A 115,343-nucleotide genomic window follows, 5' to 3' on the forward strand; every position below is an offset into this window, starting at 1 on the left:
TTTCAATAAGATCAAACGCTTCCGCAGGATCGCATTGCGTTGCGAGAAATCCGTCAGCTCATTCAAAGCCTTCGTTGATCTCGCATGCGCAATGGCTTGGATCAGCTAAATGCAGACGCCGCCTAGATCCCGCAGGATGCGTGCAAGAACACGAAGAAGGAGTCAGGCCCATGCTGATTGTCATTTCTCCGGCCAAGAAACTTGACATGACGCCGGTTGACGGGGTCACGCCGACGCAGCCGGAATTCACCGCCGATGCCGAGAAACTGGCCGGTGTGGCGCGCGGGCTCGAGGCGGACGGGTTGAAACGACTGATGAAGATCAGCGACTCCCTGGCCAGGCTCAATGCCGACAGGTTTCGCGATTTCGGCACCATGGAAACAAAGCCCGCGGCCCTGGCCTTTGCCGGAGACACCTATCAGGGGCTGGAGGCGGGCACACTGGACCCTGACGAGATGCGCTTTGCCCAGGATCATCTGCGTATCCTGTCGGGTCTTTACGGATTGTTGCGCCCGCTTGACGCGATTCAGCCCTACCGCCTCGAGATGGGCAGCCGGCTGGTCACCGATCGTGGCCCGACGCTTTATGACTACTGGGGTCAGCGGCTTTCCCGCGCGCTTGACCAACAGGCCGAAACGGTGGGGGCGACGGCGCTTGTCAATTGCGCCAGCCAGGAATATTTCAGTGCCGTGGACGCGGATGTGCTTCGTCTTCGGGTCATCACCCCGGTCTTCATGGAGGAGCATGCCGACGGTCCGCGAATCGTCAGTTTCCATGCCAAGAAAGCGCGCGGCGCGATGACCCGCTTCATCGTCCAGAACCGTCTTGAGGATCCCGATGCGCTGACCAGGTTCGACAGTGGCGGCTACCGCTACAACCCGGTGATGTCGGAAGCCGACCGCCCGGTATTTCTGCGCGGCTGATCGCCGCGGTCATCCCGTCCTTTCGCAGTGGTCCGCGCTGCCGCCCTCGGGGTCGCGCGCGCCTTCGGGCCGGGCCGCGGCAATCCGCTCGATGATGGCGCCCTTGTTCAGCGGCTTGGTCAGGTAGTGGTCAAGCCCCGCGGCAAGGATACCCTCGGAATCGCCGTCCATCGCATGGGCTGTCATCGCCACCACGGTCACATGAACACCGGTGTCGGCCTCGATGGCGCGGATTTCGCCGGTGGCCTCCTTGCCGTCCTTGCCCGGCATCGAGATGTCCATGAAAACGATATCAGGGTCGAATTCCCGATAAAGCGTCACCGCTTCGGCGCCGTTCTCGGCAAAGCGCAGTTCGATATCGAGGTTCTTGATCATCCTGGAGAACACCAGCCGGTTGGTGCGATTGTCCTCGGCGGCCAGGATCCGCATCGCCCGTGGCGGGGCGGCGGCGTCCGGCGCGGTCTGCCGCGTCGCTTCCGGCTGCTGCGGGGCCTGTGCGGGGTTGCCCTGTTCGGCGGGCGCCGCGTCCGGAGGGGCGGCGTGGTGTTCTTCCGGCACGCACAGCGCCGCGAAGAGATCCTGACGCGGCACCGGTTTCTGAAGCACCGTGTGAAGGTGGCGCCGCGCGGGATCCGACTCGGCATAGCCAGTATTGTCGCTCATCAGGATGATCGGTACCGCATGGCCGGCGGCATGCGCGGCCTCGGCGAATTCCAGCCCGTCCATACCCGGCATCGAATGTTCGCAAATCACCAGATCCGGGGCAGGATCCTGCCCCGCCAGCCGGTCCAGCGCCGCCATCCCGTTCTTGCAGGTGGCCACACTGAGGCCGACCTGGGACAGCTGCCGTTCGAGAATGCCACGCCCGATGGCGCCCGGATCCACGACCATGACCTGTTTCAGATCAACGGGGAGCCGGGGCTCCGCGGCCACACCGCCTTCCGCCTCGGGCAGGGCGATGCGAAATCCGAACGTCGCGCCGCGCCCGGGTTCGGAATCGGCCCATATCTCGCCGCCCATCAACCGGATCAGCTGCCGCGATATCGCAAGGCCCAGCCCGGTACCCTCGAACTTGCGGCTCTGTGCATCGTCCACCTGGTTGAACTCGCCGAATACGTGCCCGATCTTGTCGGGCGGAATGCCGATCCCGGTATCCTCGACGGTGACGTGAAGCTCCGTGCGGCCGGTCTCGTCGGGGGTCTGGCCCACGACACGGATCAGCACGTGGCCCCTCTCGGTGAACTTCACAGCGTTGCCCACCAGATTTGTCAGCACCTGCCGCAAACGACCGGGATCGCCGACAAGGCGGGTCGGCAGGAAGATGTCGTAATCCAGCAACAGGTCCAGCCCCTGATCGCGTGCCTTGGGCTGCATCAGCATGATCAGTTCATGCAGGCACCTCTCGAGATCGAAGGGCTCTGGCTTGAGCATCAGCTTGTCGGCCTCGATCTTGGAATAGTCCAGCACGTCGTTGATGATCACCAGAAGCGCTTCGCCGGAACTGCGGATCGTGTTGGTATAGAGCCTCTGTTCCTCGCTCAGCCCGGTTTCGGCCAACAATTCGGCCATCCCCACCACGCCGTTCATCGGGGTACGAATTTCATGGCTCATGTTGGCAAGGAAAGTGGACTTGGCACGGTTTGCGGCCTCCGCCCGATGTCTCGCCGCCTTGAGTTCCTTCTGGTAGCGTACCGTGTCGCTGATGTTCAGCGCCAGGCTCACGAGGTCGCCGTCATGGCCGCGCTGGTCTATCAGCTTGATGTATTCGCCGCTCCACAACCGGATGACATGCGGTTCGGGATCGGGGCTCTGCCAGCGGTCAAGCATCCGTTCGCGCCATGCCGATGGTGTTTCGGCCCCGATATCCACGATCCCTTCCTCGGTGATGATCTGCAGGATCTCGGCATAGGAAATGCCGGGCTTTACCGCCTCCAGCCCGTCGAATACCGCCAGATAGGCGTCATTGGCCCCGATCATCCGGCTGTCCATGTCGAAAAATGCGAAACCGTCATGAATCGTCTCGATCGAGAGCCACAGCCGCCGCTCGGCGATTTCCACCTTTTCATTGGCCACGGTCAGATCGGATTTCACCTTTCGGTTCTCGTCGCGCACCGTGGCCACCTGCGCGCGTGTTTCCACGATCTCGTCCGACAGGGCCCGCGCGTGCCTGCCCAGCTTGCGGTTGGCCGCGTGCAGTTCTTCCTTCTTGAGTTCCAGCAGGCGTTCCGCCGCCAGTCGTGCGCGCCGTTCCTCGGCCAGCTTGTTGGCAAGGCTCATGCCCGTCCTCCGCCTTTCGCATCCGGGACCATGGCGCAGAAGGTCCACGACTAAGGTGAACACCCGATTAACCGCTCCGCCGGAATCATTGCCAGACGGATGGGTGCGTGGCACCATGAGCCCATTCCAGACAGGAGGCCGCAATGCCGTGCCGCATTTTCGCGCTCGCGCTCTTTTCCGTTCTGGCCGTTCAGGCCGCCGCGCAATCCCCCGTTCCTGATCGTCGCGCCGCGATCATCCGCGATGTCGATCTGATCGGCACGGACCTTCAGGCACTTTTCGATACCTCTTTCAAAGCCTGCCGCACCGCCTGTCTGGCCAACCCTGATTGCACCGCTTTCACCTACAACAGCGGATCGCGCGCCTGTTTTCCCAAGCGCGATGTTCAAGAGGAAACGGGATACGAGGGCGCTGTCTCGGGCGAGATCCTGGCCACCGACCCCGCGGTTCTCCATGCCGCCGAGGCCCGTTCGGTGGACCTCGAATTCCTGTCCGGCGAGGATCTGCGCAAGGTCCGCGAACTGGCGATCGGGATCGGGTCCGATCACCCGGCCGGACAATGGGGTATCAGCGCGCTTCTCAAGGCGGCGCAGGACAGTTTCGCGCGTGGCGATGCGCGCAATGCCATGCGCTGGACCGGCGCGGCGGTCTCGCGCTCGGACGCCAGCGACCAGTGGACCGATTATGCCCGCCTGACGCTCGCGATCGAGGCCGAAAGCCCCGCTGAACGCACCCGCCGGGCAGGGCGCGCGCTACACGCCGCCGCCAACGCCTATATCAGGGGCGGAACGGACGGTGCGCGGGTCAATGCCCTGCTGGAAATGGGGCGTGCGCTGGAGCGTCTGGGCCGCGGCAAGGATACCGTCAGCGCCTTGCGCCTTGCGGAAAACATCGCACCCCGGGCCGATGTGACCGCGGAACTGAAGGCGGCGGCGGGCAAGTACGGCTTCCGCATCACGGGCCACAGCACGGAAAACGAGGCCGAGGCGCCGCGCATCTGCGCCGAGTTCTCCGGCCCGTTGGTGAAAGCCGGCACCGATTACGCCCCTTTCGTGCAACTGCCCGATCCGGGACTCGTGGTACAGGCCGGAGAAAGGCAGCTCTGTATTGACGGGGTCGAGCACGGGGAACGCTACACCGTGACATTCCGCAAGGGCTTGCCGGCCGCCAGCGGCGAGACGCTGCTGAACCCGGTCGAACTGTCCTTTTACGTGCGTGACCGTTCCCCGTCGGTCGCGTTTCCGGGCCGGGCCTTTGTCCTGCCGCGCGCTGCCGGTGCGGCGCTGCCGGTGGAGACGGTGAACCTCGACGCGCTGTCGCTGACACTTCGCCGGGTGAGCGATCGCAATCTTCTGCGCACCATGCAGGAGGATTATTTTGCCCGCCCCCTTGGTCGGCATGACCTCGCCCGGTTTTCGTCCGACATCGCCGAGGAGGTCTGGACCGGAACCGGCGAAGTGGGCAACGAACTGAACCGCACCATGACGACCCGCCTGCCGATGGATGCGGCGATGGAGGGCCTGGACCCTGGCATTTACGCCCTCACCGCGCGGCCCGCCGGAATGGACCGTGACCGGGATGCGGCGGCCACGCAATGGTTCGTGCTCACCGATCTGGGCATGACCACCCTCAAGGGCACTGACGGTCTGCATGTGTTCCTGCGCGGACTTTCGGATGCCGAGCCCCTGGACGACGTGGAACTGACACTTTTCAACCGTGCCAACAGCGAACTGGCCACGGCCCGGACCGATGCGCGGGGCCATGCCCTGTTTCCGCCCGGCCTGCTGCGCGGCGAGGATGGCAGCGCCCCCGCACTGGTCATGGCCCGGCGTGGCGTTGAGGACATGGCGTTCCTGTCGCTCACCGAACCTGCTTTTGACCTTTCCGACCGGGGGGTCGAGGGGCGCGCACCCGCACCGCCGGTGGATGTGTTCCTGACCACGGATCGCGGAGCCTACCGGACCGGCGAGACGATTCATGCCACTGCCCTGGCCCGTGACGGCAACGCCGGGGCGGTCCCCGGCCTGCCCCTTACCGCGATCCTGACCCGGCCCGACGGTGTGGAATACGCGCGCCATCTGTCATCCGATGACGTGGCCGGCGGGCATGTCTTTTCCATGCCCCTGGGCGCCGACGTGCCGCGCGGCACCTGGCGGCTCGACATCAAGGCGGATCCCGGGGCTGATTCGCTGGCAAGCGCAAATGTCCTCGTGGAGGATTTTCTGCCCGAACGGATTGAGCACGAGATATCGCTGCCAGAAACGCCTTTGGCGCCCGGTGACACGGTACCGCTGACACTGCAGGCCCGGTATCTTTTCGGCGGTCCCGGTGCGGGCCTCCGGGCCGAGGGCAACCTGAGGATGGAGCCGCGGCGACGCCTCGAAGGGTTTCCCGGTTACCTGTTCGGGCGCCACGATGCCCGCGCGGCCGGCACCGGCACCTACATAGAGGGCGGCGAGACGGATAGTGACGGGCGGCTGGAACTGCCGCTGAGCCTGCCCGAAACCGCGCAGGGGGATCGCCCTTACGAGGCACGGATCACGATGCGCGTACGCGAAGGGTCGGGCCGCCCGGTGGAACGTGTCCTGACCCGGATGTTGTCACCGGTCGGCTCGATGATCGGAATCCGCCCCGCGTTCGACGATGTCGTGCCGCGCGGCAGCCCGGCGGAATTCAGGGTGATGGGAATCGGACCGGACCTTGGGGCGAAGCCGATGCAGGTGCGCTGGACCGTCAACCGCGTCAACACACGCTATCAATGGTATCGACAGTACGGGAACTGGAACTGGGAGCCGGTGACCACGCGGAGGCGTGTCGCCACCGGCAAGGCGACGCTGGGCGACGGGCCGGCCACGATCTCGGCCGGGGTCGGACATGGCCGGCACGAACTGGTGGTCGAGCGGCTGGACGGTGAATACGTCTCCGCCTCCGTGGAATTCGATTCCGGCTGGTACGCCCCCGCCGAGGCCGGCACCACGCCCGATACCCTCGATGTGTCGCTGGACAGGCAAGACTACCGCGCCGGAGACACCGCCAAGCTCCGCCTCGTGCCGCGCCATGGCGGCATCGCGCTGATCACCGTGCTGACCAACCGCGTGATCGACATGAAGGCTGTCCCGGTTTCCGAGGGCGAAAACACGGTCACCCTTCCGGTGACGGAAGAGTGGGGCGCAGGCGCCTACGTGACGGCGCAGGTGATCCGCCCGATGGATGTGCCTGCCGGACGCAATCCGGCCCGATCTCTTGGGCTGGCCTACGCGCCCGCCGACCCCGGTGACCGGCAGCTTGACGTCAGCATCGAGGCGCCCGAGACCGCCGATCCGCGCGGCCCGCTCGCGGCAACCGTCCTTGTCGGAGGGCTGGAAGAGGGGCAGCCGGGCCATGTCACCCTTGCGGCCGTGGATCTGGGCATTCTCAACCTTACCGGGTTCGAAAGCCCCGATCCGTCCGCGCATTATTTCGGGCAGCGCAGGCTTGGTGTGGAAATCCGCGATCTCTATGGGCGGCTGATCGACGGGATGAACGGGGCCGAGGGCCGTGTGCGTTCGGGCGGGGATGCCGGTGCCGCGATGGAGATGCAGGCCACTCCACCCACCGACGAACTGGTCGCCTTCTTTTCCGGTCCTCTCTCCGTGGGCTCTGACGGCACCGCGACGGCCCGTTTCGATATCCCCGACTTCAATGGTACCGTCCGCCTGATCGCAGTGGCATGGTCGGCGCGTGGCGTCGGGCAGGCCGATCGGGATGTCATGGTGCGCGATCCCGTCGTTGTCTCGGCCTCGCTGCCGCGGTTTCTGGCGCCGGGCGACCAAAGCCGCCTGCTGCTGGAAATCACCCATGCCGAAGGCCCGGCCGGGCGCATGGGCCTCGATGTGTCCGCGGGCGCCGGCCTTGAGCTTGGTGACCTGCCGCCGGGCATCGACCTGACGCCGCAGGAAACCGCCCGGCTGAGCGTGGCTGTCACTGCGGGTGCGCCCGGCGATCACCCGCTGCGCGTTGCCCTGACCACCCCGGATGGCCGGCAGTTGACGAAAACCCTCACTCTGCCGGTGCGGCGCAACGATCCTCCGGTCTCCCGTACCCGGCGCATCACGCTGGCGCCGGGTGATACCCTCACGCTGGATACCGAGGTTTTCGCGGGCCTGCGCGCCGCCGGTGCGGAGGCGGTGATCTCGGCCGGGCCTCTGGCACGCCTCGATGTTCCGGGGTTGCTGCGGTCGCTCGATCGCTATCCCTACGGCTGTACCGAGCAGGTGACATCGCGGGCGATGCCGCTTCTGTACCTCAACGAGGTGGCGCAAACCCTCGGCATGGGAGATGATGCCGCGATCAGGGCGCGGATCGACAAGGCGATCGCCCGTGTGCTGACGCGGCAGTCGGGAAATGGTGCTTTCGGCCTCTGGCGTGCCGGGTCCGGGGATTTTTGGCTTGATGCCTACGTGGCCGATTTCCTGTCGCGGGCGCGGGCCGAAGGGCATCAGGTGCCTGACCGCGCGTTTGCACTGGCGATGGACAACCTGCGCAACAGGGTGAACTACGCCCCCGATTTTGACAGCGGTGGTGAGAGCATCGCCTACGCGCTGATGGTGCTGGCCCGCGAGGGTGCGGCGCGAATTGGTGACCTGCGATACTTCGCCGATGTAAAGGGTGATGCCTTCGCCACTCCGCTCGCCACGGCGCAGCTTGCCACGGCGCTGGCCTCGTACGGCGATCAGACCCGCGCGGACAGGCTCTTTCGGCGTGCGACGGCCCAGCTTTCCGAACCTTCGGGCACCGACCGGGCGCAGCGCTGGCGGGCCGACTACGGAACATCAACGCGCGACAGGGCCGGGCTGCTGGCGCTGCTGACCGAGGCGGGCAGCGATGCCGCCGATCCGGAACGCCTGGCCGATGACCTGGCTCTCGCGGGTCCGCGGATGTCGACGCAGGAACAGGCCTGGACCCTGCTGGCGGCGCGCGCCCTGATCGACGCGCCCGGCACCGGCGGCCTGACGTTGGACGGCACACCGATCACCGGTCCCTTCGTGCGCGCGCTGGACGGCAGCATGCCGCATCACCGCGCAGTTCGCAACATCTCGGACCGCGAAACCGGCATCACGCTGACCACCACTGGCGTGCCGCTGGTTCCGCGCGATCCGGGCGGTTACGGCTATCACATCGAGCGTTCCTATCATGACATGGACGGCAATCCCGTCACTCCGGACGCCGTTCAGACCGGGACGCGGCTGGTCACGGTGATCACCGTCCGCCCGTTCGAGGAAGGTGGCGGGCGGCTGATCATCGATGACCCGCTGCCGGCGGGCCTGGAGATCGACAACCCCAACCTCCTGCGCTCCGGCGATGTGCGGGCGCTTGACTGGCTCGATCCCGCGGAGGCCCGACATGCGGAATTTCGGTCCGAACGGTTTCTTGCCGCGGTGGATTGGCGGGGCGACGATCCGTTCCACCTGGCCTATGTGGTGCGCGCCGTGACGCCGGGCGAGTATCATCATCCCGCGGTGACGGTCGAAGACATGTATCGCCCGCGCTACCGCGCTCATGGCGCCACCGGCGCGATGAGAGTGATCGAATGACACCGGGCCGGGGCCGATGACCGGGCGCACCGTCGCCATCGCGCATTGGCGTGCACAGGATCGCTGGGGCGATGACAAATGCCGCCTGGCGCGGGCTGACCACGGCTGGCTTCTGGTCGGGCACGCGCGGTTCCGGGATTCCAACGGCTTCGCGGCACTCGATTACGTGCTGCGTTGTGACGAGAACTGGCACAGCCTCGGCGCCGATATCGCCGGGCTGCATGACGGTGCCGATGTGAGCCTTAGGATCGAACGCTGCGATGACGGCTGGCAGGTCAATGACAGCCCGCAGTCCGGCGTTGGCGCGGTGCCCGATCTTGATCTCGGCTTCACGCCGGCAACCAACCTGATGCCGTTACGCCGCCTCGCCCTGCAACAGTCCGATCGCCTGTCCCTTACCGCGGCCTGGCTGGATTACCCGCGAAACAGGCTCTGGCCGCTGGATCAGGTTTATGCAAGGACCGGCGTTTACGGGCGCGTGGCCTACAGCGCCGCGCAAACCGGCCACGAGACCGTGCTGGAGGTCGACCCGAGCGGCTTGATCACCCTTTATCCCGGCCTTTGGGAGGGCGAGGTGATCAATGCGGCGTCCTGATCATCTTATCTTCGCGCTGGCGCTGGCGCTTTTTGCCGGAGCCGCGGCGCGGGACGCGCTTGACCGCTGGATCTCGGCAACCGCTCTGCCACCCTTGGTGGCTGAAACCTCCACGATCCTCCTTGACCGTGACGGCAGGCTGCTGCGGGTGCTCACGGTGGAAGACGGACGCTGGCGCCTGCCGGTCGCGCCCGGCACTGTGGACCGAACGTATCTCGACATGCTCATCGCCTACGAGGATGGCCGCTTTTACCGTCACCCGGGGATTGACGTTCTGGCAGTGCTGCGCGCCGCTGGTCAGGCGCTGTGGCATGGGCGCATCGTGTCCGGTGGCTCGACCCTGACGATGCAGGTCGCCCGCCTGCTCGAGGATAGCGGCACAGGTCACTGGCGCGGCAAGTTCCGGCAAATGCGCGTCGCGCTGGCACTGGAACGCCGGCTTTCCAAGCGTGAGATCCTGTCGCTCTACCTCGCCCGTGCGCCCTTTGGCGGCAATCTCGAAGGGGTGCGCGCCGCCGCGCTGGCGTGGTTCGGGAAACCGCCCGCCCGCCTTACCCCGGCCGAGGCCGCGCTTCTGGTCGCCCTGCCGCAATCGCCCGAGGCCCGGCGTCCCGATCGCTACCCGGCCATCGCCCGGAAGGCGCGGGATCGCGTTCTGGCGCGCATGGCCGGTGAGGGTGTGATCGGCCAGGACAACCACCGGGCCGCCCTTTCCGAGCCCGTACCCGTCTCGCGCCGCGCGTTTCCCTCCGCGGCACCACACCTCACCGATCGCGCGGCCCGCCTGGCGCCGCACCTGGGCCGCCACGACCTGACCATCGACGGCCCCCTTCAGCGCCGTCTCGAACGCCTTGTGCGTGTCTCGTTGCGCGGCCTGACCGACGGGCTGTCCATCGCGATTCTCGTCGCGGATCACGGCAGTGGAGAAATCCTCGCTTCTGTCGGTTCGGCCGGCTACTCCGCCGCCGGTCAGGGCTTCGTGGACATGACACGGGCACCGCGCTCGCCGGGTTCGATCCTCAAGCCGCTGATCTATGGCATGGCCTTCGACCGTGGCCATGCGCATCCCGAAACCCTGATCATGGACCGCCCGACTGCCTTTGGCCAGTACGCGCCGCAGAATTTCGACGGCCGTTTCATGGGCACGCTCACCGCCGCCGAGGCCCTCAGGCTGTCGCGCAACATTCCCGCGGTGATGCTTGTGGATCAGATCGGCCCCGGCCACCTCATGTCGGCCCTTCGCCGCGTCGGGCTGGATCCGCGGCTGCCGGGCGTGCGGCCCGGCCTCGCCGTGGCCCTGGGCGGGGTGGGCCTCAGCCTGGTCGACCTGGTGCAGCTCTACGCGACGCTCGCGAATGGCGGGCAGGCGCGGCCGCTTTACTGGCGTGCCGACGGGTTGCCGCCGCCCCGGTCGCGCGTCATCGGCCGTGCCGCCGCGTGGCAGGTAGGTGATGTCCTCTCCGGCCTTGCACCGCCGCCGGGCGCGCGGCACGGCGCGCTGGCCTACAAGACGGGCACTTCCTATGGCCACCGCGATGCCTGGGCGCTGGGCTATGACGGGCGGCACGTGGCCGGGGTCTGGATCGGGCGGCCGGACGGGACACCCGTGCCGGGGGCGTTCGGGGGCGATCTCGCCGCGCCGGTGCTCTTCGATGCGTTCCAGCGGCTCAAGCCCGCTTTCGATCCGCTGCCGCCACCGCCGCCCGAGACCCTGATACTGCCCACCGCCGATCTTCCGCCGCCACTGCGCCGGTTTACCGCGCGCGGGGCCGCCTTCGGTCCGGCCCCGGATGCACCCAAGCTGGCCTTTCCTCCCGATGGCGCGCATCTTCCGCTTTCCGGCAATACGCTTCCAGTGAAGGTTCGCGATGGCATCCCGCCCTTCACTTGGATGGCGGACGGACGTCCGCTACTGACCGGCGTGCGCCGTCGTGAAACGGCGCTTTACGGGCTTGAAACGGGCTTTTCCACACTTTCCGTGATCGACGCCCGAGGCCGGGCCGCCCGCGTGTCCGTGCGATTGGACTGAGCGCCGGGCGAGGCCGCCTGCAAGGGCGGACGAGCGGCCCCGCCTGCCGCGGAGCGGGCTCAGAGCCGCTCGAGCGCCAGCGCAATACCCTGCCCGCCGCCGATGCACATCGTCACCAGCGCCTTGCTGCCGCCGATCCGCTCCAGCTCGTACAGCGCCTTGACTGTCAGGATCGCACCGGTGGCCCCGACTGGATGGCCCAGCGCGATCGCGCCGCCGTTGGGGTTCACCTTCGCACCATTCAGCCCCAGGGCCCGGTTCACCGCCAGCGCCTGCGCGGCGAAGGCCTCGTTCGACTCGATGATGTCGAAATCCCCGGCGTCCAGACCCGTTCGTTCTAGAAGGCTCTGCACCGCCGGTATCGGGCCTATTCCCATCACCTCGGGGCGCACCCCGGCATGGGCATAGCCCAGAATGCGCGCTTTCGGTTTCAGACCCGCCTTTTCGGCGGCTTCGGCCCGCGCCATCACCAGTGCCGCGGCGCCGTCATTGATGCCGCTCGCGTTTCCGGCGGTCACCCGCCCCTCCTTCTGGAAGGCAGGGCGCAGCCCTGACAGCCCTTCGGCGGTTGTGGGCTTGGGGTGCTCATCGGTGTCGAAGGCGATGGTGTCGCGTTTCACCCGCACCTCCACGGGCACGATCTGCGACTGGAAATGTCCTGCCTCGATGGCGGCTGCCGCCCGCCGCTGGCTTTCCAGTGCGAAACCGTCCTGGTCCTCGCGGCTGATGTCGTGCTCGGCGGCCACGTTTTCGGCGGTCACACCCATATGCCCGGTGCCGAACGGGCAGTTGAGCGCGCCCAGCATCATGTCGAGCGTACGCACATCGCCCATCTTCGCGCCCCAACGCTGGTCGGGAATGATGAAGGGAGAGCGGCTCATGTTCTCGGCCCCTCCGGCAAGGGCGAAATCGGCATCCCCCAGCATCAGGTTCTGCATCGCGGAAACGATCGCCTGTGCCCCGGATCCGCACAGGCGGTTCACGTTCATCGCCGGGGTGGTCTCCGGGATGCCGGCCTCCATCGCCGCCACCCGGCTCAGGTACATGTCTCGCGGCTCGGTGTTGATCACGTGACCAAAGACGACATGCCCGATCTGTCCGCCTTCCACATTGGCGCGCTCCATCGCCGCGCGGGCCGCGACGGCGCCAAGCTGCGCTGGCGGAGTGCCGGCCAGTGCCCCGCCGAAAGTGCCTATCGCGGTGCGCGCGCCGTCCAGAATCACGATGTTATCCATGCCGTCCTCTCAGGTTGTCATTGTTTCGGGCGCAGGGTATCTTCCCCGGGCTCCTACATGCAATCGCAACCTGCCTTCACGCGTCCCCGGGCCGCAGCGGGATCCGGCCGTCCTTCGTCAACAAACAGCAATCCGTCCCCTCGAAAACCGCCGGCACAAGAGGTCGCCCGAAACCGGCCCCGCCGTCCAGGTCCACCCGGTTTCCGAAATGCGCAGGATGGTGCAGCGGCGTGTGCCCGTGCACAACCAGCCACGGGTGCGGGCCGCGCCAACTCAGGAAAGGTTCGCGGATCCAGATCAGGTCATCCTTCGCCTGATGGTCCAACGCCACGCCCGGCGCGATCCCGGCATGCACGAACAACAGCCCGCCATCCAGGTGATGGAACGGCAGGCCCGACAGGAAATCATGATGCGCCCGCGGGATCGCGGCGCGTGCCGCCGCCGGATCGATGGTTCCGGCCCGGGCCATGATCCCGTAGGAGGCGATCGTTTCGGACCCGCCCAGGTTTTCGCCCATCCAGCCCCGACCGTCGCTATGGCCGTCGAGAAAATCCAGGAACATCTGATCGTGATTGCCGCGCAGCACGATCCAGTTGCGCCCCGCAGCCCGGCCCGAGCGCAAGGTCTCGATCACGCCGCGGCTGTCGGGTCCACGGTCCACGAGGTCGCCAAGGAAAACCACCGGTGCGTTGCGTCCAGCATCGTCGGCCTCGATCCGGCCCAGCGCCTCGTCCAGCATCGCCTTTTGGCCATGTATGTCGCCGACGGCATAGATCGGTCGCGTCATCGCCTTTCCTTTCGGTGCTCACGCGGTCCCGGCCACACCGGTGAGTCGGGTTCATCTTGAACACAAACCTCGCCACGCCCGGGATGCCCGATCAAAACCTGCGTACACGATCTTCGGCGTGGTCAAAACGCCGGGGCGCTCAGGCGGCGGTGCGTGCGGCTTCTGCAGCCTCGCGGATGGTGCGTATGTTGGTCCCGTAAGGTGCGGGATCGGTCACGCTTCCCCCCTTGAAGACACCTGATCCGGCGACCAGAACATCCGCTCCCGCTTCGGCCATCAGCGGTGCGGTATCCGCCGTGATGCCGCCGTCGATTTCGATGTGTATCGGCCGGTCCCCGATCAGGCTACGCAGCTCGCGCACCTTGGAGATCTGGCTGTGTATGAACTTTTGTCCGCCAAAACCGGGATTTACAGTCATCACGCAGATCAGGTCAACCATGTCGAGGAGATGCTCTACATTGCAAAGTCCCGTTCCGGGATTGAGCGCCAGCCCCGCCTTGCAACCCGCCCCGCGGATTGCCTGCAGGGTGCGATGCACATGTGGCCCGGCTTCCAGATGCGCCGTCAGGATGTCCGCCCCGGCCTCTGCGAAAGCGTCAACAAATCGGTCTACAGGGGAAATCATCAGGTGAACGTCCATGACCGTGTGGATATGCGGCCGGATCGCCGCACAAAGCGGCGGGCCGAAAGTGAGGTTCGGCACGAAATGCCCGTCCATCACATCGACATGGATCCAATCCGCGCCCTGCGCTTCGACGCATTGAATTTCTTGACCGAAATTGGCGAAATCGGCGCTTAGAATGGAGGGAGCGATCTTGATCGAACGGTCGATGGTCATGGGCGTTTCTCCTGAACTGGCCGAGATTGAACCGGCCCCGGCTTTGTGCAAATTATGTAGGCTCATGTCCACAGGATCCGAAGGCCCGGCGGGCGGAGGGCGACCGGATGCGCCGCCCATCCAGCAACATCGACATCCCGGCTTCCAAAGACGCTTCGGGAATAGTCCGGTGATCTTGTGTTGACCGATCTCGGGGAGGAAAGAAATTGAACGACACGGAACTCGACACCGCCGCCATTTCGGAATGGCTGAACGGGCGGCTGGAGGGATTTGATGGTCCGGTGAAGGCAGTGAAGTTCAGCGGCGGGCAATCGAATCCGACCTACCGGCTGGAAACCGCGGCCGGCAACTACGTTCTGCGCCGCAAGCCGTCGGGCATTTTGTTGAAATCGGCACACGCGGTGGACCGGGAATACCGGGTGCAGAAGGCGCTGGCCGCCGGTGAAGTTCCCGTGGCTCAGGTGCATGCGCTTTGCGAGGATGACGCCGTGATCGGGTCGGCTTTCTACATCATGGACGAAGTGGCGGGCCGGATTTTCGATGATCCCAGGCTGCCCGGCCTTGACCCTTCCGAGCGTGACGCCCTGATGGACGAGATGAACCGTGTTCTGGCCTCGATTCACAACGTGGATCTGGCAGCGGCGGGGTTGTCGGATTACGGCCCGCCAGGAAATTACTATCGCCGGCAGCTTGACCGCTGGCGGCAGCAATACGAGAAAACGAAAACAGATGATCTGCCCGATATGGAGACATTGATTCTCTGGCTTGACGAAAACATGCCGGCGGATGACGGGCAATGCACGCTGGTACATGGCGATTATCGGCTGGATAATCTCATCTTCGCGCATGACAGCGCCGAATGCCGTGCGGTCCTGGATTGGGAACTCTCCACGCTGGGGCACCCTTATGCCGATCTGGCGGCGGTCGTGATGCAGTGGTCCATGCCGACCGGGCGCGAGGGCCGCGGCCTTGCCGGCGTTGACCGTGCCGCGGCGGGGTTGTGGAGTGACGAGAGGTTCATCGAAATGTACTGCCACCGCCGGGGGCTGGGTTCGATCGACGGGTTCGGTTACTACTTGGCGTTTTCCTATTTCCGCATGGCGGCGATCCTGCAAGGGGTGAAAAAGCGCGCGCTCGACGGAAATGCCGCCGATCCTGAACGTGGTTTGAAATTGGGCACACATGTACCGGAATTTGCCAGACAGGGGCTTGCAACAGCGCGGTCCAGCCGATGAACGGCGCCGGCAGAGATCCGGTTGGCGGCGACGACGGTGTCGCGATGTTGCAGCACCTGGGCGCTCGGATGACCGATTGGAGAGAGGATTTCGCCCAGCTTCAACTGCCTGTCCGGGCACATCTGATGAACCGTCAGGGCTTGCCGCACGGGGGTGTGTACGCCACCCTCCTCGATAGTGCGATGGGCTTCGCCGGGTGCTTCGACAATGATCCTGCAAGGCCGCGTCTGGCGCTTACCCTGACGCTGACCGTGAACTACCTTGCACAGCCTCGGGGCACGGTTCTCATTGCCGAAGCCTGGCGCACCGGAGGAGGGCGGCGCAGTTTCTTCGCCGATGGCAGGGTCGTGGACGAAATCGGCACATCGGTGGCCAGTGGCAGCGGCGTGTTCCGGTATCGCGGTGACGCCTGAGCGGTTACAGTTCGCGGCCGGCCTTCCATTCTCCCCACCGCATGACGGCATTGGCGGCCAGATTTGTCACCGGTCCGGGCGGCAGCCGTCTCGGGTCGGGCTGATCCATCACCTCGCGGAGCAACGCGCTGTCCTGACCGGAGGCAAGATCGGCCGTAAGCATTCCGTGGAGCGTGCCTTTTGCGGTGCCCAGCCCGTTCTGACAGCAGGCCGAAAACAATCGCTCCTCGACCTCGCCAAGCGCCGGAACGCCGTTCCAGCTCAGGCAGAGCCGTCCGCCCCAGCGATGTTCCATGTCCACCCCGTCCAGCATGGGAAAGCGCGCGGCAAAGGCCCTGTCGTGATCACGTGCCACGCGGGCGATCCGCCGTGCGCCGACCTCCATTGACGGGTCGCATGTGAAACGGTTGCGCACCACGATCCGGTCCCCGCCGGAGCCCGAAATCCGCCGAACGGTGGTGCCCATGGGATCAGCCGGTGTCACCCCCCACGATGATGCACCGCCAAGGCGGCGGCATTCATCGGAGGACAAGGCACGCGTCATGGAGGCGTAGGTAAAGACATGCAGCAGGCGGCCCCGGAAATGTCCGAAACTCTCTGCGTGGCCGTTCACCGCCAGGATGACCCTTGGGGCCGTGACATCCCCCCGGGGGGTTGTCGCCGTCCAGTCGCCTTTGCGGTTCAGGGCGGTCACAGGGCTCATTTCATGGATATGTACGCGGTTGGATCGCAGCGCCGCGGCGACCCCGCGCACGAACATTGCCGGCTGGATCATCGCCGTGCCGGGCGTGTAAAGGCCGCTGCGATAATAGTCCGTGCCCGTCATCTCACGCATGCGACCGCCATCCAGCAACTCGAAGGGTTCGCCCATCTGCCCGAGATGCCGCGCGTAGGCAATATTGTGCAGATGGCCCTTTTCCGTGGCTGCGGCATTGGTCTTGCCGGATTGCGAAAACGCCTCTTGGGGAAGCTGGAACTCGGCGGCCATATCCGCGGCGAATTCGATCGCTGCCCGATTGGCCCGCGTCTGTGCCTGATCCGCGGCAACGGCGCCGCCATAATCCTCGGATGCCAGATCGTGGGGCAGGTCGATCATGAATCCGGTATTGCGTCCGGCGGGGCCTTCACCGATGCGGCGCGCCTCCAGAAGGACGATCCTGGCGTCCGGGTGGAGCTGCGCCAGGCGCCTGACTGCCGCAAGACCGGCAAATCCGCCACCGATGACGAGCCAGTCCGCATTCCGGTGACCGGACAGGACATCGGCGGCCTGTTGATCAGGCAGGATTGCGCTCCAGGCTGCCGGTCCGGGATCCACTGGCAAGCGTGTGATGTTCATGGCCGGAGGACCATTCCTGGACGCTGATCCGGTGAATGCATCTCAATACTCCTGGTTGAGCGCATCGACCGCGGGAATTTCACGTTCGCGGCGCGCGATGAAATCACGCAGTTCCTCATCGACGCCGGGGTCGAGTTTCGGTTCCTCATACGCTTCCAGGAGGGCGCGGGCATAGGTGCGGGCGCGCTCCGGCGTTTCAATGGCCCCTTCCGCCTGCCATTGCTCGATCGCGTTGTTGTCGAAAAGATCCGGCATGAAGAAAGCCCTCTGAAAATTGGCCAGCGTATGCGGGTGGCCGAGGTAGTGGCCCCCCGGCCCTATATCGGCGATCGCGGCGACCGCCTCGTCGAAATCGTCCCAGCGGATTCCCTCGGCCATACGGTAGGCCATCGCGCATTGCTCGGCATCGACCACGAACTTGGCCATCGAACAGTGCATCCCCGCCTCGTTCCAGCCGGCCGCATGCCACATGTAGTTGGTACCGGCCATCTGTAGGGCCATCAGCGTACTGGCGCTTTCATAACCCGCCTGTGCGTCCAGTGTCTTGGCGCCGCCAAGACTTGTCGAAGAGCGCCACGGAACACCGTAGAAGCGCGCCATCTGGCCGATCATCAGGTTCATCAGGCTGATCTCGGGCGTTCCTGCCATTGGCGCGCCCGATTTCATGCTGACCGTGGAAAGGTAATGTCCGTAGATCGCCGGTGCACCCTTGCGAATGACCTGGGTATAGGCCAGTGCGCTCAGGGCCTCGGCATTGAGCTGTGCGACGGTGGGCGCCACGCTCGCGGGGGTGTTGGCGCCGCCCAGAACGAAGGGGCTGCACAGGACGGGCTGGTTGCGGCGGCAAAAGGCCCGCATCGCCCCAAGCATGGTTTCATCCCAAACGAGCGGCGAGTTCCCGTTGCAATTTCCGGTGGTGACCGGGTGATCCTCCAGATAGTCCTCGCCAAAGAGGATGGCGCACATCTGCATCACGTCTTCGGCATTGCGTGGGCTTGTTGTCATGCCCATGAAGGTCTTGTCGGAATGCTTCATCGACGAATAGGTGATGCGCAGGTGGCGCTGGCTGATCGGGTGGTCGTAGGGTTCCACGATGTGATGCGCCGAGGAATGCATTGCCGGAAGCATGTGCGCCAGCTTGTGAAAGCTGGCCAGATCCTCCAGCATCGGATTGCGGCGCACGTCATCAAGATCGCGCAGGTAAGGCGCCCCCGTCATCGGTACGAACATTGCGTGATCGCGGCCGAATGGCAGATTGTTTTCGGGATTGCGCGCATGATAAGTAAAGGTTTCGGGGATCGTTCCGATCAGTTCGCGCACATGGTCACGGTCAAGAAAGACCGTTTCTCCCTCGACCCTGGCACCGGCCGCGCGCCAATCGGCGAGTGCTGTTTCATCCCGGAAAACGACGCCAACGGTTTCCAGGATGTTCATGCTGGCCGCGTCAATCCGCGCGACCTGCTCGGCATCCATGGGCTCTGTCAGTGGCAGGCTGCGCCTGAGCGCAGGCAACATGGTCATGTCAAGGGTCTGTCGGACGGCTTTGCGGGCACCGCGCCCCCGGCGGGCTGCACGCTTCTCCACAACTTCGCTCATTCCACGTTATCCCCGTCCGCCGGATCCGTCAGGTCGATCCAGATCGTTTTCAGTTCGGTGAACTGGTCATGCGCGTGGATGCCGTTGTCGCGCCCGCCGAAACCCGATTGTTTCATGCCACCGAACGGGGTCGAGATATCGCCCTCCCCGTAGCAGTTCACGGTGACTGTGCCGGCGCGGATGCCACGGGCGGCGCGTAGGGCGGTTCGGGTGTTGGCCGAAAACACACTCGCCGTCAGGCCGTAGTCTGTGCTGTTGGCCACCTCGATTGCCTCTTCGGCACTGTTGACCCCGATCACCGAAAGTATCGGGCCAAAGATCTCTTCTCGTGCTCTGGGATCGTCCCTTGAAACCTCGTATATCGTCGGTTCCACGAAATTGCCCGCCACCTTGCCCCCCGCAACAGCGGTGCCGCCGAGGTAGCCTTCAACCTTTTTGCAGTGATTGCCGTCGATCAGGGCACCAAGGTGATTGGCCGGGTCAAGCGGATCACCGGTTTTCCAGTCGCGCAGCCGCGCCACGAGTCTTTCCATCAGGGGGGCCTTGACCGCCTCGTGTACGATCAGGCGGCTGTTGGCTGAACAATTCTCGCCCATGTTCCAGAAGGCGGCGTTGACCACGTGTTCGGCCACGTGATCGAGGTTCTCGGCATCTTCCAGAACCACCGCCGGATTCTTGCCGCCGCATTCGAGCGTGACCTTCTTCAGGTTGCTGTCAGCGGAATAGCGCAGAAAACGCCGGCCGGTTTCCGTGGACCCGGTGAAGCTGACCATGTCCACATCAGAATGCAGGCCAAGGGGCTCGCCCACGCCTGGCCCGTCGCCCGGCAGTACCTGCAGGACGCCGCGTGGCACACCGGCCATGTGTGCCACCTCGGCAAGGCGCAGTGCCGTCATGGATGTCTGTTCAGCGGGTTTCACGATCACGGAGTTGCCGGCGGCCAGCGCCGGGCCGATCTTCCATGCCATCATCATGAGCGGGAAATTCCAGGGCAGAACGGCGGCGACAACGCCGACCGGCTCACGCAGGATCATCGAAACCGCGTCATCCCCGGAAGGACCGACCTGGTCGTAGATCTTGTCGATCAACTCGGCATGCCACTTGATGGTGTTGATCGTCTCCGGGATGTCCACCAGTTCGCAATCCCGGATCGGTTTGCCGGAGTCGAGGCTTTCCATCACCGCGAATTCCCGCTTCCGCCGCGTTATCAGCTTGCAGAGCCGGATCAGAACATCTTTGCGCTCGGACGGGTGCGCGCGGGACCATTCCCCCCTCTCATGCGCTTCGTTCGCCTTGGTCACGGCAAGATCCACGTCAGCCGCATTGGCAGTGCTGACCGTTGTCAGGATGTCTCCGGTGGCGGGGTTGACGGTCTCCGTGGCGGTGCCACCGCCCTTGCGGAACTTTCCGTCGACAAACGGCGCGGCAGGCAGATCCAGGTCGGCGGCGATCGCGGTGTACTCGTCTCGTGTCAGCAGATCGCTCATTTGCCCGTCTCCTCGATTGCGGCAATGGCCGTGTTCATGGTCCGGATGACTTGCTCCAGCGCGCGTTTGTCATCCTTGTTCAGCGGGTGCAGGGGCTTGCGCGGCGGGCCGGCGGGAATACCCCTCATCGTCACGCCGTGCTTTATGCATTGAATGAACTTGCCTCCCTGCTCCAGCACCCGCATCAGCGGCATCATCGCCGACATGATGGCGCGGCCCTTGCTGAAATCCCCTTCCTCCACGCAGGCGCGGTACAGCGCGATATGGGCCTCGGGGGCAAAGTTGGAGCCGGCGCAGACCCAGCCGCGCGCGCCCCAGGCGAAAAACTCCAGTGCCTGATCGTCCATTCCACAAAGCAGACCCAGATGCGGATAATCCCGCGCGATGAGATGAAGGCGGTTTATGTCACCGCTGCTTTCCTTGATGCCGCAGAAGTTCGGGCTGCGTCCCAGCCGGTCAAGCGTGTCCTCGTCCATGTTGACGCCCATGCGCCCCGGGTAATTGTAGAGCATGACCGGCATGTTCACCGCACGGTCAATGGCAAGCGCGTGCAGTGCGATCTCGCGGCCCGTGGGCATCGAGTAGGGGGGTGTCGCGACAAGGATCGCATCGGCACCGATATCCCTGGCCGCCTTGGCATATTCCACGCTGTCTTCGGTCCTCAGGGCGCCGGTGCCCACCACCAGAGGCACCCGCCCGTCAATCAGTTTCTTGATCCGCTTGGCAAGATGAATGCGTTCCTCGAAGGACTGCGCATAGTATTCGCCGGTTGTCCCGGCCGAGATGATGCCGTGAACCCCCTTCCCGACAAGGAATTCGACGGTGTCTTCCAGAGCGGACTCCGCGATCTCGAAATCCTTGGTGCAGGGTGTGATGATCGGGGTCCATATCCCTTCAAAGCGCATGTGAATGATCCTTCATTGAAACCACGTCGACGGGCAGTGGATCCGGGGAAACGAAACGTTCCAGCCGGTCGCGCGAAAGATCCCAATGTTCGAGGGTCAGTTCGACGGCGAGGCCGGCCTCCTGCCGTTCAATGGCCACGATCATCGCGTCATGCTGGTCACAGGCCTTGGCGACACGAACCTTTTCATCGGCGGAGGCGGGGCGATAGAATGTCTGGCTAAGCCGGGTGTGGTCGATCAGCATTCGGTTCAGGCTCGGCAAAAGATAGGGGTTGTGTGCCATCTCTCCGATCCGCGCGTGAAACCGGTGATTCAGGAGCGCGGCTTCACCGGCCCGTCCGGCCTGCGTGGCGTTGCGGAAAGCCGCCTGCGTTTCCTTCAACGGTTCAATCTGGTCGCTGCGCCTGTTCTCGGCTGCGAGCCGGGCGATGTTGGCATAGACCACCGGTGCAGTGCGGAAAAACATCCGCATCATAGTGAGGTCCATCGAGGCCACCTTGGCAGTTCGATTCTGTTCGAGATGCAAATAACCTTCGCCGTTCAAGCGCTGGAAGATCTCGCGCATCGGAGTGCGCGACACTCCGTAATGAGTACAGAGCGTTGCCTCCTCCAGGTCGCTTCCGGGTGCGATATTCTGTGTAAGGATGCGCATCCGGAGATCTTCCAGGCATTGGGTTTTCTTGTCTGCCGGCATTGGGAATCCTTTAAGAATACACAGTGTATACAATAAGTCGTACTACTTGTCGACAGGTTTCACAGACGAAAAAAACCGCCGGTCCTGGCCGGCGGCTTTATGAATCCTGCAGGTTCAGGGCGCTCAGGCGGCTTGTTTCCTTTCCACCGGAACAGACCCTTCCCGCGAGATGAAAGCCTCATGAAGTGCTGCGATCGCGGCATCGCGTGACTCGCGCGGGATGACGAACTGCACATCGACGGAGCGGGTTGTCTGATGGGCTGCCAGGATCTCGATATCCGCGGTCGCAAGTGCCCGAAGCCCGCAGGAAAGCGGAGAGAGCCCGGACAGATCCCGACCGATCACCGCGGCGATGGCCATGGGCGAAATGCGTGTTTCGGCATTCGGGTATCTTTCGGTCAGATCACGCTCGACCCTGCGCAGCTTGCGCAGCGGGGCGTCCACATAGTGGGTGATCGTGTTGGCATTGGAGCTTTTCGAGACGATCCTGACCTGATGCCTTGTCAGCATCTCGAGGATCGAGGCGTCGTAGCCCTTCACCCCGACCATATCCTGCTCGAACAGCTCGAGCGCGTGCACGTCCAGCCCCGTGACGATTTCCGCCGCCGGCCGCGCTGCCGGCTGATCGTCGATAAGCGTGCCAGGATCATGCGGTTCGAACGCATTGGTGACCCGCAAGGGGACGTCGGCTTGCCTGAGGGTCTTGGCAGCCTTGGGATGAATCGCTTCCATGCCCATGTTCGACAGTTGGTCGGCAACATCGTAATTCGTGTGGCCCAGCTTGCGAACGTCACCCTTCACCAGCTTGGGATCCGCGGAGGACAGATGGAATTCCTTGTGAATTATCGCCTCCCGGGCGCCGGTCAACGCGGCAATGCGGCTGAAGGTCACTTCGGAATAGCCGCGATCGAATTCCCGCATCAAACCTTCGGCACATTGCGCATACCCTGTGACGATCGGCATTTCGGTATCGAAATCCACATCATCCATTCCATCCGTGATCCGGGCGTCGAGGTCCAGCTCACGCTCGTCACGCCAGCCCGAAAGATCGACGAACCGCGCATTGATACCTTCGCGCCGCAGAGCAAGGGTTGCAACGAAGGCCGAATGCGCCTCGCCGAGTCCGGACAGAAGCTCGCGCGTCAGCATCATGTGCTGCGAAAGGCGGAAGTGGCCATAGGAACACAGGCGTTGCAGGTCAATCAGGCAATTGCGGGCCCCTTCGATCCGGTCACGCACGAAATCGTCCGCGTCGCTTTGATCGGCGGGATGCGACAGGATCGACCCATGCGCAGCGCGCATTCCTTCCGAAACGCGTGACAGCGCATCCAGCCAACCATGATCATCCTCTTCGTTGGCAAACCGTGCGAATAGGCCGGGATTCCCCGATTTCTTCTGCTCCAGAAGCAGATCGGTGATGCCGCCGAACGCGGAAACGACGAAAACCCGACCGTATCTGATGTCTTCGTCCCCGTCGGCGAACAAGGTTTCGACCAGTTCGTCGAGGCGGGACATGGATGTGCCGCCGATTTTCTCGATGGTGTGGGAATTGCTCTTCAAGGGGTTTCACCGCGCGGGTCGCCCGCCCGGTGCCTCTGTTTCACTTGTCTTCATCCGGCGCGGCATAGGAGCCATCCTCGCGATGGACCTCGCGGCCGGTGACGGGAGGGTTGAACACGCACGCCATCACCAGTTCTTCTTTCGCGGTCAAAGTATGCCGGTCATGTGCGTTCAGGGCATACATCGTGCCGGGCTTGATCGGATGCTTTTCACCTGTTCCGTGATCCGTTATCTGGCCGGTTCCCTGTATGCAGTACACGCTTTCCAGGTGGTTCTTGTATTCAAACGTGTGTTCGCTGCCGCCCTCGAGGAATGTGATATGGAAGGAAAACCCCATCCCGTCATCGGCCAGCAGCATGCGGACGGATGTCCAGTGCGCGTCGGAGATTGCGCCGCCTTCCTGGACGACGTTGTCGAATTCTCGAACGATCATGATCTCACTCCGCAGCGTATTTTGCCGAAACCGTCACGTCGCGCGCCGCATCCAGAAGGATGTTGAGGCCCTTCCTGAACGTTGCTTCGGGCGTCGTGAGAGGTGCGAGCACCTTGATGACCTGGTCTTCCGAGCCCGAGGTCTCGATGATGAGCCCTTTCTCGAAGGCGCGGGCGCAAATGGCTTCGGCCAGGTCGCCAGACCCGACGTCGACACCCTGCATCATGCCGCGCCCCTTGAGGAACGCCCCGGGCACCAGCGCGGCCAGATCGCCGAGCGCGTCCCCGAGGATGTCGGCCTTGGTGTTGATATCCTTCTGGAGCCGGTCGTCCGCCCAGAATTTCTCGATCGCGACACGGGCGGTGACAAAGGCATGGGTGTTGCCCCGGAAGGTACCGTTGTGTTCGGCTGGGCCGAAAATATCGTGCTCGGGCCGGATGAGCGTCAGCGCCATCGGCAGGCCGAAACCGGACACCGATTTCGCCATCGTCACGATATCGGGCATGATACCCATCTCCTCGAATGAGAAGAACGTCCCGGTGCGTCCACAGCCGGCCTGGATGTCGTCAACGATCAGGAGGGCGCCGTGTTCTTTCGCCAGTTCGGCAACGCGTGTTATCCATTCCGGACTTGCCGCATTGAGCCCGCCTTCGCCCTGCACGGTCTCCAGCAGGATCGCTGCCGGGGTGTCAATCCCGCTCGAGCCATCCTTGAGCACGGCTTCGAGAAATTTCGTGCTGTCGCACTGCGATCCCATGTACCCGTCATAGGGCATCCTGGTAACGCCGTTCAGAGTGGTTCCCGCGCCGCCCCGGTGGTAGCCGTTTGCCGTCGCCGACAGCGCGCCGAGCGTGACCCCATGAAATCCGTTGGTAAACGCGACGATGTTGTCACGACCGGTAACCTTGCGGGCGATCTTCATCGCGGCCTCGACGGCATTGGCGCCGGTCGGGCCAGTGAACATCACCCTGTGATCCATGCCGCGCGGTTGGAGAATGTGTTTCTCGAACGCCGACAGGAAATCTGCCTTGGTCCCGGTATGAAGATCCAGCCCGTGGGCGATCCCGTCTCCGGCGATGTGATCGACGAGAGCTTCCTTCATGTCCGGGTCATTGTGCCCGTAATTCAGTGAGGAACAGCCAGCGAGAAAGTCGATATAGCTGCGCCCCGTCCCGTCTGTCATTTCCGATCCAGCGGCCTTGGTGAACACCTTCGAGAATCCGCGGCAGTAGCTGCGCGCTTCGGACTCGCGACGGTTGAATATTGCAATTTCGGCTGACGTGTCAGTCGACATGATAAATCCTTGTCTGTTTTTTGGTGAAGCAAACGGCGTGGCGCCAGCGATCAGGCGGCGCGCTCAAGCGCCCTTGCGAATTCGATGGTGACCATGTGTTCGGTGGCATGCTGGCCATCGAAATGATCCTCGCGCATGAAGTACGGCTGATTGCGGAGCCGGGCATTCCTCGACTTGCCGAACCGGCTGAACAGGGCCCATGACGCATCATTGTCGATGGTGATCGTCGTCTGAAGGCGCCTGACCTCTGCGCAGTTTTCGCGTTCGATGATGTGGTCAAGCATCCGGATGCCCAGGCCCCGCCCGCGCGCCTTTTCGGAAACGGCCACCTGCCAGACGAACAACGTCTCGGGATCGTCCGGCATCAGGTAGGCCGAGACCCAGCCCACGATCTCGCCATCCAGTTCGGCCAGTACGCATGTATCGCGGAAGTGGTCGCACTGGATCAGGTTGCAGTACATCGAATTCTCGTCCAGCGGCTGGCAGGACGAGATGAGAGCCCAGATACCAGCGCCATCCTCGCGCCGTGGTTTGCCGAATGTGAGCTTGGAATTGGTTTTTGATCCTTCGATGCTGTGCACGGTTCCTGACCTCTTGGTTGCTTAGATGGCCTAAGTATAAGGGCCCTCAAAAATAATTCAACAGGCTAAGTAATATTCTTCCCCGAGGAGATCAGAGCATGGAAAAAAGCAAAAATTTTGTTAATTTACGCTATATTCCAGACCGGAAAGGTCATTGAATTATGCATAAATCTTTGACGTGTTGCCAATTTGCACATAGCGGGTAGATTTGTGCGATCCGCAATGGAGTCACCGATGGACCGCACCGATGTCAGTTTGATCGCTCTGCGCCGAATTCTGCGCGCCACCGAGAAATATTCGCGCGACCTGGCCCGCGCGGCGGGGCTGTCGGCGGTTCAGCTTCGGGTGCTTCAGATCGTATCCGAGAAGGGCCACGCGACGCCGACCGAGCTTTCAAGCCGGATGCGTGTGACGCAGGCAACGATATCCGCCCTGATCAAGAAACTCGAGGCGAAAGGGTTGCTCACGCGACGGCGGTCCGAAACGGACAGGCGCCAGACCCGCCTCGAGATCACGGCGCAAGGGCAGGAAAAGATACTCAATGCCCCGGATGCCTTGCAACAGCGTTACGTAAAGCAGTTCGAGGCGTTGGAGGATTGGGAGCAGGCGATGATCGTTGCCGCCCTTGAACGTGTTTCGGCGATGCTCGATGCGGCCGAAATGGATGCATCGCCGGTCCTTGCTGTCGGCGACATAGACCGTTCCGGATAGGATTTTCAGTGATTGACCCGTGCTTGACACCCGCTGAATGCGGGGACAACGCTGCGCCATGATTGATCTCAGACCCGTCGGATACGTCGTCGGCCTGATGGTCACGGTGCTCGGTTTCGCCATGTTGTTGCCGATGCTCGTGGACATCGCCGAAGGACGTGGCCACTGGGAAGTCTTTGCCGAAACCGCGATTCTCACGATGCTTGTCGGGGGAGCGGGGGCGTTGTCGTGCCGCAATGGCGTTCAGGCCGGCCTGAACCTTCAGCAAACGTTCCTTCTGACGACCGGGGTATGGGTTGTCCTGCCGGTTTTCGGTTCGTTGCCGTTTGTCTTCGGCGATACCGAGTCCCGTTTCGTGGATGCCTTCTTCGAGGCGATGTCCGGGCTGACCACGACCGGCTCCACGGTGCTTTCCGGGCTCGACGACATGCCCAAGGGGTTGCTGTTGTGGCGCGGTATCCTGCAATGGATCGGCGGTGTCGGCATCATTGTCGTCGCCATGGTCTTCCTGCCCGAACTGCGGGTTGGCGGGATGCAGATATTCCGATCGCAGGGTTATGAGACGACGGGCAAGATCCTGCCCCGCGCGACCGAGATCGCATCGCGCATTTCGGTCATCTATCTGGGTCTGACCCTGATGTGCGCCTTGGCCTACGTGCTCACCGGCATGAGCATTTTCGACGCGACGGTGCATTCAATGACAACCATTGCGACAGGCGGTTTTGCAAACTACGACGCGTCATTCGGGGCTTTCGGCATGGCGACGGAGTACGTTGCCGCGATTTTCATGTTGCTGGCCGCTTTGCCTTATATCCGGTTCGTGCAGATGACCGCGGGAACGGCCCGGCCCTTGTTGCAGGATGCGCAGGTCAGGGGTTTTTTCATGACCGCCCTTTGCCTCGTGCTTGTCCTCTCGCTCTGGCAGATGTCCGGCTTGTCCGCCCCGTCGGAGCAATTGTTCAGAAAGGTTGTCTTCAACACGGTCTCGATCCTGACGGGTACCGGCTACGCGAGCGAGGATTACATGCTGTGGGGTCCGTTTCCCGTGGCGATCCTCTTCTTTGCCGGTCTGATCGGGGGATGCGCCGGATCGACCTCCTGTTCGATCAAGATTTTCCGTTATCAGATCCTTTTTGCGTCCATTGCATCGCAGTTGCGGCGTATCAGGGCGCCTCATGGCGTTTTCACTCCGCGTTACGGAGGACGGGCGATCGAAGATGACGTTCTGAACTCGGTCATGTCCTTCTTCGTTTTCTTCATCGTCACGCTCGGTCTCTTTGCGGTCGCGCTCGGTCTGACCGGCCTGGGATTCACGACCTCTGTATCAGGCGCCGCCGCGGCACTGGCGAATATCGGTCCTGGTCTGGGAGACACGATCGGGCCGTCGGGGAATTTCTCGTCCCTGAACGATACGGCGAAATGGCTGCTGTCCGCCGCCATGTTGATCGGAAGGCTGGAACTTCTGGCGGTTTACGCGATCTTCACGCTGTCCTTCTGGCGGTCCTGAAACGCCGGGAGTGTCCGGAACTGTAAACCGGCCTGATCCGGCGCTTCAGCCGATCACGCCGCGCGGCCCGTCGCCGACCTGGCCGCGATGCAGGAGAAGGTGATCGAGGATCACGCAGGCGACCATCGCCTCGCCCACTGGCACGGCGCGAATGCCGACACATGGATCATGGCGACCCTTGGTGACAACCTCGGTTTCCGTTCCGTCGGACCGGATCGACCGGCGCGGTGTCATGATCGAAGAGGTCGGCTTGACCGCGAAGCGCACCACGATGTCCTGGCCTGTCGAAATACCGCCGAGTATGCCGCCGGCGTGGTTGGAGGAAAACTCGGGCCCGCCATCACCCAGGAAGATCTCGTCCGCGTTGCGCGTACCGGTCAGCATAGCCGCTGCCATGCCCTCACCGATCTCGACGCCCTTGACGGCGTTGATCGACATGCAGGCCGCGGCCAGGTCCGTATCAAGTTTCGCGTAGACCGGCGCGCCGAGTCCGGCCGGCGCGCCGCTTGCGACCACCTCGATCATGGCGCCGACGGAATTCTTCTCCTTGCGGAGCTTCTGCAGGTAGGCCTCCCATTCCGGTGCGGCATCGGCATCGGGCACCCAGAAATCGTTGCTGTCGATTGCGTCCCAGTCAAATCGGTCGCGGTCGATCGTCATTTCGCCCATGCGGGTCATGTAGCCCTTGATCCGGATGCCCGGCACAAGCGCGTCCAGCGCCGCGCGGGCCACGCCGCCCGCCGCCACGCGCGCTGCCGTTTCCCGCGCCGAGGAGCGCCCGCCGCCCCGATAATCCCGGTGGCCGTATTTCAGATGGTAGGTGATATCGGCATGTCCCGGGCGGAAAGTCTGTGCAATGTCGCCATAATCGCGCGATCGCTGATCTGTATTTTCAATCATCAGCTGAATCGGCGTGCCGGTGGTCCGGCCCTCGAAGACACCGGACAGGATTCGGACGGTATCCGATTCCTGTCGCTGGGTGGTATTGCGGTTCTGCCCGGGGCGACGTTTGTCGAGCCAGTGCTGGATTTTACCCTCGTCAAGTGGAATGCCCGGCGGTGAGCCGTCAACCGTGGCGCCAAGCGCCGGACCGTGGCTTTCGCCCCACGTCGTGACGCGGAAAAGATGTCCGAATGTGTTGAGGCTCATGTAAAGGCTCCTTTGCGGGGTGATCTAGCCGTGCACCGCCCGCGCCTCAAGCCCATTCGCTTCGTCGGCGCACCCCCGGGCCCGGTGAGGGATACCGGGGATCGGCCTGCGCCAATTCCTGAGTGATGCAGAAAAAGGGTGGCGCGATGCCGCACGATTGATAACAATATCGCCGGGTTCGTGGAAAAGGTTCTGCGAAGAACCGGAAAGACCAACAGGGAGAAATTCAAATGAACGATCAAGACCGGATTGAACGAAACGTACGCCCGATCGTACGCAAGATGGCCGAGGACACGAAGGCAGGCAAGATGGATCGCCGCGAGTTCCTGTCACTTGCCAGTACGTTCGGTGCCAGTTCGGCGGCGGCCTATGGTCTGCTGGGCATGGCGGCACCAACACCGGCCCATGCCGAGGAGGGCCAGAAGGGCGGTGTCCTGCGCATCGCGAGCCGTGTGCTCGAGATCACTGACCCGCGCAAGTACGACTGGTCCGAGAAGGGCAACGTGGCACGCCAGTTCTGCGAGCCGCTGGTGCGCTGGGACATGGATTATACCTTCAAGCCGATGCTTCTGGAGGGCTGGGAAGTCAGCGATGACGCCAAGACCTACACGCTCAAGGTTCGCCAAGGCGTGACGTGGAACAACGGCGACACCTTCGATGCCGACGACGTGATCCATAACCTCAACCGCTGGTGCGACAAGGCGACCGAAGGCAACTCGATGGCCTCGCGCATGTCCACCCTGATCGACCCGGATACCGGCAAGGCCGGCGAAGGCGTGATCGAGCGTGTGGACGATTACACGGTTCAGCTGAACCTGCCCAAACCGGACATCACGCTTGTTGCCGGCATGGCTGATTACCCGGCACTGATCGTGCACCGCAGCCACGGCCCGGATACCGACCTTGCCGATGCTCCGATCGGCACCGGGCCCTTCGAACTGGTCGCATTAGAGATCGGTAACCAGGCCGAGGTCAAGCGGCGCGAGAATGGCTCCTGGTGGGGTGGAGATGTCTATCTCGACGGTGTGAAGTTCATTGATTTCGGCACCGACGGCGCGGCGATCGTGGCGGCGTTCGACGGTGGCGAGATCCACGTCAACGACGAAACCACCGCCGATTTCATCGACACGATGGACAGCCTGGGGCTGGTCAAGAAGTCCAAGGCGACGGCGAATACCATCGTAGCGCGGATGCGGTCGGACTCGCCGCCATTTGACAGCAAGGAACTGCGTAACGCGATCCAGCTGGCCGTGGACAATGCCGTGACGCTGCAACTTGGCATCAACGGCGAGGGCATCCCCGCAGAGAACCACCACGTGGCGCCGTTCCACCCCGAATATGCCGAGATACCCAAGATCTCGCCGGATCCGGCCAAGGCGATAGAAATGGCCAAGGCGGCAGGGCACGGCGAGACCGAAATCGAACTGATTTCCATCGACGGTGATTGGCGCAAGGTCACGTCGGACGCCATCGGTGCGCAGTTGCGGGAAGCGGGGTTCAACCTCAAGCGCACCGTGATCCCCGGATCGTCCTTCTGGAACGACTGGACACAATATCCGTTCAGCACGACCAACTGGGGCCCGCGTCCGCTGGGTGTGCAGGTTCTGGTCCTCGCCTACAAGAGCGGCGAGGCGTGGAATGAATCAGCCCATAACAACCCCGAGTTCGACGCGCTTCTGGAAGAGGCTATCGGGGTCTTCGACGCCGACGAACGCAGGGAATACTCGGCCAAGCTGCAGAAGATGCTTCAGGACGACGGCGCCATCGTGCAGCCGTTCTGGCGCAACCAGGCGCTTCACCACGTGCCGGAGGTCCACAATTACGAGCGTCACCAGTTCCGGGAAATGCACCTGGAAAAGGTGTGGCTGGAAACCTGATTTCCGGAATTTCCGACAAATCGACCGGCGGCGCCAATCGCGCCGCCGGTTTTTTTGCGCAGGCCGCAATTTCGATTCTCGTAAGCGCGCCGGCCATCAGGGTGCAGGGGGCATTCGACCCCCGCGCACCCCGCGCACCATGGTGCCACGCTACTCCGCGGCGATCTTGATGACGGGTTCCATCCGCGCGAGGATATCATCGGCGAGGTGGCACTTGACCTGGTGACCATCGGCCAGCATGCGTACCGGCGGGACTTCTTCTTCGCAGAGATTGCCGGGAACCTCGCGCTTCCAGCGGCAGCGGGTCTGGAAAGGGCAGCCTGACGGCGGGTTCATGGCAGAAGGCACGTCACCCTCGAGGACGATGTGTTGCTTCTCGACATGGGTGTCGGCGATGGGGACCGCCGAAAGCAGTGCCTCTGTATAGGGATGATAGGGCGGCGAGAATACCTGCGCGGTGGTTCCCAGCTCAACCACATGACCCAGATACATCACCATCACCCTGTCGCTGAGGTAACGCACGATGGAAAGGTCATGGCTGATGAAGAGGAGCGTCGTCTTTTCCTTGCGCTGGATTTCCATGAGCAGGTCTGTCACAGCGGCCTGAACCGAAACATCGAGGGCCGAGACGGGTTCATCCGCCACAACGATCCGGGCGCCACCAGCGAATGCCCGGGCGATGCCGACCCGCTGTTTCTGGCCACCCGACAGCTGGCGCGGCATCCGATCGGCGAATTCCCTCGGCAGCTTCACGAGGTCCAGAAGCTCCATCATGCGGGCACGACGTTCCTTCTCGGTCTTGCCAATGCCGAAAATTTCCAGCGCCCGCATGATCTGCCGCCCAACCGTCATCGACGGGTTCAGCGTGTCGAAAGGGTTCTGGAAAACCATCTGGATATCCGCCACGGTCTGCGTGTCGCGCTGTTCGATCGGGATATGTTCAATGTTGCGGTCGTCCAGGAGGATCTTTCCCGACGTGGCCGTTTCCAGCCCCATCAGCACCTTGGCGAAGGTCGATTTACCACAACCCGATTCGCCCACTATGGCCAGTGTTTCGCTCTCGTGAGCTTCGAAACTCAGGGTTTCATTGGCTTTCACAACCTTGTGAGCGCCGCTGCTGCCGAACAAGGCGTTGGCCGCGACGCGGTAGTATTTGCGCAAATCGTCCATCTTCAGGACAACTTCGCCCACTTCGGTCGCCGCGACCTGATCCATTGCCTGAACCGGAGCGTCCCAATCGATCTCGCGGAAGCGCAGGCATCGCGTGTCGTGCCTTGTGTCACCTTCCACGGCTTCCATGTGCAGTTCGGCGGCATCGCAGCGTCCATCCTCGAAGTAATCGCAACGTGGGCCGAAGTTGCAGCCGGGCGGGCGTTCGTGCGGGAGCGGGAAATTGCCCGGAATGGCCTTGAGCGGGCGCGTGTTCTTGTCTGCGCCGGGTAACGGAATGGAGCGGAAAAGCGCCTGTGTATAGGGGTGGCGCATCTTGTCGAAGACATCCTTGATGGAGCCGGTTTCGACCGCTTCGCCGGAATACATCACGCAAATCCGATCACAGGTTTCCAGCACCAGGCCGAGATTGTGGGAGATGAACAGCATCGAAGTGCCATATTTCTCACCCAGGCCCTTTACCAGATCGACGACCGCCGCCTCGACGGTGACATCGAGCGCCGTTGTCGGCTCATCGAGGATCAGCAGCGAGGGTTTGGACATCAGCGCCATGGCGATGACGATACGTTGCTGCTGACCACCGGAAAGCTGGTGCGGGAAGGCCCGGAGAATCCGCTCGGGGTCGGGCAGTTTCACGTCGTTCACCACTTCCAGCGCCCGCTTGCGGGCTTCCGATTCGGAAACGCCCTCGTGGATCATGGGCACTTCCATGAGCTGCTTGCCGACCCGCATCGCCGGGTTGAGCGAGGCCATCGGCTCCTGGTAGATCATCGCGATCTCGTTGCCGCGGATGTCGCGCAGCTCGTCCACTGACATCTGGCCCAGGTCACGGCCCTTGAACTTGATCGTCCCGCCCACGATGTGGCCGTTGACGCCCAGATCCTGCATCACGCCAAGCGCAACGGTGGACTTTCCGCAGCCGGATTCTCCCACCAGTCCGACCGCTTCGCCGGGTTGGACGGAAACCGAAAAATCCATGACCGCAGGGATTTCGCGCAGCCGGGTGAAGAACGAGATCGACAGATTGTCTATCTCCAGGATCGGGCCGTCATGGGCGTCGTGTTTGGACATGGTCGGTTCCTTTTCCCTTACCGCGGTGCGCCGCGAAGACGGTCGTATGGATGGGTCAATCCCTCAGGCTTTCCTCGCGCAGGCCGTCCGCCAGCAGGTTCAGACCCAGCACGAGGCTCAGCAATGCCAGCGCGGGCGCCAGCGCCGGATGCAGATAGATGGTCAGGAGCTTGCGGCCCTCATTGATGGTGCTGCCCCAGTCAGGGCTTTCGGGGCTCAGGCCCAAACCGAAGAAACCCAGCGTTCCCAGAAGGATGGTGGTGTAACCGATGCGCAGGCAGAAATCCACGAGCAGCGGACCGCGCGCATTGGGCAGGATTTCCCAAAGCATGATATACCACGGCCCCTCGCCACGGGTCTGCGCCGCGGCGACATAGTCGCGTGTCTTGATGTCGAGGGTCAGGCCGCGCACGATCCGGAATACGGTTGGGGAATTCACGAAGACCACCGAGACGAAGACCACCAATAGATTGGGCGGGAAGCTGATCAGGCCGAACGGATCGGCATCCCAGGCAATCCCGAGGTAGAGCCACAGCCCCAGCACCAGCGTTATCCCGATATAGAGGTTGCGGGTCGCCGGTTGCGTGAAAAAGCGTGAGTTCCACAGGATGATGAGAAAGATGATCGGGAAGATGAACAGAACACCGGCCATGTAAACCGGGATGCCCGTCTGTACGATCTCCGGTGTCACCAGAAGGTAGAACAGCAGGATCACCGGGAAGGCGAGGATGAGGTTGGCCACGAAGGACAGCGTGGTGTCGAACTTGCCGCCGTAATACCCCGCCGGCAGGCCAAGGGTGATGCCCACCATGAAGGCAAAAATGGTTGCGAAGGGGGCGATCTTGATCACCTCCCAGCCGCCGGCGACCATGCGTGAGAAAACATCGCGGCCAAGGTTGTCGCCGCCCAGAAGGTAGTAGCCGTAAGCATCAGGGTCCACGCCTCCGATCAGCTTGGTGTAGGGTGTGCCAGGCGGCTTGTTCTTCATCGACGAAGATTGACCGAGGACGTCATGTGTCGCGATCAGGTCGAAGAAGCCGTTGAACACGCCTGTGAATATCCAGAACATCACCATGGCAAAGCCGATCATCCCGATCACGCTGTCAAAGAGCTTGCCATAAAGGCCCAGCCGGCGCTTGTAGGTGATCGACAGCGCGAAGGTGATGACAAGCGCGATCCATACCGGCATGAACTGCATCAACATGCGGCCGATGATCTCGCCCCAGCCAAGCACTTCTCCTCCCATGGTGCGATCTCCCTTAGCTGACGCTGATGCGCGGATTGAGATAGACGTAGCCGATATCCGAAATCAGCTGCGTGACGAGCACCACAAAGACCGAGACGACCGAGACGCCCAACAGGAGTTCGATATCGTTGTTGCCGGCGGCCTGCACTAGCACCCAGCCGAAACCCTTGTAGTTGAACAGTGTCTCGACGATCACGACACCGTTCAGAAGCCACGGGAACTGAAGCATGATCACGGTGAAGGGGGCGATCAGCGCGTTTCTCAGCGCGTGCCTGAGAACGATATTGCGGAACTTCACCCCTTTGAGGCGCGCGGTGCGAACATACTGCGCGGTCATCACTTCGGCCATCGAGGCGCGCGTCATTCGGGCGATATAGCCCATGCCATAAAGTGCAATGGTCAGGACCGGAAGGAAGAAGTTCTCGAAATTGGCGCCGTCCATCGCCGAGGTGGCGGTGCCCTTGAACCATTTCAGTCCGACCGTGGTGCTGGCGAAAACAGCGATGAAGATCACGCCCGAAACATATTCCGGCGTGGCTGTGGTGGTAATGGCAACGGTGGAAAGGGTCCGGTCGGTGCGCGACCCCTCGCGCATGCCAGCCAGAACCCCGAGAACCAGCGCCGAGGGCACCATGAGCAGCATCACCCAGAACATCAGCTTGCCGGTCAGCGCCAGTTTCTCAGCGATGATACCGCCGGCATCGTCGCGAAAAACGGTGGAGTAGCCCCAATTGCCTTGCAGGACACCGCAAAAGGTCGGCGCCTCTTCGAGCGGCTCGTCAGGGCCGGCACATTTTGCGCGGACCGTGCCATCGGTACCTTCGATCACGTAGCCGGGAAGAACCCCGAGCCACTGACCGTACTTCGCAAAGACAGGCTGCAGGTACCCGTTGTTGTTCAGGTAGGTGGCCACCTCTTCGTCCGTCATGCGGAAGTTGCCCTGGGTCTTGGCCAGTTTTTCCAGGTTCGGATAGAGATTGGTCAGGAAAAAGACCACGAATGTCAGACACAGCGAGGTGAGGATCAAGACCCCGACCCGGCGCAATATGAACATTCCCATGTACGGCCCCCCGAATTGCCTGACCTAGATTGCTAAGACAGAAAAGATGTTCGGTCCAGCGCCTTGTGCCCGACAAGGCTCTTGACAGGGACATTTTACGACAAATTGTATTGCTGGCGCGCAATAATCAGCCGCCGCGCAGACAGGTGATATCCGTGGCCGCGCGGCGTGTCAGACTGTTGCGAGCCGGCCGCGCCGGGTGCTTGGAGCGGGCCGGGAGGGGGGTGTCATCCCCTGACCACCTTCTGCGGCGAGATCACGTCGATACCAAGGGCCTTGCCCACGGCGTAGTACGTCAGTTGCCCGGCATGCACGTTCAACCCTTCCAGAAGGTGCGGATCGTCGGCGCAGGCCTGCCGCCATCCCTTGTCTGCAAGCGCCAGCATGAAGGGCATGGTCGCGTTGCCGAGCGCGATGGTCGAAGTGCGCGCCACCGCGCCGGGCATGTTGGCGACGCAGTAATGCATGATCTCGTCGACCTCGTAGATCGGGTCCTCGTGCGTGGTGGCACGCGAGGTCTCGAAGCAGCCACCCTGGTCGATCGCGACATCGACGATGGCAGCGCCGGGCTTCATGGTCGAGAGCTGCGCACGGGTCACCAGTTTGGGCGCGGCCGCGCCCGGAATCAGGACCGCGCCGATCACCATGTCGGCCTCAGCCACCATGTCGGCGTTGTTGCCGGCGCTGGCATAGGCGGTCTTGAAAAGGCCGCTGAACGCATCGTCCAGATAACGCATCCGGTCGAGGGATCGGTCCAGGACAGTCACGTCGGCGCCCATGCCGGCCGCGATCCGGGCCGCGTGAGTGCCCACGACACCGCCGCCGATCACCGCCACGCGCGCCGGTCCGACGCCGGGCACACCCCCCATCAGCACCCCGCGCCCGCCATTGGCCTTCTGCAGGGTCCATGACCCGACCTGTGGCGCAAGCCGGCCGGCCACCTCGGACATCGGTGCCAGAAGCGGCAGGCCGCCGCGGGCGTCGGTGACCGTTTCGTAGGCGATCGCGGTACAGCCCGAGGCAAGCAGGTCGCGGGTCTGTTCCGGATCCGGCGCGAGGTGCAGATAGGTGAAGAGAAGCTGCCCCTCCCGCAGCATCTTGCGCTCGCCCGCCTGCGGTTCCTTGACCTTCACGATCATCTCGGCGCTGGCGAATATCTCTTCGGCACTGTCCGCGATGGACGCGCCGGCGGTGGTGTAATCGGCGTCATCGAAGCCGGCTCCGGCCCCGGCCCCGGCCTGAACGATGACTTCGTGACCGTGCGATACGGCTTCGCGCGCGGCGTTGGGTGTCAGACCTACGCGGAACTCCTGCGGTTTGATTTCCGTGGGGCAGCCTATTTTCATGACGATCCTCCCTGGGTGACTTTTCAAAATCATGGATCAGGAAGCCCGCAATGGGATTGAAATTTCACTCGCCAATTGCGCGTTTATGTGAATATAATTCGATGTTAACTGCAAATGGCAGGAGGCTCTATCATTTATGTCCCTGGACGCGACAGATCGCAGGCTTCTGACCGTTCTGCAGCGGCGCGGGCGCATATCGAACGCCGACCTTGCCGACGAGGTGAACCTTTCGGCCAGTGCCTGTCACAGGCGGGTGCAGCGGCTGGAAGCCGAGGGATATATCCGCGGCTACGTTGCGCTTCTGGATGCGCACAAGATGGGCGTCCCGGCGACCGTGTTCGTCGAGATCACCCTTTCGACCCAGGCTGACGACGTTCTGGAGGCATTCGAGAAATCGGTGGCGCGGATCCCTGACGTTCTGGAATGTCACCTGACGGCCGGAACCGCGGACTACATCCTCAAGATCGTGGCCGAGAATACCGAGGATTTCGCCCGCATCCACCGTCAGTACCTGACACGCCTGCCGGGCGTGGCGCAGATGCAATCCAGCTTCGCGCTGCGCACGGTGTGCAAGACAACGGCGCTGCCGGTTTGATACGAAAAGGCCCCGGCGAAAACGCCGGGGCCCATGCGACATGACGAAACGGGAAGGGCTCAGCCCTCGGCCTGTTCCTCTTTCTTGATCTCTTCACCGGTCTCCTGATCGACAACCTTCATGCTGAGGCGCACCTTGCCGCGATCGTCGAAGCCCAGCAGCTTGACCCAGACCTCCTGACCCTCCTTGAGGACGTCAGAGGGATGGTTCAGGCGGCGGTTCTCGATCTGGCTGACATGGACCAGCCCGTCGCGCTTGCCGAAGAAATTCACGAAGGCGCCGAAATCGACGATCTTGACGACCTTGCCTTTGTAGATCCCGCCTTCTTCCGGCTCTGCCACGATCGAGTGGATCATGTCGTAGGCCTTCTTGATCGATTCGGCGTCGGGCGAGGCGATCTTGACGATCCCCTCGTCGTTGATGTCGACCTTGGCCCCCGAGACCTCGACGATCTCGCGGATCACTTTGCCGCCCGAGCCGATCACTTCGCGGATCTTGTCGGTGGGCACCTGCATCGTCTCGATGCGCGGCGCGTGGACCGAGAATTCGGCCGTTTCCGAAAGCGCCTTGGACATTTCGCCAAGGATGTGCATCCGGCCGTCCTTCGCCTGCGCGAGCGCCTTCTTCATGATCTCCGGCGTAATGCCCGCGACCTTGATATCCATCTGCAGCGAGGTGATGCCATTCTCGGTGCCGGCAACCTTGAAGTCCATGTCGCCAAGATGATCCTCGTCACCGAGGATGTCGGTGAGCACGGCATAATCGCCGTCCTCCTCGAGGATCAGGCCCATCGCCACGCCTGCGACCGCCGATTTGAGCGGCACGCCCGCATCCATCATCGCAAGCGACCCGCCGCAGACGGAGGCCATCGAGGAGGATCCATTGGATTCGGTGATCTCGCTGACCAGCCGGATCGTGTAGGGAAAATCCGTGGCCGGCGGCAGCACCGCCTGAAGCGCACGCCACGCGAGCTTGCCGTGACCGATCTCGCGCCGTCCCGGGGGCCCGACGCGACCCGCCTCGCCCACCGAGTAGGGCGGGAAGTTGTAGTGCAGCAGGAAGTTGGAGCGGAAGTTGCCGTGCAGCGCGTCAATGAACTGTTCGTCATCGCCGGTGCCCAGCGTTGTGACAACAAGCGCCTGGGTCTCGCCACGGGTGAAAAGGGCCGAGCCGTGGGTGCGCGGCAGCAGGCCGGTCTCCGAAACGATCGGGCGCACCTGGTCGAGCGGACGTCCGTCGATGCGCTTGCCCGTCTTGACGACATCACCGCGCAGGACTGACGCTTCCAGCTTCTTGAGCGCAGCGCCGAGATTCGGATCCTCCAGCTGGCCCTCGTCGAGGGTTCCGCGGATCGCGTCCTTGGCCGCCGAGACCGCGTTGGTGCGTTCCTGCTTGTCGGTGATGGCATAGGCATCGCGGATCTTCTGCTCACCGGCATTCTTCACCGCGTCATAAAGGGCGGCATAATCGGGAGGCTGGAAATCGAAGGGATCCTTCGCGGCGTCCTCTGCAAGTGAAACGATGAGGTCCACCACCGGCTTGATCTGGTCATGCGCGAAGGTGACGGCGCCAAGCATCTCGTCCTCGGTCAGTTCATAAGCCTCGGACTCGACCATCATTACCGCGTCGGCCGTGCCAGCGACAATCAGGTCGAGCCGCTGATCGGGATTGTTGCGCAAGTCATGCATGTCGTCGATCTCGGGGTTGAGGACATACTCGCCCGCTTCGTAGCCCACGCGACACCCCGCGATCGGCCCCATGAACGGCGCGCCCGAAATGGTCAGCGCGGCCGAGGCGGCAATCATCGCCACGATATCGGGGTCATTGACAAGATCATGGCTCAGCACGGTGCACATGACGAGCACCTCGTTCTTGAACCCTTCCACGAAAAGCGGACGAATCGGCCTGTCGATCAGGCGCGCGGTCAGCGTTTCCTTTTCGGTCGGGCGTGCCTCGCGCTTGAAGAAGCCGCCGGGCACCTTGCCCGCGGCATAGTATTTTTCCTGGTAGTGGACCGTGAGCGGAAAGAAATCCTGCCCCTCGCGCGGCTGGCGCGCGTAGGTCACGTTGGCCATGACGCTGGTTTCACCGAGCGTCGCGATGACCGAACCATCGGCCTGGCGGGCAACCTTGCCGGTTTCCAGTGTCAGCGTTTCCTCGCCCCACTGCATTGATTTCGTCGTTACTTTGAACATGTATCGTATCCTGTCTGGAGGCTCTCCCGGGCGTATCCCGGGTCCTCCGTTTCCATGGCGGCCCCATTGCCGCCGACCCCTTCATCATCCCATGCGCCGGGGTCTAAGGCGTCACGTTTCAGATGCGCGCGGGATACAGCAGTTCGCCACGGAAGGAAAGCGGGGATGTGCACGCTGCGGCGGCATGGGCCGGATATCCGCGGTAGGCGCACAGGCAACGGCGGACGCGGCGCTGGTCACCGGATCGCAATCACCGATGTCCCGGCAAAGCGCGCCTGACCGAAAGCCTTGAAATGAAACACAAACGCCCGCCTGTAACAAGGCGGGCGTTCAGCTTGGCCGGGGGATCCTCAGCGGCGGATGCCGAGACGCTTGATGAGGTCGCGATAACGGGCCTCGTCCTTGCCCTTGAGATAGTCCAGCAGCTTGCGGCGTTGCGCGACCATCTTGAGCAGGCCACGGCGGCCGTGGTTGTCTTTCTTGTGGGTCTTGAAGTGCTCGGTCAGGGTGGTGATCCGCGAGGTCAGGATCGCGATCTGCACCTCGGGTGAACCGGTATCGCCTTCCTTGGTGGCGAATTCCTTGAGAACACGGGCTTTCTCTTCAACGGTAATCGACATCGGGGTCTCCTTTCGGGTTCGTGTTGCGGGCACAAGCCGGGATGTCGTCCAGCAGGGTCCATGGAGAGTGCGCCCGGCACCACCGGACGAAGCGCGCGTATAGGAGATTTCGATCTGAAAGGAAAGAGGCAATCGGACTCTTCGGATCATGCGCCGGAAACGGCCGGAAGGCTGCTCTGTGCGACGAGGGTGATGTGTCCAAGGCCCAAGCCCGGCGCATCCGCGACCGAGGCGATCCGGGTACCATTGAGCAGGATATGCTGTCGTGCAGCATCCTCCGAATCCATTTCGAGGGTCAGTTGCGGGTCGGCATCCGCGCTATCGTCGAACAGGACCATGATACCGTCTTCTTCGGCACTGAAACCGAGGATTTCGGCCGCATGGCCCGGCGTTATCCAATCCCCGAGTGCAACGGTATCAGCGCCGGTTCCGGGCGTGACGATGTCTTCCTTTCCGGCAAGGATCATGTCGTTGCCACCCCCGCCATTGAGGTAGTCGCGCCCGTCGATGTCATCGAGGGCACCGGTGGCCGGATCGTTCAGCAGGCCCGACAGGGCATCGTCCCCCCATCCCCCGAACAGGTTGTCCTGCCCACCATCACCCGAAAGCGTGTCACTGCCCAAACCGCCATGCAGCGCGTCGTCACCTGACCCGCCGATCAGGCCGTCATTCCCGGCGCTGCCAACAAGGCTGTCATCGTCCATGCCGCCGTCAAGGCTGTCGTCGCCGTTGTGTCCGAATACCGAGTCAGCGCCTTTGCCGCCCCAGAGCCGGTCATCACCGTCCTGCCCGTGGACAGTGTCATCACCCGCGTCGCCCCGAACCCTGTCATCACCTTCGCCGCCCCAGAGACGATCACCCCCGCCACCGCCGCGCACATTGTCGTCACCGGCATATCCATTGACGAGATCAACACCCGGCGCACCGGTTATCGTGTCGGCGTTGTCCGTGCCCGCTGAGATCGTCTCGTCCGGGTCATCGCTGTCTTCGGAGGCATCGGGAACAGCCTGCACTGTGGTCAAGCCGGGCAATTCAGTCTCATCCGGCTGTGTCTCCGCGGCGGGTGTGGCGCGGTCCTCCGGGCCGATGTCAGGCGGTGCGTCTTCTGCCGTGTTGCCGTCGGCATCATCACAGTCTGATGCCTCCCCGGTTGCAAAATCCATGACACTATCGCCAGAGTTCTCGTCCACGGTATCGGACGACTCCTCATTGGTGGTCTCTTCTCCGGGCTCGTCCTCGTCATCGGGTTCGGACATTCCGAAAAAAGCGCCCGCACCTATGGCGGCCATTCCCATCAGGCCTGCAAGGAAACCCATCATCACCTTCGTTCCACACCAAGACCCCCAAGGCAGGGTGGGTGAAGCGGTCCGATTAATCAATGAAAGCCGCGCCAAGTGGTTAATATGGCGTCATTCCTCGGCGTGTCACTCGGGGTCGCGGGTTGTTTCGATCTGGTCCACGAGTTGCCCCAGCCAGTCACCGACAATGGGAATGAACTCGAACTGCGACAACCACCAGACGACGATCGAGACAAGGACCGTCGCCCCGACGACAGAGCCCAGTCCGAAGGCGAGCCCGCGCAGGAACTGGAACATGACCAGCCGCCAGAGCGAATTGTGGATTCTCACGAAACGGTGGCGGTTCAGTGTTTGAAGCTCGTCCGCCAGGCGGGCGAAATCCGTCTTGGTGTCTTCATCGTTCACTCCGCCTGGTCGAGGGGTGGTGTCAGCAGCCATGGCTCGGGCTCCTTGCTGTAAGCGATATAGAGCGGATGACGCGGATGCCCGGCCTGTGTCAGGCCAAGATGATGGACCGGGCGCCCCGTGCGGCGCAGCAGATCGCGGACACGGGCGCCACGGTTCAGATGCGCTCCGTGAGCTCCCCATGCAGCGATGATCCGGTCCGCCCACGCGCAGCTTTCTTCGATGGCGTGATCGTTCTCGGGGCCGACAGGATCGGGAACGGCACGCATCTTCCCGGGATCTGTTTCACGCCACGCGAATATGTTGGTCACCCGGAAAGCACCGAAACCCAGGGTCCGTGCACGCCGTTCGCAGCGTTCGACGGTGGGATCGTTCTGAACCTCGGTCGCGGTGGAGGGATTGAGCATGATGAAAAGCGCCCGCTGCCCGCAGGTGTCCCATGTCCGGGTCAGCAGATAGCGGTATTTCTCGCAATCCGAATAGACAGCGCTGGATTCGGCATCGCCCTTGCTGTGGTTGCGCGTGATCATGACATTCTTGTGCCGGGCAGAGCGGCGGGATTCAAGGCATCAACGCGGGTTGAAGACGCGCGTCGGATGCAACTCTCCGCCGCGGTAGCGGCCAACGGCGATGGCGCTTCCGTTTTCCGAGGCCCAGGCCTCTTCTCCGTAGTCCAGGTCACGCGCGATCACCGGTGCCGGGTTGCCGTTTCGCAGCCTCGCCACGGACCCCGATGCGCAGCCCACTTCGGGAAGGTCCGCCAACCCGTCCTCGAGGGGACGCAGGTGGGACTCGAGCTCGGGATCGCCGGCGAGCCTTTCGACCTCGTCGAACGCCAGCGCCTCGGAGGCATCGAACGGTCCGGACCAGATCCTGCGCAATGTCGTGACGTGGCCGTGACAGCCGAGTGCGGCGCCAAGATCCCGGGCTATGGCCCGCACATACCCGCCTTTGCCACACGTCATTTCCAGCGTGACATGATCGTTGTCGGTGCGATCGGTCATCACCAGTTCCCGAACCCAGAGGGGACGGGCGGCGATTTCCATCTGCTCACCCTCTCGTGCCAGCTTGTACGCGCGTTCGCCGTCGATCTTGACCGCCGAGTATTGTGGCGGCACCTGAAGGATGTCCCCGACGAACGCGTTGAGCGCCTCCTTTATCTCGGCGTCCCCGGGGCGCACGTCGCTTGCGGCGATCACGTCTCCCGCAGCGTCGTCCGTATTGGTGGCCTGGCCCAGCCGGACGGTGAAACTGTATGCCTTGAGCGCGTCGGTGATGTAGGGAACCGTCTTTGTCGCTTCACCGAGGGCAATGGCCAGAACGCCGGTTGCCTCGGGGTCCAGCGTACCGGCATGTCCGGCTTTCCTGGCTTGAAGCGCCCAGCGTACCTTGTTCACGACGGAGGTCGATGTGAGGCCGGCGGGCTTGTCCACGACCAGCCAGCCCGAGATGTCGCGCCCTTTGCGTCTGCGTGCCATGCAGTCCTCCAGTGTGCTGCCGAAGCGCGGGAGGTAGCGAAAGGTCGCGGTGTCGTCAATCCGGTGCTGTCTGATCGTCCGCCGGCACCACGGTGCCGAGAATCGGCCCCATCGGAAAACCCCCGTCGTGCCGGTTCAGGCCGGGGGCGTGGAGCCGCGAGATGTTGCCATCAAGATAGAGCGCCTGCGGAAGGTCCAGAACATCGCGGAAGAGGGTCGCGAAATCATGGAAATTTACAGGCGTTTCGGAAATGGCAAGGACCACGCGGCGCCCGTCTTCGGAACTGCCCAGACCGTTGCGAATGAAACGGCTGTCACTCTCGCGCAGGAAACGCGGGTGCAACGCCCCGTCGATCACCAGCATCGGGCCGGATTGGGTGGCATGGCGGCAGGCCGGGCGTTCGCGCGCAAAACGACGGGTCTCCATCACGTCGGCCCGGCCCTTGCGGATGCAGAAGACACCGTTGGGCAGCAGGCCGAAATTGCCCGGCCCCGCCGTTTCGACCAGCCCGGCGATCTTGCGACCGTCCTCGATGTAAAGACCAACAGGACGCCTGTCGGGATGATACATCCCGGCGTTCATGGCAACGCCAAGCCGATGGCCACTTCTGGCGAGCATCCGGTCCACGTTGTCGAAACTGCCCAGGGGCTGTCCGGTTTCGGGGTCGCGTAGAAAAAGCCGCAGATCGGACTGTGCCGCGTCGACCTCGCAGACCGTGAAGGTCGATCCTGCGTGATCCATGCCCCGGCATTCCGCGGCTTGCACTGCGCCGGCTTCGGCGCATAACGCAATCAATGCGCCCAGAAGCGCCCTAATCGTCGAGGTCGCGGCGCACATCGTCCTGATCCAGAAGCCGGCGTGTATCGTCCATGCGGTCAAAGGTCCGGTCAAGGCGGAATCGCAGGTCCGGTACGAACTTGAGCGACAGCTTGCGCCCGATCAACCGGCGCAGTTCCCCCTTGTTGCGGGCCAGCAGGCCAACGAGATCCTCGGCCCCCTCACCGCCAAGCGGCAGGACATAGGCCGTTGCCACCTTCAGATCGGGGGAGGTACGCACTTCGCCGACAGTGACCGAAATACGGTTGAGCTCGGGGTCGTGGATGTCGTCCCGCACGAGGATTTCCGACAGCGTCCGCCGGATCAGCTCGCCGACGCGAAGCTGGCGTTGCGACGGTCCGCGCCCGGCTTGGGAATTGTTCCTGCTCATGAAGGTGCATCTAAGGCTTCAGGCAAGTTTTGCCAAGCGCCGATGCGCACGCTAAGGAAGGCGCGGATGGCAAGGGAGAAGCAACTGATGACGGATTTGCCGGGATTCGTGGTAACGGGTGTCTCGGGGCGCATGGGCCGGATGCTTGTGCAGGAGATCACCCATGGCGACCGCGCGATGCTTGCAGGCGCGGTAGAGCGTCCCGGACATGACTGGATCGGTCAGGATCTGGGCGAAGCGATGGGTGGCCCGCCGCTTGGCGTGGCGGTCACCGACGATCCGCTGGAGGCATTCGCCCGGGCTGAGGGAATCATTGATTTCACGTCCCCGGCGGCGACTGTCGAATTCGCAGGTCTGGCGGCGCAGGCACGGATAGTTCACGTGATCGGCACGACCGGCATGTCCGGGGAAGACCTTGCGGCGGTCACGGCGGCGGCACGTCATGCTGTCATCGTCCGGGCCGGCAACATGAGTCTCGGGGTCAACCTGCTGACGCAGCTGACCCGGAAGGTCGCCGCCGCCCTGGACGAGGATTATGACATCGAGATCACAGAAGCGCATCACAACCAGAAGGTCGATGCGCCCTCGGGCACCGCGCTCATGCTGGGGCAAGCGGCGGCTGACGGGCGGGGAGTGGCGCTGGAGTCCGTGTCGGACCGGGGGCGCGACGGCATGACCGGCAAACGCGAACGCGGCCATATCGGGTTCTCGGCCATTCGCGGTGGAGATATCGTTGGTGAACATGACGTGATGTTCGCGGCGGCCGGAGAACGGATTGTCCTGCGTCATGTCGCCAGTGACCGGAAAGTATTTGCCCGCGGCGCAGTCAAGGCGGCCTTGTGGGGACGGGGACGCAAGCCGGGTGAATACGACATGCTGGATGTCCTCGGTTTGACCGAAGAGTGATCCGGTTCTGTCGACGGTGCGTACCCACCCAAAGCACCGGAGGGTCACGCGATGCGAACCGTCACTGCCACTATCATTGCCCTGCTCATTACCACGCCGGCCTCCGCTGAAGGATTTTCAACCGTGCGTGAAAGGCAGGGGTTCGTTTCGATCATCGACGGGCGCGACCTGACGCGCTTCGGCATCAAGCTCAAGGTAACACCGGAAGGGGCCATTCGCGGGCGGGCATTCGGGCGCGACGTGCGCGGCGCCTGGCAATGGCGGTCGGGGTATTTCTGTCGGTCGCTCTACTGGGGGAGCCTTGACCTGGGACCGAATTGTCAGGCGGTCAAGGTTGACGGGGGCACCATCCGCTTCATCTCCGACCGGGGCGACGGCGATCACGCCGACCTGAACCTCCGCTGAGCGGCAGGACAAAGATTTCCGCGGGTCCGGCCATGACCGGGTGGAGACCTGCACAGTGCCGTCAGAAATCGATTGCCAATCCCTTGTTTTCCCAATCACCGTATCGAACCGGTTCGAGCCCCTTGCGACCGCCCAATTCGGTCGGCAAGTCGGGATCGGGGTTGTTCCGGCGGCGTTCCTCGGCCTCGGCGAGGGCGCGCAGGGCTTCGGCAGGGAGCTGTCGGGTTTCGTCGGTCATGAACAGGGTTCCTTCGTTCCTGCCGTGTTGATATACGCCTCGTCTGTTCCCGAGCAAGGACGATCAATGAAAAAGCCTGCCAATGCCACATCAGGCGCCCGTGCGCGCGCAGTTCACCTACTGGATCAGGTCATCGGTGAACGGCGGCTCGTCAGTGACCTGCTGAGTGAGGGCGCGCTGGACGCGCTGGATCCGGCGGACCGGGCGCGTGCGCATCGGCTGGCCAATGACACGCTGCGCGGGCTGGAGCGGGCCGATCGGCTGCTCAAGCGTCACTTGCGCAAACCACCGCCGCTTCACGCCTTCAATGTGCTGCGGCTGGCAACGGTCGAGCTGTGCGAGGGTGGCGATGCGCATGGCGTGGTCAACGAGGCAGTGGCGATCATCGGGGCGCATCCCCGCTACGGAAACCTCAAGGGCTTGATCAACGCCGTGCTGCGAAAGATCGCGGATGAAGGGCCGAAAACGTGGAATGACCTGCGGTTGCCGCGGCTGCGCAAGTGGCTCCGGGATCCGCTGTTGGAGGCCTATGGCGGACCGGTGGTGCAGGCGATCGAGGCCGCGCATTTCAACGCCGCGCCACTGGACCTGACGGCACGGGACGATCCGTCGGGTGTGGCGGCCATGACAGGCGGCGAATTGTTGCCAACGGGATCTGTACGCCTGAACCGGAACGCGCAGGTTTCGGCGTTGCCGGGTTATGACAACGGTTCCTGGTGGGTTCAGGATGCTGCCGCCGCGATCGCGGTGCGCCTGCTCGCCCCGCAGCCGGGTGAAACCGTGCTTGACCTTTGCGCAGCGCCGGGCGGGAAAACCATGCAGCTTGCCGCCGCCGGATCGGTGGTCACCGCTGTCGACATATCCGAAAAACGCCTTCGCAGGGTACGGGAAAACCTGGATCGTGCCGGGCTGAAAGCGGATTGCATGGCGCAGGATGTCCTTGCCCATCACGGTGGACCCTATGACGCCATCCTGCTCGATGCGCCCTGTTCTGCCACCGGCACGATCCGTCGGCACCCGGATTTGCCACATGCGCGCGACGGTGCCGGGATCGAAGGCCTGATCACGTTGCAGGCGGATATGCTGGATCGCGCGATCGGCTTGCTCAGGCCCGGTGGAAAGTTGGTTTTCTGTACCTGTTCGCTGTTGCCGGATGAGGGCGAATGTCAGATCGAGGACGTGCTTGACCGGCATGAGGGGCTCGAGGTGGTGGCGGTGCCGGCCGATCGCCTCGGGGTCGATCCCGGCTGGATCACTGCGGAGGGTGGTCTGCGCCTGCGGCCGGATTACTGGCCCGAGCGTGGCGGCATGGACGGTTTTTTCATGGCATGCCTGCGTCATCGACGATGACCGGCCACGGGTGGTGAATCTGCCGGTGACTTATGCACCGCCACGCTGTATTGTGATGTCAGGGTGCGCCGTCAAGAGCGTGCAGAGGCAAGGCAGATGTCCGATCCGGAAAAGCGAGCGGCGCGCTGGACGCGCTTTATGAACCATGTTCACGCACGTCGCGCGACCGCGGCGCGCCCGGCAACGGGATTTGTTTCGAGGCCGGAACCGCGGACCATCGGCAGCTTTGCGCGCGGGCGGCAGTTGATGGCCGGGAACATCCTGTTCGCTGGCCACCTGTTCCAGGCGCCGCAAACCAGCCTTTGGGATCTGGACGCGCCCGATTACGCTTTTGCCGACATGGCGCACGGGTTTTCGTGGCTCGATGACCTCGCTGCGGTGGGGGATACGCAGGCTCGGGCCTGTGCGCAGGACTGGCTGTGGGGCTGGATTGCCCGTTTCGGAGGAGGGCGCGGCCCGGGTTGGACCCCGGATCTGTCCGGCCGGCGCCTGATCCGCTGGATCAATCACGCCCTGTTCCTCCTGGCTGGCCAGGAGAAAGCCGGGTCGGATGCCTTTTTCCTGTCCCTGGGGCAGCAGACCATCTTTCTGGGACGGCGCTGGCAGGCGTCGCGGCCGGGGCTGCCACGCTTCGAGGCTCTGACGGGTCTCATCTATGCAGGTCTGGCGCTGGAGGGGATGCAGCGGCATGTCGGCCCGGCGGTCCAGGCGCTGGCACGGGAATGCGCGGCACAGATCGATGAGCATGGCCTGCTTCCGACGCGCAACCCGGAAGAACTGCTTGAAGTGTTCACCCTGCTGACCTGGGCGTCGATGGCGCTGGAGGAGGCGGGTATGGGTACGTCGTCCGAACATCAGGGCGCGATAGAAAGGATTGCACCCACCCTGCGCACATTGCGGCATGCGGATGGTGGGCTGGCGCGGTTTCACGGCGGTGGCCGCGGTCTGGAAGGCCGGCTGGACCATGCGCTTGCGGCAAGTGGCGTGAAGGGCAGTCAGCCGGACGGGCTGGCGATGGGGTTTGCGCGTTTGAGTGCCGGGCGCACCACGCTGATCGTCGATGCCAGCGCGCCGCCCTCAGGCCGAGCCTCGAGCAATGCGCATGCCTCGACACTGGCGTTCGAGCTGACATCGGGACGGCGGCCGCTGATCGTGAATTGCGGCTCGGGTGACACCTTCGGAGCCGAATGGCGCCGCGCGGGCCGGGCGACCCCCTCGCATTCCGCGCTGGTCCTGGACGGGCGCTCAAGCGCCCGCCTGGGCGGATCGGCGGGACGGCAGGAAATGCTGACGGACATTCCGAGGCAAGTTCCGATCGAGATGAGCCAGGCCCAGGGCGGGCTCCGGTTCGAGGGCGGACATGACGGGTATGAGCGCGCCTACGGCTTGACCCACGCGCGGATCCTCGAAATGACGTTCGATGGTCGTGGGATCGCGGGTGAGGATCTTCTGATCGCTCTTGATGATTCGGCAAAGCGCCGGTTCGACAAGACGCTTGATGCCACGCAGCTTCAGGGAATTCCCTTTGACATCCGGTTCCACCTGCACCCGGAGGTCGATGTGGCGCTGGACATGGGCGGCACGGCCGTTTCAATGGCGCTCAGAAGCGGCGAAATCTGGGTATTCCGCTCGAACGGACATTGCGAAATGACCGTTGAGCCGAGCGTTTATCTGGAAAGAGGACGTTTGAAGCCGCGTGCGACCAAACAGATTGTTCTATCCGGGCGCGCGATGGAGTATGCGACACGCACAAGGTGGTCGCTTGCCAAGGCGCAGGATACACCGATCAGCATCCGGGATCTTGCACAGGATGCCTTGATGCCCGCGGCTGAAGATTGAAACGACAGAAATCCAGGACTTGCCATGACCGATTCCGCCGATCCCGCGCCCGTTCGCCGTGCGCTTCTTTCCGTTTCAGACAAGACCGGGCTGATCGAACTGGGCCGGGCGCTCGCTGGTATGGGGGTCGAACTTGTTTCCACAGGCGGCAGTGCGAGGGCCATGCGCGACGCGGGTCTGGCTGTGCGCGACGTATCCGAGATTACCGGGTTTCCCGAGATGATGGACGGCCGTGTGAAAACCCTGCATCCCAATGTACATGGTGGATTGCTGGCATTGAGGGACGATGCCGGTCACGCAGCGGCAATGGAAACCCACGGGATCCCGCCGATCGACCTGTTGGTGGTCAACCTCTATCCATTCGAGGACACGGTAACGATGGGCGCCGACTATGGCACCTGCATCGAGAACATAGATATCGGCGGGCCGGCGATGATTCGCGCGGCGGCCAAGAACCACGGTGCCGTCACTGTCGTGGTTGACGTCGAGGATTATGCGCCGCTCGTCTCCGAACTGGAGGCGAATGACGGCTCCACGACCCGTGCTTTCCGGCAGCGCATGGCGCTCAACGCCTATGCCCGCACCGCGGCTTATGATGCGGCCGTGTCATCCTGGATGGCTGGCGCGCTGAACGACGCCGCACCGCGGCGCCGGGCCGTTGCCGGCACATTGGCGCAGACCCTTCGTTATGGCGAGAACCCGCATCAGGCGGCGGCGTTCTATACCGATGGATCGGCACGGCCCAGTGTCGCCACGGCCACGCAGGTTCAGGGCAAGGCGTTGAGTTATAACAATATAAATGATACGGACGCGGCGTTCGAACTGGTCAGCGAGTTTGCCTCGGATGAAGAGCCGGCCTGTGCGATCATAAAGCATGCCAATCCCTGCGGGGTGGCGCGTGGGGACACCCTCAAGGCGGCCTACACGCGCGCCTACGATTGTGATTGGACAAGCGCCTTTGGCGGAATCGTGGCGCTGAACCGGCCGCTGGACGGCGATACGGCCGAGGAGATTGCCGGCATTTTCACCGAAGTTGTGATCGCGCCCGGCGCCGATGACGCGGCGTTGCGCATTTTTTCCGGAAAGAAGAACCTGCGCCTGCTGACGACCAGCGGACTGGCCGATCCGGCGGCGGCGGCGCTGACGATCCGGCAGGTGTCCGGCGGGTTCCTGATGCAGGACAAGGATAACGGCCGTGTCGGACCCGGCGACCTGCGCGTGGTTACGAAGCGCCTACCCGACGCGCGTGAGGCGGCCGACATGCTGTTTGCCTGGCGGGTTGCAAAGCATGTGAAGTCAAATGCGATCGTCTATGCCAGGGACGGTGCTACCGTTGGCGTCGGGGCCGGTCAGATGAGCCGTGTGGACAGTTGCAGGATCGCGGCACGCAAGGCCGAGGACATGGCACGCACCCTTGGCCTCGACGCACCGCCGACACGGGGCAGCGTGGTGGCATCGGACGCGTTCTTTCCCTTCGCGGACGGGCTGTTGACAGCGGCCGAGGCCGGTGCCACGGCGGTGATCCAGCCCGGCGGGTCGATGCGGGACGAGGAGGTGATCGCAGCCGCGGACGAGGCCGGGCTCGCCATGGTCTTTACCGGCTTGCGCCACTTCAGGCACTAGGATGATCGCCATGCGTCTGGTTTTCTGGGTCGGCTTCTGGACCTTCCTGCTTGATCAGGTGACGAAATATGCCGTGGTGCATGCAATGAACCTGCGCACCCTTGGGGCGGTGGATGTCTGGCCGCCGTTCCTGAACCTTCGGATGGCGTGGAATTACGGGATCAATTTCGGGCTTTTGGCACGTGATTCCGATCTTGTTCGATGGGGCCTGATCATGGTGGCTTTCGTGATTTCGGGTGCCGTGATCTGGTGGGTGCATCATGAACCCGGAGGCAGGTGGCAGAAAATCGCCGCCGGCCTTCTGGTCGGCGGAGCAATGGGGAATGTCGTGGACAGGCTGCTTTACGGCGCGGTGGCGGACTTCCTGAACATGTCTTGTTGCGGCCTGGACAATCCCTACGCCTTCAATGTCGCGGATATCGCGGTCTTTGCCGGTGCGTTGGGCATGGTGATTTTCAGTCCCGGCAAAAAGGCCCCGTGACCTTGGCGTGGCGATACGGTAAATCTGGCGCGAATTCTGCAGGAGGCTGACGATGAGGATGCCGCACGGCTTGATCTTGATCCTCGCACTGGCGATTACGGCCTGTGCCGACAGGGATCGTGATGTTCGCCTCACCCGTATCAAGAATACAGGGGAAGGCCCCGACGAGTTCTCGGTCCTTCCGGGCAAGCCGCTGGAGGCGCCGGAGAGTTATTCGGAGCTGCCGCCGCCGGCACCGGGCGGCGCGAACAGGACGGATCCGGATCCGAAGGCTGAAGGAATAGCCGCCCTTGGTGGTGATCCTTCCGCAGCGGCGCGAACCGGGGTTTCGGCCCGCGACGAGGCGCTCGTCGGACAAGCCCGGCGTTATGGCGTTCAACCGGACATCCGGCAGGTCCTCGCGGCAGAGGACAAGGAAGTGCGGCGCCGTCATGGCCGGGTCAACATCCTCAACATCGGCCGCAATGACGATTACGTGAACGCCTATCGGCGGCAATGGCTTGATCCCTACGCGGAGCTGAACCGGCTGAGACGGCGTGGTGTCAAGACACCGTCCGCCCCGCCGAAGGACTGAAGAAACCCGCCGCGCGGGTCACATCGACGTCAGCGGGCTTGAACAGTACCAAAGCCGCCGTATCTTTTCGACAGGCAAGGGCGAAAGGCACATCCGATGCGTGCGATCATACTGGCACTGATGAGCATGGCCGCGGCGGCATTGCCGGCCGCCGCCGAAGAGCAGGTTACCGAATTCGATCTCGAAAATGGCATGCAAGTCGTGGTCATCGAGGATCACCGCGCGCCTGTTGTGGTGCAGATGGTCTGGTACAAGGCCGGAGCAGCGGACGAGAAGCCGGGCGTTTCGGGCGTGGCGCATTACCTGGAGCATCTTCTGTTCAAGGGTACCGAAACCCTGGAACCCGGAGAATTCTCGGCCACGGTCGCACGCAATGGCGGCAGCGACAACGCGTTCACCAGCCATGACTATACCGCCTACTTCCAGCGGGTCGCGGCAGACCGTCTTGAACTGATGATGAGGATGGAAAGCGACCGCATGGTCAACCTGAAACTCGAAGAGAGCGACATAGCGACCGAGAGGGATGTGATCATCGAGGAACGCAACCAGAGGGTCGAGAACAATCCTTCGGCCCTTTTCCGTGAACAGAAGCGCGCGGCGCAGTACATGAACCACCCCTACGGCGTGCCGATCATCGGCTGGCGTCACGAGATGGAGCGCCTGGACATGGAGGCGGCGCTGGATTTCTACGATACGTATTACGCGCCCAACAACGCTGTTCTGGTGGTCGCAGGGGATGTGCAGCCCGACAATGTGCGGGACTTGGCAAAGGAGTACTACGGCACTTTGCCCGCAAATCCCGACCTGCCGCGCCGCGTGCGCCCGCAGGAGCCGCCGCAACTGGCCGAACGTCGTGTCCTGTTCGAGGACGAGCGTGTGGCGCAGCCCTATGTCAGCCGCTCCTACATCGCTCCCGAGCGTGACAGTGGTGCGCAGGAAAAGGCGGCGGCACTTACCCTTCTGGCCGAGATCCTTGGTGGTGGCACCACCTCTGTACTGGCGGAGAAGCTTCAGTTCGAGACGCAGGTCGCGGTGCAGACATGGGCCTATTACAGTGGGCGGTCGCTTGATGACACGACATTCAACATCGGGATCGTGCCGGCCCCCGGCGTGACCCTGAAAGAGGCCGAGGCGGCGCTGGACCGGGCGGTGGCCGGGTTCATGACCGAGGGGGTGGAACCCGAACGGCTTGACCGGATCAGGACGCAGGTACGGGCCGCCCGTATCTATGAGCGCGACGATGTCGGCTCTCTGGCACGCCGCTACGGCCGGGCGCTCACGCAGGGACTTACGGTGGAGGATGTTCAGGCCTGGCCCGATATTCTCAGGTCAGTTACCGAAGAGGATATAATGACGGCCGCCGAAGAGGTGCTGGACAGGAAACGGGCCGTCACGGGTTGGATTTCCGCACCGGAGGTGACCCAATGATTCGCTTCGCACTGGTTCTGATCGCGGCGTTGGCCGCCCTTCCGGCGCGTGCCGGCGTTGATATCAAGGAGGTCACGACACCGGGCGGGATCAATGCCTGGCTCGTCGAGGATCATTCGATTCCCTTCGTGGCGCTGGAACTGCGGTTCCGTGGTGGTGCCGCGCTGGACCGACCCGGCAAAAGGGGCGCCACGAACCTGATGGTGGGATTGCTGGAAGAGGGCGCCGGTGACATGGATGCCCGGGCCTTTGCCCGCGCGACCGAGGCGCTAGCCGCATCCTTTTCATACCGGACCCGCGACGACAGCATTTCCGTTTCGGCCAAGTTCCTCAGCGAGGGCCGTGACGCCTCGGTTGAACTCCTGCGTGAGAGCCTGGTGAATCCGCGTTTTGACGAGGCGGCCGTGGCGCGCGTGAAGCGGCAGGTGATCTCGGGCCTCCGGTCCGACCTCAAGGATCCCCGCGACATCGCGGGGCGGGCCCTCGATGAGCTGGTTTTCGGAGAGCATCCCTATGGCAGCCCGAGGCAGGGCACGGTGGAAAGCGTGAAGGCACTGAACCGGGCAGATATTGACGCCGCGCATGCCGCGGCCCTGGCCCGCGACCGGATTTACGTGAGTGCTGTCGGAGACATCACCGAAACCGAGCTTGCCTCCCTGCTTGATCGTCTTCTCGGGGATCTTCCGGAGCGGGGCGCGCCGTTGCCGGGCCCGGCGGACCCCACGCTTCCCGGAGGCGTCGTTGTCAAGGAGTTCGACACGCCACAATCGGTGGCGACCTTCGCCCAGCCCGGGATTGACCGTGATCACCCGGATTTCTTCGCTGCTTATCTGCTTAATCACATTCTTGGTGGCGGCTCCTTCGAAAGCCGACTGATGCGGGAGGTGCGCGAAGAACGCGGCCTGACCTACGGTGTCTACTCGTACCTGATGGACAAGGATGGCGCGCAGCTCTGGATGGGGTCGGTGTCGTCCGCGAATGACAGGGTTGCCGAGGCGATCGCCGTGATCCGGGCGGAATGGGCGCGGATCCGGGACGAGGGCGTGACCGCGAAGGAATTGCAGGATGCCAAGACTTACCTGACCGGCGCCTATCCATTGCGGTTCGACGGCAATGGTCCGATCGCGGACATTGCTGTGCTCATGCAGATGGAGGGGCTGTCCCGGGATTATATTGATACCCGCAATGACAGGGTCAACGCTGTCACCCTCGAGGATGTGAACCGCGTCGCGAAAGAGCGTTTGCAGCCCGGAAAGCTCACCTTCGTGGTGGCGGGCAAGCCCGAGAACCTGGGCCAGTAGGGCCGTACCCGGGCTACTCTCCGTAGGGCACCCAGATATTCTTGACCTCGGTGGCGGCCTCCAGGAACGCGCGGCCTTCACCGGCGGCCCCGGCCCAGTCACGCGTGCGGGCATTGTTGACCCAGGTCCGCTTCAGGTTGCCGGCGCTTTCGCGTTCGATCACCGCCGACAGGTCCGAGGACGAGAAGCTCCAGACCGCGTCGATATCCATGTGTGCGGCCATGACCGGCGCAAGCTCCTCGTGGCGCCCGGTGAGGATGTTCACAACACCGGAGGGAACGTCGGAAGTTTCCAGAACCTGGTAAAAATCCAGGGCGGCAAGGGGATGCGGCTCCGAGGCGGCGATCACCGCGCGATTGCCCATTGCCAGAACCGGCCCTAGGACCGAAACTAGCCCCAATAGCGGCACGTCATCGGGACAGAATGCCCCGATCACGCCCACCGGCTCGCGCATGGCAAGCGCGACCCCCCGGATCGGCACGCCATGCGCCTGCCCGTCGTACTTGTCAGCCCAGGCGGCATAGGTGAACAGGCGCTCGACCGACGTCTCGACCTCCTTCATCGCGGAGCGTCCGCCCAGCATCGCATTCAGACGGTCGGCGAACTCATCGGCCCGCGTGGCAAGGTTCTCGGCGATGTAGTAGAGGATCTGCGCCCGTTTGTGCCCCGTGGTCCGGGACCAGGCGGAGGCGCCGCGTGCGGCCTCGACAGCGTTTCGCAGGTCCTTCCGATTGGCCAGCGGCGCCTGCCCAAGGAAGCGGCCCGTCTTGCCGTAGACATCGCTGGAATATCCCCCGTCCGGGCGGGCCTGCTTGCCGCCGATGAACAACTTCGCCGTGCGGTCGATTGCCCCGCTGCCGGCGGGGCGGTCCGGCTCTCCGGTGAAAGGGGTGACAGGGCTGAGCGGTTTGGTCTTCTCATCGGCTTTCGAATAGGCCGAAAGCCCTTCCCATCCACCTTCGCGCCCGAAGCCGCTTTCGCGGACCCCGCCGAATCCGGCGGCGGCGTCGAGCATGTTGGTGCCGTTGATCCAGACCACCCCTGCGGCCAGTTTCGGTGCCACGTCCAGAGCAAGGTTTATATTCTCGGACCAGACCGAGGCGGCAAGCCCGTAACGTGTGTTGTTGGCAAGCGTGACCGCCTCGGCCGGGGTCCGGAATGTCGTGGAAACGAGGACCGGCCCGAAGACCTCTTCCTGCATCAGGGTATCGGAGGGTGTCAGGCCGGTGATCAGGGTCGGTGGATAGAACGCGCCGTGTTCGGGCAGGGCGGTTTGTGGCGTATAGCGGATCCCGGCGGCCGAACTGCCGACCATCTCGGCCACCCTGTCGCGTTGCGCCGCGTCAACCATCGCACCGACATCAACGCATTTGTCCAGTGGATCACCGATGCGCAGCTTGTCCATGCGCGCGCGCAAGCGTTCATGGAACCGTTCCGCGGCCCCCTCCTGCACCAGAAGCCGGGAGCCCGCGCAGCAGACCTCTCCCTGGTTGAACCAGATCGCATCGACCAGACCTTCGACGGCCGAATCCATATCGGCGTCATCGAAGACCACATAAGCCGATTTCCCGCCCAGCTCGAGCGTCAGCGCCTTGCCACTCCCCGCCGTGATCTCACGGATGCGCCGGCCCACGGCCGTGGATCCGGTGAAGGCGATCTTGTCGATCCCGTCGTGCGCCACGATCATTTCGCCGACCGTGCCGTCGCCGGTCACGATATTCACCACGCCGTCGGGCAGACCGGCGCGGCGACAGATATCGGCAAAGAGCAGAGCCGTCAGGGATGTCCATTCCGCAGGCTTCAGTACCACGGTGTTTCCCATGGCCAGAGCCGGGGCAACTTTCCATGCCAGCATCAGGAGCGGGAAGTTCCAGGGCACGATCTGCCCACAGACACCCAGAGCCCGGCGGCCGGGCAATTCCGACGCCATCAGCTGCGCCATGCCCGCATGGTGATAGAAATGCCGGTGGACCAGCGGGATGTCGATGTCCCGGCTCTCGCGGATGGGTTTGCCATTGTCCAGGGTTTCCAGGACCGCGAAGAGCCGCGCATTCTTCTGGATCAGCCGTGCGATTGCATAAAGGCATCGCGCGCGACCGTGCCCGCCAAGCCCTTCCCACCGGGGATGCGCGCGGCGTGCGGCGTCAACGGCCTGGTCCACATCCTCGGTACGGGCCTGTGTCAGCGCAGCAAGCACCTCGCCGGTGGCAGGGTTCCGGGCGGTGAAATCACTGCGGGCTTCCGTGAACGCGCCATTAATGAAATGCCCGAAACTGTCGCCCTGATCGACGAGCCAGGCCAGGGCCTCCGCCGCGCTTTCGGGGGCGGGGCCATATTCCATGCTCTGGTATATGCCCTTGATTCTCACCTAAGAGCCCACTTTCTGCCCGAAAGGGCAAATCGGTTTGCCTTCCGCAATTTGTCAGCTGCCCATCGCATGTCGTATTGCCAAGTGTAGAAAAGATCACCAGAGGCCTTCAGTTCGTCCTCGTGCTGGTCCCAGATATGCTTTGCAACTTCGACAACTGAAGCCGTTCCGCCATTGCTTTTTACCGCTTCATAGACCCATTCTTGAAGATCGTTTCTGTCAGCCATTGAATAACCTCACTAATCTATTTTTTGCGAAGATGATTATCCCATCGCATGGCGCCACCCCGCGGAATAGGCGCCGGTCACGTGATGTTCCAGCTGGCGTTCGATATCGCCAAGAAGCGACGAGGCGCCGAAGCGGAACAGGTCAGGTGTCAGCCACGCATCCCCCAGCTCTTCCTTGACAAGAGCCAGGTAGATCAGCGCGTCCTTGGCCTTCGAGATCCCGCCGGCGGGCTTGTAACCCACGCGAAATCCGGTTCGGGCGTGATAGTCACGGATCGCCCGCAACATCACAAGTGTAACCGGCAGGGTCGCATTGACGCTTTCCTTGCCGGTGGATGTCTTGATGAAATCGGCACCCGCCATCATCGCGACCAGCGAGGCGCGGGCGACGTTGCGCAGGCTCCCCAGCTCTCCGGTGGCAAGAATCGCCTTGAGATGCGCCGGCCCGCAAGCGTCGCGGAAGGCACGGATCTCGTCAAAGAGGGATTGCCAGTCGCCGGTCAGGACATGGCGGCGCGAGATCACGATGTCGATTTCCGCTGCGCCGGCAGCAACGCTTTCCTCGATCTCGGCCACCCGCAGGCGCAAGGGCGAAAGACCGGCGGGGAAACCGGCCGACACCGCCGCGACGGGAATGCCGCTGCCGGCCAGTGCGTGGCGTGCCGGGGCGATCATTTCGTGATAGACACAGACGGCGCCAACCGTCAGTTCCTGCATGCCGAGCGTGATCAGGAGGTCGGTGCGCAGCGGTTGGCGCGCCTTGGCACAAAGTCGCGTCATGCGCCCGGGCGTGTCATCCCCGCTGAGCGTGGTCAGATCCATGCAACTGATTGCGCGGCACAGCCACGCCGCCTGATGAGCCTTCTTGACGCTGCGCCGCCCCGGCAGGGTTGCGCAGCGGCGTTCGATCGCCGAGGAGTTGGCCTGCACCATGCGCAACCAGCCGTCATCCAGCTGATCGAACCCCGGATTGCGATGTTCGACCGCCTGAGGCAGTTGTGCTCGGGTATCTTCCTGGCGGGTCGTCATGATCGGCCCTCGGTTGCAATGACTCCGGTCAAGCGTTGCACGGACGTTCGCCGGTGGCAAGAACACCCCGGCGGCAGGCCGATCACGAAAGCCCGAGGGCCATCCCCAGAACGCCGAGGCCCTTTCCAAGCAGCCTGTCGGGCTTTTTCGCGCTGACCGGTACGCCTTGCGCCGTCAATGCCCGGGCATGGCTCGACGCGGTTGCAGACGGATGAACGACGATCACCTCCTGACCCAGCCAGTAGGGCCGCGCAGCCGCCAGCTCCGCCCCGATCAGATGCCCGGTCATCGCCGCGGTGTCCCCCCCGAGTTCGGCGCTGCGCAGATCCGCAGCCAGTTGTGCCGGACGGCTGAGACTGTCGGTGAGTGCGGTCATGTCGGCCCGGTCGGGCGCCCCGCCAAGCGCGGTGACCAGCCGCCAGGTGAGGAATCCACGGCTGCTTACGACTTCATTGGCGCTGACATGCAGCCAATGGCTCACGCCTCCTTCCGCAGCGCAGATGACTCCGTCCCAGTTGCGATCTTCCGCCAGCGCGCCGGCCACCCGCAGGCGCAGCCAACCGCTGACAAGATCGCGTGGCTGTTCCTGCGCCAAGGGGGGCAGATCAGGGCCGGACTCGGGCAGAATCGGCGCTGGCAAAGACAGGGCCGGGCCATGATCAACACGTACGACCCTTCCGCCTTTCACACCGGCTGCATCGAGAGCTTCAGCTTCGGACGTTCCGGTTGCGGTCCGGCCCGGTTCGGGGCCATGCATGGCACAGGCCATAAACCCTTCGCCCGGTGCCGGCCCGACGGCCGCCCAGCCGGGCCTCATGCGGGACCGCCAAGCCCGGCCCCTGCCTGACGCAGTATCCCCGACATGTCATATCCGGCCTTCCCGGTGACCTCGAGGATACGGTCGGTCTCCATCCGCCCGATTTGCGCCAGGCTCCAGAGCATCGTGCAACGCGTGCCGCTGCGGCAATAGGCCAGGACCGGGCCGGGCATGTCAGAAAGGGCCTCGCGAAATTGCCGTGCTGCCTCGCCTGTCACCACGCCGGACGCGACGGGAATCCAGCATGTCTCGATGCCGGCATCCCTTGCCGCCAATGCGATTTGATCGAAATCGGGCTGTCCCGGATCTTCGCCGTCCGGACGATTGCAGATGACCGACCGGAAGCCGTGGCGGGCCAGTTCCGGAATATCCTCGGCCGTGATCTGTGGCGATACAGCGAAATCATCTGTTATGCTGCGCGTGTCCATCTGTGCCTCCCCTTTGGGTTCGGGATCATATGCCGTGAAATGCCGGGGTGTTTCAATGCCCCGCGGGATTGGCGCCCGGCGTTGACATTCCGCGGCTTGCAGCCAAACGTTCGCGCGTGACCGGGGAGTGCGATATGAGCGGACAGTGGGAATTCTGGATCGACCGGGGCGGCACATTTACCGATGTGGTCGCGATTGATCCCGCTGGAGACGTGCACACTCACAAGCTCTTGTCGGAGAATCCCGAGCGTTACCGGGATGCCGCGGTTCAGGGTATCCGAGAGGTCATGGGCAGGCATGAGGATTTTCCCGACGGTGCGATCAGGGCGGTGAAAATGGGTACCACAGTGGCAACGAACGCGCTGCTCGAACGCAAGGGCGAGCGGGTGCTGTTGCTTGTGACCGGAGGTTTTCGCGACCTGCTCAGGATCGGGTACCAGACGCGCCCGCGCCTTTTCGACCTCGAAGTCCGGCGGCCGGATCTGCTCTATGAAGACGTGGCAGAGCTTGACGAGAGATTGGATGCCGAAGGGGCAGTCGTCCGTCCGCTTGACGAGGACAGGGCGCGCCGCGCATTGCAAGCCGCGCATGACAAGGGGATCCGGTCTGTCGCGATCGCCGGTTTGCACGCCTACCTCAACCCCGCGCACGAGGTGCGGGTGGCCGAGATCGCACGGGATGTGGGGTTTTCGCAGATCACCGCCAGCCATCAGGTGAACAGGCTGGCCAAGCTGGTCGGCCGCGGCGACACGGCCGTCGTGGATGCCTACCTCTCGCCGATCCTGCGCCGCTATGTCGATCAGGTCGCCGACGCCCTGGATCTGGGGCGGGCCTGTAATTCGCTTCTCTTCATGCAGTCGAATGGCGGATTGACCGATGCGCAGCTGTTTCAGGGCAAGGACGCGATCCTGTCGGGTCCGGCCGGTGGGATCGTGGGGATGGTCAAGACCGGACGTGCGGCGGGACATGACAGACTCATCGGGTTCGACATGGGCGGCACCTCGACCGATGTTAGCCACTATGCCGGAGACTACGAGCGCAGTTTCGAAACCGAGGTGGCGGGCGTCAGGATGCGTGCCCCGATGATGGATATTCATACCGTCGCAGCCGGGGGCGGCAGCATCTGCAAATTCGAGGACGGGCGGTTTCAGGTCGGCCCCGAAAGCGCGGGCGCCGATCCGGGGCCGGCCTGTTACAGGCGCGGCGGGCCGCTGACCGTGACAGATTGCAACGTGATGCTGGGCAAGCTCAACCCGGAGCATTTCCCGCATGTCTTCGGCCCGGAGGGTGATCAGCCGCTTGATGCCGGAGCGGTGCGCCGGAAATTCGAGGCCCTGGCCGAAACCGTCAGCCGCGAGACGGGCGAGGCATGCCGTGCCCCTGAAGAAATGGCCGAGGGGTTCTTGCGTATTGCCGTGGACAACATGGCCAACGCGATCAAGAAGATCAGTGTTCAGCGCGGTCATGACGTGACGGGCTACACGCTCCAGTGTTTCGGCGGTGCCGGCGGGCAGCATGCCTGCCTGGTGGCCGATGCACTGGGCATGTCACGGGTTCTGGTGCATCCCCATGCCGGGGTGCTGTCGGCCTACGGGATGGGACTGGCAGAAGTGCGGGCCATGCGCGAGGTGCAGTTCGATGCACCGCTCTCCGAGATGGGCGATGCGGGCGAGGTGCTTGAGCGTATCGCGCGGGAGGCGCATGACGAAGTGGAAAGCCAGGGCATTCGCGACATCGGAACCGAACGCCGGGCGCATCTTCGCTACGATGGTTCGCACCAGCCGCTTGAGGTGACGTTCGGGGATACAGCGCGGATGCAGTCGGATTTCGAGGCCGCGCATATCCAGCGTTTCGGTTTTCATTCCCCCGAGCGCGCGATCCTTTTCGACATGCTCAGCGCAGAGGCGATCGGCCGAACGGGACAAAGCCCGGGCGCCGCCCTGCCAAGCGGTGATGGTGCGCCGAAGGCCCGGATTCCCGTGCATTTGTCCGGTGAGAGCGCCGGGGTACCGTTTTACGAACGCTCCGGGCTTGATCCTGCCGCGCGGATCACCGGGCCGGCCGTGATCACCGAACCCACGGGGACCAACATGGTCGAACCGGGATGGGCCGTTCGGGTGGACAAGATGGGCAATCTGCTGTTCGAGCGGATTGCCGACAAGGCCCGGGACAATGCCGCGGGAACCCGGGTGGACCCTGTTCTCCTGGAGGTTTTCAACAACCTCTTCATGTCGGTGGCCGACCAGATGGGCGTGACGCTGGCCAATACCTCGTGGTCGGTCAACATAAAGGAAAGGCTGGATTTTTCCTGTGCCATTTTCGATGCGGCGGGTGATCTGGTGGCGAACGCGCCGCATGTGCCCGTGCATCTGGGTTCGATGTCCGATTCGATCCGAACCGTGATGCGGCTGAATCCCGATGTGAAGCCCGGTGACGCCTTCATGCTCAATTCCCCCTTTCAGGGCGGCACGCATCTGCCTGACGTAACGGTGGTTACCCCGGTTTTTGTGCAGGGGCGCCCGGCGTTCTGGCTCGGATCACGCGGTCATCACGCGGATATCGGCGGACGGACTCCGGGGTCCGCCCCGCCTGACAGCACCCATATCGACGAAGAGGGTGTGCTGATCGAGAATTTCAAGCTGGTTGACCGCGGCACGCTGCGGGAGGCCGAGGCCGAACGCGTGCTCGCATCAGGACGTTACCCGTGCCGCAATCCGGCGCAGAACATGGCTGACCTGAAGGCGCAGATCGCCGCCAACGAGACGGGGCGCCAGGAGCTGATGAAGGTGGTGGAAACGTACGGTCTCGAGGTTGTCGAGGCTTATATGGGTCACGTGCAGGACAATGCAGAGGAAAGCGTGAGGCGTGTCATCGACAGGCTGCATGACGGTCGCTTCAGCTACCCGATGGATCATGGCGCGACGATCGAGGTCCGGGTCAGCGTAGACCATGATGCGCGGGAAGCGGTTATCGATTTCACCGGCACCAGCACGCAGCACTCCGGCAACTACAACGCGCCGCGTTCGATCTGTGACGCCGTCGTGCTCTATGTCTTCCGAACAATGGTGGGCAACGAGATCCCGCTGAACGAAGGATGCCTGAAACCGCTCAGGATCGTGGTGCCGGACGGTTCGATGCTCAACCCCGTTTATCCTGCGGCGGTTATCGCGGGCAATACCGAGGTGAGCCAGGCCACCTGCAACGCTCTTTACGGCGCGTTGCACGTGATCGCCGGAAGCCAGGCGACGATGAACAATTTCGTCTGGGGCAATGACGAGTTCCAGAATTACGAAACCATCGCCGGCGGCACCGGGGCCGGGCCGGGCTTCGATGGTTGCGACGCGGTGCAAAGCCACATGACCAACACACGGATGACCGATCCCGAGATTCTGGAAAAGCGATTTCCCGTACGACTGGAAGAGTTTGGCGTCCGGGAAGGGTCGGGCGGAAAAGGCGAGTGGCACGGCGGCGACGGGGTTCTGCGGCGGATGCGGTTTCTTGTTCCGGTCACTGTTACGACGCTGTGCTCGCATCGCAGGGTGGCGCCATTCGGCGTGGATGGCGGCGGACCCGGCAAGCTGGGCCGCAACTGGGCCGAGCTGCCGGACGGCACATGCCGCGAGATGCAAGGCAATGACGAGATCGAGCTGCCCGCCCAGAGCGTGTTCGCCATGGCCACGCCCGGTGGCGGCGGATGGGGCGGGCGCAGCGGTTGAACCCGCCGCCGGATCCTCTTACCTCGACAGGGAGCGGCCACCTTGCAGGTGATCGGACAGACAGAATAGAAGGAATGAATTCATGGATGAAAAACAAGCATATCAACAGAAACTCCAGGCCAAGCTGGACGAGTGGAACGCCGAGATTTCGAAGTTCCAGGCCAAGGCCGAACAGGCCCAGGCAGATGCAAGACTCAAATACGAGGAAAACATCGAGGATCTCAAGAAGCGTCGCGAAGCCATGGAACAGGAATTGGAGAAGGTCCGAGAGGCGCAGGCCGAGGCATGGAACGACGTGAAAGCGGGCGCCGACAAGGCGTGGGACGCCATGAGCCAGGCCATGCGGTCAGCCTATAACCGTTTTGACTGAGTGGGGTTTCCATTTCCGGCTCAGGCTGCGGCAAACCCCTTGTCCAGTGCCGAGAGAACCCTGTTGACGTCTTCCTCCGAGATCGTGAGAGGCGGTGACATGAGGATGTTGTGCGCACCAAGCCGGACCATGGCGCCAGCTTCGTAGGTGGCGTGATGGATGCGTGCCATTGTCGTGGCATCCATCGGCGTCTTGGCCGCCTTGTCACTGACCAGTTCGATCCCCGTCATCAGGCCGTGACCGCCGCGCACATCCCCGATGATATCATGCGTTTCGGCGAGTTTGCGAACACCGTCGAAGAGTTGCTTGCCGCGCGCCGCTGCATTGGCCTTCAGGTCCAGGCGCTCGGTCTCGGCCAGTGTCGCGATCACGGCCGCGGCGCCGACCGGGTGGGCAGAATAGGTGTAGCCGTGCCAGATGCTACCGTCGGCGGCACCCGCCCCCTCGAACACCTCGGCGACACCATCGCTCATCAGCGCGGCGCCAACCGGGAAATATCCGCTGGTTATGCCCTTGGCGACGCTCATCATATCGGGCCGCACATCCCAGTGCCGGGCGCCGGACCAATCCCCGAGACGCCCGAAGCCCGTGATGACCTCGTCGGAAATCAAGAGGATGCCGTAGCGATCACAGATCTCGCGGATGCGCGGCATGAAGCTCGCATCGGGCACGATCACGCCGCCCGCGCCCTGCACCGGCTCCATGATGAAGGCGGCGATGCTGTCCGGGCCCTGGAATTCGATCTCGTCCACCGCCGCTGCGGCGATGCTTTCGGACAGTCTGACGGGGTCGGTTTCCCCGTACGGATTGCGGTAGGTATAAGGGCTGGGAAGGTGGAAGCAGCCCGATAGCAATGGTTCGTAATTTATTCGGAACCGATTGTTCCCATTGACCGAAGCGCCGCCGAAATGAGTCCCGTGATAGCCTTTCTTCAGGCTCAGGAACTTGGTGCGGGCGGGTTGGCCGCGAATGCGGTGATACTGTCGGGCGAGCCGCAGACAGGTATCGACCGAATCAGACCCGCCCGAGGTGAAGAAGACGCGTGCCATTCCATCGGGAGCAAAAAATTGCTGTACTGCCCATGATGCTTCTATCGCGGGTGGGTTCGTGGTGCCCGCAAAGGCAGAATAATAAGGAAGATCAAATAGCTGATCGGAAATCGCCTGTTTGACGACATGATTCGAGTAGCCGAGGTTCACGCACCAGAGGCCGCCCACTGCATCCACCGCGCTGTGACCATCGATATCAGTGATTTCAACGCCTTGGGCGCTTTTAATGATCTTGGGCGCATTGGTTTGCGCGTCGCCCGGATGGCCCATTGGATGCCAGAGATTGCGGGCGTTCATCTCGCGCAGGAAGTTGTCGTCTTTCATGGGGCGCTCCGGAGTGCGGGTCAATTTGATCAAATCCTGACACCGGAATGCGCCCCTGTCCAGAGCGCACGGGTTTGAGCAGGTGGAAGACACTGAGAAGCCGTACTGGAGGGAAAACCGGCGCGCCGGGCCGGACATGCCCAATCTTGCGATCCGGCGCCTGCGGCCGGGCCCTGGCCGGATCACGGAGGATGAAGGGTTTGACGATCAGGCGGCCGGAAAGCCGCGCCGCCGCTCAGGCCGCGATGCCGGGACGACCCGAGGCTTCGACAGTGATCTCGGCCTCCAGGAACACCTCGCGTGCTTCCGTCCGGGCGGCGCGCGTGTCCCGCGATGCGCTGATGTGGATATCCTGTGCGCCGCCGGCCTCTGCCCCGGCGCGGGCCTCGCGCGTCAGCGCCTCCTCAAGCACACGCATCGCCTCCTCGGGAGAGGGGAAATCTTGGGGTCCGGAGGCAAGGTGTACGCGGTAACGCCCCTCGGCGGGGGATGTCACCGTGCCGCTGCGCCGGATCGTGACCCGGCCGACAACCGCCCCGATCGCGTTGGCAACGCCGGCATGTTCCGGCAGGATCATTTCGCACCCCAGGCGCCGTCCCGCGGCCGGATAGTAGCAGGGGGCCGATGCACCAAGCCCGACCACCGGCAACGCCAGCCCGGCCGCGAGGCGCACCAGGCCGCTGTGCCCGTCCAGCCCCTTCTGCATCAGCACGTGTCGGGCCAGGTGATCCGGGGGCAGGCCGAAATCGGTGTCTTCCCCGGCCAGCGCAGTCTCGAGCAGGGCAAGTACCGTCTGATGTGTGAGCCTGTCCACGACCATGCGTGCAAGGGCCGGCGCATCCGCGGCCAACGGTCGTCCCGCCCCGGTGCGTTTGCGGGCCATGAGCCCGAGAGCTTTCTGCGCCGCCCCCGTATCCCAGCCCGTCTGCAGTTCCAGGACATGGGCCGCATCGGATGGCGTGACCCCGGCCACCTGCACCAGGCCGCGCGCTATCAGCCGGTCGAGCGAGCGGTGATCCACCCGGCTGCGCAGTACCCGTGCCAGCGGGGCCACCTCCGCCCCGATCCGGGCCAGCAAAGCGGCGTCACGCGCGACCAGCCCACCGGAATCGACGCCCGATACCGCGCGCACGAAACGGGCGTCTTGTTCGCCCGGGGCAACGGCGCGCATCTGTTCGTCAAGGGCGGCATGGACCGCGTCGGGCGCCTCGGTAGCCACGAGGGAGACCGGGATCAGGCGACGCGGCCCGAGGCTGACACCGCCGGCAAGCCCGGATTCGGCGACATGCACCTCGCTGTCGCCGCCCAAACCGGTGGTGCGCATCGCCACCGCCTCGACCATGGTGCGCCAGGGGCCGACACGGGCGCCTTCGGGGTCGATCGCCGGGCGCCCGCCGCTGAGCAGGGCCGTGTCGGTTGTGGTGCCCCCGATATCCGACACCAGCGCGGTCTCGATGCCGGTCATCCAGCGCGCCCCCACGATCGAGGCGGCGGGACCGCTGAGAATTGTCTCGATCGGGCGTTCGCGGGCCTGTGCCGCACTGATCAGCGCCCCGTCTCCGCGTACCACCATCAGCGGCGCGTCGATGCCGAGCCCGGCAAGCGTATCGCCGGCCCGCGAGATCAGCGCGTCGATCATGCCGATCAGCCGTGCGTTGAGAAACGCGGTCAGCGCACGTTTCGGCCCACCGAGGCGTGCGGAAAGTTGATGTGAGCAGGACACCGGCCGCCCTGTCGCGGCGCGGATCATGGCGGCGGCCTCCAGTTCATGCGCCGGGTTGCGGGTGGCAAAGCGGGCCGCCACGGCATAGGCGGGCAGATCCCCGTTATCCGCCAGCCAGCGATGCAGCGCCGCGGTATCAAGCGGGGCCGTGGCGGTGCCGGAATGGTCATGCCCTCCGGCCATGACCAGTGCCGGATCACCAGCCAGCGCGGTACCAAGCCCGTGCGTGGCAAGATCGCTTTCCGGCAGACCGACATAGACCAGGCCCGCGCGCCCGCCCTGCCCCTCGACCAGGGCATTGGTGGCCAGCGTGGTGGACAACGCCGCCAGGGCCACGGCACCGGGATCGATGTTGCCCTGCGCGAGCACCCGCGCCACCGCCGTTCCGATCCCCTGCGCCAGATCGTGACGGGTGGTCAGGGCCTTGGCGGTGGCCACAACCCGCGTCTCGTCGCGGATCAGGACCGCGTCGGTATAGGTGCCGCCCGTGTCCACACCCAGTGCCAGTGCCATGCCGACCCTTCCTGTCTGCCGCCGCACGGACGGGGTTAAGCCGGATCGCCGGCCGGATCCATCCCGTTTGCGTCATCGGGGAGGCGCGCCACCGCCCATTTCGCGGCATCCGCGACCGCCGGGTCGGGATCTTCACAGAGCGCCTGCGCCATGGGCCGCAACCCCGCACGGCCGGAATTGCCGATGGCATAGAGAACGTTGCGCACGAACCGGTCACGCCCGATACGCTTGATCGGGCTCCCGGAAAATCTGGTGCGAAAGGCCGCGTCATCAAGCTGCGCAAGCTCGCCAAGGTCGGGTGCGACCAGATCGGCGCGGGCATGGTAGCGGGTCTCGCGGGCCGCGCGGGCGAACTTGTTCCAGGGGCAGACGGCAAGGCAATCGTCGCAGCCGTAGATGCGGTTGCCCATGAGCGGGCGCAGCGCCTCGTCCACCGGTCCCCGATGCTCGATCGTCAGGTACGAGATGCAGCGCCGCGCATCCAGCTGGTAGGGCGCGGGAAAGGCATCGGTCGGGCAGGAATCGAGGCAGGCCCGGCAGTTGCCGCAATGATCGCTCTCGGCCGGGTCGACAGGCAATTCCAGGGTTGTGAAGATAGAGCCGAGGAAGAACCAGTTGCCCAGGTCGCGGCCCAGCAGGTTGGTGTGCTTGCCCTGCCAGCCCAGGCCCGCGGCCTGTCCCAGCGGCTTTTCCGGGACCGGGGCGGTATCCACGAAGACCTTGACTCCGGCCGGTGCCGCGTCGGGCCCCTGTGGCCCCGCCTCGGCAATCAGCCAGCGCGCCAGCCGCTTGAGCCGCTTCTTGACCGGGTCATGATAGTCCCGGTTGCGGGCATAGACGGAAATCGTGCCGGCTCCGGGCTGCGCGAGGCTTTCCAGCGGATCGGTTTCCGGGGTGTAGCTCTCCGCCAGCATGATGACCGAGCGCGCCTCGGGCCAGAGCGCGGACGGGTCGCCGCGCCAGTGACTGCGCTCGGCCAGCCACGACATCTGCCCGTGGTAGCCTTTCTCCAGAAACGCGGCGAGCCGCGCCGGCACCTCGGGCACGTCGCCGGGACGGCAGATCCGGCAGGCATCGAACCCCTCGGCGATGGCCTGCGCGACAAGGCGTCGTTTCAGCGCTTCAGTGGTCATGATCCCTCCGTGAGCGCGCTCAGGATGACCGATGCGCCCGGCGCGCACAAACCGCTTTTGCGCTCCGGCAGGCGCGCGGCGCACGTTGGGAGTCGTCCCGTGTCAGCGGCCTCCGGGCATAAAGGCGGGCCCGCCTTCATCTTTCTCCAAATACTCCCGCCGGAGGCACCCGGGCGGCCGAAGGCCGACACCGGGACATCATCCTGCGCGTCGCCGGGCGCGCGCATCAGAAATCAAGATTGGCGTAATGCGGCGGGGGCGGAAAACCGGGCACCTGATCGGCAAGGATGCCGCGAAAGGCCGGGCGCGACTTGATCTTCGCGTACCAGTCCTTGACAGCATCGCTGCGATTCCAGTCCACGTCGCTTATGTAATCGAGCGCGCTGAGATGCGCGGCGGCGGCGAAATCGGCCAGGGTCATCACGTCACCCGCCAGCCAGCGCCGGTGATCCAGAAGCCAGGCCATGTAATCGAGATGGTACTTGATCGCCCGGGCCCCGTTCTTGACATTGCGACTGTCGGGAAATCCCGCGCCGGTGACCTTCTTGTTGACCCGTTCGTAGAGAAGGTTCGCGGTCACTTCGTGGTGGAACTTGTCGTCGAACCATCCCACCAGCCGGCGCACCTCGAAGCGGGCCTCGGGCGCGCGCGGCATGAGGGCGGGTTCGGGGTGCTTTTCCTCGATATATTCGCAGATGGCGGCACTTTCCGACAGGGTGTGCCCGTCGATCCTGAGCACCGGGATCTTGCCGGCGGGATTGCGGCGCAGGAAATCCTGGGATTTCTCCCAGTAGCGTTCCTCGGCCAGTTCGCATTCGATCTTCTTTTCCGCGAGGCTGAGCCGGACCTTGCGGCAGAAGGGCGAGAGCGGAACGTGGTAGAGCTTGGCCATGCTGGCAGACCTATCATGTGTGGAGCGCATCCTCCATGCCCGCTTGACGCCGGAGATTCAATCCTCGAAACAGGCCGCCCTGCCGTCGCGGGCGATGGTTGCCGCGCCGTCGAGAATGGCGCTGGCGCGGTTGCGCAGCCATGCCGAGGGGCGGGCCGCATCACGGTCACGCGGAGCGGGCAGCAGAGCGGCAAGCCGCGCTGCCTGGGCCGGACGCAGATCGGAAGCGGATGTGTTGAAATAATGCCGTGCCGCGGCCTCGACGCCGAAAACGCCCTCGTCGAACTCGGCCATGTTGAGATAGACCTCCAGGATGCGGCGTTTGGGCCAGAGGGCCTCGAGCGGCGGGGTGATCAGCGCCTCGAGCGCCTTGCGCGTCCAGGTCCGCCCGTGCCAGAGGTAGACGTTCTTGACCACCTGTTGGCTGAGGGTGGAGGCGCCACGGCTTTCCCCTGCCGCGATGACCTTGCGGATCTCGGTCATGTCGAACCCCCAGTGATTGCAGAAATTGGCGTCCTCGGCGGCCACCACGGCGCGCACCATCACCGGCGCGATTTCCGGAAAAGGCACCCATTCATGCGCCAGCCCACCGAGCCGGGCGGCCTCTTGTTTCATGTAGTGCCCCGGCGGCGGAGCAAAGAAGCGGTGCGCGATGAGCACCAGCAGAAGGACCGTCATGCAGATCAGCACGAAGCGCGCAGCCCAACTGCGCAGGCGCCGCCGGAGCGGCACTGTCGGTTTCGCGGAGCTTTTCTTCGAACCGGCCATGACCGCCAGCTATAGACGAAACCTTCGGTCCTGCGAAAGCGCCCGGGGCCGGATCACTTCACGAACATTTTCCGCGGCCGGTCACAGAAGGTTTCGGCGGGACCGTCTTGCTTGATGAGGATCGACTCGGTGATCTCGAGCCCCCAGTCGGACATCCACAGCCCCGGCATGAAATGGAAGGTCATGCCCGGCTCGAGGATCGTCTCGTCCTCCGAGCGGAGGCTGACGGTCCGCTCGCCCCAGTCCGGCGGGTAGCTGAGACCGATCGGATAGCCGCACCTGGCTCCGCGTTCGATGCCCGCGCGTTCGAGCGGCGCAGCCAGCGCGTTGGCGATGTCGCAGGCGCGGTTGCCGGCGCGGGCGGCTTCCAGGCCGGCCTCAAGCCCCTCGGTCAGTGCCTTTTCAGCGTCGAGCAGGAACTGCGGCGGTTTGCCGAGAAAAAGCGTCCGGCAAAGGGGGGCGTGATACCGCCGGTAGCAGCCGGAGATTTCGAAGAAGGTCGCCTCGCCGTCCGCGAAGGGGCGGCCATCCCATGTGAGGTGCGGCGCCGCGGCGTCCGAGCCCGAGGGCAAAAGCGGCACGATGGCCGGATAATCGCCCCATGCCTCGGGGGTGCCGCGGATGGCGTCGCGAAAGATCTCGGCCACAACCTCGTTTTTGGGCACGCCCGGCTCCACCCGTTCCAGAAGCCCGTCAACGATCTTCTCGGATATTGCGGCGGCCTTTCTGATACAGGCGATTTCCTCGTCGGATTTGACCGCGCGTTGCCAGTTCACCAGCGCGGTGGCATCCACGAAAGTGGCCTTGGGCAACTCGCCGCATAGCACCTGGTGGGCCCGGGCGGAGAAATAGTAATTGTCCATCTCCACGCCGATGCGCGCAGCCTCCAGCCCCATGCCGCGCAGGCGTTCGGCCAGATCCTGCATAGGGTGGCGTTCGGTGGACTGCACGTAGTTGTCGGCATAGCCGATCACCCGGTCGTCGGACATCCACACGGTGCGGATACCGCCATTGGCGTCCTGTCCGCGCCCCCACCACACCGGATCGGCATCCGGCAGGACGATCACCCCCTGGTGCACGTAGAAGGACCATCCGTCATAGGCCGTCAGCCAGTTCTGGTTTGACGGGTCGGTGACGAAGAGAGCGTCGAGCCCGGCGGCTTCCATGGCGGCGCGCGTCTTGTCGAGGCGGCGGGCGAATTCCTGTTCGGAAAAGGGGAGGTCCTTGGCGTGCATTGGGTGATCTGTCCTTTTTTGTCGCGCTGGCGGCCATCATGACGGTCGCGGCACAGCTTGCCCCAAGAAATGCGCCACTGCACGTCGTTTTTGGTCTATTCCGCGTCGTGGCGTTGACGCTAGGGTGGTGCGGCGGCGAAAATTCCACGATCGGAAGGGAGAAAGAATGCAGCCGACGCTTGCCGACATTCTTGCCGCGGCGAAGGTGATCCGCGGCGTTGCGGATGCCACGCCGCTGGTGCCGTCATCATTCATGAGTGACCTGGCCGGTAGCGAATTTCTTCTCAAGCTCGAGAACATGCAGCCCATAGGCGCCTTCAAGCTGCGGGGGGCCCTCAACGCCGTGGCCGCTGTGGACCAGGCCGCCGGCGTGACATGCTGTTCGACCGGCAACCACGGGCGTGGCGTGGCCTACGCGGCGCGCGAACGCGGCCTGCGGGCGGTGATCTGCATGTCCGAACTGGTGCCCCGGGTGAAGGTCGAGGGGATCCGCGCCCTTGGCGCGGAGGTGTGCATCGCGGGGCGCAGCCAGGATGACGCGCTTGCGGAGTCGCAACGGCTGGTCGCGGAGGAGGGGCTTTTCGAGATATCGCCCTTTGACGATCCGATGGTGATTGCCGGGCAGGGCACGATCGGGCTGGAAATTCTGGCGGCGCGACCGGATCTGCACACGCTTCTGGTGCCGCTGTCGGGTGGCGGCCTGGCCGCCGGCGTGGCCCTCGCCGCGAAATCTATCAACCCCGGTATCCGGGTGGTGGGCATCAGCATGGACCGCGGTGCAGCGATGCACGAAAGTCTCCGGGCCGGGCACCCGGTCGAGGTGGAGGAACTGCCCTCGCTGGCCGACAGCCTCGGGGGCGGCATCGGGATGCAAAACCGCCTGAGCTTTCCGATGTGCCGGGACCTTCTGGACGAGACGGTGCTGGTGACCGAAGAGGAGATCTACCGTGCCATGCAGGTGCTCTATCACGAGGACCGGATCGTTGCCGAAGGCGCCTGCGTTGTCGGGCTGGCCGCCGTGCTGGAGGGCCGGGTGACGCTGGAAGGGCCGACCGCCACGATCGTGACGGGCCGCAACCTTGACATGGAGATGTTCACCCGGATCGTGACCGGGCAGGACGTGCGGCTGGGCGACGTGACGGTTCCGGGACGCCCCTACGCGCGGCCCGCATGACGCTGGCGCGATGTCTGGACAGGGACGATGGAACGCGACGACGGGAGGATGAGCAAAGATGGGGCATGACATACGCGTTCTGACCGAGGCCGAACTGCGCGCGGCCGTGCGGCTTGATCCGGCCACCGTGGACGTGGTCGAGCGTGCTTTCACAGCGCTCGCCAAAGGCGGGGTGATCATGCCGCCGATCATGTCGATGGATCTTGAGGCGGTGAATGGCGAGGTCGATGTAAAGACCGCGTTCATTCCCGGCTTTGACCATTTCGCGCTCAAGGTCAGCACCGGGTTCTTCGGCAATGCGAAGCTGGGGCTGCCAAGCCTTGGCGGGCTGATGGTCCTGCTTTCGGCACAGACCGGGGCGGTGGTGGCGGTATTTCTCGACAACGGATATCTCACGGATCTTCGCACCGCGGCTGCCGGGGCCGTGGCAGCGCGGCATCTTGCGCCTGCGACGGTGGACACGGCCGGCGTCATCGGCACCGGGTTGCAGGCGCGGTTGCAAATGAAGGCGGCGCATCTGGTGCGCCCGTTCACGCGCTGCCTTGTCTGGGGCCGCGACCGTGACAAGGCGCAGGCCTGCGCCGATGAACTGTCCCTTGATCTGGGCATCGAGGCGCTGGCGGTGCCCGAGGCCGAGCAGGCGGTTGCCGAAAGTCAGCTTGTCGTGACGACGACGCCTGCGCGTGAGCCGGTGTTGCGGGCCGAATGGCTGCATCCGGGCCTGCATGTCACCGCGATGGGATCGGACGCGGAGGCCAAGAACGAGATCGCACCCGAGGCCCTGCGGCACGCTGACGCCTACATCTGTGATCGTGTCGATCAATGCCGCGCGCTTGGAGAACTGCGCAGCGCCCTCGAGGCCGGGCAGTGGAAGAACGACGACCGTCCCGTGGAACTGGGCGAAGTGATCAGCGGGGCGGCGCCGGGGAGGCGCGGATCGGACGACATCACCATCGCCGATCTGACCGGCACCGGTGCGCAGGACACCGCGATCGCAAGCCATGTGTTCGGGGCGCTTGAGGGCTCTGACACCGGCACCGTGATCCGGGCCTGAGGCGATGAGGCTCGACGCGCGCGATCTGGATATCCTGCGGGTTCTTTCCAGCGAAGGGCGGATCACCAAATCCGAGCTTGCCGCGCGCGTGGGGTTGTCTCCCAGCCCGTGCTGGGAGCGGCTGCGCAAGCTGGAGGCCGCCGGAGTCATCGAGGGGTATCACGCGCGGATCAGCCTGAGGAAACTTGGGCCTTACGTGCGGGTTTTCGTGGCCGCCGAAATCGCCGATCACACGCCGGCCAGTTTCCGCGCCTTCGAGGACAGCGTGCAACACTATGACGAGATCACCGCCTGCTGGGCCCTTGGCGGCGGTTTCGACTACCTGCTTCAGATCGTGACCACCGATATCGACGCCTATCAGCGGCTTATCGACGAGATGCTGGAAGCGCGTATCGGGCTGGCACGCTATTTTACATATATCGTGACCAAGCCGGTGAAGGGCCCCTCGGTTCCGCCGCTGGATTTGCTGGCGGGCAATATCGTCGGCTGAAATGCCGATTGGCGGACGATTCTTCTGCCTTGACCTGCAAGTTCAGCCCCGGAACCTGCGGAAACCGGTTCATTCTTCCCGAAAGTGAGGAGTATCGACATGACTGATTCGGCAATCTGGACCCGGAACGGGATCACTGATACGCGGCTTGTCCGCAGTTTCGCCTACGTGAACGGAAAATGGACCGCCGGAGAGGGCGGGGAGACGATCACCGTGACCAACCCCGCCGATGGCGCGGCCCTGGGCGAGGTGGCCAGCCTTTCGGCGGATCAGTCCCGCGTGGCGGTGGACGCGGCGCAGGCGGCATTCGCGGACTGGTCGATGACCCTGCCGCAGGCGCGTTCACGGATCCTGCGCCGCTGGTTCGACCTGATGATCGAGCACAGGGAGGATCTGGCCCGTATCATGGTGCTGGAGCAGGGCAAGCCCCTGAGCGAGGCGCGCGGCGAGATGGATTATGCCGCGAGTTTCGTCGAGTACTATGCCGAGGAGTCGAAGCGCCCCAATATCGAGGGGGTCACCAGCCACCTGCCCGACGCCGAGGTGGAGCTGTGGCTGGAGCCGGTAGGCGTGGCGGCGCTGATCACGCCGTGGAACTTCCCGGCCGCGATGCTGACCCGAAAGGCGGCGGCGGCAATGGCGGCCGGCTGCACGGTGGTGGCGCACCCGTCGGGAGAGACGCCGTGTTCGGCGCTGGCTCTGGCCGAACTGGCCGAGCGTGCGGGGGTGCCGGCAGGTGTGTTCAACGTGGTGACGGGCCGGGCGGCGACCGTCGTGGAGCCCTGGACGGCGGATACCCGCGTGCGGGCCCTGAGCTTTACCGGCTCGACCGATATCGGGCAGCTGCTCTACCGTCAATGTGCCGGGACCGTGAAGAAACTGGTGATGGAACTGGGCGGGCACGCCCCGGTGATCGTGTTCAAGGGCACCGACATGGAAACTGCGGTGGATGAGGCGATCAAGGCCAAGTTCGCCACCTCCGGGCAGGATTGCCTGGGTGCTAACCGCATCTACGTGGAGCGCCCGATCTACGAGGAATTCTGCCGCCGGTTCACCGAGGCGACACGGAACCTGACTCTCGGGCGGGGCATGGATGATCCGGATATCGGCCCGCTGATGAACGAGGGCGCGGTACGCAAGCAGGAAGAACACGTGGCCGATGCCCTGGCGCACGGGGCGAAGCTGGCCTGCGGCGGCAACCGGGACGAGGCGGGAGCGCTGTTCTATCAGCCCACGGTCCTAACCGATGTGCCCGACGCTGCCGCGATCATGTGCGAAGAGACCTTCGGGCCGGTCGCGCCGATCACCTGCTTCGACACCGAGGAGGAGGTGGTGGCCCGCGCCAACGGCACGGAATTCGGCCTGGTGGCCTACCTGCACAGTCATGATCCGCGCCGCATCTACCGCGTGACCAGGGCATTGCAGTTCGGCATGGTGGCGGTGAACCGCACCAAGGTGACCGGCGCGCCGATCCCGTTTGGCGGGGTGAAGCAATCCGGCCTCGGCCGCGAGGGGGCGCGCAGGGGCATGGAGGAATTCATGGAGATCAAGTATGTCTGCCGCGACTGGGCGTGATCCGGCTGACGGGGCCTCCGGCGGGAGTATTTTTGGAAAGATGAAGACAGGCCGCGCCGGGATGTCATGCGGGCGGCAATGAAAGGACAAGAGATGCTGAAGAACGACCAACTGGACCAATGGGACCGCGAGAATTTCTTTCATCCCTCGACACATCTGGCGCAGTTCGCGCGGGGCGAGGCGCCCAACCGGATCATCACCGGCGGCACGGATTGTCACATCGAGGATCGTGATGGCAACCGTTTCCTGGACGCTTTTGCCGGGCTCTATTGCGTGAACGTTGGCTACGGCCGTCAGGATATTGCCGACGCGATCGCCGAGCAGGCCCGGGAACTGGCCTATTATCATGCTTATGTCGGGCACGGCACCGAGGCCAGCATAACCCTTTCCAAGATGATCCTGGACCGGGCACCCGATCACATGAGCAAGGTCTATTTCGGGCTCTCGGGCAGCGATGCCAACGAGACCAATGTCAAGCTGATCTGGTATTACAACAACATCCTGGGCCGGCCGGAAAAGAAGAAGATCATCAGCCGCTGGCGCGGCTATCACGGATCGGGTCTGATGACCGGATCGCTGACCGGGCTTCATCTTTTCCACCGGAAGTTCGATCTGCCGCTGTCGCAGGTGATCCACACCGAGGCCCCGTATTACTACCGCCGCGACGACACGGACATGAGCGAGGCGCAGTTCGTAAAGCATTGCGCCGACGAACTGGAGGCGCTGATCGCGCGCGAGGGGGCCGATACAATCGCCGCCTTCATCGGAGAGCCGCTTCTGGGCACCGGGGGGATCGTGCCGCCGCCGGCGGGCTACTGGGAGGCGATCCAGCCGATCCTCGAGAAGCACGACATCCTGCTGGTGGCAGACGAGGTTGTCACCGGGTTCGGCCGGCTGGGCACGATGTTCGGATCCGGGCATTACGCGATGAAGCCTGATCTCATCACCATCGCCAAGGGGCTGACCAGCGCCTATGCGCCGTTGAGCGGATCGATCGTGAGCGAGAGGATGTGGAAGGTTCTCGAGCAGGGCACGGACGAGACGGGCCCCATCGGCCACGGCTGGACCTACTCGGCGCATCCCATCGGCGCGGCCGCCGGGGTTGCCAACCTCAAGCTCCTGGACGAGCTGGACCTGATCGCCAATGCCGGCACGGTGGGTGCCTACCTGAACGCCGCGATGCGCGATGCGGTGGCCGGGCATGCCAATGTGGGCGAGGTGCGTGGCGAGGGGATGCTTTGCGCCGTGGAATTCGTCCAAGACAAGGACAGCCGTACCTTCTTCGATGCCGAGGACAAGATCGGTCCGCAGATCGCCGGCGAGCTCGCCAAGCTGGGCGTGATCGGGCGGGCGATGCCGCAGGGCGATATCCTGGGGTTTGCGCCGCCCTTCTGCCTGACACGGGCGGAAGCCGACGAGATCGCTGGCAAGACGGCACGCGCAATTGCCGCGGTGCTTGGCTGAGCTCCCTCGGAAAAGGCGATCACGCGGCGGGGTCACGGGATGGCCCCGTCCGCACGGCGCGGTCTCAGCGGGACGATTGCCTGAATTTCAGCCTCTTGCAGTCGAAATCGCCTGTTGGTGCGGGTTTTACGCCGAATCGGGGGCAAAGAGCTTGCAACAGGTTGTGTTTGGCGTTTTAGTTCGATGCGAACGCGGGCGGGGATCCGCGACAATAAAAACGGGGAGCCTCAATTGGCGGAAACTGCGAACAACGACGCGTTCGTTGAATTCGAACGTGTGCAGAAAAGCTATGACGGTGAAACGCTTGTCGTCAAAGACCTGAACCTGTCTATGCCCAAGGGCGAATTCCTGACGATGCTTGGCCCGTCCGGCTCCGGCAAGACCACGTGCCTCATGATGCTGGCCGGGTTCGAGACCGCCACCCATGGCGAGATCAAGCTGGGGGGGCGTCCGATCAACAACATCCCGCCGCACAAGCGCGGCATCGGAATGGTCTTCCAGAATTACGCGCTGTTTCCCCACATGACGGTGGCAGAGAACCTCAGCTTTCCGCTGGAGGTGCGCAAGATCGGCAAGAGCGACCGTGAGGCGAAGGTCAGGCGGGCGCTCGACATGGTGCAGATGGGCGATTTCGCGGGGCGCCGGCCAGCGCAGCTTTCGGGTGGCCAGCAGCAGCGGATCGCGCTGGCGCGGGCGCTGGTGTTCGAGCCGGAGCTTGTCCTCATGGACGAGCCGCTGGGCGCGCTGGACAAGCAGCTTCGCGAGCACATGCAGTTCGAGATAACCAATCTGGCGCATGAGCTGGGCATCACGACGGTCTATGTGACCCACGACCAGACAGAGGCGCTCACGATGTCGGACCGGGTGGCGGTGTTCGACGATGGCCGCATTCAGCAGCTGGCGGCCCCCGATGTCCTTTACGAGAGCCCCGAGAACAGTTTCGTCGCGCAGTTCATCGGCGAGAACAACACGCTGGAGGGCACCGTCAAGGAGATCAAGGATGGCCTTGCGCTGGTTGAACTGGATGATGGCGAACTGATCGATTGCAAGCCGGTCAACGTTGAGAAGGCCGGTGACCGCACGCTGATCTCGATCCGGCCCGAGCGTGTCGAGATCAATGTCGAGAAGCTGGGCGAGACGGCGCACACACTCAAGGCCGAGGTGGCCGAGTTCATATACATGGGCGATGTTTTCCGCACCCGGCTCAAGGTGGCCGGCAAGGATGATTTCATCATCAAGACACGCAATTCAGCCGACCAGCGGCGCCTGCAACCGGGCGAGCACATCGAGATCGGCTGGCTGCCCGAGGATTGCCGCGCGCTGGATGCGGTATAGTCTTTAACCTCACGCGCGTCCCATCGGACGCGATGAGCCTGAGGCGCCGCCGTTCCCCCCGTGACGCGGAGCCCGAAATGCAAAACGGGACGAAACTGGGAGTATGAAATGAAATCTACCAAATTCCTTCTTGCCACGACCGCACTGACGGTGGCCGCAGGCGGAGCCTTCGCGGACGACCACATGGCCGACGAGATGACAATCGTGTCCTGGGGCGGCGCCTATTCCAATTCGCAGCAGAAGGCCTACCACGAGCCCTACATGGAGAAGACCGGCGTTACCATCGTGAACGACGAAAGCTCGAACGAGGCGGTCGCCAAGCTGCGGGCCATGGACGAGGCCGGTAACATCACATGGGATGTGGTCGACGTGGTGGCCGCGGACGCACTGAGACTGTGCGACGAAGGCCTTGCGATGGAAATCGATCCCGACGAGCATCTGGCCCCCGCGCCTGACGGCACCTCGGCCGAGGATGATTTCGGCGATCTTCTGGTCGGCGATTGCTTCATTCCGCAGATCGTCTATTCGACCACATTCGGGTACCGCACCGACATGGTGCCGGAGGGCGTAGAGCCGCCCAATGACATTTGCGACGTGTTCGATACCGAGACATACCCGGGCAAGCGCAGCCTGGAAAAGCGGCCGATCAACAACATGGAATGGGCCCTTCTTTGCGACGGTGTCGCCAAGGAAGACGTCTATGACGTGCTCGAGACCTCGGAAGGCCAGCAGCAGGCGCTCGACAAGCTGGACACGATCAAGGACGACGTGATCTGGTGGTCGGCCGGTGCCGACACGCCGCAGCTTCTGGCCGATGGCGAGGTCTTCATGGGGTCGACCTACAACGGTCGCCTGTTCAGCGTCATCGAGGAGCAGGATCAGCCCGTTGCGATGATGTGGGATGCGCAGGTCTTCGACCTCGATGGCTGGATCATTCCCGCCGGCCTGCCCGAGGACCGTCTGGCCCGCGCGATGGACTTCATCTATTTCGCCACCGACACACAGCGTCTGGCGGACCAGGCCAAGTACATCAGCTATGGCCCGGCGCGTGAATCCTCGGCGCCGATGGTCGGCAAGCATGCGGAGCTGGGTATCGAGATGGCCCCGCACATGCCGACCGATCCGGATAACGCCGAGAACACGTTCCTCTACAATTACGAGTTCTGGGCGGATTACCGCGATGACATCGATGCCAAGTTCCAGGCGTGGCTGGCGCAGTAAAACGACAACGGCACAGCGCGGGCGCATGACGCCCGCGCGATCCGGCCGGGCGGTCATCCAAGGCCGCCCGGCCCATCCCCAGACGGCACGGACGGAGCGGCGCACAGATGCCCAAGGGCTATATAATCGGCCATATCACGGTCACCGACCCGGAGGCCTACAAGGAATACATCGAGCGTGACACGCCGATCCTCGAAGGACTGGGCGGACGGTTCATCGTGCGTGGCGGCCGCAGCGAGGTACCGGAGGGGGAAACCCTCGACCGTCATGTCGTCATCGAGTTTCCAAGCTACGAGGCGGCCCTGGCAGCATATAACGACCCCGAATACCAGGAGGTCGCCGATATAAGGCGGCGCACCGCTCAGAGCGTGATCGTCGTGGTGGAGGGCAAGGAATGAGCAAACTCAACAGCACCGGACAGCAGACTGCCGACGCGCCCACACCCGAAGACGCGTTTCACGAAGCCGCGGCACTCGAAGGCAAGGGAGGCAACGGCGGGCCGGTCCTTTCGGCCGATGGCACGCCGCTCAAGCGCAGCCTGAACCGTGCCCTGAGAATGCAGAAGATGCGTGCGCTGATGCTGATCGCGCCGCTTCTGATCTTCGTCCTCGTCACCTTCATCGCCCCGATCGCCGACATGCTGTTCCGCTCTGTCGAGAACCAGATCGTCGGCACGACCCTCCCGCGCACGGTCGAAAGTGTTTCGGACTGGGACGCAGAAGCCGAGGAGGCGCCGGGCGAGGCGGTTTTCGAACAGCTTTACTACGACATGTTCCTTGCGGCGGAAGCCAAGGAACACACCAAGCTGGGCACGCGCCTGAATTACGAGCAGACGGGAATAGCATCGCTCTTCCGGTCGTCGGGCCGCGACATGGACGATCTTGGTGAAGATTACATCGATGCCCTGGAAGACCTTGACGAAGCGTGGGAGGATGAAGCGTTCTGGTACGCGTTGATGACCGGGGGCGAGGACGCCGCCGGCAACACGGATCTTCTGAACACGCAGCGTAAACGCCTTTCGAACCTGACAAGCGACAATTTCAAAGGCGATATCGGCTTCGTGCCGGGTGCGGAGATTTCGCAACTCCTTCCGAACACGGCCCGTGCCTACACTGTCTTTGCCCTCTTCACGGTGATCGCCGACGAGGATGTCGTCTCTGAGGAGGAGCCGTGGGAAGCGGTCAAGATCGCGCTGGTGCAGGACCTCAAGGCCGGCGCCGATGTGGCGGCGTATGAGGGGCCCGGTGCGGCCGAGCTGCGCGCCGCGCGGGACATGCTGTCGGATATGCCGGAGATCGCCTTCAAGCCGGCCTTCCTGGAGATCGACGAGGATTGGGGCGCCAACGAGACATGGCGCGCGATAAAGATATTCAGCCCCCCCTTCACAAGCGGGTATTTCCTCAACGCGGTGGACATGGCCAAGACCCTGGACGGTGTCGAAGCGCGCCCCGAGAATCAACAGATCTACATCATGCTGTTCAAGCGGACGCTGTTCATGAGCCTCGTGATCACCGGATCCTGCATCCTTCTGGGGTACCCGGTGGCCTGGATCCTCTCCAACCTGCCGATGCGGACAGCGAACCTTTTGATGATCCTCGTTCTGCTGCCGTTCTGGACGTCGCTCCTGGTGCGCACATCTGCCTGGAAGGTGATGCTGCAGAGCCAGGGCGTCATCAATGACGTGATGGTCTGGCTGGGCCTTGTCGGCGATGGCGACAGGCTGGTGATGATCAACAACCAGTTCGGCACCATCGTGGCGATGACGCATATCCTGCTGCCCTTCATGATCCTGCCGATGTATTCGGTGATGCAGACAATCCCGCCCAGTTACCTGCGCGCCGCGAAATCGCTGGGCGCGACGAACTGGACGGCATTCTGGCGGGTTTATTTCCCGCAATCCGTGCCGGGGATCGGGGCCGGCAGCATTCTCGTCTTCATCCTGTCGATCGGCTACTACATCACGCCCGAGATCGTGGGCGGCACGACCGGCACGTTCATTTCGAACCGGATCGCCTACCACATATCCAGTTCGCTCAATTGGGGGCTCGCGGCGGCCCTGGGCTCGATCCTGCTGGCAGTGGTCCTGATCCTCTACTGGGCCTATGACAAGATCGTGGGCATCGACAACGTGAAGCTGGGGTAGATGAAATGAGCGCGATAACTCTGGAACATGTCGAGAAGAAGCCCTTGTCCTTCGCGTTGCCGGTTGTCGGGGCAGCGGGCGGCTTTGCCGGTCTCTTCGTCGGGACCGCACAGGGATCCGGTATTCTCGGGGTCGCCGCGGGCGCGGGCATCATCGCGCTCATGGGCTTTCTCTGCCTCGGAATTCTTGGCAAGGAAATGGAGCGTGTTGCCCGTTGGGGCATCGTCGTGCTGATGGCGGTGGCCGGTTTTCTGCTGGGCGCGCTTCCCGGTCTCGTGGTCGGGGCACTTTTCGGCTGGTTTTTCGGCTGGTTCATCTACTGGATCGGAGAGGGCCGTTACAGGGCCAAGCTGGTGCCATATCTGACACCCGGTCAGGTTCTGTGGCATTTCACTTTCAGGGTCATCTGCGGGATGATCTTCTTTTTCCTGATCACTCCGATCGTGGTGGTGATGCCGCTGAGTTTCAACGCCGAGAATTTCTTTACCTTCACTCCCGAGATGCTTCGTTTCGATCCGGAGGGGTATTCACTCAAGCATTACCGGGACTTCTTTACCAACGCGGACTGGCAGCAGGCGTTGTGGAACTCCGTTTCGATCGCGCCGGTGGCCACCCTGCTTTCGGTCAGCTTCGGCACCCTTGCCGCGATCGGCCTGAGTTCGGAGCACGTGCCGTTCCGCCGCGCGATCATGGCGATCCTGATTTCGCCGATGATCGTGCCTCTGATCATTTCCGCGGCTGGCATGTATTTCTTCTATTCCCGGCTGGGGCTTCAGGGCACGTATTGGGGCGTGGTCCTGGCTCATGCGGCGCTTGGCATCCCGTTCGTGATCATCACCGTGACCGCGACGCTGGTCGGGTTTGACCGGTCCTTGACGCGGGCGGCGGCCAACATGGGCGCCAACCCGGTCACGACCTTCTTTCGGGTGCAGATGCCGCTGATCCTGCCGGGTGTCATCTCGGGCGGGCTTTTCGCGTTCATCACATCCTTCGACGAGGTTGTTGTCGTGCTGTTTGTCGGCTCGGCCGGGCAAAAGACACTGCCATGGCAGATGTTCACGGGCCTGCGCGAACAGATCAGCCCGACAATCCTTGCCGTTGCGACGATCCTGGTGGCCATCTCGATCTGCCTGCTGACGACGGTGGAACTGCTGAGGCGCCGGTCTGAACGTCTTCGCGGTATGAGCCCGGGCTGAGGGACAACCATGCGTCGGGTGCAAGTCAGTAGACGTCGCCGCCGCCGCGCGTCTGGTTTTCGGGCCGCGTGACCGGCGATGAGTCCTCGCTGAACAGCTTGTCCCAGTCCGGTTCTTTCTGGTTCCCGGTTCGCAGATCGGACTCACGCGATTTCATCCACTGCACAATGCGCTCGCGCGATGGGTCCATGCGCTTGATCCAGCGAATGCACCATTCCATTTCCTGACGAAGGGCCCGGGAACTTACGATGCCCAGGTCGCGGCTGCGGTCATGGTTCCAGCGGGGGCCGCCAAGATAGACGGCGGCGAACATGATCTTGGCTTTCAGGCGCGGCGTACCGTTGACGATCAGCGCGTCGTAGAACATGCGGTGCACGTCCTCCCAGTTGCGCGACTTGTACTGATCGAGGTGATCGTTTCCGAAACCGCAATAGGCGTCGTGCATCGCCGCCGCGTTGATGAACGAGCTTGATCGTCTTTCGCCGATCATGGGAATGAACACCTTGGGAATTGAGGCCCCGTCGGTCAGGGTTTCGGGCGGCGCCACCCATTTCCGGCCGCGGCTGTCATGGAAGGACAGCTCGTCCCTGAGTTCGAAGAAAGCCTGTGGCTTGGGGTCAAGCCGCACCGGATCAGGGTCAAGCTTGACCGGGCTGTTGAGGAACCGGCAGATGGCCCCGCCCAGCGGGCCGGGGCATTCGTCAAGCGGCTGCGCCCCGACCGGGCCTGCAATAAGCGCCGCCAAAACGAGCACTGATGTGCGGAACAACAGATAGCTGGGCATGCGGACCTCCGATTCGCGGACCTTCCGGCGGCCGGACGGTAACACGAATTCACGATTCTGACCGCCCCGGAAGGCGCCGGGGCGGGCCCGGTCAGGACCGCACGAGGGCCTCGTAGCCTTCGGCGATCTCGCGGGTCAGGTTTCCGACCTCGAAATTGTAGTCCCCGATCTGACCCACCGGTGTGACCTCCGCGGCGGAGCCTGTGAGCCAGCACTGTTCGAATCCTTCAAGTTCTTCGGGCATGATATGGCGCTCATGCACCTTGATCTGCCGATCCTTCAGCAACCCGATCACGGTCTGCCGGGTGAGGCCGTTGAGAATTGCATCCGGCAAGGGCGTGTGGATCTCGCCGTCCTTGACGAAAAAGATGTTTGCCCCTGTCGCCTCGGCCACGTAGCCGCGGTAATCCAGGAACATGGCGTCGGAGCAACCCTTGGCTTCGGCTGCATGCTTGGACATGGTGCAGATCATGTAAAGCCCGGCGGCCTTGGCATCTGTCGGGATCGTGTCCGGGCTGGGCCGTTTCCATTTGGCAATGTCCAGCTTGGCGCCGCGTGTCTTGGCATCGCCGTAATAGCTGCCCCATTCCCAGGCGGTGACGGCCATGCGCACCGGGTTGCGCGCCGCGGCCACGCCCATGTCCGGCCCGGCGCCGCGGAAAGCCACAACGCGCACATAGGCATTGCTGAGCCCATTGGCATCGAGCACCTGTTTCTTGGCCGCCTCGATCTCGTCCACCGTGTAGGGGATCTGCATGTCCATCAGTTCACCGGATTTGAGCAGCCGTCCGGAGTGTTCGCGGCTCTTGAAGACCTTGCCGTCGTAGCAACGTTCGCCCTCGAACACCGAGGACGCATAGTGCAACGCATGGGTCAGCACATGCACCTTTGCATCTCGCCAATCCACCAATGCCCCGTCCATCCAGATCTTTCCATCGCGGTCATCATAGCCGGTCATCGCCATCTCCCTTGCGGCCACGTTTCCATTTCTTGCGCCAGATACGTCCGAACCGGGCATAAAATTGCGCAGAAATCGCGATTCGCTACCAGTTTGATCTTGGAATGTCAATAAAGCTGACTTAATATCGGGGTAAAGGCGGTTTCTGAAACGGAGACGGGGCATGCCGGAGATGCAGGGCGGAGAAAACCTTCTTTACCTCACCGACGAGCAGCTCAGGCAGGGCATCGAGGCAATGTTCTTTGCATATCGCGGTTTTACCGCGGACCCGGATCGCATCCTCGAAACAATGGCCTACGGACGGGCACATCACAGGGCCATTCATTTCATCGCCCGCGGCCCGGGTACGACCGTGAACAACCTGCTGAACATTCTCGGTGTGACCAAGCAATCTTTGAACCGGGTGCTGCGCACATTGGTGGCGGACGGTCTTGTCGAGAGCCGGGTCGGGACATATGACAAACGCGAACGGCATCTTTATCTCACGGAGGAGGGCAAGGCGCTGGAACGGCGGCTTTCGGATGCGCAACGCGCGCGCATGCGCGATGCCTATCGCGCCGCCGGCCCCGACGCGGTGGCCGGGTTCCGCCAGGTTCTGGAGGCGATGATGGACAGTGACATGCGCCGGTGCTACCGCGCCATCCGGGAGCGAGGTGAATGACCGATCCTGAACCGCATATCCTGATCGTGGATGACGATGAACGGATTCGGGGCCTGCTGCGGAAGTTTCTGGCGCGCAACGGGTTCCTGGTATCGGTCGCACGCGATGCGGGTCATGCACGGCGTGTCCTTTCCGGCCTGGAATTCGACCTGATCGTGATGGACGTGATGATGCCGGGAGAAGACGGCGTGAGCCTGACCAGTGACCTCCGGACGAAGGTTTCCACACCGGTGCTCCTGCTGACCGCGAAGGGTGAAACCGAAGAACGGATCAAGGGGCTGGAGGCGGGTGCCGATGATTACCTCGCCAAGCCGTTCGAGCCGCGGGAACTTCTGCTCAGGATCAATGCGATCCTGCGCCGCATGCCCGAGCCGGAGCAGGAAACGGCGATGCCGAAGATCCTTCAGCTTGGACCGGCGCGTTACGACATAGAGCGGGCCGAACTGATGCGTGGGGACGAACCAGTGCGCCTGACGGCCACGGAAACCCAGTTGATGCGTATTTTTGTGGAAAACCTGCGCAGCCCGGTGAGCCGCACGAAACTGGTGGAGGATCTGGGCCGTGACCGGGGGCGTGCGCAGGAACGTGCAGTCGATGTTCAGATCACCCGGCTACGGCGCAAGATCGAGGCTGACCCGAAGCAGCCGCGTTACCTTCAGACGGTCCGCGGCGAGGGCTACATGCTGGCGCCGGATTGACCGCCGAGGGATCGGCGGTTTGCCGCAACATGCGGTGCAACTGCTTCCGGTCTTGCGGAATTCGCGCTATCATCAGGGAAAATCAAAAGAGCAAGGGGCCGGGCAATGCGCAGCACGGGTCTTCTGGCCGCAGTTACGGGCATCATCATCGCAGGGGTTCAGGCGGCGGCGAACGCGCCGGACACCTCCCTCCGGCCGCAGATGCGGCCAACCGACGACAGCGTGGCGGTGGCGCGCGCGGTCATGTCGCCGGTGCGCAGCTTGCGCCCGGTTCTGCGTCCGGCCGGCATTGCCGAGACAGCGGCCGCGCGTCCGGAACGGCGGACGGCCGTCGATTCGGATTTCGGAAGGTGGGTGCGCGGCTTTCGGCGTCGCGCAATAGCTGCGGGCATCTCCGCGTCAGTGTTTGATGCGGCATTTCGCGGCGTGCGTTACAACGAGGGCGTGATCGCAAAGGATCGCAACCAATCGGAATTCACCAAGCAGATATGGGATTACCTTGACAGCGCCGCCTCTCCCGTGCGGGTCCGGAATGGGCGCGCGGCCCTGCGCGAGCATGCAAGGACCCTGCGCCGGATCGAGGCGAAATATGGCGTCGAGAAAGAAATCGTCACGGCCGTATGGGGCCTCGAAAGTGCCTATGGGGCGCGGCGCGGCGACAAGCCCCTGATCGAGGCCCTGGCAACGCTGGCCCATGACGGCCGTCGCGGGCGATTCTTCGAGAACCAGTTGATCGCCGCGCTCAAAATCATCCAGTCGGGCGATGTGCGGCCGGAGGACATGAAGGGCTCGTGGGCCGGGGCCATGGGCCATACGCAGTTCATTCCCACGTCATACCTGGCATATGCCGTGGACTTCACCGGAGACGGCAAGCGCGATATCTGGTCGGACGACCCGACCGATGCCCTGGCGTCAACCGCCGCCTACCTGAAGCGTTTCGGATGGCGCAAGGGGCAGCCATGGGGCGTGGAAGTGCAGTTGCCGCGCGGTTTCGATCATTCCGCCGCCCGCCGCAAGAATCGAAAGATGCCGTCCCAATGGGCCCGGGCCGGTATCACGGACATGGATGGCAAGCCGGTGCCGGATTACGGGCGCGCGTCGATCCTGCTTCCTGCGGGGGCGCAAGGGGCCGCTTTCATGATATTCGACAATTTCGCCGTCCTGGAGCGTTACAACAAGGCCGATGCCTATGTCATCGGGGTCGGGCACCTGGCTGATCGCCTGAAAGGGGGCGCGCCGATAAAGGCCGGATGGCCACGCGGATACGAGCCGTTGTCCTTCAAGGAAAAAAAGGAAATGCAACGCCGCCTGACCCGCAAGGGGTTCCGTCTTGAAAAGATCGACGGGATCATCGGCCCGAATACCGTGGATGCGATCCGTGCGTTCCAGCAATCGGTTGGTGTTACACCGGATGGTTATCCCAGCCAAACATTGCTGACGCTGCTCAAGCGGCGTTGAACGGGCGACTTTCCGAAGCGCGTATGCCAACGCACTGCGATGACCCGATGCCAGGACTGGACGACACGCATTCCACCAGGTCGGACGGGGATGAAAGAGAAACATGATTTGGTGGAGCCTAGGGGGATCGAACCCCTGACCTCTTGCATGCCATGCAAGCGCTCTCCCAGCTGAGCTAAGGCCCCAAGGCGGGACGGGTGCCATGCCCCGAACCGTCGCCGCTGTCTAGGCAAAGCCGCCGACGGGATCAAGCGGAAAATCCCGTCTGCGGGCAGCCGGGCGTTCAGCCCTCCGTGTCCTCCGAGGAGACATCGGTGATGTCGTCCAGCGAAACGCTGTCGTCATCATCGTCCTCCAGGACGTCATCGCCAAGATCGACATCGACATTGTCGTCTTCCAGGACCTCGGCGTCGGGTGAAGCCTCGTCCTTCTTGGCTTTCTTGCTCTCGGCGTCCTCGGCGTCGGCGGTCATGGACCGTGACTTGCCGGTGCTGAGTTCGACGACTTCACCGGTGTAGGGACTCACGATCGGATCCTTGTTCAGATCGTAGAACCGCTTGCCGGTTGTCGGGCAGACGCGTTTCACACCCCAGTCTTCCTTGGGCATATGGTATCCCTCTTGCATCTCGTGTCTTGTGGACGATCCGCGCCAACTGCCATAACCGAGCAGGGCTGTCAAAGGCTTTGGACGGCGCCGATGAAACACGACCCGGAATGCACATGACCGATCACGTTCTGCAAGGTATTCCGCCCGTTGCGTTGACGCTCAGGCGTTCGTCGCGGGCACGGAGAATGTCGCTCAGGATTTCCGGGCTGGACGGGCGCGTGACGTTGACCGTTCCGCCGGGTACGTCCGAGCGCGAGGCGCTGGACTTCGCCCGCAGCAAGGCGGAATGGCTGCGCGGCCGCCTGGCCGGGGTGCCCGTGCAGCAGGTGGTGCGCCCGGGCATGAAAGTGCCGGTTGAGGGGCAGCCGCGGCAAGTGGCACAGGGTGAGGGGCGCGGTATCTACTTGATCGGTGACGAGATTCTTCTGCCCCGGGGTGATGCTCAGGGGCGCCGGCTTCGGGCGTGGTTCAGGACACTGGCGCGCGAGCGGCTGTCGCGGGCATCCGATCGGCACGCGGCCAACCTGGGCCTGGACTACAGCCGTATCACCCTCCGTGATACGCGCTCACGGTGGGGATCATGCACATCAGCCGGGGCGCTGATGTATTCCTGGCGCTTGATCATGGCCCCGCCAGACGTTCTGGATTACGTGGCCGCACACGAGGTTGCGCATCTGGGTGAGATGAACCATTCCGCCCGTTTCTGGCGGCTTGTCGCGCAGTTGCGGCCGGATTTCGAGACGCAGCGCCGCTGGCTGCACCGCAACGGGGCAGACCTTCACCGCTATCGTTTCGACGATTGACCATTCGGCATTTTGTGATCACAAAAGGTCCATGCTCATCAATCCACGCCCCGATCCTGCCCCTTCGGCCCATGACCGTGTCTATCGCGGCATGCGGGGACGCATCATGCATGGCGAGATCGGCCCCGGTGAGGCATTGACACTACGCGGTCTGGGACGTGAATTCGGGGTATCCATGACCCCGGCGCGCGAAGCCATACGCCGGCTCGCTGCCGAAGGTGCGTTGACGCTTTCGAATTCGGGCAGGGTGACGACGCCAGAGCTTACCAATGACCGGATCGAGGAACTGGCGGCATTGCGTGCACTGCTGGAAGTCGAACTGGCCAGCCGCGCCCTGCCACGCGCCCATATCGCCCTGATCGAACGGCTTCAGGCGATCAATGCGCGCATCGCCGAGGATATCGCCCGTCAGGACGGGGTGGCTTACATCCGCCGCAATCTGGAATTTCACCGGACCCTCTTTCTCCGGGCGCAGGCGCCGGCAATGCTTGCCATGGCTGAAACGGTCTGGCTTCAGTTGGGCCCGACGACCCGGGCCCTCTATGGGCGCCTGCGCCGCAAGGACCCGCCGCATTTTCACCGGCTGATCATCGCGGCGCTCAAGGCCGGCGACGAGCCGGGATTGCGGCTTGCCGTCCGTTCTGATGTCACCCAGGGACTGAAGCACCTGACCCGTCAGGGGGAATGAACGTGGATCTGCCTGTTCTGCTGATCACGCTCGGGGTGCTTTTCCTTGCCGGATTGCTGGCCGACGAGGGCGGCAGGCGGACGCGCTTGCCGCGGGTGACACTCCTGCTGGCCTGCGGTCTGGTGGCGGGCCGGGCCGGGTTCGGCCTGATTCCGCCGGAGGTCGAGGAATGGTACGAATTCCTGTCGGTCACCGCGCTGACCATGGTGGCCTTTCTTCTGGGCAGCGCATTGACGCGCGACAACATGCTGCGCGACGGCCGGGCGATCCTCGGGGTTTCGCTGTCGATCGTGATCGTGACCCTGATCCTTGTTACGGGCGGTCTGTGGCTTCTGGGTGTGCCTGCCGAGGCAGCGCTTCTGTTGGGGGCAATTGCCACGGCCACGGCACCCGCGGCCACCCAGGATGTGATCCAACAATCGGGTGTCGAGGGGCGTTTCGTGGACATGATCCGCGGAATCGTTGCCATTGACGACGCCTGGGGTCTCCTGGCCTTCTCGCTGGTTGCGGTCGTGGCGCGTGGCCTTGCAGGCGGACTGGAAACGGCCCTTCTTCTGGATGCCGGCCGGGAGATCCTTGGCGCGGTCCTTCTCGGGACGGCCATCGGATTGCCGGCCAGCTACCTGACCGGGCGGCTGAGCCCGGGAGAACCATTGCAGACCGAGGCGCTCGGAATCGTGTTCCTGACCGCAGGGCTTGCAATGTGGGCCGACCTGTCATTCCTGATCGCCGGAATGACCGCAGGCATGATCATTGCCAACATGGCCCGACACCATGACAGGGCGTTTCACGAGATCGAGCATATCCAGTGGCCCTTCATGATCCTGTTTTTCGTGCTGGCGGGCGCGTCTCTGGAGCCCGGATTGCTGGCCGGGGCGGGGATGGCCGGTGCGGCCTACGTGTGTCTCAGGATCGCTTCGCGGCTTGCCGGAGGCTGGATTGGCGGGACGCTGGCAGGGGCGCCTGTCGCGCATCGGCCCTGGTATGGCATCGCCCTTCTTCCGCAGGCCGGCGTCGCGGTTGGCATGGCGCTCGTCGCCGGACAGGAATTTCCGCAGTATTCCGATCTTGTCCTGACACTGACGATCGGTACGACGGTCCTGTTCGAGCTGATCGGTCCGGCAGGAACATTGCTGGCGATACGGAAAGTCTCGGAACGGGGGTAAGCCAAACTGTACCGGCGCTCAGGACGCGAGCCCCTTGTCGCCCATTTTGAGAAACTTGTCGCGGCGGTCCTTGATCAGCTTCTTCGGGGTTTTCGCCTCAAGCTCACTCAGCATCGCGGTGACGGTCTTGCCGACGGATTGGATCGTGGCCTCGCGGTCACGGTGCGCCCCGCCAAGCGGTTCGTCGATGATCCGGTCCGCGACCCCGAGCTTGACCAGATCCTGCGCGGTCAGGCGCAGCGCCTCGGCGGCCTCGCGCATTTTCTCGGCATCTTTCCACAGGATCGAGGCACAGCCCTCGGGCGAGATCACCGAGTAGACGGAATGTTCCAGCATCGCCACGCGGTTGGCGCTTGCGAACGCCACGGCGCCGCCTGATCCGCCCTCGCCGATGATCACGGAGACAAGCGGCACGCCGATCGAAAGGCATTTCTGGGTCGCGCGGGCAATCGCCTCGGATTGGCCGCGTTCCTCGGCGCCCTTTCCGGGATAGGCGCCCGGCGTATCGACCAGCGTGACGACCGGCAGACCGAACCTGTCGGCCATGTCCATAAGGCGTATCGCCTTGCGGTATCCCTCGGGGCGGGCCATGCCGAAATTTCGTGCTATGCGCGATTTGGTATCGTTGCCCTTCTCGTGGCCGATCACCATCACCGGCTTGTCATCAAGGCGGGCAAGGCCGCCCATGACGGCATGATCATCGGCGAAGTTCCGGTCACCCGCGAGGGGCGTGAATTCTGAAAAAAGTGCCTCGATGTAATCGCGGCAATGGGGCCTTTCAGGATGCCGCGCGACCTGGCATTTCCGCCACGGCGTCAAGTTGCGGTAGAGATCCTTGAGCATGTCCGCGGCCTTGCGGTCCAACGCGCCTGCCTCGGGTTCGACATCCATGTCCTCGCTTTGCCGGGCCATTGCCCGAAGCTCCTCGGCCTTGCCTTCGATTTCGGCCAGGGGCTTTTCGAAGTCGAGGTAGTTGGTCATCGGTCACTCCAGCAATCGCGCCCGCGTTATATGGCCGGTGACGGCAGGATTTGCAATCGTCGACGGACGGGGCCGCGGTGTCAGGCGGTGCCGGGCCAGAGGACCGGGATGAGCGTGGCCAGCAACAGGATCGCCATGACCCAGTTGAAGGCCCGAAGCCTTGCCGGACTTTTCAGAACACGCCGCATCTGCTGGCCCAGAACGGTCCAGCTGGTTGTGCTGGCCACCGACACGCAGACATAGACGCCCGAGACCCAGAGAACCGCTGCCAGATCGCGGCTGGCGGCATAGAGGGTGATGGCCGACAAAGCCATCGACCATGCCTTGGGATTGACCCATTGGAAGGCCGCCGATTGCAGGAAGGTCAACGGTCGGCCGGTGGCCTCGGTCCGCCCCGGGGGGGCGGCATTGGCAATTTTCCATGCCAGATACAGAAGATAGGCGACGCTGAGCACCTTGAGGATCGTATAGCTGGGGGGCCAGGCATCGAAGAGCTGCATTACCCCCACCCCGACCAAAAGCACCATGGAAGGGAACCCGAGCCCGATACCCAGCATGTGCGGAATGGTCCGCCGGAAACCGAAATTCGCCCCGGAGGCCATGAGCATCAGGTTGTTCGGACCGGGGGTGATGACGGTCACGAAAGCGAAGGCGAAAAGGGCAGTCAGAAGGTTCAGCGTCATGGTTGCAACCATATTGATCCTCTCGCGCATTTGAATTGCTTTCTTTTGCGAATGTTCCGAAAATATGCAATTACTGATCGTCATGGATGGTATTGACGAGCGGATATTGCAAGAACTTACGCGTGATGGCAGGATCAGCAATCTTGACCTTGCAGAGCGGATAGGGCTTTCGCCGTCTGCCTGCCTGCGGCGGGTTGCGGCCCTGGAGCGGCAGGGCCGGATACGCGGATATCGCGCCATCCTGGACCGCGGGGCGATGGGAATCGGATTTGTCGCCTACGCGACAGTGGGCCTGAATTCTCACACCAAGGCCAGCCAGGAGGCGTTCGAACGCGCCATGGCCGTGGCGCCCGAGGTTGTCGAATGTCACAACATCACCGGATCGGTCGAATATCTGCTGCGGATCGAGGTCACCGATCTGCCAGCCTACAAGGCATTCCACACCGACGTGATCGGGACCCTGCCGCAGGTCAATGCGATCACCTCTTATGTCGTCATGGGCTCGCCAAAGGACGAACGCGCCTGACGCAACAGGCGGGCCGGGCCTCTTCCCACCGCGCACGCCGCGCGATATGCCGGGGATCATGGAAACGATGACCCAGGTTCATGCCCGGCTGATCGCCGAGGGGCAGCTGAAGCCCGATGCAGCGCAGGAGGCGCTGCTGCCCGAGTTCGAGCGTATCCGCGCGGGCCTGGCGCAGCCGGCGCGGGGCTGGTTCCGCCGCCGCCCCGAACCCCCGAAAGGCCTGTACATATGGGGAGGGGTGGGACGCGGCAAGTCCATGCTGATGGACATGTTCGTGAAGACAGCTCCGGTGCCGTTCCGCCGTGTGCATTTCCACGCTTTCATGCAGGAAATCCATGCCGGGCTACACGAGGCCCGTCAGCGCGGTGAGGAGGATGCCATCGCGCCAGTGGCCGCGGGTGTCGCCCAATCGGCGCGCCTTCTGGCCTTCGATGAAATGCAGATCACGGACATAACCGATGCAATGGTGGTCGGGCGGCTGTTCGAGGCCCTGCTCGATGCCGGTGTCGTGGTTGTCACGACCTCGAACCGTGTGCCTGACGATTTGTACAAGGACGGTCTGAACCGACAGCTTTTCCTGCCATTCATTGAACTTCTGAAAGAGCGGATGGTTGTGCACGAGCTGGTTTCGCCCACCGATTACAGGCAGGGCCGGATCTCCGGAAGCCCGGTTTATTTCACCCCCCTGAACAGCGAATCGCGGGCCGCGATGGACCGGATCTGGGCTGATCTGTCAGACGGGCAGGAAGAACCCCTGGCCCTGACCGTGAACCGGCGCGAAGTCACGATCCCACGGTTTCACAACGGTGTGGCACGCGCGACCTTCTACGACCTGTGCGGCAATCCTCTTGGCCCGGCGGACTTTCTGGCCATCGCGGACGCGGTGCGGGTCCTGATGCTGGACAACATTCCGCAAATGGGGCGCTCGAATTTCAACGAGGCGAAACGTTTCGTCACCTTGGTCGATGCACTTTACGAGGCCGGTGTCCAACTTGTCTGTTCGGCTGCGGCAGAACCTGAATACCTCTATCTGGAAGGCGAGGGCACGTTCGAGTTCGACCGCACGGCAAGCCGACTGCGTGAAATGCAGTCCGAGGCGTGGGCCCGGGATTGAACCCGGGCCGCGGCATCGCTTAACGGTCGATGCACTTCTTGGGGAAACAGTTGCCATTGAAGGGGCCGCTGGACTCCGCGGCGATGGCCGGTGCGGATACGGCGGCGAGAATTGTTGCAAGTGCAATAATACGCATGGTGATTGTCCTCTTTTCGTCATCAGAGTGCCGGAATAGGCCTCTCTCATGACGTTTTAGATAAATTGATCGCGAGGACCGGCAAGCCGGACTCATATCAACGTGATGCGGCACGCACGTCCGGACACGCGATCGTGCTGGGCCGGGATCAATCCAGGCCGGCGATCAGATCCGGCACATCCGCAAGATCGCGCACCGTGAAGAAACGGCCGCTGTCCAGCGGCGGCGCCGCATGTTCGATTTCCCATGTCAGGTCATGTGGCACGTGTACGCCCCAGCCCCCGGCATCAATCGCCGGCAAAACGTCCGATTTCATGGAGTTTCCGATCATCATGGCGCGTGACGCGCCATCGCCGTGCCGCGCGAAGATCGAGGCATAGACGGGTGCGGTCTTGTCGCTGACGATCTCGACCGCGTCGAAGAAATCGCCCAGCCCCGACTGTGCGAGCTTGCGTTCCTGGTCCAGAAGATCCCCCTTGGTGATCAGCACGATCCGGTGGCGTCCCGCCAGCCTGCGCAGGCAGGATTCGGCATGCGGCAGAAGGTCTATCGGGTGGCGCAGCATGTCCTGCCCCGCGGCGATGAGTTCGGAGATGACCGAAGCCGGCACCCGCGAGTTGGTCACCTCGATCGCGGTTTCGATCATGGACAGCGTGAAGCCCTTGATCCCGAATCCGTAATGGCCCAGGTTGCGCCGCTCTGCCTCCAGAAGGCGTACCATGAGGTCTTCCGGGTCGACGTGATCCGACAGCAGGGCAGCGAACCGCTCCTGGGTCAGTCGAAAGAACCTCTCATTGTGCCAGAGGGTATCGTCCGCATCGAAGCCGATTGTCGTCAAATTCCGTTTCATCCCGCGGCTTGCGTCCAGCGCCCCCTTTTCAGGCCACCCCACGTGGTTATATAGAAATGGACGAAACGGCCACGTCAAACATGTCTGCGAAACAAATGATCCATCACACAATCATGATGTCGGGAGACGACGATGACGACAGTTCGGTCGTTGTCGAGACTCGTCAGAAGACGAAGCGGCCACCACTCTACAAGGTGCTCCTGCTCAACGATGATTACACACCGATGGAATTCGTCGTTGCGGTTCTGGAACGGTTTTTCGGGATGAACCACGCGCAAGCCTTCGAGATCATGCTGACCGTACACAAGAAGGGAGTCGCGGTGGTGGGAGTGTTCAGCCACGAGATTGCCGAAACCAAGGTGGCGCAGGTAATGGATTTCGCGCGCCAGCATCAGCACCCGCTGCAATGCACCATGGAAAAAGAGTAGGCGCTTGAATTCCGCACGCTTGTCAATGGCCCTGTCCGACGGGGGGCTTGCCTTGCCAGAGGCGGGCAGGATCGCGGTTTTCGCCCCGCGCGCCGGTGCGGAGCTGGCGCCGTTGCCGGCGGGGCTGTGCCATGTTCTGACCGGGTTCCGCCCGGACCATGATCACTTCTCCGCACTGGGCCATGCCTGTGCGGTCGAACCGGAGGGCAGGTATTCGGCGGCCGTGGTATGCCTGCCGCGCGCCCGGACCCTTGCGCGCGACCTGATCGCGACGGCTTGTGATGTGACCGATGGGCCGGTGATCGTGGACGGGCCGAAGACCGCGGGTGTGGAGGCCGCGCTCAAGGAATGCCGCGCCCGTACCGCGGTTTCGGGACCGGTGTCCAAGGCGCATGGCAAGATGTTCTGGTTCACCCCCGCAACTGGACAATTCGACGATTGGCGGTGTGGTGGCCCCGCCCCTCTGGACGATGGTTTCGTGACTGCGCCGGGTATCTTCTCTGCCGACGGGATCGATCCCGGTTCGAAACTCCTGGGCGATACCCTTCCGCGGAAAATCGGCGCGCGCGTGGCGGATCTTGGCGCTGGCTGGGGGTATCTGGCGGCACGAATCCTGGAGCGCGATACCGTCGAAACCGTGCATGCGGTGGAGGCCGATCATGCCGCACTGTCCTGCGCGCGCCGCAACCTGCCCGATGCCCGGGTACAGTTCCATTGGGAGGATGCCGCGCGCTGGCGGCCGCCAGAGGCACTGGATACCGTGATCACCAATCCGCCATTCCACACCGGACGCGATGCTGATCCGGCCCTCGGCCGTGCCTTCATAACCGCGGCCGCCGCAATGCTTGCGCCGGGCGGTCAATTATGGCTTGTCGCCAATCGCCACCTGCCCTACGAGGCGCCACTGGCGGACAACTTCGAGGAAAGTGTGGAGGTCGCCGGAGATAGCCGCTTCAAGGTGCTGCATGCGCGCCGCCCGTCTCGTCACCGCCGCTGATTCGGCTTAACCTCCGGGCGCGGGCGCATCTTCAGGAAGGACCGTCGCATGTCATTCTCCGTCTCCGGCAAGACCGCGATAATCACTGGCGGGGCCAACGGTATCGGCCTGGCCATTGGGCGCCATTTTGCCGACAAGGGCGCCAACGTGATGCTGGCCGATATGGACGAGGGGCGCCTCGTGAAAGAGCTGGGCAAGACCGGCGAGGACAGCAATATCCGCTATTATGCCGGGGATCTGCGCGAGAAGCTGACCCTTGCGAACCTGTTGTCGGCCACGATTGATGCTTTCGATCAGGTCGACATCCTTGTCAACGCATCCCGGCAGGTCGTGGTCTCTGATCCGCTGAACCCTGACGATGATGCCGTCGAGATGCTGCTGCAACAAAACCTGATCACCTCGCTGCGGCTCAGTCAGCTTGTCGCGAAGCGGATGATAAAGCAGTCCGAGGGACAGACCGAAGGCAACGCCGGGGCAATCGTCAACCTGTCCTCCATCGCCGCGCGGCGCACCCATCCTGATTTGATGGCCTATTCCGTCTCGTCGGCGGCCCTGGACCAGATGACCCGGTCACTGGCCGTCGCGTTGGCGCCGCACCGCATCCGCGTCAATGCGCTGGCTTTCGGCTCGGTGATGAGCGCATCTCTCAAGGACACGCTGAAGGACAACCGTGCCTACCGCGCCGATATCGAGGAACACACGCCGCTGGGGCGTATCGCCTCACCGTCCGAGCTGGCCGAGGCGGTGCAATACCTCGCCTGTGACAGTGCCGGGTTCATGACCGGCCAGATCATGACTGTCGATGGCGGGCGCACGCTGCTTGATCCCGTGGCCGCTCCGGCGCATTAATGGCGTTGCTCTTCCGCCCTTCCGGGCGGCCTCGCGAGGAATACAGATGACCAAAGACTTCACAGAAAGGAAAAACCGCGCCGCGGCCTGGTTCCGTGAGCTCCGCGACGGCATCGTCGAGGCCTTCGAGACTTTGGAAAACAACCATGCCGATGGCCCGCTGTCGGAGCTTGCGCCGGCCCGTTTCGAGGTCAGTGAAACCCGCCGCGCGTCAGATGACGGATCGGACGCGGGCGGCGGGTTGATGAGCGTGATGCGCCGCGGCCGCGTCTTCGAGAAAGTGGGAGTCAACGTCTCGGAAGTGTTCGGAAACCTGGGCGATGCGGCGCAAAGGGCGATGGCGGCGCGCGGCGTGCCCGGCATGGAGGATGATCCCCGCTTCTGGGCTTCGGGCATCAGCCTGGTGGCGCATATGCAGAATCCGCATGTCCCTGCGGTTCACATGAACACCCGGATGTTCTGGACACCGCACGCCTGGTGGTTCGGTGGCGGATCGGACCTTAACCCCTGTATTGAATACAAGGAGGACACGGCGCATTTCCATGCCCAGCAAAAGGCCCATCTGGATCCGCATGGCGCGAGTCACTATCCGCGCCTCAAGGCATGGGCCGACGAGTATTTCTATATCCCGCACCGGCATCGGGCGCGCGGCGTGGGCGGGATTTTCATGGATGACATGAACTCGGGCGATTGGGAGGCGGATTTTGCGCTTACGCAGGATATCGGGCGCGCCTTCCTGCCGGCTTTCGTGCCGCTGGTCGAGAAGCGGCGCATGCAGGGCTGGACCGAGGCGGACAGGGACACGCAGCTTGTGCATCGTGGCCTGTATGCCGAATACAATCTTGTCTATGACCGGGGTACGAAATTCGGGTTGGCAACGGGGCACGACGCGAACGCCGTCCTCATGTCCCTGCCGCCACTGGCGAAATGGATCTGACCCTGGCGGTCAGTCCGTGCGCGCGACGAGGTCCACCCAGACCGGCCGGTGACGGCTTGCCGCTTTCGCGGCTTGCGCGCCCGGCGTGTCGTCGGCCGGCCAGTAAACACCGGATTCGAGCACCTTCCAATCGGCCGATGGCAGGATATAGGACACCCTGAGCGCCCCGGGCCCCGGATCGGGCCAGAACACGGTGTCGCGCCTTGGGTCACCGCCCTGGCCGGGATCGTCGGGCGCGGGCCCCTGGCGTGCCGGGCGCGGATCCTGAAGGCGCGGATCGTCCAGAAGGGCGCGTATCGCGGTCTTGCGTCCTGCGCCGTCCACCGGATCAAGGTTGGCGTGCCCGATCACCGCGAAGCGGACGGCCGGCGGGGTGCCGAAGGCTCCGTTCAGGAAATGCTGCCAGAACAGTATTTCATCGTGGTTTCGACGGCCGTTGCGATCCTCCGGCCCGTCGAAGACGGCGGGGCCTGCATGAAAGGCCAGCAGATGAAGGCGCCCGGCCGGATGCGCGATCGGAACGACCCAGTGCCCGACCGAGGACAGGCGTTGTGCCGCCTGCGCGCGGGCCGAAGGAAACGGGCGGCCCTCCACCTTTGGTAACAGGGCGCCGGGCATCTCCTTCCACAAAAGCCCGCTGAAATCCTGTGCCGCCGGTTTCACGATCGGGAACCGTGACAGCAGCGCCATACCGCCCTGCCCGGAGAATTCCCCGTATCCCTGTCTGTCCCGGGCTCTCCCCAGCCGCCCGTCGCCGTCCATGTCCAGCCTCGTGGCCATCCCGGTATTGGGACGCCGGGCGAACAGATGCGGATAGAGCGGCCCGCCGTCCTGCGCCAGTGTATCCCTGAGAGCGCGCAGGGCGACCAGCCCGTGATCGTAATCGACCCCTTGCAGAAGAAGGATATCCGGGGCCACGGCGGCGACGACATCGCGAACCGCCAGAACCTGCGGATCCTCGCGTGACAGGATCGCCTTGAGCAGACGCCCGGGACCATCGCGTTCCAGTTCACTGTGGAAGGTGGCGATGCGGATGGTATCGGCGATGCCCGGCCCCGCCATGACCGTCACGCAAGCGGCCACAAGCGCCGCCTTCAGGCGGTTTGCAACCCATCGGCGTCGGCCTGTGCATAGGCGCGCCGCCGCTTTGCCCTGATCAGTTCGGATATCCGGTTCATGGCGATGCCGCGCATGATCATGGTTGCGGGAACGAAAGCCCATATGCACATCGTCCAGATCAGGGGTTGCGGACTCAGGATCGACTGTATGTCGACCAGCCCCGATGCGGCCTTGATACCGGCCGGCACCAAGAATGGCAGCAGAAACCCTAAAGAGATGTTAACGCTGCTGTCGCGCCCCAGCTTGTTGAGCACATCGCCGCCACCCGTCGGATCGAACAGCGGAAGGTTGATCCAGACATTGAATGCCCGGCGGCGGACGGGCCACCAGAAAAGCCGGACGATAACCAGAAAGACCAGCAACATGACGATCGACATGCCATATGCCACACCGGCCGCCATGCGGACAGTCGCGACATCGGCCGCCGACGTGGTTTCAGGCAGCATGAGCAGTGTCAGCCGGACCGGCGAATAAGGGAAATCAAGGGCCAGCCCCACCTGTGTGCCGGCATAGGAAAGCAGGATGTTCAGGGCGTTCGGCTCGGTCGTGCCGCGCATGATCAGCGACAGGATCAGGACAGTGGCCGCCAGCGCCCCGAAACGCAGGCGGTTATAGGGCGGGGCGAACCGGAACTCTATGATGCTGGGGGATTTCCCGAAATATTCCACAAAGACAAGCCCGGCCGAAAGCATGGCAAGGATAATGACGATCTGTGCGGTGTCCGGGGCGACCCCGGACAGGAGAAGAGACGGCGTTGCCACCAGGAGTGCAATCAGAACTGCACGAAAGAATGCACCAGTAAGTCGTGCGAACACTGCCCGATTCCCTTCAAACTGGCCTGCCGCGATACGCTGCCGCAGCATTGTTCCAACTTGAGTCCGCCTTCTCTGGCGGTTTGCCTCATTGTCGCCCAATTATTGCCTTCTTTCGATTGGCGGGACAAGATTTTGGTTAAAGAAGGCAAATGAATAAGGCGATTTGATGGAAGCACTGGTGCTCTATTGCATCAATTTTCCCCTTGAAAACAGACGGTTCTCAAGGGCAACACAAAATGTAGGGGGTTTGAGGGGCTCAGCGTCAAGGGAAGCCTGTGGCGGGAGCACCGCCACAGGCAGCCGTCCGCGGCGTCAGATCCAGGGACGCTCGGCCTCGGCGCGGGCTTCGAACGCGTCAATCGCCGGCGCCTTCTCCATGGTCAGCCCGATATCGTCCAGCCCTTCGAGCAGGCAGTGTTTCTTGAACGGGTCGATTTCGAAACCGATCACCTCGCCATCCGAGGTGGTGATGGTCTGCGATTCGAGATCCACCTCGATCCGTGCGTTTGCCCCTTTCTCCGCATCGCGCATCACCAGATCCACCTGCGCCTGAGGAAGGGTGATGGGCAGTATGCCGTTCTTGAAGCAGTTGTTGTGGAAAATATCCGCGAAGCTGGGGGCGATGACGCAACGGATACCGAAATCCTTGATCGCCCACGGCGCGTGTTCGCGTGAGGACCCGCAGCCGAAATTTTCGCCGCTGACCAGGATTTCCGCATCACGATATGCCGGTTGATTGAGCACGAAATCCGGGATCTCCTTGCCGTCATCATCATAGCGCATCTCGTCAAAAAGGTTCACGCCCAACCCCGAGCGCTTGATCGTCTTGAGGAACTGCTTGGGGATGATCATGTCGGTATCGACATTGATGATCGGCAGGGGCGCCGCGATCCCGGTGAGTTTTTCGAATTTTTCCATCAGTCGTCTCTTTCTTCTTTTATCTCCAAGTTACGTGGCGATACCAGATGCCACCTCTGCCCTCTAAATTCCAAATCGCCCTCAATCTGCACCTCGGCTTTCGAGTCGTGAGCTTCTATAGCGCGCGAATAAAGTTGGGCGGGAAGTTCAACAGTCACAGACCTCGGGCTGCCCTCAACCCACGTCCTCAGTTTCACGCGGCCTTGGGTCGGCGCAATTTCCCGATTGAGACCGGTTATGTAACCGGAGAGAACTTCATTCTTGAAAGGCTGTCGGTCCTTCAAAATTCTTGCTGCTTCTGAAAGAATTTCGGCATCGGATTGTGAAAACAACCGTCGAAACCTTGATTCAGGCGTTGGCCGCGTTCTTGCCCAACTGAGTGAAAAATCAAGTCCTTCACCGTCACTGATAAACTTAGAAACCGCCGAGCATAGATTCGCGCTAACGCCGCTGGAAACTACGCGTTCGAAAGCTTCGATATCTGAACCTCTACCCACCTCTGCAACCGCATCCAGAAGGGCATCCATTGCCATCACCAGAGTCCGCGTTACTTTCCGCCCAAACGGCTCGCTTTCAAGTTCTGGCCAAAATTCTTTCTGTTTTCCGTCGTCTAGAGATGGTGGGACTGGCGAATAAAGTGTGACAACAAAACTGCCATGCTCGGTTTGCCCAAGCTTGACAGTTTCAAGATACTCGGTTGCCCTTGCATTGCTTCCACTTCTGAAAAACCTCTGCGCCGAAACAGTCGAACAAGCCGCAGCTAGCACGGCATCTTTACTTTGTTGAACCAGATCAACGCCTCTAATCAGGTCAATTGATCCATCCCCGTCTGCTTCAGGGGCGCGGAACCGGATCAGATCCCGATCTGAGGCGGCCAAATCTCTGAAGACCGAGATTTCGTCGCGGTCCTCACTCTCGGCTATCGTTGCTATTAATGCTGCTACTGATTGTGCGTAGTCGCGCAAATGAGTTGAACCCGGAGCGAAGACTTCCAGCCCGCTACGGTCTGTATACATCACGCCACGATCCCCTAAGTCGTCACCACGTATCCATTGTTGCGCCTTTAAATACGAGTGGATCGACATTGTACTGATGGAAATAAGCGCGTCTATGTCAGTTATGTGTGCTCTCATAACGCGTTTGTCTCCGATTTTTTGATCAACTCTTGCATAGCATCAATGCCGAAAAGGTTTGATCGTGGTATGCGCACCTGTTTCGAGCCTTTGTCGGTTTCCGGTTGACCAATGATGGAAACCCACCATGCGCACCTTTTTAGTACGAGTTGCTCCCGAGATATACTCAGCCAATCTTCTGGTTCCGGGGGCAATTCCATGACGAGCAACAAGAGAGGCGTTTGCCGTGGAGCGACAAGATCGTTGTAGTTTTTTGCCTTTAGTTGGTATTTTAACACATCTTCATCCCAGTCGGGTGACGATGTGCACTTAAGTTGAAATGCTATCGATGCTCGACGACTAGAGCGCGACGAGATTGTAATATCCGTACTGTCTCTGTCTAGGTTCTGGGTAGAGAAAGTGTACCCACAAGCCGTAGCAACCGCCGAAGCGTAGACAAACGACAACTGTTCTTTCTTGTCGTTTTCGCTGAGCAGCTGATTATCGGCGGTTGTCATAAGGTCACATCACCTCGCGCACATCCGTCAGCCGACCGGTCACTGCCGCCGCCGCCGCCATGGCGGGGCTCATCAGGTGGGTGCGGCCGCCGCGGCCCTGGCGGCCTTCGAAGTTGCGGTTCGAGGTGGCCGCGCACCGCTCGCCCGGGCGGAGCTGATCGGGGTTCATCGCAAGGCACATCGAGCAACCCGCGAGGCGCCACTCGAACCCGGCCTCGGTGAAGATGTCGGCGAGCCCCTCCTCCTCGGCCTGCGCCCGCACGAGGCCTGAGCCCGGCACGATCATGGCGCGCAGCCCGTCCTTGATCTTCTTGCCTTTCAGGATCTCGGCGGCGGCGCGCAGATCCTCGATCCGGCCATTGGTGCAGGACCCGATGAAGACGGTGTCGATCTCGATTTCCGAAAGCGGCTTTCCGGCTTCCAGCCCCATGTAGTCAAGCGCACGTTGCGCCGATTCGACCTTGCCGCCGCTGAATTCGGACGGATCGGGCACCTGGCCCGTGATCGGCAACACGTCCTCGGGCGAGGTGCCCCATGTGACCACTGGCGCGATGTCCTCGCCCCGGATGGTGATAACCTTGTCCCAGTGAGCGTCATCATCGGAATACAGTGTCTTCCACCATGCCAGCGCCGCCTCCCATTGGGCGCCCTTGGGGGCGTGGGGCCTGCCCTTGACATAGTCGAAGGTCGTTTCGTCGGGCGCGATGAGCCCGGCGCGCGCGCCACCTTCGATGGCCATGTTGCACACGGTCATGCGTCCCTCCATCGAAAGCGAGCGGATCGCCTCTCCGCAATATTCGATCACGTAGCCCGTGCCGCCGGCGGTGCCGGTTTCGCCGATCACCGAAAGGGTGATGTCCTTGGCGGTCACGCCCGGGGCAAGCTTGCCGGTGATCTCCACCTTCATGTTCTTCGACTTGGTCTGGATCAGGGTCTGTGTGGCGAGCACATGCTCGACCTCCGATGTCCCGATACCGTGGGCAAGTGCGCCGAATGCGCCGTGGGTGGCGGTATGGCTGTCACCGCAGACAACGGTCATACCCGGCAGGGTCCAGCCCTGTTCGGGGCCGACGATATGGACGATACCCTGCCGGATATCGTTGACGGGATAGTAGTTGATCCCGAAATCCTGCGCATTCCTGTCGAGGGCCTCGACCTGAATGCGGCTTTCCTCGTTCTTGATCCCGTCCACACGGTCGGGGGTCGTGGGCACGTTGTGGTCAGGCACGGCAATGGTGTTCTCGGGCTTGCGTACCATCCGGCCGGCCATGCGCAGCCCTTCGAATGCCTGCGGGCTTGTGACCTCGTGCACAAGGTGGCGGTCAATGTAGAGAAGGCAGGTGCCGTCCTCGGCCTCATGGGCCAGGTGGGCATCCCAGATCTTGTCATAAAGTGTCTTGGGGGACATCGGTCCTCTCCCGTTGTTCGGATCGTCCAGGGGGCGTTTGCGGGCGTCAAGCCTGCGGATACAGAGGCACCGAGCGCACCGCATCGTGGAATCGCCAGGGCAGCCGGGCGCGATCATCCATGTCGAACACATGCTTCATGCCATGCAGATACAGCGCCGTGGCACGCGTATCAAGGGCATGCCGTCGGGGGGAATGCTTGTCACGGTGTCAGCACCGCCGCCCCCTGAAGCCGCCCGTCGCGCAGATCGTCGAGGGCGACGTTTGCCTTGTCGAGGGGGTAGGACACCGTGCGCGTCCTGACCCCCGCCTTGCGGGCAAGCGGAAAGAACGCATCGCCGTCGGCGCGGGTCAGGTTGGCGACAGAACGGATCTCGCGCTCCTGCCATAGGTCGGCATAGGGAAAACCGGGAATGTCGCTCATGTGGATTCCGCCGCAAACAACCCGCCCCCCCTTGCGCACGGCCTTGAGCGCAGCCGGCACCAGCGCACCGACAGGGGCGAAGATGATCGCGGCATCAAGTGGTTCGGGTGGTCTTTCGGATGAGCCGCCGGCCCAGACCGCACCGAGGTCGCGTGCGAAATCCTGCGCTGCGGTATCGCCGTCACGCGTGAAGGCCAGTACCCGGCGCCCCTGCCAGTTCGCGACCTGGCACAGGATATGCGCCGCCGCTCCGAACCCGTAGAGACCCAGAACCTCAGCTTCGCCGGCCAGTGTCAGGCTTCGATGACCGATCAACCCGGCGCAGAGCAGCGGCGCCATCTCCACGGGATCGTCGGTGTCCTCCAGAGGAAAGACGAAATCGGTATATGCGACGCAATATTCGGCGTAGCCGCCATCAATCGTGTAGCCGGTGAACAAAGGCGCGTCGCAGAGATTCTCGCGCCCGATCCGGCAAAAATGGCAATTGCCGCAGGCATGTCCCAGCCAGGGCACGCCGACGCGCTGACCGTCTTGCAATCCGGTCACATCGGACCCCAGGCCGGCAATGCGCCCCACCACCTCGTGGCCCGGGATGAGAGGGAGTTCGGGCTCGGTCAACTCGCCATCAAGGATGTGAAGATCGGTTCGGCAAACCCCGCAGGCCTCCACCCTAATCAGAACCTGCCCCGTCCCGGGTTCGGGGCAGGCGATTTCCTCCAGGCGGAGTGGCTTCCGAGGCGCATGCATGATCATCGCGCGCATGACTTGATCCTTTCGCATCGGTTCGGACAGGATCGGCCGCGTGGCCCGACGGCGCCATGAGGTGGATCAAGTCCCGCCGGATCCGATCAGTCGTTCCGCCCCACGTTTTCGGCGAAGGCCTTGCCGAAGGCTTCCTGTTTTCCAGTGTCGGCTTCGGTCTGGTATTCGGCCTTCCAGCGGTCATAGGGCATGCCGTAGAAGATTTCGCGGGCGTCCTCCTTGCCCATCTCGAGTCCGCGCGCGTTCGCGGCTTCCTGATACCATCGGCTGAGGCAGTTGCGACAGAATCCGGCCAGGTTCATCAGGTCGATGTTCTGCACGTCGGTGCGTTTTTCCATCAGATGCTCGCGCAGGGTGCGAAATGCCGCGGCCTCGAGTTCAATTCGTGTCTGATCATCCATCTCGCGTCTCCTTTTTATGACAACATGCGGTCGATGCCGTCCCGGATCAAGGCGTCACGAGACCGGGTGCCGGCCCTGATCCGAAAGGGGTGGCTGCGCTTCGCCCGATGCGCCTGCGGCAGGCAAGGGCACCGGTGCCATTGACGTGCGACAATGGCATGTCTTCCCCAGCGTCCGAAGCCCGAGGAAAGACGGGTTGTGTCCTCCTTTCGGCCAGCCGGGCATCAGCTGCGCATTCTGGCACCGCCAGGGTCGTGAAGCGGCTTCGCCCGCACCCGGGCGGGGTACATCTCGCCCAGAAGCTCCACCTCCAGCGCGGTGCCATCCGAAGCCAGAACGGAGGGCACGTAACCAAGGGCGACAGAGCGCTCCGCATGGTGAGCGTACCCACCCGACGACACATATCCGACCGCCTTGCCATCATGCAGGATCGCCTCGTCGCCGCTGACGTCGATGCCGTCGCAATCGACGATGAGGGTGACAAGCCGCCGGTCCGGGCTGTCGTCATTCCGGGCCAACGCGGCGTCCTTTCCGATGAAATCCTTCGTCCAGTCGATGAAGGCGTCGAGCCCGCTTTCGGCGGCGGTAAAATCAGGGCGGTAATCCAGGCCCCAGGCGCCCCAGCCCTTTTCGAGCCGGAGGCTCATCAGCGCGCGCAGACCGTACCACCGCAGGCCCAGTGTTTCCCCGGAATCCTCGATCGCCTCGGCAAGGCGGATCAGGTAATGCGGACGGCAATAGATCTCGTAGCCCAGTTCGCCCGAGAAGCTGATCCGGTTGAGGATCGCCGGAACCCCGCCAACATGGGTTTCGGCGACATCCCGGAAACGAAACGCATCCGCCGAAACATTCTTGCGGGTGATCGCCTGCAGGAGTGTTCTCGCGTTCGGTCCCGACATCGCGATGCCGTGCCAGTCGCTGCTCGCATTGCGGTAGAGAACATCGCCCGGCAACCGGGCCTCGAACCAGCGTCGGTGCGCCTCCTGCATGGCGCCGGACCCGAACAGCATGAAGCGGTCTTCGGACAGGCAGGCCACGGTGAGATCGCCGCAGAGCCTGCCCTTTCCGGTAAGCATCGGGCTCAGCGCGAGGCGGCCCGGTGCCGGCACGCGCCCTGCCAGCAAGCGGTCGAGAAACGCGCGCGCGCCGGGACCGGTGAATTCGTGCTTGGCGAAACCCGCGATCTCGATCGCGCCGACGGCCTCGCGCACTGCCCGCACTTCCCGCGCGACGTAATCGAAGGATCGGTTGCGCCTAAAACTCGGCTCTTCATGGGCGTCGTCGGGGCCATCCGCGAACCACAACGCCGTTTCCAGGCCGAAGCTCTGATCCATCACCGCGCCCGCGGCAACGAGCCTGTCGTGCAGTGCGGTCGTCTTTTGCCTGCGGCCCTTGGGCAGGGTTTCGTTGGGGAAGGTCATCACGAACCGGCGTTCGTAGTTCTCGGTGGACTTGACCGTGCCCCAGTCGGGCGTGGCCCAGTCGCCGAAGCGCGCCACGTCCATCGCCCAGACGTCAATGGACGGTTCGCCGTCGATCATCCATTCGGCCATGGTCAGGCCAACGCCGCCGCCCTGGCAGAATCCGGCCATGACGCCGACCGCGACCCAGTAGTTGCGCATGCCGGGCACCGGGCCGATCATCGGGTTGCCGTCCGGACCGAAGGTGAAGGGGCCGTTGATGGCATCCTTGATACCTGCGCCGGCCAAGGCGGGGATGCGTTGGAAACCGAGTTCCAGGCGGTCGGCGATACGGTCGAGGTCCGGTTGCAGCAGCTCATGCCCGAAATCCGGCGGAGTGCCGTCCACTTTCCACGGCGTGCCTTGCGGCTCGTAGGTTCCCAGCAGCATCCCGTGCCGCTCCTGCCGGAAATAGATATTGGCCTCGTAGTCGATGCCGCAGGGCAGCCGGCCGGGTCCGCCTGGCTGCATTCGGTTCGCGATTTCGGGGATCGCCTCGGTCAGCAGGTAGTGATGTTCCATCGGCTGGACCGGAAGGTTCAGCCCTTGCATCCGGCCGACCTCGCGCGCCCAGAGCCCGCCGCAATTGACGATATGTTCGGCGTTGATCATCCCGTCAGGCGTGATGACATCCCAGCTGCCGTCGGGGCGCTGGCTTGTCCCTGTTACCGGGCAATGTGTGAAATATTGTGCCCCATGATGGCGGGCGGCCTTGGCGAAGGCATAAGTGGCGCCGGAGGGATCGAGATCGCCGTCCTGATCGTCCCACAGCGCCGCGTAATAACGGCTCGTGTCGATCAGGGGATGACGTTCGGCCAGTTCCGCGGGGCTTATGAATTCCTGGTGGAGCCCCATGTAACGCGCCTTCGAACGTTCGCGCTTGAGGTAATCATACCATTCCCGCGTTGACGCCGCGTAGAACCCGCCGGTCATGTGGAGGCCGACACTCTGGCCGCTGGTTTGCTCGATCTCCTTGTAAAGGTCGATGGTGTATCCCTGTAGACGGCTGATATTGGGATCGGAGGATATGGTGTGGATCTGCCCGGCGGCATGCCAGCTCGATCCGCTGGTCAATTCGTCACGTTCCAGCAGAACCACGTCTTTCCAGCCGAACTTGGCAAGGTGAAACAGGATCGAGCAGCCCACGACCCCGCCGCCGATCACCACCACCCGTGCGTGCCCCGGCAGATCCTTGCCGCCAACTTCGCCTTCCTTCATGATTTCCGGCATGTCCTCTCCCTTGTCCCTTGGGTGCCGTTCCGCGCGCCCTCCGGCCCGTCTGGCGAGACAGACCGGAAGGGCTGGCGAGCCGCCCTCCTACCAATCCATGACCACCTTGCCGGAGTTGCCCGAAAGCATCGCGGCAAAGCCGGCCTCGAAGTCGTCGACCACGATCCTGTGCGTGATCAGCCCCGACACATCCATCCCGGATTGCAGCAGTGCGATCATCTTGTACCAGGTCTCGTACATCTCGCGGCCGTAGATCCCCTTGATGTGCAGCATCTTGAAAATCACGCTGTTCCAGTCCACTGGAAACTCGGTGGGCGCTATGCCCAGAAGTGCGACCTTGCCACCATTGTTCATCCGCGCGATCATCTGCTGCATCGCGGGCGCCGCGCCCGACATTTCAAGGCCCACGTCAAACCCTTCCGTCATGCCGATGTCTGCCATCACGTCGCGCAATTGTTCCCTGCCCACGTCGATGACATGTTGCACCCCCATGCGTTGTGCCAGGTCGAGCCGGTAGGGGTTGATATCGGTGATGACCACCTTGCGCGCGCCCACGCGCCCGGCCACCAGTGCGCCCATGATCCCGATCGGTCCCGCCCCCGTCACAAGCACATCCTCCCCCACGAGATCGAAGCTCAGCGCGGTGTGCACCGCGTTGCCCAGAGGATCCAGGATTGCCGCGATCTCGTCGGGAATATCGTCCGGAATCGGCACCACATTGTCCTCGGGGATGCAAAGGTACTCGGCAAAGCTGCCGGGGCGGTTGACGCCCACGCCCTTGGTGTTGCGGCACAGGTGCCCCCGCCCCGCGCGGCAGTTGCGGCAGGCTCCGCAGACGAGGTGCCCTTCGCCCGAGACACGCTGACCAATCCTGTACTTCAATGCCGCCGGGCCGCAATCCACGATCTCGCCGACGAATTCGTGGCCGACAACCATCGGCACCGGCACGGTCTTGGCACTGAATTCGTCCCATTTCCAGATATGAACGTCGGTGCCGCAGATCGCTGACTTGCGCACCTTGATCAGCACATCCGCAGGCCCCGGCTCCGGGACCGGCACATGCTCCATCCACAGCCCCGGCTCGGGCCTGGCCTTCACGAGCGCCTTCATGCGGTTTTCCATCATGCCTCCCACAAATCCGTGCTGAGATATTTCAGCCCGCTGTCGCAGATCACGAACGCCACGCAGCCACCTTGCTCGGGGCCTTGCAGAAGATGGATCGCGGCCGCCAGGTTAGCGCCGGCGGAATAGCCGCCGAAGATGCCTTCGCACCGTGCCAGAAGCCGTGCGTGTTCCGCTGCTTCGGTCCCGGAAACGGTCACATCGCCCGCAAGATCGGTGTCCTTGAGATGCACCAGGTCCGGCATCTCGTAGCCTCCTCCCTGGATCGGGTGATCCGTGCGATCGGGACGGACCGCGTAGCACCGCACCCCGAGGGGCGCAAAGAACCGGGCCGCGCCGCCGACGGTGCCGCCCGAACCGATGAAATCGCAAAAGGCGGTCACCGCATGGCTTGACTGCTCCCAGATCTCGGGTGCCGTGCCGGTCGCGTGGGCCTCGGGGTTGCCCGCGCGGACGAACTGATCGGCCCGGAAAGCGCCGCGCGCCCGTGTGATGCGCCGCGCCTCAGACTCGACGAGGGCGAGGTCGGCCCCCGATACCTCGCCCGGTTTCGCGCCTTCGGCCTGCGGCACGAGCACGACCTCGGCCCCGAGTGCCCGCATCATGCGCGCACGCTCCTCGGAGTTGCCGGTGCTCATAATCGCGACGAACGGGTGCCCCAGAACGGCGCAGACGATCGCGAGCCCGGTGCCCATGTTGCCGGATGTCAATTCGACGACGGTCTGACCGTCACTGAGGTCGCCGCTTTTTCGCGCCGCCTCGATGATCGCCTGAGCGGCGCGGTCCTTTTTCGACAAGCCGGGGTTGAGGTAATCAAGCTTCGCCAGCAGCCGCCCGTCCAACCCAAGGGTATCCCGGATACGGGCCAGTTCGACAAGCGGGGTGCCTCCGATGCTCTGGATGACCGAGGGCAGGACCGTCACGGGATCACCTCCAGGTCGCGCCCGACCTCCTCGAAGGCGGCAATGGCCCGATCGAGCATGTCGCGTGTCAGCGCCGCACTCATCTGGGTGCGGATCCGATCCTGCCCCCTTGGCACGACCGGAAAGCTGAAGGCGGTGACATGAATTCCCCTGTCGTTCAGCCGCGCGGCCATCTCCTGCGCCAGTCTGGGATCCCGCAGCATCACCGGGATGATCGCGTGCTCGCCGGGTAGAAGTTCGAAACTGAGCCTGTGCATCCGGTCACGGAAATAGGCCGCATTGCTCCACAACCGCGCCCGGAGGTCCGCCCCGTCCTCCAGCATGTCGAAAACCCGGATGGAGGCTGTAGCGATAACGGGTGCCAGAGTGTTTGAAAAGAGATAGGGCCGAGAGCGTTGGCGCAGCCAGTCCACCACCTGCGCGCTTGCCGCCGTGTACCCGCCCGAGGCCCCGCCCAGGGCCTTGCCCAAGGTACCGGTGAGGATGTCCACCCGTCCCATGACCCCGCAATGTTCGTGACTTCCGCGGCCGGTTTCACCCACGAACCCCGTGGCATGGCAATCATCGACCATCACCATCGCCCCGTACCGGTCCGCCAGATCGCAGATCTCGTCGAGCTTCGCGTGATATCCGTCCATCGAGAAGACCCCGTCAGTGGCGATCATCCGGTATCTTGCCCCTTGTGCCTCCTGCAGGCATCTTTCCAGGTCGGCCATGTCCGAATTGGCGTACCGGTGGCGCTTTGCCTTGCAGAGTCGAATGCCGTCGATGATGCTGGCATGGTTCAGCGCATCGGAAATCACCGCGTCTTCGGGGCCCAGAAGCGTCTCGAACAAACCGGTGTTGGCATCGAACGCGGCGGCGTAGAGGATCGCGTCCTCCATCCCGAGAAAACGGGCGATCCGCGTTTCCAGTTCCTTGTGCTCTTCCTGCGTGCCGCAGATGAAACGCACGCTGGCCATGCCGAAGCCGTACCTGTCCAGCGCCTCATGCGCAGCCGCGATGATTTCGGGGTTGTCCGCCAGTCCGAGATAGTTGTTCGCGCACAGATTGATCACCTCGCGACCATCGGCGAGGGTGACTTCACCCGCCTGCATGCTGCTGATCACCTTCTCCGTCTTGTAGAGACCGTCGTTTTTCAGGCCCTCGATCTGACCGGCAAGGTGATCGTCGAACCTCTTTCCCGCGGGCGTCATGGCATCCTCCGTTCCGTCCCTCTTGACGGTGACACTACCGTGCGGAAGATCCGGATGAAATCCGGGGCCGGGTCCGCCCCCTGCCTTTCGCCGCCGAGGCGCCCCCAGAATTCTTCCAACTTGCCGCAGTGGCAATCTATGACAGTATGCACGCCGTGTGATCCTTGAAAAAAATGGGGGAATGGATAAGCTCAGCTTATGCAGGAATTATGGAAACTCGTTGCCTCACCCCGGCATCTCCTGGTTTTCGAAGCGGCCGCGCGCCACGGATCATTCACGCTTGCCGCACGGGAACTCAATGTGCAGCAGCCCGCGGTGAGCGCCGCGATCAAGCAACTCGAGGAGGCGCTTGGCGTGCTGCTGTTTGTCCGCGCGCACCGCGCCGTGATGCTGACCCATGCCGGCGAGCGACTTTACAACGAGGTATCCGCCGCGTTCGAGCGGATCCTGCGCAGCGCCCGGAACCTTGCCGGTCGAAGAGCGAATGCCCATGTCACCCTGTCGGCCTCGACCGCGTTCGCCAATTACTGGATGGTCCCGCGTCTGGCGCGGTTCCACCGGGAGCGGCCCGGCCTCGACCTGCGGTTGCAGACCTCCGAGCGTGAGCCTGACATCGACGCCGAGGGCATCAGCCTTGCCATCCGGCGTGGCGAGGGCACTTGGCCGGGTTGCAGCAGCCACCTTGTCGCGCCAGAGGTGATCTTTCCCATAGCGGCTCCGCGGCTGATGATGGCGGCGGATACACTCGGAACCGTGGCGGGGCTTCTGGAGCAGCCGCTCATTCATCTGGAGGAGCCGGTGCGGGAGCGCCCCGGCTGGAGCGACTGGTTCGCGCATTGGAACGTCCCTTACCCGGAACCGCGCGCGGGCCTGCGGCTGAACGATTATGCGCTCGTGCTTCAGGCCGCGATCGCGGGCGAGGGGTTCGCCTTTGGCTGGAAGCACGTGACAGAGGGGCTGATCGCACAGGGTTTGCTGGAAGCACGGACCGAATGGTCATGGGTGACCGGCAAGGGTTTTTATCTGGTGTGGTCGGATACTACCCCGCTCACGCCGCAGGCGCGCGAAGTCCGCGATTGGCTGATCTCGCTCTGAGGGCGGGCTTGCCCCGTCCGGCGGGCTTGGATAGGAGAGGTCGATGGCCAAGGTGAAAGACAATCCGAATTACAAGGTGGTGGCAGAGAACCGGCGTGCCCGGCACGATTACGCCATCGAGGACGATTTGGAATGCGGAATCATACTGGAAGGGTCCGAGGTGAAATCCCTGCGCGAGGGCAGCGCCAACATCGCCGAGAGTTATGCCACGGTGGATGACGGCGAGTTGTGGCTCGTCAACAGTTACGTCGCACCGTACGAGCAGGCCAAGACTTTCGGCCATGAAGAAAAGAGGCGGCGCAAACTCCTGGTGTCGAAAAAGGAACTGTCGCGGCTCTGGAACGAGACGCAGCGCAAGGGCATGACCCTTGTTCCGCTGGTCCTTTACTTCAACCACAAGGGCTTGGCGAAACTCAAGATCGGGATCGCCAAGGGCAAGAAGCTTCATGACAAGCGCGCCACCGAGGCCAAGCGTGACTGGAACCGGCAAAAGCAGAGGTTGCTGAAGGATCACGGCTGACGCCGCGGCTGCATTGCTTGCAGGGCGGGCCGTTTTTCGCGAAAACTGCAGGGATGGAACTTCTTATCGTCCTCATATCGGGCGCTGTGGCAGCAAGCATCGCGGGCGGTGGCCTGAAGTTTGCCGATCTCGGTTTTGCCGGGAATTCGATCACCGGTATCATCGGTGGCGGCCTCGGCGGGCAGGCTCTCGCGTTTCTGCGAGCCGGCGTTCTGACGGACCGGGGCCCAGAGGTTTCGGGCCTGCTGGAACAGGTCGTCGCGGGTGGGGCCGGCGGCCTTGTTGTCCTTGCCGCCGCCGGGCTTGTAAAAAACACGGTGGCGAAATAATCCACCTCTGCGGCACCGCGCCTGTGGTCTTGCCACCCGATGCGCCGGGATGTAGGCAGTATTGGACGTAAGCCGGGGGTTTTCATGTCACAGGATGATCCGAGGACACTGGTCGGCACCGGGTGGCTGGCCGCGCATATCAAGGACCCGGATCTGCGGATTCTTGATGGCACGTGGTTCCTGCCCGACGAAGGGCGTGACGCAAGGGCCGAATACGAAGAGGCCCACATTCCCGGCGCACGGTTTTTCGATATCGACGATATCAGCGACCGAAGTTCGGATCTGCCGCATATGGCGCCGCCACCCGAAAAGTTCATGTCGCGTCTGCGTGCGATGGGTGTGGGCGATGGCCATCAGGTTGTCGTCTACGACGCACAGGGGCTCTTTTCGGCGGCTCGCGTATGGTGGATGTTCCGGCTGATGGGGCATCCGGACATTGCGGTTCTGGATGGCGGTTTGCCAAAGTGGCGCGCGGAGGGCCGTGCGATCGAGGATCTGCCACCGATGGTGCGCGACAGGCACATGACCGCCCGCCGCCAGAATCACATGATCCGTGACGTGACGCAGGTGTCCGCGGCGTCCAAGCTGGAGGATCACGCGATCCTCGATGCCCGCTCCGCGGGACGCTTCGCAGGCACCGAGGCCGAGCCGCGGCCCGGCCTTCGCAGTGGCCATATCCCCGGTTCGCACAGCCTGCATTACCGCAGGCTTCTGAATGATGACGGGACCATGAAGTCGCCTGATGACCTGCGCACCGAATTCGCCGCATCGGGTGCCGACTTGGCCAAGCCTGTGATCACGACATGCGGATCTGGCGTGACCGCGGCCATCATCAACCTGGCGCTCGAGCGGATTGGCAAGACCGACCATGCGCTTTACGACGGGTCTTGGGCGGAATGGGGCGCCTTTCCGACCGTTCCCGTGGAAACCGGAGAGAATTGATGTTCGACCAACTGAAGGCGCAGCCCGCCGACAAGATCCTCGCCCTGATGCAGGCCTTTCGGGAAGATCCCAGAGATGACAAGATCGACCTCGGCGTCGGTGTTTACCGCAATGCCGAAGGCGTCACGCCGATCATGCGGGCCATCAAGGCGGCCGAACGGCGCTGGTGGGAAGAGGAGACAACCAAGGCATATACAGGGCTGGCCGGAGATCCGGCATTTTCCGAAGCGATGATCGGGCTGGTGCTGGACGATGCGGTGTCCCGCGATCAGGTTGCGGCGGTCGCCACGCCCGGCGGCACCGGTGCGGTACGTCAGGCGTTCGAGCTTTCGCGGATGGCCAATCCGCGCGCACGGGTTTTCGTGTCCGATCCGACATGGCCCAATCACCTGAGCATCCTCAAGCACCTCGGGATTGAAACTGTCACCTACCGGTATTTCGACAGTGCCACCGGGACGGTCGATTTCGGCGGCATGATGGATGATCTGGAGCAGGTCGCGCCGGGCGATCTGGTTCTGATGCACGGGTGTTGCCACAATCCGACCGGCGCCAACCTGAATATCCGTCAAGGGCACGAGGTTATGGAGCTTCTCAACCGCAAGGGTGCGACG

104 protein-coding genes, 1 tRNA gene and 1 pseudogene (1 of these 106 running past the window's edge) are annotated in these 115,343 nt (G+C 63.3%); 48 read left to right on the forward strand and 58 right to left on the reverse strand.

The window, feature by feature from the left end:
• Both DQW77_RS18480 and yaaA read left to right on the forward strand, forming a co-directional pair.
• Positions 1-109: pseudogene (locus DQW77_RS18480) on the forward strand (IS5/IS1182 family transposase); the annotation flags it as partial.
• 61 nt (positions 110-170) lie between these two features.
• Positions 171-923 (forward strand): peroxide stress protein YaaA, encoded by a 753-nt coding sequence (gene yaaA, locus DQW77_RS08035; protein ID WP_113257699.1) that lies wholly within the window; start codon positions 171-173, stop codon positions 921-923.
• Positions 924-932: 9 nt separating this feature from the next.
• Here the strand turns inward: yaaA and DQW77_RS08040 are convergent, their stop codons facing one another.
• A complete protein-coding gene (locus DQW77_RS08040; protein ID WP_113257700.1) occupies positions 933-3,200 on the reverse strand; it encodes a response regulator in 2,268 nt (755 codons plus the stop codon).
• Positions 3,201-3,343: 143 nt separating this feature from the next.
• On the opposite strand from DQW77_RS08040, the gene DQW77_RS08045 reads away from it, so the two are divergent.
• The 3 genes from DQW77_RS08045 to pbpC are packed head-to-tail and all read left to right on the forward strand — an operon-like array spanning position 3,344 to position 11,397.
• Positions 3,344-8,773 carry an alpha-2-macroglobulin family protein gene (locus DQW77_RS08045; RefSeq protein WP_113257701.1) on the forward strand — a complete coding sequence of 1,810 codons (5,430 nt, stop codon included), beginning with the start codon at positions 3,344-3,346 and terminating at the stop codon, positions 8,771-8,773.
• Between the two features lie 16 nt (positions 8,774-8,789).
• The gene (locus DQW77_RS08050; RefSeq protein WP_113257702.1) at positions 8,790-9,368 is read left to right on the forward strand and encodes a putative glycolipid-binding domain-containing protein; all 579 of its coding nucleotides are present in this window, start codon (positions 8,790-8,792) and stop codon (positions 9,366-9,368) included.
• Positions 9,355-11,397 (forward strand): penicillin-binding protein 1C, encoded by a 2,043-nt coding sequence (gene pbpC, locus DQW77_RS08055; RefSeq protein ID WP_113257703.1) that lies wholly within the window; start codon positions 9,355-9,357, stop codon positions 11,395-11,397. Before DQW77_RS08050 ends, pbpC begins: the two co-directional genes overlap by 14 nt.
• Before the next feature lie 59 nt (positions 11,398-11,456).
• On the opposite strand, the gene DQW77_RS08060 is transcribed toward pbpC, so the two are convergent.
• The 3 genes from DQW77_RS08060 to rpe all read right to left on the reverse strand — a co-directional run bounded on the left by DQW77_RS08060 (position 11,457) and on the right by rpe (position 14,257).
• Complete coding sequence (locus DQW77_RS08060; RefSeq protein ID WP_113257704.1) at positions 11,457-12,632, reverse strand: acetyl-CoA C-acyltransferase family protein; 1,176 nt, start codon at positions 12,630-12,632, stop codon at positions 11,457-11,459.
• A gap of 76 nt (positions 12,633-12,708) precedes the next feature.
• The gene (locus tag DQW77_RS08065) at positions 12,709-13,419 is read right to left on the reverse strand and encodes a metallophosphoesterase family protein (protein ID WP_113257705.1); all 711 of its coding nucleotides are present in this window, start codon (positions 13,417-13,419) and stop codon (positions 12,709-12,711) included.
• Between the two features lie 139 nt (positions 13,420-13,558).
• A complete protein-coding gene (gene rpe, locus DQW77_RS08070; RefSeq protein WP_113257706.1) occupies positions 13,559-14,257 on the reverse strand; it encodes a ribulose-phosphate 3-epimerase in 699 nt (232 codons plus the stop codon).
• 206 nt (positions 14,258-14,463) lie between these two features.
• Between rpe and DQW77_RS08075 the strand changes: the two genes are divergently transcribed.
• The gene (locus DQW77_RS08075) at positions 14,464-15,492 is read left to right on the forward strand and encodes a phosphotransferase family protein (protein ID WP_113257707.1); all 1,029 of its coding nucleotides are present in this window, start codon (positions 14,464-14,466) and stop codon (positions 15,490-15,492) included.
• Positions 15,493-15,536: 44 nt separating this feature from the next.
• Complete coding sequence (locus tag DQW77_RS08080) at positions 15,537-15,905, forward strand: PaaI family thioesterase (protein WP_309301310.1); 369 nt, start codon at positions 15,537-15,539, stop codon at positions 15,903-15,905.
• Positions 15,906-15,909: 4 nt separating this feature from the next.
• Here the strand turns inward: DQW77_RS08080 and DQW77_RS08085 are convergent, their stop codons facing one another.
• The 9 genes from DQW77_RS08085 to ectA all read right to left on the reverse strand — a co-directional run bounded on the left by DQW77_RS08085 (position 15,910) and on the right by ectA (position 25,791).
• Positions 15,910-17,241 (reverse strand): FAD-binding oxidoreductase, encoded by a 1,332-nt coding sequence (locus DQW77_RS08085; protein ID WP_113257709.1) that lies wholly within the window; start codon positions 17,239-17,241, stop codon positions 15,910-15,912.
• A gap of 42 nt (positions 17,242-17,283) precedes the next feature.
• Positions 17,284-18,837, reverse strand: coding sequence for a trimethylamine methyltransferase family protein (locus tag DQW77_RS08090; protein ID WP_113257710.1), 1,554 nt, complete (start codon positions 18,835-18,837; stop codon positions 17,284-17,286).
• The gene (locus DQW77_RS08095) at positions 18,834-20,324 is read right to left on the reverse strand and encodes an aldehyde dehydrogenase (protein WP_113257711.1); all 1,491 of its coding nucleotides are present in this window, start codon (positions 20,322-20,324) and stop codon (positions 18,834-18,836) included. The genes DQW77_RS08090 and DQW77_RS08095 overlap by 4 nt, the downstream gene beginning before the upstream one ends.
• Positions 20,321-21,229: a dihydrodipicolinate synthase family protein gene (locus DQW77_RS08100; RefSeq protein ID WP_113257712.1), complete on the reverse strand. Its 909-nt coding sequence runs from the start codon at positions 21,227-21,229 to the stop codon at positions 20,321-20,323. Before DQW77_RS08100 ends, DQW77_RS08095 begins: the two co-directional genes overlap by 4 nt.
• The gene (locus DQW77_RS08105) at positions 21,219-21,923 is read right to left on the reverse strand and encodes a GntR family transcriptional regulator (RefSeq protein WP_113257713.1); all 705 of its coding nucleotides are present in this window, start codon (positions 21,921-21,923) and stop codon (positions 21,219-21,221) included. Before DQW77_RS08105 ends, DQW77_RS08100 begins: the two co-directional genes overlap by 11 nt.
• A gap of 123 nt (positions 21,924-22,046) precedes the next feature.
• Positions 22,047-23,483 (reverse strand): aspartate kinase, encoded by a 1,437-nt coding sequence (locus DQW77_RS08110; RefSeq protein ID WP_113257714.1) that lies wholly within the window; start codon positions 23,481-23,483, stop codon positions 22,047-22,049.
• 40 nt (positions 23,484-23,523) lie between these two features.
• A complete protein-coding gene (locus tag DQW77_RS08115; RefSeq protein ID WP_113257715.1) occupies positions 23,524-23,916 on the reverse strand; it encodes an ectoine synthase in 393 nt (130 codons plus the stop codon).
• Between the two features lie 4 nt (positions 23,917-23,920).
• On the reverse strand, positions 23,921-25,210 hold the full coding sequence (ectB, locus tag DQW77_RS08120) for a diaminobutyrate--2-oxoglutarate transaminase (protein WP_113257716.1): 1,290 nt from the start codon (positions 25,208-25,210) through the stop codon (positions 23,921-23,923).
• A gap of 50 nt (positions 25,211-25,260) precedes the next feature.
• Entirely contained in the window at positions 25,261-25,791 is a 531-nt protein-coding gene (ectA, locus tag DQW77_RS08125) for a diaminobutyrate acetyltransferase (protein ID WP_113257717.1), read from the reverse strand.
• A gap of 234 nt (positions 25,792-26,025) precedes the next feature.
• On the opposite strand from ectA, the gene DQW77_RS08130 reads away from it, so the two are divergent.
• The gene (locus tag DQW77_RS08130; RefSeq protein WP_113257803.1) at positions 26,026-26,502 is read left to right on the forward strand and encodes a MarR family winged helix-turn-helix transcriptional regulator; all 477 of its coding nucleotides are present in this window, start codon (positions 26,026-26,028) and stop codon (positions 26,500-26,502) included.
• 58 nt (positions 26,503-26,560) lie between these two features.
• Positions 26,561-28,009, forward strand: coding sequence for a TrkH family potassium uptake protein (locus tag DQW77_RS08135; RefSeq protein ID WP_113257718.1), 1,449 nt, complete (start codon positions 26,561-26,563; stop codon positions 28,007-28,009).
• Between the two features lie 45 nt (positions 28,010-28,054).
• On the opposite strand, the gene aroC is transcribed toward DQW77_RS08135, so the two are convergent.
• Positions 28,055-29,158, reverse strand: coding sequence for a chorismate synthase (aroC, locus tag DQW77_RS08140; protein WP_113257719.1), 1,104 nt, complete (start codon positions 29,156-29,158; stop codon positions 28,055-28,057).
• Between the two features lie 230 nt (positions 29,159-29,388).
• Here aroC and DQW77_RS08145 point away from each other — a divergent pair, with 230 nt between their 5' ends.
• Positions 29,389-31,035 (forward strand): ABC transporter substrate-binding protein, encoded by a 1,647-nt coding sequence (locus DQW77_RS08145; protein WP_113257720.1) that lies wholly within the window; start codon positions 29,389-29,391, stop codon positions 31,033-31,035.
• 150 nt (positions 31,036-31,185) lie between these two features.
• On the opposite strand, the gene DQW77_RS08150 is transcribed toward DQW77_RS08145, so the two are convergent.
• The 4 genes from DQW77_RS08150 to ald form a co-directional block, all read right to left on the reverse strand.
• Entirely contained in the window at positions 31,186-33,276 is a 2,091-nt protein-coding gene (locus tag DQW77_RS08150) for an ABC transporter ATP-binding protein (RefSeq protein ID WP_113257721.1), read from the reverse strand.
• A gap of 55 nt (positions 33,277-33,331) precedes the next feature.
• A complete protein-coding gene (locus DQW77_RS08155; protein ID WP_113257722.1) occupies positions 33,332-34,522 on the reverse strand; it encodes an ABC transporter permease in 1,191 nt (396 codons plus the stop codon).
• Positions 34,523-34,535: 13 nt separating this feature from the next.
• Entirely contained in the window at positions 34,536-35,582 is a 1,047-nt protein-coding gene (locus DQW77_RS08160) for an ABC transporter permease (protein WP_113257723.1), read from the reverse strand.
• Positions 35,583-35,809: 227 nt separating this feature from the next.
• Positions 35,810-36,928: an alanine dehydrogenase gene (gene ald, locus DQW77_RS08165; RefSeq protein WP_113257724.1), complete on the reverse strand. Its 1,119-nt coding sequence runs from the start codon at positions 36,926-36,928 to the stop codon at positions 35,810-35,812.
• 136 nt (positions 36,929-37,064) lie between these two features.
• Between ald and DQW77_RS08170 the strand changes: the two genes are divergently transcribed.
• Positions 37,065-37,523 (forward strand): Lrp/AsnC family transcriptional regulator, encoded by a 459-nt coding sequence (locus DQW77_RS08170; protein ID WP_113257725.1) that lies wholly within the window; start codon positions 37,065-37,067, stop codon positions 37,521-37,523.
• A 59-nt stretch (positions 37,524-37,582) separates the two neighbouring features.
• Here the strand turns inward: DQW77_RS08170 and pnp are convergent, their stop codons facing one another.
• From pnp to rbfA, 8 genes are all read right to left on the reverse strand, one after another.
• Entirely contained in the window at positions 37,583-39,718 is a 2,136-nt protein-coding gene (pnp, locus tag DQW77_RS08175) for a polyribonucleotide nucleotidyltransferase (protein WP_113257726.1), read from the reverse strand.
• 350 nt (positions 39,719-40,068) lie between these two features.
• Positions 40,069-40,338, reverse strand: coding sequence for a 30S ribosomal protein S15 (gene rpsO / locus DQW77_RS08180; protein ID WP_113257727.1), 270 nt, complete (start codon positions 40,336-40,338; stop codon positions 40,069-40,071).
• Between the two features lie 146 nt (positions 40,339-40,484).
• On the reverse strand, positions 40,485-41,657 hold the full coding sequence (locus DQW77_RS08185) for a calcium-binding protein (protein WP_113257728.1): 1,173 nt from the start codon (positions 41,655-41,657) through the stop codon (positions 40,485-40,487).
• A 105-nt stretch (positions 41,658-41,762) separates the two neighbouring features.
• Positions 41,763-42,041, reverse strand: a complete 279-nt coding sequence (locus tag DQW77_RS08190; protein ID WP_258523790.1) for a DUF5665 domain-containing protein — start codon at positions 42,039-42,041, stop codon at positions 41,763-41,765.
• The gene (locus tag DQW77_RS08195; protein ID WP_113257729.1) at positions 42,038-42,571 is read right to left on the reverse strand and encodes a DUF1643 domain-containing protein; all 534 of its coding nucleotides are present in this window, start codon (positions 42,569-42,571) and stop codon (positions 42,038-42,040) included. Before DQW77_RS08195 ends, DQW77_RS08190 begins: the two co-directional genes overlap by 4 nt.
• Before the next feature lie 39 nt (positions 42,572-42,610).
• Complete coding sequence (gene truB, locus DQW77_RS08200; protein WP_113257730.1) at positions 42,611-43,519, reverse strand: tRNA pseudouridine(55) synthase TruB; 909 nt, start codon at positions 43,517-43,519, stop codon at positions 42,611-42,613.
• 55 nt (positions 43,520-43,574) lie between these two features.
• Entirely contained in the window at positions 43,575-44,261 is a 687-nt protein-coding gene (locus DQW77_RS08205; RefSeq protein WP_258523791.1) for a phosphodiester glycosidase family protein, read from the reverse strand.
• A 70-nt stretch (positions 44,262-44,331) separates the two neighbouring features.
• Entirely contained in the window at positions 44,332-44,727 is a 396-nt protein-coding gene (gene rbfA / locus DQW77_RS08210; protein WP_113257732.1) for a 30S ribosome-binding factor RbfA, read from the reverse strand.
• An 87-nt stretch (positions 44,728-44,814) separates the two neighbouring features.
• On the opposite strand from rbfA, the gene dapB reads away from it, so the two are divergent.
• Positions 44,815-45,633 carry a 4-hydroxy-tetrahydrodipicolinate reductase gene (gene dapB, locus DQW77_RS08215; RefSeq protein ID WP_113257805.1) on the forward strand — a complete coding sequence of 273 codons (819 nt, stop codon included), beginning with the start codon at positions 44,815-44,817 and terminating at the stop codon, positions 45,631-45,633.
• Between the two features lie 51 nt (positions 45,634-45,684).
• A complete protein-coding gene (locus DQW77_RS08220; protein ID WP_113257733.1) occupies positions 45,685-46,038 on the forward strand; it encodes a dihydrodipicolinate reductase in 354 nt (117 codons plus the stop codon).
• A gap of 61 nt (positions 46,039-46,099) precedes the next feature.
• Here DQW77_RS08220 and DQW77_RS08225 read toward each other — a convergent pair whose 3' ends face one another.
• Positions 46,100-46,276: a DUF1674 domain-containing protein gene (locus DQW77_RS08225; protein WP_113257734.1), complete on the reverse strand. Its 177-nt coding sequence runs from the start codon at positions 46,274-46,276 to the stop codon at positions 46,100-46,102.
• Between the two features lie 66 nt (positions 46,277-46,342).
• Here DQW77_RS08225 and DQW77_RS08230 point away from each other — a divergent pair, with 66 nt between their 5' ends.
• The 7 genes from DQW77_RS08230 (at position 46,343) to DQW77_RS08260 (ending at position 54,872) form a co-directional block, all read left to right on the forward strand.
• Complete coding sequence (locus tag DQW77_RS08230; RefSeq protein ID WP_113257735.1) at positions 46,343-47,626, forward strand: RsmB/NOP family class I SAM-dependent RNA methyltransferase; 1,284 nt, start codon at positions 46,343-46,345, stop codon at positions 47,624-47,626.
• A 96-nt stretch (positions 47,627-47,722) separates the two neighbouring features.
• A complete protein-coding gene (locus DQW77_RS08235) occupies positions 47,723-49,465 on the forward strand; it encodes a heparinase II/III family protein (protein ID WP_113257736.1) in 1,743 nt (580 codons plus the stop codon).
• Between the two features lie 24 nt (positions 49,466-49,489).
• On the forward strand, positions 49,490-51,088 hold the full coding sequence (gene purH / locus DQW77_RS08240) for a bifunctional phosphoribosylaminoimidazolecarboxamide formyltransferase/IMP cyclohydrolase (protein ID WP_113257737.1): 1,599 nt from the start codon (positions 49,490-49,492) through the stop codon (positions 51,086-51,088).
• Positions 51,089-51,098: 10 nt separating this feature from the next.
• Positions 51,099-51,569, forward strand: a complete 471-nt coding sequence (lspA, locus tag DQW77_RS08245; protein ID WP_113257806.1) for a signal peptidase II — start codon at positions 51,099-51,101, stop codon at positions 51,567-51,569.
• A gap of 52 nt (positions 51,570-51,621) precedes the next feature.
• Positions 51,622-52,143, forward strand: coding sequence for a DUF3035 domain-containing protein (locus DQW77_RS08250; protein WP_113257738.1), 522 nt, complete (start codon positions 51,622-51,624; stop codon positions 52,141-52,143).
• Between the two features lie 96 nt (positions 52,144-52,239).
• Positions 52,240-53,571: a pitrilysin family protein gene (locus DQW77_RS08255; RefSeq protein ID WP_113257739.1), complete on the forward strand. Its 1,332-nt coding sequence runs from the start codon at positions 52,240-52,242 to the stop codon at positions 53,569-53,571.
• A complete protein-coding gene (locus DQW77_RS08260; protein ID WP_113257740.1) occupies positions 53,568-54,872 on the forward strand; it encodes a pitrilysin family protein in 1,305 nt (434 codons plus the stop codon). Before DQW77_RS08255 ends, DQW77_RS08260 begins: the two co-directional genes overlap by 4 nt.
• Before the next feature lie 13 nt (positions 54,873-54,885).
• On the opposite strand, the gene DQW77_RS08265 is transcribed toward DQW77_RS08260, so the two are convergent.
• From DQW77_RS08265 to DQW77_RS08285, 5 genes are all read right to left on the reverse strand, one after another.
• On the reverse strand, positions 54,886-57,213 hold the full coding sequence (locus DQW77_RS08265; RefSeq protein ID WP_404947930.1) for an aldehyde dehydrogenase family protein: 2,328 nt from the start codon (positions 57,211-57,213) through the stop codon (positions 54,886-54,888).
• Between the two features lie 23 nt (positions 57,214-57,236).
• Entirely contained in the window at positions 57,237-57,467 is a 231-nt protein-coding gene (locus tag DQW77_RS08270; protein ID WP_113257742.1) for a hypothetical protein, read from the reverse strand.
• Between the two features lie 36 nt (positions 57,468-57,503).
• A complete protein-coding gene (deoC, locus tag DQW77_RS08275) occupies positions 57,504-58,496 on the reverse strand; it encodes a deoxyribose-phosphate aldolase (protein WP_113257743.1) in 993 nt (330 codons plus the stop codon).
• Positions 58,497-58,578: 82 nt separating this feature from the next.
• Entirely contained in the window at positions 58,579-59,313 is a 735-nt protein-coding gene (locus DQW77_RS08280; protein WP_113257744.1) for a 2-dehydro-3-deoxygalactonokinase, read from the reverse strand.
• A complete protein-coding gene (locus DQW77_RS08285; protein WP_113257745.1) occupies positions 59,310-59,741 on the reverse strand; it encodes a TIGR01244 family sulfur transferase in 432 nt (143 codons plus the stop codon). The genes DQW77_RS08280 and DQW77_RS08285 overlap by 4 nt, the downstream gene beginning before the upstream one ends.
• A 134-nt stretch (positions 59,742-59,875) precedes the next feature.
• Between DQW77_RS08285 and DQW77_RS08290 the strand changes: the two genes are divergently transcribed.
• Positions 59,876-63,457, forward strand: a complete 3,582-nt coding sequence (locus DQW77_RS08290; protein ID WP_113257807.1) for a hydantoinase B/oxoprolinase family protein — start codon at positions 59,876-59,878, stop codon at positions 63,455-63,457.
• 82 nt (positions 63,458-63,539) lie between these two features.
• A complete protein-coding gene (locus tag DQW77_RS08295; protein WP_113257746.1) occupies positions 63,540-63,827 on the forward strand; it encodes a hypothetical protein in 288 nt (95 codons plus the stop codon).
• Between the two features lie 20 nt (positions 63,828-63,847).
• On the opposite strand, the gene DQW77_RS08300 is transcribed toward DQW77_RS08295, so the two are convergent.
• The 6 genes from DQW77_RS08300 to DQW77_RS08325 form a co-directional block, all read right to left on the reverse strand.
• Entirely contained in the window at positions 63,848-65,200 is a 1,353-nt protein-coding gene (locus DQW77_RS08300) for an aminotransferase class III-fold pyridoxal phosphate-dependent enzyme (protein ID WP_113257747.1), read from the reverse strand.
• Between the two features lie 235 nt (positions 65,201-65,435).
• Entirely contained in the window at positions 65,436-67,436 is a 2,001-nt protein-coding gene (locus DQW77_RS08305; RefSeq protein ID WP_113257748.1) for a hydantoinase/oxoprolinase family protein, read from the reverse strand.
• A gap of 35 nt (positions 67,437-67,471) precedes the next feature.
• The gene (gene queG / locus DQW77_RS08310) at positions 67,472-68,569 is read right to left on the reverse strand and encodes a tRNA epoxyqueuosine(34) reductase QueG (protein ID WP_113257808.1); all 1,098 of its coding nucleotides are present in this window, start codon (positions 68,567-68,569) and stop codon (positions 67,472-67,474) included.
• A gap of 226 nt (positions 68,570-68,795) precedes the next feature.
• The gene (locus DQW77_RS08315) at positions 68,796-69,461 is read right to left on the reverse strand and encodes a glutathione S-transferase family protein (protein ID WP_113257749.1); all 666 of its coding nucleotides are present in this window, start codon (positions 69,459-69,461) and stop codon (positions 68,796-68,798) included.
• A 57-nt stretch (positions 69,462-69,518) separates the two neighbouring features.
• Positions 69,519-70,229, reverse strand: a complete 711-nt coding sequence (gene mtgA / locus DQW77_RS08320; RefSeq protein ID WP_113257750.1) for a monofunctional biosynthetic peptidoglycan transglycosylase — start codon at positions 70,227-70,229, stop codon at positions 69,519-69,521.
• A 53-nt stretch (positions 70,230-70,282) separates the two neighbouring features.
• A complete protein-coding gene (locus DQW77_RS08325) occupies positions 70,283-71,464 on the reverse strand; it encodes a M24 family metallopeptidase (protein WP_113257751.1) in 1,182 nt (393 codons plus the stop codon).
• Positions 71,465-71,630: 166 nt separating this feature from the next.
• Here DQW77_RS08325 and eutB point away from each other — a divergent pair, with 166 nt between their 5' ends.
• From eutB to DQW77_RS08375, 10 genes are all read left to right on the forward strand, one after another.
• On the forward strand, positions 71,631-72,638 hold the full coding sequence (gene eutB / locus DQW77_RS08330) for a hydroxyectoine utilization dehydratase EutB (protein WP_113257752.1): 1,008 nt from the start codon (positions 71,631-71,633) through the stop codon (positions 72,636-72,638).
• Between the two features lie 58 nt (positions 72,639-72,696).
• Positions 72,697-73,692 (forward strand): cyclodeaminase, encoded by a 996-nt coding sequence (locus DQW77_RS08335; RefSeq protein ID WP_113257753.1) that lies wholly within the window; start codon positions 72,697-72,699, stop codon positions 73,690-73,692.
• 4 nt (positions 73,693-73,696) lie between these two features.
• Positions 73,697-74,182, forward strand: a complete 486-nt coding sequence (locus tag DQW77_RS08340; protein ID WP_113257754.1) for an Lrp/AsnC family transcriptional regulator — start codon at positions 73,697-73,699, stop codon at positions 74,180-74,182.
• A gap of 99 nt (positions 74,183-74,281) precedes the next feature.
• On the forward strand, positions 74,282-75,757 hold the full coding sequence (locus DQW77_RS08345) for an NAD-dependent succinate-semialdehyde dehydrogenase (RefSeq protein WP_113257755.1): 1,476 nt from the start codon (positions 74,282-74,284) through the stop codon (positions 75,755-75,757).
• A gap of 93 nt (positions 75,758-75,850) precedes the next feature.
• Complete coding sequence (locus DQW77_RS08350; RefSeq protein WP_113257809.1) at positions 75,851-77,221, forward strand: aspartate aminotransferase family protein; 1,371 nt, start codon at positions 75,851-75,853, stop codon at positions 77,219-77,221.
• Positions 77,222-77,452: 231 nt separating this feature from the next.
• Complete coding sequence (locus DQW77_RS08355; RefSeq protein WP_113257810.1) at positions 77,453-78,556, forward strand: ABC transporter ATP-binding protein; 1,104 nt, start codon at positions 77,453-77,455, stop codon at positions 78,554-78,556.
• Positions 78,557-78,664: 108 nt separating this feature from the next.
• Positions 78,665-79,777 (forward strand): extracellular solute-binding protein, encoded by a 1,113-nt coding sequence (locus DQW77_RS08360; RefSeq protein ID WP_113257756.1) that lies wholly within the window; start codon positions 78,665-78,667, stop codon positions 79,775-79,777.
• 107 nt (positions 79,778-79,884) lie between these two features.
• Positions 79,885-80,175 (forward strand): DUF1330 domain-containing protein, encoded by a 291-nt coding sequence (locus tag DQW77_RS08365; protein WP_113257757.1) that lies wholly within the window; start codon positions 79,885-79,887, stop codon positions 80,173-80,175.
• Positions 80,172-81,920, forward strand: coding sequence for an ABC transporter permease (locus tag DQW77_RS08370; protein WP_113257758.1), 1,749 nt, complete (start codon positions 80,172-80,174; stop codon positions 81,918-81,920). The genes DQW77_RS08365 and DQW77_RS08370 overlap by 4 nt, the downstream gene beginning before the upstream one ends.
• Before the next feature lie 5 nt (positions 81,921-81,925).
• On the forward strand, positions 81,926-83,116 hold the full coding sequence (locus DQW77_RS08375; protein ID WP_113257759.1) for an ABC transporter permease: 1,191 nt from the start codon (positions 81,926-81,928) through the stop codon (positions 83,114-83,116).
• A 25-nt stretch (positions 83,117-83,141) separates the two neighbouring features.
• On the opposite strand, the gene DQW77_RS08380 is transcribed toward DQW77_RS08375, so the two are convergent.
• Together DQW77_RS08380 and DQW77_RS08385 are read right to left on the reverse strand one after the other, a co-directional pair.
• The gene (locus DQW77_RS08380) at positions 83,142-83,900 is read right to left on the reverse strand and encodes a DUF1353 domain-containing protein (RefSeq protein WP_147094946.1); all 759 of its coding nucleotides are present in this window, start codon (positions 83,898-83,900) and stop codon (positions 83,142-83,144) included.
• Positions 83,901-83,991: 91 nt separating this feature from the next.
• On the reverse strand, positions 83,992-84,858 hold the full coding sequence (locus tag DQW77_RS08385) for a branched-chain amino acid aminotransferase (protein WP_113257811.1): 867 nt from the start codon (positions 84,856-84,858) through the stop codon (positions 83,992-83,994).
• Between the two features lie 163 nt (positions 84,859-85,021).
• Here DQW77_RS08385 and DQW77_RS08390 point away from each other — a divergent pair, with 163 nt between their 5' ends.
• The 3 genes from DQW77_RS08390 (at position 85,022) to DQW77_RS08400 (ending at position 87,675) form a co-directional block, all read left to right on the forward strand.
• The gene (locus DQW77_RS08390) at positions 85,022-85,519 is read left to right on the forward strand and encodes a MarR family winged helix-turn-helix transcriptional regulator (protein WP_113257761.1); all 498 of its coding nucleotides are present in this window, start codon (positions 85,022-85,024) and stop codon (positions 85,517-85,519) included.
• The gene (locus DQW77_RS08395) at positions 85,516-86,217 is read left to right on the forward strand and encodes a response regulator (protein WP_113257762.1); all 702 of its coding nucleotides are present in this window, start codon (positions 85,516-85,518) and stop codon (positions 86,215-86,217) included. Before DQW77_RS08390 ends, DQW77_RS08395 begins: the two co-directional genes overlap by 4 nt.
• Positions 86,218-86,322: 105 nt before the next feature.
• Positions 86,323-87,675: a lytic murein transglycosylase gene (locus tag DQW77_RS08400; RefSeq protein ID WP_113257763.1), complete on the forward strand. Its 1,353-nt coding sequence runs from the start codon at positions 86,323-86,325 to the stop codon at positions 87,673-87,675.
• Between the two features lie 109 nt (positions 87,676-87,784).
• Here DQW77_RS08400 and DQW77_RS08405 read toward each other — a convergent pair.
• A tRNA-Ala gene (locus DQW77_RS08405) sits at positions 87,785-87,860 on the reverse strand.
• Positions 87,861-87,958: 98 nt separating this feature from the next.
• Complete coding sequence (locus DQW77_RS08410; protein WP_113257764.1) at positions 87,959-88,282, reverse strand: TIGR02300 family protein; 324 nt, start codon at positions 88,280-88,282, stop codon at positions 87,959-87,961.
• 113 nt (positions 88,283-88,395) lie between these two features.
• Here DQW77_RS08410 and DQW77_RS08415 point away from each other — a divergent pair, with 113 nt between their 5' ends.
• Genes DQW77_RS08415 through DQW77_RS08425 form a run of 3 tightly spaced genes read left to right on the forward strand, consistent with a single transcriptional unit; the run spans position 88,396 to position 90,939 of the window.
• Positions 88,396-89,085: a M48 family metallopeptidase gene (locus DQW77_RS08415; protein ID WP_113257812.1), complete on the forward strand. Its 690-nt coding sequence runs from the start codon at positions 88,396-88,398 to the stop codon at positions 89,083-89,085.
• A gap of 31 nt (positions 89,086-89,116) precedes the next feature.
• Positions 89,117-89,773: a GntR family transcriptional regulator gene (locus tag DQW77_RS08420; protein ID WP_113257765.1), complete on the forward strand. Its 657-nt coding sequence runs from the start codon at positions 89,117-89,119 to the stop codon at positions 89,771-89,773.
• Between the two features lie 2 nt (positions 89,774-89,775).
• Positions 89,776-90,939: a cation:proton antiporter gene (locus DQW77_RS08425; RefSeq protein ID WP_113257813.1), complete on the forward strand. Its 1,164-nt coding sequence runs from the start codon at positions 89,776-89,778 to the stop codon at positions 90,937-90,939.
• 18 nt (positions 90,940-90,957) lie between these two features.
• Here DQW77_RS08425 and DQW77_RS08430 read toward each other — a convergent pair whose 3' ends face one another.
• Entirely contained in the window at positions 90,958-91,920 is a 963-nt protein-coding gene (locus DQW77_RS08430) for an acetyl-CoA carboxylase carboxyltransferase subunit alpha (protein WP_113257766.1), read from the reverse strand.
• An 80-nt stretch (positions 91,921-92,000) separates the two neighbouring features.
• Positions 92,001-92,603: a LysE family translocator gene (locus tag DQW77_RS08435; RefSeq protein WP_113257814.1), complete on the reverse strand. Its 603-nt coding sequence runs from the start codon at positions 92,601-92,603 to the stop codon at positions 92,001-92,003.
• An 82-nt stretch (positions 92,604-92,685) separates the two neighbouring features.
• Here DQW77_RS08435 and DQW77_RS08440 point away from each other — a divergent pair, with 82 nt between their 5' ends.
• Positions 92,686-93,129 carry an Lrp/AsnC family transcriptional regulator gene (locus DQW77_RS08440; RefSeq protein WP_113257767.1) on the forward strand — a complete coding sequence of 148 codons (444 nt, stop codon included), beginning with the start codon at positions 92,686-92,688 and terminating at the stop codon, positions 93,127-93,129.
• A 58-nt stretch (positions 93,130-93,187) separates the two neighbouring features.
• Entirely contained in the window at positions 93,188-94,243 is a 1,056-nt protein-coding gene (gene zapE, locus DQW77_RS08445; protein ID WP_113257815.1) for a cell division protein ZapE, read from the forward strand.
• 284 nt (positions 94,244-94,527) lie between these two features.
• Here zapE and DQW77_RS08450 read toward each other — a convergent pair whose 3' ends face one another.
• Positions 94,528-95,229, reverse strand: a complete 702-nt coding sequence (locus DQW77_RS08450) for an HAD family hydrolase (RefSeq protein WP_113257816.1) — start codon at positions 95,227-95,229, stop codon at positions 94,528-94,530.
• A gap of 95 nt (positions 95,230-95,324) precedes the next feature.
• On the opposite strand from DQW77_RS08450, the gene clpS reads away from it, so the two are divergent.
• Genes clpS through hemF form a run of 4 tightly spaced genes read left to right on the forward strand, consistent with a single transcriptional unit; the run spans position 95,325 to position 98,440 of the window.
• On the forward strand, positions 95,325-95,657 hold the full coding sequence (clpS, locus tag DQW77_RS08455; RefSeq protein ID WP_113257817.1) for an ATP-dependent Clp protease adapter ClpS: 333 nt from the start codon (positions 95,325-95,327) through the stop codon (positions 95,655-95,657).
• Between the two features lie 25 nt (positions 95,658-95,682).
• Positions 95,683-96,654: a class I SAM-dependent methyltransferase gene (locus DQW77_RS08460; protein WP_113257768.1), complete on the forward strand. Its 972-nt coding sequence runs from the start codon at positions 95,683-95,685 to the stop codon at positions 96,652-96,654.
• Between the two features lie 48 nt (positions 96,655-96,702).
• Positions 96,703-97,503, forward strand: coding sequence for an SDR family NAD(P)-dependent oxidoreductase (locus tag DQW77_RS08465; RefSeq protein ID WP_113257769.1), 801 nt, complete (start codon positions 96,703-96,705; stop codon positions 97,501-97,503).
• 46 nt (positions 97,504-97,549) lie between these two features.
• Entirely contained in the window at positions 97,550-98,440 is an 891-nt protein-coding gene (gene hemF / locus DQW77_RS08470) for an oxygen-dependent coproporphyrinogen oxidase (RefSeq protein ID WP_113257770.1), read from the forward strand.
• 9 nt (positions 98,441-98,449) lie between these two features.
• Here hemF and DQW77_RS08475 read toward each other — a convergent pair whose 3' ends face one another.
• The 12 genes from DQW77_RS08475 to DQW77_RS08530 all read right to left on the reverse strand — a co-directional run bounded on the left by DQW77_RS08475 (position 98,450) and on the right by DQW77_RS08530 (position 111,846).
• Positions 98,450-99,502 carry an endonuclease/exonuclease/phosphatase family protein gene (locus DQW77_RS08475; protein WP_113257771.1) on the reverse strand — a complete coding sequence of 351 codons (1,053 nt, stop codon included), beginning with the start codon at positions 99,500-99,502 and terminating at the stop codon, positions 98,450-98,452.
• 32 nt (positions 99,503-99,534) lie between these two features.
• Positions 99,535-100,374 carry a hypothetical protein gene (locus tag DQW77_RS08480; protein ID WP_113257818.1) on the reverse strand — a complete coding sequence of 280 codons (840 nt, stop codon included), beginning with the start codon at positions 100,372-100,374 and terminating at the stop codon, positions 99,535-99,537.
• 312 nt (positions 100,375-100,686) lie between these two features.
• The gene (gene leuD, locus DQW77_RS08485) at positions 100,687-101,292 is read right to left on the reverse strand and encodes a 3-isopropylmalate dehydratase small subunit (RefSeq protein WP_113257772.1); all 606 of its coding nucleotides are present in this window, start codon (positions 101,290-101,292) and stop codon (positions 100,687-100,689) included.
• On the reverse strand, positions 101,292-102,311 hold the full coding sequence (locus DQW77_RS18030; RefSeq protein WP_147094947.1) for a hypothetical protein: 1,020 nt from the start codon (positions 102,309-102,311) through the stop codon (positions 101,292-101,294). The genes leuD and DQW77_RS18030 overlap by 1 nt, the downstream gene beginning before the upstream one ends.
• 110 nt (positions 102,312-102,421) lie before the next feature.
• A complete protein-coding gene (locus DQW77_RS08495) occupies positions 102,422-102,922 on the reverse strand; it encodes a DUF4365 domain-containing protein (RefSeq protein ID WP_113257774.1) in 501 nt (166 codons plus the stop codon).
• A 4-nt stretch (positions 102,923-102,926) separates the two neighbouring features.
• On the reverse strand, positions 102,927-104,330 hold the full coding sequence (gene leuC, locus DQW77_RS08500) for a 3-isopropylmalate dehydratase large subunit (RefSeq protein ID WP_113257775.1): 1,404 nt from the start codon (positions 104,328-104,330) through the stop codon (positions 102,927-102,929).
• 200 nt (positions 104,331-104,530) lie between these two features.
• A complete protein-coding gene (locus tag DQW77_RS08505) occupies positions 104,531-105,514 on the reverse strand; it encodes a zinc-dependent alcohol dehydrogenase family protein (RefSeq protein ID WP_113257776.1) in 984 nt (327 codons plus the stop codon).
• Between the two features lie 86 nt (positions 105,515-105,600).
• On the reverse strand, positions 105,601-105,915 hold the full coding sequence (locus DQW77_RS08510) for a DUF1244 domain-containing protein (RefSeq protein WP_113257777.1): 315 nt from the start codon (positions 105,913-105,915) through the stop codon (positions 105,601-105,603).
• 224 nt (positions 105,916-106,139) lie between these two features.
• Positions 106,140-108,605 (reverse strand): FAD-dependent oxidoreductase, encoded by a 2,466-nt coding sequence (locus DQW77_RS08515; protein WP_113257778.1) that lies wholly within the window; start codon positions 108,603-108,605, stop codon positions 106,140-106,142.
• A gap of 87 nt (positions 108,606-108,692) precedes the next feature.
• The gene (gene tdh / locus DQW77_RS08520; RefSeq protein ID WP_220124956.1) at positions 108,693-109,715 is read right to left on the reverse strand and encodes an L-threonine 3-dehydrogenase; all 1,023 of its coding nucleotides are present in this window, start codon (positions 109,713-109,715) and stop codon (positions 108,693-108,695) included.
• 11 nt (positions 109,716-109,726) lie between these two features.
• Positions 109,727-110,650, reverse strand: coding sequence for a PLP-dependent cysteine synthase family protein (locus DQW77_RS08525; RefSeq protein ID WP_113257780.1), 924 nt, complete (start codon positions 110,648-110,650; stop codon positions 109,727-109,729).
• Positions 110,647-111,846, reverse strand: coding sequence for a glycine C-acetyltransferase (locus DQW77_RS08530; protein ID WP_113257781.1), 1,200 nt, complete (start codon positions 111,844-111,846; stop codon positions 110,647-110,649). Before DQW77_RS08530 ends, DQW77_RS08525 begins: the two co-directional genes overlap by 4 nt.
• A gap of 198 nt (positions 111,847-112,044) precedes the next feature.
• On the opposite strand from DQW77_RS08530, the gene DQW77_RS08535 reads away from it, so the two are divergent.
• Together DQW77_RS08535 and smpB are read left to right on the forward strand one after the other, a co-directional pair.
• Complete coding sequence (locus tag DQW77_RS08535; protein ID WP_113257782.1) at positions 112,045-112,941, forward strand: LysR substrate-binding domain-containing protein; 897 nt, start codon at positions 112,045-112,047, stop codon at positions 112,939-112,941.
• Positions 112,942-112,984: 43 nt separating this feature from the next.
• Complete coding sequence (gene smpB / locus DQW77_RS08540) at positions 112,985-113,461, forward strand: SsrA-binding protein SmpB (RefSeq protein WP_113257783.1); 477 nt, start codon at positions 112,985-112,987, stop codon at positions 113,459-113,461.
• Here the strand turns inward: smpB and DQW77_RS18190 are convergent.
• Positions 113,452-113,826, reverse strand: coding sequence for a hypothetical protein (locus DQW77_RS18190; RefSeq protein WP_181711217.1), 375 nt, complete (start codon positions 113,824-113,826; stop codon positions 113,452-113,454). The genes smpB and DQW77_RS18190 overlap by 10 nt on opposite strands.
• Before the next feature lie 48 nt (positions 113,827-113,874).
• Here DQW77_RS18190 and sseA point away from each other — a divergent pair, with 48 nt between their 5' ends.
• Both sseA and DQW77_RS08555 read left to right on the forward strand, forming a co-directional pair.
• Complete coding sequence (gene sseA, locus DQW77_RS08550) at positions 113,875-114,732, forward strand: 3-mercaptopyruvate sulfurtransferase (RefSeq protein ID WP_113257785.1); 858 nt, start codon at positions 113,875-113,877, stop codon at positions 114,730-114,732.
• On the forward strand, positions 114,732-115,343 hold the 5' portion of the coding sequence (locus DQW77_RS08555) for an amino acid aminotransferase (RefSeq protein ID WP_113257786.1). 573 nt of this gene lie beyond the right edge of the window; only the first 612 of its 1,185 coding nucleotides appear in the window; it begins with the start codon at positions 114,732-114,734; the stop codon falls past the right edge of the window. Before sseA ends, DQW77_RS08555 begins: the two co-directional genes overlap by 1 nt.

Source organism: Roseovarius sp. TE539, from assembly GCF_003298505.1.
Classification (GTDB): Bacteria; Pseudomonadota; Alphaproteobacteria; order Rhodobacterales; family Rhodobacteraceae; genus Roseovarius.

Coding starts and splice junctions, on each gene's coding strand:
- smpB (WP_113257783.1), top strand. CDS start 112,985: ATGGCCAAGGTGAAAGACAATCCGAATTACAAGGTGGTGGCAGAGAAC.
- DQW77_RS08400 (WP_113257763.1), top strand. CDS start 86,323: ATGCGCAGCACGGGTCTTCTGGCCGCAGTTACGGGCATCATCATCGCA.
- DQW77_RS08230 (WP_113257735.1), top strand. CDS start 46,343: ATGAAAAAGCCTGCCAATGCCACATCAGGCGCCCGTGCGCGCGCAGTT.
- DQW77_RS08495 (WP_113257774.1), bottom strand. CDS start 102,922: ATGACAACCGCCGATAATCAGCTGCTCAGCGAAAACGACAAGAAAGAA.
- DQW77_RS08100 (WP_113257712.1), bottom strand. CDS start 21,229: ATGCGCTTTGAAGGGATATGGACCCCGATCATCACACCCTGCACCAAG.
- DQW77_RS08270 (WP_113257742.1), bottom strand. CDS start 57,467: ATGGCTGACAGAAACGATCTTCAAGAATGGGTCTATGAAGCGGTAAAA.
- DQW77_RS08255 (WP_113257739.1), top strand. CDS start 52,240: ATGCGTGCGATCATACTGGCACTGATGAGCATGGCCGCGGCGGCATTG.
- DQW77_RS08420 (WP_113257765.1), top strand. CDS start 89,117: ATGCTCATCAATCCACGCCCCGATCCTGCCCCTTCGGCCCATGACCGT.
- truB (WP_113257730.1), bottom strand. CDS start 43,519: ATGGCACGCAGACGCAAAGGGCGCGACATCTCGGGCTGGCTGGTCGTG.
- DQW77_RS08535 (WP_113257782.1), top strand. CDS start 112,045: ATGCAGGAATTATGGAAACTCGTTGCCTCACCCCGGCATCTCCTGGTT.
- yaaA (WP_113257699.1), top strand. CDS start 171: ATGCTGATTGTCATTTCTCCGGCCAAGAAACTTGACATGACGCCGGTT.
- DQW77_RS08340 (WP_113257754.1), top strand. CDS start 73,697: ATGAGGCTCGACGCGCGCGATCTGGATATCCTGCGGGTTCTTTCCAGC.
- DQW77_RS08260 (WP_113257740.1), top strand. CDS start 53,568: ATGATTCGCTTCGCACTGGTTCTGATCGCGGCGTTGGCCGCCCTTCCG.
- DQW77_RS08220 (WP_113257733.1), top strand. CDS start 45,685: ATGCGAACCGTCACTGCCACTATCATTGCCCTGCTCATTACCACGCCG.
- DQW77_RS08050 (WP_113257702.1), top strand. CDS start 8,790: ATGACCGGGCGCACCGTCGCCATCGCGCATTGGCGTGCACAGGATCGC.
- DQW77_RS08350 (WP_113257809.1), top strand. CDS start 75,851: ATGCTGAAGAACGACCAACTGGACCAATGGGACCGCGAGAATTTCTTT.
- zapE (WP_113257815.1), top strand. CDS start 93,188: ATGGAAACGATGACCCAGGTTCATGCCCGGCTGATCGCCGAGGGGCAG.
- DQW77_RS08250 (WP_113257738.1), top strand. CDS start 51,622: ATGAGGATGCCGCACGGCTTGATCTTGATCCTCGCACTGGCGATTACG.
- DQW77_RS08435 (WP_113257814.1), bottom strand. CDS start 92,603: ATGACGCTGAACCTTCTGACTGCCCTTTTCGCCTTCGCTTTCGTGACC.
- DQW77_RS08285 (WP_113257745.1), bottom strand. CDS start 59,741: ATGGACACGCGCAGCATAACAGATGATTTCGCTGTATCGCCACAGATC.
- lspA (WP_113257806.1), top strand. CDS start 51,099: ATGCGTCTGGTTTTCTGGGTCGGCTTCTGGACCTTCCTGCTTGATCAG.
- DQW77_RS08465 (WP_113257769.1), top strand. CDS start 96,703: ATGTCATTCTCCGTCTCCGGCAAGACCGCGATAATCACTGGCGGGGCC.
- clpS (WP_113257817.1), top strand. CDS start 95,325: ATGATCCATCACACAATCATGATGTCGGGAGACGACGATGACGACAGT.
- dapB (WP_113257805.1), top strand. CDS start 44,815: ATGACGGATTTGCCGGGATTCGTGGTAACGGGTGTCTCGGGGCGCATG.
- DQW77_RS08205 (WP_258523791.1), bottom strand. CDS start 44,261: ATGGATCACGCAGGATCGACCTTCACGGTCTGCGAGGTCGACGCGGCA.
- DQW77_RS08365 (WP_113257757.1), top strand. CDS start 79,885: ATGCCCAAGGGCTATATAATCGGCCATATCACGGTCACCGACCCGGAG.
- DQW77_RS08185 (WP_113257728.1), bottom strand. CDS start 41,657: ATGATGGGTTTCCTTGCAGGCCTGATGGGAATGGCCGCCATAGGTGCG.
- DQW77_RS08430 (WP_113257766.1), bottom strand. CDS start 91,920: ATGACCAACTACCTCGACTTCGAAAAGCCCCTGGCCGAAATCGAAGGC.
- DQW77_RS08085 (WP_113257709.1), bottom strand. CDS start 17,241: ATGAACATCACACGCTTGCCAGTGGATCCCGGACCGGCAGCCTGGAGC.
- ald (WP_113257724.1), bottom strand. CDS start 36,928: ATGAAAATAGGCTGCCCCACGGAAATCAAACCGCAGGAGTTCCGCGTA.
- DQW77_RS08130 (WP_113257803.1), top strand. CDS start 26,026: ATGGACCGCACCGATGTCAGTTTGATCGCTCTGCGCCGAATTCTGCGC.
- DQW77_RS08295 (WP_113257746.1), top strand. CDS start 63,540: ATGGATGAAAAACAAGCATATCAACAGAAACTCCAGGCCAAGCTGGAC.
- DQW77_RS08385 (WP_113257811.1), bottom strand. CDS start 84,858: ATGACCGGCTATGATGACCGCGATGGAAAGATCTGGATGGACGGGGCA.
- queG (WP_113257808.1), bottom strand. CDS start 68,569: ATGACCACTGAAGCGCTGAAACGACGCCTTGTCGCGCAGGCCATCGCC.
- ectB (WP_113257716.1), bottom strand. CDS start 25,210: ATGTCGACTGACACGTCAGCCGAAATTGCAATATTCAACCGTCGCGAG.
- DQW77_RS08095 (WP_113257711.1), bottom strand. CDS start 20,324: ATGAGCGATCTGCTGACACGAGACGAGTACACCGCGATCGCCGCCGAC.
- DQW77_RS08105 (WP_113257713.1), bottom strand. CDS start 21,923: ATGCCGGCAGACAAGAAAACCCAATGCCTGGAAGATCTCCGGATGCGC.
- DQW77_RS08265 (WP_404947930.1), bottom strand. CDS start 57,213: ATGGAATATGGCCCCGCCCCCGAAAGCGCGGCGGAGGCCCTGGCCTGG.
- DQW77_RS08195 (WP_113257729.1), bottom strand. CDS start 42,571: ATGATCACGCGCAACCACAGCAAGGGCGATGCCGAATCCAGCGCTGTC.
- DQW77_RS08325 (WP_113257751.1), bottom strand. CDS start 71,464: ATGCACGCCAAGGACCTCCCCTTTTCCGAACAGGAATTCGCCCGCCGC.
- aroC (WP_113257719.1), bottom strand. CDS start 29,158: ATGAGCCTCAACACATTCGGACATCTTTTCCGCGTCACGACGTGGGGC.
- DQW77_RS08135 (WP_113257718.1), top strand. CDS start 26,561: ATGATTGATCTCAGACCCGTCGGATACGTCGTCGGCCTGATGGTCACG.
- DQW77_RS08415 (WP_113257812.1), top strand. CDS start 88,396: ATGACCGATCACGTTCTGCAAGGTATTCCGCCCGTTGCGTTGACGCTC.
- eutB (WP_113257752.1), top strand. CDS start 71,631: ATGCAGCCGACGCTTGCCGACATTCTTGCCGCGGCGAAGGTGATCCGC.
- DQW77_RS08410 (WP_113257764.1), bottom strand. CDS start 88,282: ATGCCCAAGGAAGACTGGGGTGTGAAACGCGTCTGCCCGACAACCGGC.
- rpe (WP_113257706.1), bottom strand. CDS start 14,257: ATGACCATCGACCGTTCGATCAAGATCGCTCCCTCCATTCTAAGCGCC.
- tdh (WP_220124956.1), bottom strand. CDS start 109,715: ATGAAGGCGCTCGTGAAGGCCAGGCCCGAGCCGGGGCTGTGGATGGAG.
- DQW77_RS08225 (WP_113257734.1), bottom strand. CDS start 46,276: ATGACCGACGAAACCCGACAGCTCCCTGCCGAAGCCCTGCGCGCCCTC.
- sseA (WP_113257785.1), top strand. CDS start 113,875: ATGTCACAGGATGATCCGAGGACACTGGTCGGCACCGGGTGGCTGGCC.
- DQW77_RS08505 (WP_113257776.1), bottom strand. CDS start 105,514: ATGCGCGCGATGATCATGCATGCGCCTCGGAAGCCACTCCGCCTGGAG.
- leuD (WP_113257772.1), bottom strand. CDS start 101,292: ATGGAAAAATTCGAAAAACTCACCGGGATCGCGGCGCCCCTGCCGATC.
- purH (WP_113257737.1), top strand. CDS start 49,490: ATGACCGATTCCGCCGATCCCGCGCCCGTTCGCCGTGCGCTTCTTTCC.
- pnp (WP_113257726.1), bottom strand. CDS start 39,718: ATGTTCAAAGTAACGACGAAATCAATGCAGTGGGGCGAGGAAACGCTG.
- hemF (WP_113257770.1), top strand. CDS start 97,550: ATGACCAAAGACTTCACAGAAAGGAAAAACCGCGCCGCGGCCTGGTTC.
- DQW77_RS08090 (WP_113257710.1), bottom strand. CDS start 18,837: ATGAGCGAAGTTGTGGAGAAGCGTGCAGCCCGCCGGGGGCGCGGTGCC.
- mtgA (WP_113257750.1), bottom strand. CDS start 70,229: ATGGCCGGTTCGAAGAAAAGCTCCGCGAAACCGACAGTGCCGCTCCGG.
- DQW77_RS08315 (WP_113257749.1), bottom strand. CDS start 69,461: ATGGCCAAGCTCTACCACGTTCCGCTCTCGCCCTTCTGCCGCAAGGTC.
- DQW77_RS08300 (WP_113257747.1), bottom strand. CDS start 65,200: ATGAAAGACGACAACTTCCTGCGCGAGATGAACGCCCGCAATCTCTGG.
- deoC (WP_113257743.1), bottom strand. CDS start 58,496: ATGACGACCCGCCAGGAAGATACCCGAGCACAACTGCCTCAGGCGGTC.
- DQW77_RS08065 (WP_113257705.1), bottom strand. CDS start 13,419: ATGACGCGACCGATCTATGCCGTCGGCGACATACATGGCCAAAAGGCG.
- DQW77_RS08515 (WP_113257778.1), bottom strand. CDS start 108,605: ATGCCGGAAATCATGAAGGAAGGCGAAGTTGGCGGCAAGGATCTGCCG.
- DQW77_RS08395 (WP_113257762.1), top strand. CDS start 85,516: ATGACCGATCCTGAACCGCATATCCTGATCGTGGATGACGATGAACGG.
- rbfA (WP_113257732.1), bottom strand. CDS start 44,727: ATGAGCAGGAACAATTCCCAAGCCGGGCGCGGACCGTCGCAACGCCAG.
- DQW77_RS08335 (WP_113257753.1), top strand. CDS start 72,697: ATGGGGCATGACATACGCGTTCTGACCGAGGCCGAACTGCGCGCGGCC.
- DQW77_RS08510 (WP_113257777.1), bottom strand. CDS start 105,915: ATGGATGATCAGACACGAATTGAACTCGAGGCCGCGGCATTTCGCACC.
- DQW77_RS08290 (WP_113257807.1), top strand. CDS start 59,876: ATGAGCGGACAGTGGGAATTCTGGATCGACCGGGGCGGCACATTTACC.
- DQW77_RS08235 (WP_113257736.1), top strand. CDS start 47,723: ATGTCCGATCCGGAAAAGCGAGCGGCGCGCTGGACGCGCTTTATGAAC.
- DQW77_RS08040 (WP_113257700.1), bottom strand. CDS start 3,200: ATGAGCCTTGCCAACAAGCTGGCCGAGGAACGGCGCGCACGACTGGCG.
- pbpC (WP_113257703.1), top strand. CDS start 9,355: ATGCGGCGTCCTGATCATCTTATCTTCGCGCTGGCGCTGGCGCTTTTT.
- DQW77_RS08390 (WP_113257761.1), top strand. CDS start 85,022: ATGCCGGAGATGCAGGGCGGAGAAAACCTTCTTTACCTCACCGACGAG.
- DQW77_RS08370 (WP_113257758.1), top strand. CDS start 80,172: ATGAGCAAACTCAACAGCACCGGACAGCAGACTGCCGACGCGCCCACA.
- DQW77_RS08450 (WP_113257816.1), bottom strand. CDS start 95,229: ATGAAACGGAATTTGACGACAATCGGCTTCGATGCGGACGATACCCTC.
- DQW77_RS08060 (WP_113257704.1), bottom strand. CDS start 12,632: ATGGATAACATCGTGATTCTGGACGGCGCGCGCACCGCGATAGGCACT.
- DQW77_RS08460 (WP_113257768.1), top strand. CDS start 95,683: ATGGCCCTGTCCGACGGGGGGCTTGCCTTGCCAGAGGCGGGCAGGATC.
- DQW77_RS08150 (WP_113257721.1), bottom strand. CDS start 33,276: ATGTCCAAACACGACGCCCATGACGGCCCGATCCTGGAGATAGACAAT.
- DQW77_RS08080 (WP_309301310.1), top strand. CDS start 15,537: ATGTTGCAGCACCTGGGCGCTCGGATGACCGATTGGAGAGAGGATTTC.
- DQW77_RS08280 (WP_113257744.1), bottom strand. CDS start 59,313: ATGAGGCCCGGCTGGGCGGCCGTCGGGCCGGCACCGGGCGAAGGGTTT.
- DQW77_RS08145 (WP_113257720.1), top strand. CDS start 29,389: ATGAACGATCAAGACCGGATTGAACGAAACGTACGCCCGATCGTACGC.
- DQW77_RS08375 (WP_113257759.1), top strand. CDS start 81,926: ATGAGCGCGATAACTCTGGAACATGTCGAGAAGAAGCCCTTGTCCTTC.
- leuC (WP_113257775.1), bottom strand. CDS start 104,330: ATGTCCCCCAAGACACTTTATGACAAGATCTGGGATGCCCACCTGGCC.
- DQW77_RS08345 (WP_113257755.1), top strand. CDS start 74,282: ATGACTGATTCGGCAATCTGGACCCGGAACGGGATCACTGATACGCGG.
- DQW77_RS08530 (WP_113257781.1), bottom strand. CDS start 111,846: ATGACGCCCGCGGGAAAGAGGTTCGACGATCACCTTGCCGGTCAGATC.
- DQW77_RS08170 (WP_113257725.1), top strand. CDS start 37,065: ATGTCCCTGGACGCGACAGATCGCAGGCTTCTGACCGTTCTGCAGCGG.
- DQW77_RS08160 (WP_113257723.1), bottom strand. CDS start 35,582: ATGGGAATGTTCATATTGCGCCGGGTCGGGGTCTTGATCCTCACCTCG.
- DQW77_RS08360 (WP_113257756.1), top strand. CDS start 78,665: ATGAAATCTACCAAATTCCTTCTTGCCACGACCGCACTGACGGTGGCC.
- DQW77_RS08155 (WP_113257722.1), bottom strand. CDS start 34,522: ATGGGAGGAGAAGTGCTTGGCTGGGGCGAGATCATCGGCCGCATGTTG.
- DQW77_RS08305 (WP_113257748.1), bottom strand. CDS start 67,436: ATGGCACTGGCACTGGGTGTGGACACGGGCGGCACCTATACCGACGCG.
- DQW77_RS08045 (WP_113257701.1), top strand. CDS start 3,344: ATGCCGTGCCGCATTTTCGCGCTCGCGCTCTTTTCCGTTCTGGCCGTT.
- DQW77_RS08380 (WP_147094946.1), bottom strand. CDS start 83,900: ATGCCCAGCTATCTGTTGTTCCGCACATCAGTGCTCGTTTTGGCGGCG.
- DQW77_RS08115 (WP_113257715.1), bottom strand. CDS start 23,916: ATGATCGTTCGAGAATTCGACAACGTCGTCCAGGAAGGCGGCGCAATC.
- DQW77_RS08440 (WP_113257767.1), top strand. CDS start 92,686: ATGGATGGTATTGACGAGCGGATATTGCAAGAACTTACGCGTGATGGC.
- DQW77_RS08475 (WP_113257771.1), bottom strand. CDS start 99,502: ATGGCGGGGCCGGGCATCGCCGATACCATCCGCATCGCCACCTTCCAC.
- rpsO (WP_113257727.1), bottom strand. CDS start 40,338: ATGTCGATTACCGTTGAAGAGAAAGCCCGTGTTCTCAAGGAATTCGCC.